The 113,674-nt window shown below is 64.5% G+C and carries 103 protein-coding genes, 1 tRNA gene and 1 pseudogene (2 of these 105 only partly in view); 42 read left to right on the plus strand and 63 right to left on the minus strand.

Translation table 11 applies throughout. From position 1 onward, the window contains the following. On the minus strand, positions 1-1,104 hold the 5' portion of the coding sequence (locus KG104_RS09195; RefSeq protein WP_207346814.1) for a glycoside hydrolase family 13 protein. 615 nt of this gene lie to the left of the window's left edge; the window shows 1,104 of its 1,719 coding nt (coding positions 1-1,104); its start codon is at positions 1,102-1,104; its stop codon lies beyond the left edge, outside the window. Between the two features lie 270 nt (positions 1,105-1,374). Between KG104_RS09195 and KG104_RS09200 the strand changes: the two genes are divergently transcribed. The 4 genes from KG104_RS09200 (at position 1,375) to KG104_RS09215 (ending at position 6,075) form a co-directional block, all read left to right on the plus strand. Continuing rightward, positions 1,375-2,598 (plus strand): MFS transporter, encoded by a 1,224-nt coding sequence (locus KG104_RS09200; protein ID WP_237688567.1) that lies wholly within the window; start codon positions 1,375-1,377, stop codon positions 2,596-2,598. A 96-nt stretch (positions 2,599-2,694) separates the two neighbouring features. Beyond that, on the plus strand, positions 2,695-3,717 hold the full coding sequence (ligD, locus tag KG104_RS09205) for a non-homologous end-joining DNA ligase (RefSeq protein WP_181032283.1): 1,023 nt from the start codon (positions 2,695-2,697) through the stop codon (positions 3,715-3,717). A 123-nt stretch (positions 3,718-3,840) separates the two neighbouring features. Continuing rightward, positions 3,841-5,214: a Na+/H+ antiporter NhaA gene (gene nhaA / locus KG104_RS09210; RefSeq protein WP_207346815.1), complete on the plus strand. Its 1,374-nt coding sequence runs from the start codon at positions 3,841-3,843 to the stop codon at positions 5,212-5,214. A 90-nt stretch (positions 5,215-5,304) separates the two neighbouring features. After that, positions 5,305-6,075, plus strand: coding sequence for a glycosyltransferase family 2 protein (locus KG104_RS09215; protein WP_207346816.1), 771 nt, complete (start codon positions 5,305-5,307; stop codon positions 6,073-6,075). On the opposite strand, the gene KG104_RS09220 is transcribed toward KG104_RS09215, so the two are convergent. Next, positions 6,057-7,001, minus strand: coding sequence for an alpha/beta fold hydrolase (locus KG104_RS09220; RefSeq protein WP_207346817.1), 945 nt, complete (start codon positions 6,999-7,001; stop codon positions 6,057-6,059). The two genes, KG104_RS09215 and KG104_RS09220, sit on opposite strands and share 19 nt — an antisense overlap. A 138-nt stretch (positions 7,002-7,139) precedes the next feature. On the opposite strand from KG104_RS09220, the gene KG104_RS09225 reads away from it, so the two are divergent. Continuing rightward, entirely contained in the window at positions 7,140-7,955 is an 816-nt protein-coding gene (locus KG104_RS09225) for a lysophospholipid acyltransferase family protein (RefSeq protein WP_207346818.1), read from the plus strand. 24 nt (positions 7,956-7,979) lie between these two features. Here KG104_RS09225 and KG104_RS09230 read toward each other — a convergent pair whose 3' ends face one another. Next, on the minus strand, positions 7,980-8,822 hold the full coding sequence (locus KG104_RS09230) for an alpha/beta fold hydrolase (protein WP_207346819.1): 843 nt from the start codon (positions 8,820-8,822) through the stop codon (positions 7,980-7,982). 73 nt (positions 8,823-8,895) lie between these two features. Then, a complete protein-coding gene (locus tag KG104_RS09235) occupies positions 8,896-10,524 on the minus strand; it encodes an SLC13 family permease (protein ID WP_104161060.1) in 1,629 nt (542 codons plus the stop codon). Positions 10,525-10,631: 107 nt separating this feature from the next. On the opposite strand from KG104_RS09235, the gene KG104_RS09240 reads away from it, so the two are divergent. Then, positions 10,632-11,765, plus strand: a complete 1,134-nt coding sequence (locus KG104_RS09240; protein ID WP_207346820.1) for a tartrate dehydrogenase — start codon at positions 10,632-10,634, stop codon at positions 11,763-11,765. Here the strand turns inward: KG104_RS09240 and KG104_RS09245 are convergent. From KG104_RS09245 to KG104_RS09265, 5 genes are all read right to left on the minus strand, one after another. Further along, the gene (locus KG104_RS09245) at positions 11,762-12,826 is read right to left on the minus strand and encodes a tartrate dehydrogenase (RefSeq protein ID WP_104054830.1); all 1,065 of its coding nucleotides are present in this window, start codon (positions 12,824-12,826) and stop codon (positions 11,762-11,764) included. The two genes, KG104_RS09240 and KG104_RS09245, sit on opposite strands and share 4 nt — an antisense overlap. 84 nt (positions 12,827-12,910) lie before the next feature. Continuing rightward, positions 12,911-13,645 carry an AAA family ATPase gene (locus KG104_RS09250; RefSeq protein WP_207346821.1) on the minus strand — a complete coding sequence of 245 codons (735 nt, stop codon included), beginning with the start codon at positions 13,643-13,645 and terminating at the stop codon, positions 12,911-12,913. Positions 13,646-13,677: 32 nt separating this feature from the next. Then, positions 13,678-14,265 carry a hypothetical protein gene (locus tag KG104_RS09255; protein WP_207346822.1) on the minus strand — a complete coding sequence of 196 codons (588 nt, stop codon included), beginning with the start codon at positions 14,263-14,265 and terminating at the stop codon, positions 13,678-13,680. 14 nt (positions 14,266-14,279) lie between these two features. Further along, positions 14,280-15,428, minus strand: coding sequence for a zinc-dependent alcohol dehydrogenase (locus KG104_RS09260; RefSeq protein ID WP_207346823.1), 1,149 nt, complete (start codon positions 15,426-15,428; stop codon positions 14,280-14,282). Positions 15,429-15,489: 61 nt separating this feature from the next. Further along, positions 15,490-16,533, minus strand: coding sequence for a LacI family DNA-binding transcriptional regulator (locus tag KG104_RS09265; protein ID WP_207346824.1), 1,044 nt, complete (start codon positions 16,531-16,533; stop codon positions 15,490-15,492). A 233-nt stretch (positions 16,534-16,766) separates the two neighbouring features. Here KG104_RS09265 and KG104_RS09270 point away from each other — a divergent pair, with 233 nt between their 5' ends. From KG104_RS09270 to KG104_RS09300, 7 genes are all read left to right on the plus strand, one after another. Then, positions 16,767-18,092 (plus strand): extracellular solute-binding protein, encoded by a 1,326-nt coding sequence (locus KG104_RS09270; RefSeq protein WP_207346825.1) that lies wholly within the window; start codon positions 16,767-16,769, stop codon positions 18,090-18,092. A gap of 98 nt (positions 18,093-18,190) precedes the next feature. Beyond that, positions 18,191-19,036 (plus strand): carbohydrate ABC transporter permease, encoded by an 846-nt coding sequence (locus tag KG104_RS09275; protein ID WP_237686871.1) that lies wholly within the window; start codon positions 18,191-18,193, stop codon positions 19,034-19,036. Position 19,037: 1 nt separating this feature from the next. Further along, the gene (locus KG104_RS09280) at positions 19,038-19,928 is read left to right on the plus strand and encodes a carbohydrate ABC transporter permease (protein ID WP_104161067.1); all 891 of its coding nucleotides are present in this window, start codon (positions 19,038-19,040) and stop codon (positions 19,926-19,928) included. Between the two features lie 15 nt (positions 19,929-19,943). Next, positions 19,944-21,191 carry a Gfo/Idh/MocA family protein gene (locus tag KG104_RS09285; RefSeq protein WP_207346826.1) on the plus strand — a complete coding sequence of 416 codons (1,248 nt, stop codon included), beginning with the start codon at positions 19,944-19,946 and terminating at the stop codon, positions 21,189-21,191. Then, on the plus strand, positions 21,188-22,192 hold the full coding sequence (locus KG104_RS09290) for a sugar phosphate isomerase/epimerase family protein (RefSeq protein WP_104161069.1): 1,005 nt from the start codon (positions 21,188-21,190) through the stop codon (positions 22,190-22,192). The genes KG104_RS09285 and KG104_RS09290 overlap by 4 nt, the downstream gene beginning before the upstream one ends. Before the next feature lie 13 nt (positions 22,193-22,205). Beyond that, on the plus strand, positions 22,206-22,904 hold the full coding sequence (locus tag KG104_RS09295; protein WP_207346827.1) for a ThuA domain-containing protein: 699 nt from the start codon (positions 22,206-22,208) through the stop codon (positions 22,902-22,904). A 26-nt stretch (positions 22,905-22,930) separates the two neighbouring features. Further along, positions 22,931-24,031, plus strand: coding sequence for a Gfo/Idh/MocA family protein (locus KG104_RS09300; RefSeq protein ID WP_207346865.1), 1,101 nt, complete (start codon positions 22,931-22,933; stop codon positions 24,029-24,031). Positions 24,032-24,055: 24 nt separating this feature from the next. Here the strand turns inward: KG104_RS09300 and KG104_RS09305 are convergent, their stop codons facing one another. The 3 genes from KG104_RS09305 to KG104_RS09315 form a co-directional block, all read right to left on the minus strand. Continuing rightward, positions 24,056-24,952, minus strand: coding sequence for a DUF3626 domain-containing protein (locus KG104_RS09305; RefSeq protein ID WP_237686816.1), 897 nt, complete (start codon positions 24,950-24,952; stop codon positions 24,056-24,058). 143 nt (positions 24,953-25,095) lie between these two features. Beyond that, positions 25,096-26,412: an HNH endonuclease gene (locus KG104_RS09310; protein WP_237686817.1), complete on the minus strand. Its 1,317-nt coding sequence runs from the start codon at positions 26,410-26,412 to the stop codon at positions 25,096-25,098. A gap of 247 nt (positions 26,413-26,659) precedes the next feature. Next, positions 26,660-27,814 (minus strand): ATP-binding protein, encoded by a 1,155-nt coding sequence (locus tag KG104_RS09315; RefSeq protein ID WP_207346829.1) that lies wholly within the window; start codon positions 27,812-27,814, stop codon positions 26,660-26,662. Positions 27,815-27,928: 114 nt separating this feature from the next. Between KG104_RS09315 and KG104_RS09320 the strand changes: the two genes are divergently transcribed. Continuing rightward, positions 27,929-28,174: a hypothetical protein gene (locus KG104_RS09320; RefSeq protein WP_104103576.1), complete on the plus strand. Its 246-nt coding sequence runs from the start codon at positions 27,929-27,931 to the stop codon at positions 28,172-28,174. After that, positions 28,167-28,721 carry a Clp protease N-terminal domain-containing protein gene (locus tag KG104_RS09325; RefSeq protein WP_104054273.1) on the plus strand — a complete coding sequence of 185 codons (555 nt, stop codon included), beginning with the start codon at positions 28,167-28,169 and terminating at the stop codon, positions 28,719-28,721. The genes KG104_RS09320 and KG104_RS09325 overlap by 8 nt, the downstream gene beginning before the upstream one ends. A 50-nt stretch (positions 28,722-28,771) precedes the next feature. Here the strand turns inward: KG104_RS09325 and KG104_RS09330 are convergent, their stop codons facing one another. Continuing rightward, entirely contained in the window at positions 28,772-30,079 is a 1,308-nt protein-coding gene (locus tag KG104_RS09330) for an RNA polymerase sigma factor (RefSeq protein ID WP_104161074.1), read from the minus strand. Beyond that, entirely contained in the window at positions 30,037-30,486 is a 450-nt protein-coding gene (locus KG104_RS09335; protein ID WP_104104080.1) for a YciI family protein, read from the minus strand. The genes KG104_RS09330 and KG104_RS09335 overlap by 43 nt, the downstream gene beginning before the upstream one ends. 849 nt (positions 30,487-31,335) lie before the next feature. Between KG104_RS09335 and KG104_RS09340 the strand changes: the two genes are divergently transcribed. Next, entirely contained in the window at positions 31,336-31,641 is a 306-nt protein-coding gene (locus KG104_RS09340; RefSeq protein ID WP_104054271.1) for a DUF4193 domain-containing protein, read from the plus strand. Positions 31,642-31,727: 86 nt separating this feature from the next. Here KG104_RS09340 and KG104_RS09345 read toward each other — a convergent pair whose 3' ends face one another. Beyond that, a complete protein-coding gene (locus KG104_RS09345) occupies positions 31,728-32,282 on the minus strand; it encodes an SOUL family heme-binding protein (protein WP_207346830.1) in 555 nt (184 codons plus the stop codon). Positions 32,283-32,345: 63 nt separating this feature from the next. On the opposite strand from KG104_RS09345, the gene KG104_RS09350 reads away from it, so the two are divergent. Then, complete coding sequence (locus tag KG104_RS09350) at positions 32,346-32,969, plus strand: peptide deformylase (protein ID WP_104054269.1); 624 nt, start codon at positions 32,346-32,348, stop codon at positions 32,967-32,969. A 6-nt stretch (positions 32,970-32,975) separates the two neighbouring features. On the opposite strand, the gene KG104_RS09355 is transcribed toward KG104_RS09350, so the two are convergent. After that, complete coding sequence (locus KG104_RS09355) at positions 32,976-35,030, minus strand: S9 family peptidase (RefSeq protein ID WP_207346831.1); 2,055 nt, start codon at positions 35,028-35,030, stop codon at positions 32,976-32,978. A gap of 74 nt (positions 35,031-35,104) precedes the next feature. Between KG104_RS09355 and KG104_RS09360 the strand changes: the two genes are divergently transcribed. From KG104_RS09360 to KG104_RS09375, 4 genes are all read left to right on the plus strand, one after another. Continuing rightward, positions 35,105-35,953 carry a methyltransferase domain-containing protein gene (locus tag KG104_RS09360; RefSeq protein WP_207346832.1) on the plus strand — a complete coding sequence of 283 codons (849 nt, stop codon included), beginning with the start codon at positions 35,105-35,107 and terminating at the stop codon, positions 35,951-35,953. A 172-nt stretch (positions 35,954-36,125) separates the two neighbouring features. Next, on the plus strand, positions 36,126-36,650 hold the full coding sequence (locus tag KG104_RS09365; RefSeq protein ID WP_104054266.1) for an NfeD family protein: 525 nt from the start codon (positions 36,126-36,128) through the stop codon (positions 36,648-36,650). A 90-nt stretch (positions 36,651-36,740) separates the two neighbouring features. Continuing rightward, entirely contained in the window at positions 36,741-37,784 is a 1,044-nt protein-coding gene (locus tag KG104_RS09370) for an SPFH domain-containing protein (RefSeq protein ID WP_104161079.1), read from the plus strand. Between the two features lie 287 nt (positions 37,785-38,071). Further along, entirely contained in the window at positions 38,072-38,425 is a 354-nt protein-coding gene (locus KG104_RS09375; RefSeq protein ID WP_104054264.1) for an RNA polymerase-binding protein RbpA, read from the plus strand. An 88-nt stretch (positions 38,426-38,513) separates the two neighbouring features. On the opposite strand, the gene KG104_RS09380 is transcribed toward KG104_RS09375, so the two are convergent. From KG104_RS09380 to KG104_RS09465, 18 genes are all read right to left on the minus strand, one after another. Beyond that, positions 38,514-39,242, minus strand: a complete 729-nt coding sequence (locus KG104_RS09380) for a polyprenol monophosphomannose synthase (protein ID WP_104161080.1) — start codon at positions 39,240-39,242, stop codon at positions 38,514-38,516. Positions 39,243-39,673: 431 nt separating this feature from the next. Next, a complete protein-coding gene (locus KG104_RS09385; protein WP_237686873.1) occupies positions 39,674-41,317 on the minus strand; it encodes an amidohydrolase in 1,644 nt (547 codons plus the stop codon). A gap of 107 nt (positions 41,318-41,424) precedes the next feature. Beyond that, entirely contained in the window at positions 41,425-44,280 is a 2,856-nt protein-coding gene (locus KG104_RS09390; protein ID WP_207346868.1) for a DEAD/DEAH box helicase, read from the minus strand. A gap of 98 nt (positions 44,281-44,378) precedes the next feature. After that, on the minus strand, positions 44,379-45,206 hold the full coding sequence (gene tatC / locus KG104_RS09395) for a twin-arginine translocase subunit TatC (RefSeq protein WP_237688568.1): 828 nt from the start codon (positions 45,204-45,206) through the stop codon (positions 44,379-44,381). 5 nt (positions 45,207-45,211) lie between these two features. Then, on the minus strand, positions 45,212-45,520 hold the full coding sequence (gene tatA / locus KG104_RS09400; protein ID WP_207346869.1) for a Sec-independent protein translocase subunit TatA: 309 nt from the start codon (positions 45,518-45,520) through the stop codon (positions 45,212-45,214). A gap of 32 nt (positions 45,521-45,552) precedes the next feature. After that, positions 45,553-45,891: a hypothetical protein gene (locus tag KG104_RS09405; RefSeq protein ID WP_207346870.1), complete on the minus strand. Its 339-nt coding sequence runs from the start codon at positions 45,889-45,891 to the stop codon at positions 45,553-45,555. A gap of 62 nt (positions 45,892-45,953) precedes the next feature. Then, the gene (locus tag KG104_RS09410) at positions 45,954-47,987 is read right to left on the minus strand and encodes a helix-turn-helix transcriptional regulator (protein WP_207346871.1); all 2,034 of its coding nucleotides are present in this window, start codon (positions 47,985-47,987) and stop codon (positions 45,954-45,956) included. 132 nt (positions 47,988-48,119) lie between these two features. Next, entirely contained in the window at positions 48,120-48,515 is a 396-nt protein-coding gene (locus KG104_RS09415; RefSeq protein ID WP_104054257.1) for an FKBP-type peptidyl-prolyl cis-trans isomerase, read from the minus strand. A 54-nt stretch (positions 48,516-48,569) separates the two neighbouring features. Next, positions 48,570-49,547, minus strand: coding sequence for an FKBP-type peptidyl-prolyl cis-trans isomerase (locus KG104_RS09420; RefSeq protein ID WP_207346872.1), 978 nt, complete (start codon positions 49,545-49,547; stop codon positions 48,570-48,572). 108 nt (positions 49,548-49,655) lie between these two features. Further along, entirely contained in the window at positions 49,656-51,017 is a 1,362-nt protein-coding gene (gene pafA / locus KG104_RS09425; RefSeq protein WP_104054255.1) for a Pup--protein ligase, read from the minus strand. Then, positions 51,017-51,808 (minus strand): proteasome subunit alpha, encoded by a 792-nt coding sequence (prcA, locus tag KG104_RS09430; protein ID WP_207346873.1) that lies wholly within the window; start codon positions 51,806-51,808, stop codon positions 51,017-51,019. Before prcA ends, pafA begins: the two co-directional genes overlap by 1 nt. Before the next feature lie 2 nt (positions 51,809-51,810). After that, complete coding sequence (gene prcB / locus KG104_RS09435) at positions 51,811-52,635, minus strand: proteasome subunit beta (protein ID WP_104054253.1); 825 nt, start codon at positions 52,633-52,635, stop codon at positions 51,811-51,813. 3 nt (positions 52,636-52,638) lie between these two features. Beyond that, entirely contained in the window at positions 52,639-52,842 is a 204-nt protein-coding gene (locus tag KG104_RS09440) for a ubiquitin-like protein Pup (RefSeq protein WP_104161086.1), read from the minus strand. A gap of 71 nt (positions 52,843-52,913) precedes the next feature. Beyond that, positions 52,914-54,524, minus strand: coding sequence for a depupylase/deamidase Dop (dop, locus tag KG104_RS09445; protein ID WP_237686874.1), 1,611 nt, complete (start codon positions 54,522-54,524; stop codon positions 52,914-52,916). Continuing rightward, positions 54,521-56,284 carry a proteasome ATPase gene (gene arc, locus KG104_RS09450; protein ID WP_104054251.1) on the minus strand — a complete coding sequence of 588 codons (1,764 nt, stop codon included), beginning with the start codon at positions 56,282-56,284 and terminating at the stop codon, positions 54,521-54,523. Before arc ends, dop begins: the two co-directional genes overlap by 4 nt. A 127-nt stretch (positions 56,285-56,411) precedes the next feature. Further along, positions 56,412-57,479, minus strand: coding sequence for a tRNA (adenine-N1)-methyltransferase (locus KG104_RS09455; protein WP_104054250.1), 1,068 nt, complete (start codon positions 57,477-57,479; stop codon positions 56,412-56,414). Between the two features lie 58 nt (positions 57,480-57,537). Continuing rightward, the gene (locus KG104_RS09460) at positions 57,538-58,716 is read right to left on the minus strand and encodes a site-2 protease family protein (RefSeq protein ID WP_237686875.1); all 1,179 of its coding nucleotides are present in this window, start codon (positions 58,714-58,716) and stop codon (positions 57,538-57,540) included. Then, positions 58,713-59,441: an HAD family hydrolase gene (locus KG104_RS09465; protein WP_104161088.1), complete on the minus strand. Its 729-nt coding sequence runs from the start codon at positions 59,439-59,441 to the stop codon at positions 58,713-58,715. Before KG104_RS09465 ends, KG104_RS09460 begins: the two co-directional genes overlap by 4 nt. A gap of 102 nt (positions 59,442-59,543) precedes the next feature. Between KG104_RS09465 and KG104_RS09470 the strand changes: the two genes are divergently transcribed. Next, a complete protein-coding gene (locus KG104_RS09470) occupies positions 59,544-60,422 on the plus strand; it encodes a PAC2 family protein (protein ID WP_237688569.1) in 879 nt (292 codons plus the stop codon). A 15-nt stretch (positions 60,423-60,437) separates the two neighbouring features. Here the strand turns inward: KG104_RS09470 and mshC are convergent, their stop codons facing one another. From mshC to KG104_RS09485, 3 genes are read right to left on the minus strand one after another with little or no spacing between them, the layout of a single operon-like run. Further along, a complete protein-coding gene (gene mshC, locus KG104_RS09475) occupies positions 60,438-61,724 on the minus strand; it encodes a cysteine--1-D-myo-inosityl 2-amino-2-deoxy-alpha-D-glucopyranoside ligase (protein WP_207346874.1) in 1,287 nt (428 codons plus the stop codon). A 23-nt stretch (positions 61,725-61,747) separates the two neighbouring features. Further along, positions 61,748-62,572, minus strand: a complete 825-nt coding sequence (locus tag KG104_RS09480; protein ID WP_104161090.1) for an undecaprenyl-diphosphate phosphatase — start codon at positions 62,570-62,572, stop codon at positions 61,748-61,750. Between the two features lie 42 nt (positions 62,573-62,614). Then, positions 62,615-62,917, minus strand: coding sequence for a hypothetical protein (locus KG104_RS09485; protein ID WP_104054245.1), 303 nt, complete (start codon positions 62,915-62,917; stop codon positions 62,615-62,617). Between the two features lie 41 nt (positions 62,918-62,958). Here KG104_RS09485 and KG104_RS09490 point away from each other — a divergent pair, with 41 nt between their 5' ends. After that, entirely contained in the window at positions 62,959-63,192 is a 234-nt protein-coding gene (locus KG104_RS09490; RefSeq protein WP_104054244.1) for a DUF5703 family protein, read from the plus strand. Positions 63,193-63,240: 48 nt separating this feature from the next. Here the strand turns inward: KG104_RS09490 and KG104_RS09495 are convergent, their stop codons facing one another. Both KG104_RS09495 and KG104_RS09500 read right to left on the minus strand, forming a co-directional pair. Then, a complete protein-coding gene (locus KG104_RS09495) occupies positions 63,241-64,392 on the minus strand; it encodes an acyl-CoA dehydrogenase family protein (RefSeq protein WP_207346875.1) in 1,152 nt (383 codons plus the stop codon). A 26-nt stretch (positions 64,393-64,418) separates the two neighbouring features. Continuing rightward, positions 64,419-65,753, minus strand: coding sequence for a M20/M25/M40 family metallo-hydrolase (locus KG104_RS09500; protein WP_207346876.1), 1,335 nt, complete (start codon positions 65,751-65,753; stop codon positions 64,419-64,421). A 147-nt stretch (positions 65,754-65,900) separates the two neighbouring features. Here KG104_RS09500 and KG104_RS09505 point away from each other — a divergent pair. The 4 genes from KG104_RS09505 to KG104_RS09520 all read left to right on the plus strand — a co-directional run bounded on the left by KG104_RS09505 (position 65,901) and on the right by KG104_RS09520 (position 69,476). After that, a tRNA-Leu gene (locus KG104_RS09505) sits at positions 65,901-65,983 on the plus strand. A gap of 159 nt (positions 65,984-66,142) precedes the next feature. After that, entirely contained in the window at positions 66,143-67,456 is a 1,314-nt protein-coding gene (locus KG104_RS09510) for a hemolysin family protein (RefSeq protein ID WP_207346877.1), read from the plus strand. Positions 67,457-67,626: 170 nt separating this feature from the next. Next, positions 67,627-69,033 (plus strand): APC family permease, encoded by a 1,407-nt coding sequence (locus KG104_RS09515; protein WP_207346878.1) that lies wholly within the window; start codon positions 67,627-67,629, stop codon positions 69,031-69,033. 38 nt (positions 69,034-69,071) lie between these two features. Continuing rightward, positions 69,072-69,476, plus strand: a complete 405-nt coding sequence (locus KG104_RS09520) for a universal stress protein (RefSeq protein ID WP_104054239.1) — start codon at positions 69,072-69,074, stop codon at positions 69,474-69,476. A 114-nt stretch (positions 69,477-69,590) separates the two neighbouring features. On the opposite strand, the gene mmsB is transcribed toward KG104_RS09520, so the two are convergent. The 7 genes from mmsB to KG104_RS09555 all read right to left on the minus strand — a co-directional run bounded on the left by mmsB (position 69,591) and on the right by KG104_RS09555 (position 78,607). Further along, positions 69,591-70,838 (minus strand): multiple monosaccharide ABC transporter permease, encoded by a 1,248-nt coding sequence (mmsB, locus tag KG104_RS09525; RefSeq protein WP_207346879.1) that lies wholly within the window; start codon positions 70,836-70,838, stop codon positions 69,591-69,593. Further along, positions 70,835-72,436: a multiple monosaccharide ABC transporter ATP-binding protein gene (gene mmsA, locus KG104_RS09530; protein WP_237686876.1), complete on the minus strand. Its 1,602-nt coding sequence runs from the start codon at positions 72,434-72,436 to the stop codon at positions 70,835-70,837. Before mmsA ends, mmsB begins: the two co-directional genes overlap by 4 nt. Positions 72,437-72,469: 33 nt before the next feature. Further along, positions 72,470-73,570 (minus strand): multiple monosaccharide ABC transporter substrate-binding protein, encoded by a 1,101-nt coding sequence (gene chvE, locus KG104_RS09535; protein ID WP_237688570.1) that lies wholly within the window; start codon positions 73,568-73,570, stop codon positions 72,470-72,472. 195 nt (positions 73,571-73,765) lie between these two features. After that, complete coding sequence (locus tag KG104_RS09540) at positions 73,766-74,986, minus strand: kynureninase (protein WP_207346881.1); 1,221 nt, start codon at positions 74,984-74,986, stop codon at positions 73,766-73,768. Between the two features lie 17 nt (positions 74,987-75,003). Then, a complete protein-coding gene (locus KG104_RS09545; protein WP_207346882.1) occupies positions 75,004-75,930 on the minus strand; it encodes a MaoC family dehydratase in 927 nt (308 codons plus the stop codon). Beyond that, on the minus strand, positions 75,927-77,267 hold the full coding sequence (locus tag KG104_RS09550; RefSeq protein ID WP_207346883.1) for a 3-oxoacyl-ACP reductase: 1,341 nt from the start codon (positions 77,265-77,267) through the stop codon (positions 75,927-75,929). Before KG104_RS09550 ends, KG104_RS09545 begins: the two co-directional genes overlap by 4 nt. Before the next feature lie 2 nt (positions 77,268-77,269). Next, the gene (locus KG104_RS09555) at positions 77,270-78,607 is read right to left on the minus strand and encodes an acetyl-CoA C-acetyltransferase (RefSeq protein ID WP_207346884.1); all 1,338 of its coding nucleotides are present in this window, start codon (positions 78,605-78,607) and stop codon (positions 77,270-77,272) included. A 77-nt stretch (positions 78,608-78,684) separates the two neighbouring features. Between KG104_RS09555 and KG104_RS09560 the strand changes: the two genes are divergently transcribed. Then, positions 78,685-79,392: a TetR/AcrR family transcriptional regulator gene (locus KG104_RS09560; RefSeq protein ID WP_237688571.1), complete on the plus strand. Its 708-nt coding sequence runs from the start codon at positions 78,685-78,687 to the stop codon at positions 79,390-79,392. Positions 79,393-79,454: 62 nt separating this feature from the next. Next, on the plus strand, positions 79,455-81,548 hold the full coding sequence (locus KG104_RS09565; RefSeq protein ID WP_207346885.1) for an acyl-CoA dehydrogenase family protein: 2,094 nt from the start codon (positions 79,455-79,457) through the stop codon (positions 81,546-81,548). An 85-nt stretch (positions 81,549-81,633) separates the two neighbouring features. Here the strand turns inward: KG104_RS09565 and glgA are convergent, their stop codons facing one another. Continuing rightward, complete coding sequence (gene glgA, locus KG104_RS09570) at positions 81,634-82,848, minus strand: glycogen synthase (protein ID WP_207346886.1); 1,215 nt, start codon at positions 82,846-82,848, stop codon at positions 81,634-81,636. Positions 82,849-82,985: 137 nt separating this feature from the next. On the opposite strand from glgA, the pseudogene glgC reads away from it, so the two are divergent. Together glgC and KG104_RS09580 are read left to right on the plus strand one after the other, a co-directional pair. Continuing rightward, positions 82,986-84,233, plus strand: a pseudogene (gene glgC / locus KG104_RS09575) (glucose-1-phosphate adenylyltransferase); the annotation flags it as partial. 190 nt (positions 84,234-84,423) lie between these two features. Then, on the plus strand, positions 84,424-85,863 hold the full coding sequence (locus KG104_RS09580) for an SDR family oxidoreductase (RefSeq protein ID WP_104054228.1): 1,440 nt from the start codon (positions 84,424-84,426) through the stop codon (positions 85,861-85,863). 6 nt (positions 85,864-85,869) lie between these two features. Here KG104_RS09580 and KG104_RS09585 read toward each other — a convergent pair whose 3' ends face one another. Beyond that, positions 85,870-88,623 carry a cation-translocating P-type ATPase gene (locus KG104_RS09585; protein WP_207346887.1) on the minus strand — a complete coding sequence of 918 codons (2,754 nt, stop codon included), beginning with the start codon at positions 88,621-88,623 and terminating at the stop codon, positions 85,870-85,872. Between the two features lie 167 nt (positions 88,624-88,790). Between KG104_RS09585 and KG104_RS09590 the strand changes: the two genes are divergently transcribed. From KG104_RS09590 to pepN, 3 genes are all read left to right on the plus strand, one after another. Further along, positions 88,791-89,825, plus strand: a complete 1,035-nt coding sequence (locus KG104_RS09590; RefSeq protein WP_237688572.1) for a YeiH family protein — start codon at positions 88,791-88,793, stop codon at positions 89,823-89,825. A gap of 105 nt (positions 89,826-89,930) precedes the next feature. Then, on the plus strand, positions 89,931-91,574 hold the full coding sequence (locus KG104_RS09595) for a glycosyltransferase family protein (protein WP_207346888.1): 1,644 nt from the start codon (positions 89,931-89,933) through the stop codon (positions 91,572-91,574). 4 nt (positions 91,575-91,578) lie between these two features. Further along, the gene (pepN, locus tag KG104_RS09600; RefSeq protein ID WP_207346889.1) at positions 91,579-94,185 is read left to right on the plus strand and encodes an aminopeptidase N; all 2,607 of its coding nucleotides are present in this window, start codon (positions 91,579-91,581) and stop codon (positions 94,183-94,185) included. A gap of 20 nt (positions 94,186-94,205) precedes the next feature. On the opposite strand, the gene KG104_RS09605 is transcribed toward pepN, so the two are convergent. From KG104_RS09605 to KG104_RS09635, 7 genes are all read right to left on the minus strand, one after another. Continuing rightward, the gene (locus KG104_RS09605; protein ID WP_104054225.1) at positions 94,206-94,541 is read right to left on the minus strand and encodes a cupin domain-containing protein; all 336 of its coding nucleotides are present in this window, start codon (positions 94,539-94,541) and stop codon (positions 94,206-94,208) included. Between the two features lie 85 nt (positions 94,542-94,626). Next, on the minus strand, positions 94,627-95,706 hold the full coding sequence (locus tag KG104_RS09610; RefSeq protein ID WP_104054224.1) for a lipoate-protein ligase LplAB: 1,080 nt from the start codon (positions 95,704-95,706) through the stop codon (positions 94,627-94,629). A 92-nt stretch (positions 95,707-95,798) separates the two neighbouring features. Continuing rightward, positions 95,799-96,056 (minus strand): type B 50S ribosomal protein L31, encoded by a 258-nt coding sequence (locus KG104_RS09615; RefSeq protein WP_104054223.1) that lies wholly within the window; start codon positions 96,054-96,056, stop codon positions 95,799-95,801. 155 nt (positions 96,057-96,211) lie between these two features. After that, positions 96,212-96,892, minus strand: coding sequence for a hypothetical protein (locus KG104_RS09620; RefSeq protein ID WP_207346890.1), 681 nt, complete (start codon positions 96,890-96,892; stop codon positions 96,212-96,214). A 324-nt stretch (positions 96,893-97,216) separates the two neighbouring features. Further along, positions 97,217-98,032: a TrmH family RNA methyltransferase gene (locus tag KG104_RS09625; RefSeq protein WP_207346891.1), complete on the minus strand. Its 816-nt coding sequence runs from the start codon at positions 98,030-98,032 to the stop codon at positions 97,217-97,219. Then, positions 98,033-98,806, minus strand: coding sequence for a sulfite exporter TauE/SafE family protein (locus tag KG104_RS09630; protein WP_104103629.1), 774 nt, complete (start codon positions 98,804-98,806; stop codon positions 98,033-98,035). Positions 98,807-98,831: 25 nt separating this feature from the next. Then, positions 98,832-99,617 (minus strand): ABC transporter ATP-binding protein, encoded by a 786-nt coding sequence (locus KG104_RS09635; RefSeq protein ID WP_104054219.1) that lies wholly within the window; start codon positions 99,615-99,617, stop codon positions 98,832-98,834. An 85-nt stretch (positions 99,618-99,702) separates the two neighbouring features. On the opposite strand from KG104_RS09635, the gene serB reads away from it, so the two are divergent. After that, positions 99,703-100,632, plus strand: coding sequence for a phosphoserine phosphatase SerB (gene serB, locus KG104_RS09640; protein WP_207346892.1), 930 nt, complete (start codon positions 99,703-99,705; stop codon positions 100,630-100,632). Between the two features lie 31 nt (positions 100,633-100,663). Here serB and KG104_RS09645 read toward each other — a convergent pair whose 3' ends face one another. Then, the gene (locus KG104_RS09645; RefSeq protein WP_104054217.1) at positions 100,664-101,419 is read right to left on the minus strand and encodes an SDR family oxidoreductase; all 756 of its coding nucleotides are present in this window, start codon (positions 101,417-101,419) and stop codon (positions 100,664-100,666) included. A gap of 123 nt (positions 101,420-101,542) precedes the next feature. Next, entirely contained in the window at positions 101,543-102,271 is a 729-nt protein-coding gene (fabG, locus tag KG104_RS09650; RefSeq protein WP_104161107.1) for a beta-ketoacyl-ACP reductase, read from the minus strand. A 115-nt stretch (positions 102,272-102,386) separates the two neighbouring features. On the opposite strand from fabG, the gene KG104_RS09655 reads away from it, so the two are divergent. From KG104_RS09655 to KG104_RS09665, 3 genes are read left to right on the plus strand one after another with little or no spacing between them, the layout of a single operon-like run. After that, on the plus strand, positions 102,387-102,809 hold the full coding sequence (locus KG104_RS09655; RefSeq protein ID WP_237685161.1) for a DUF3099 domain-containing protein: 423 nt from the start codon (positions 102,387-102,389) through the stop codon (positions 102,807-102,809). Next, positions 102,806-103,108: a hypothetical protein gene (locus KG104_RS09660; protein WP_207346893.1), complete on the plus strand. Its 303-nt coding sequence runs from the start codon at positions 102,806-102,808 to the stop codon at positions 103,106-103,108. The genes KG104_RS09655 and KG104_RS09660 overlap by 4 nt, the downstream gene beginning before the upstream one ends. After that, entirely contained in the window at positions 103,109-103,984 is an 876-nt protein-coding gene (locus tag KG104_RS09665; RefSeq protein ID WP_207346894.1) for an SURF1 family cytochrome oxidase biogenesis protein, read from the plus strand. A 4-nt stretch (positions 103,985-103,988) separates the two neighbouring features. On the opposite strand, the gene KG104_RS09670 is transcribed toward KG104_RS09665, so the two are convergent. The 3 genes from KG104_RS09670 to KG104_RS09680 all read right to left on the minus strand — a co-directional run bounded on the left by KG104_RS09670 (position 103,989) and on the right by KG104_RS09680 (position 109,098). Continuing rightward, positions 103,989-105,635, minus strand: coding sequence for a hypothetical protein (locus KG104_RS09670; RefSeq protein ID WP_207346895.1), 1,647 nt, complete (start codon positions 105,633-105,635; stop codon positions 103,989-103,991). 173 nt (positions 105,636-105,808) lie between these two features. Then, a complete protein-coding gene (locus KG104_RS09675) occupies positions 105,809-106,978 on the minus strand; it encodes an ATP-binding protein (RefSeq protein ID WP_207346896.1) in 1,170 nt (389 codons plus the stop codon). A gap of 521 nt (positions 106,979-107,499) precedes the next feature. Beyond that, on the minus strand, positions 107,500-109,098 hold the full coding sequence (locus tag KG104_RS09680) for an ABC-F family ATP-binding cassette domain-containing protein (RefSeq protein WP_104161111.1): 1,599 nt from the start codon (positions 109,096-109,098) through the stop codon (positions 107,500-107,502). A gap of 195 nt (positions 109,099-109,293) precedes the next feature. On the opposite strand from KG104_RS09680, the gene KG104_RS09685 reads away from it, so the two are divergent. Genes KG104_RS09685 through ypfJ form a run of 4 tightly spaced genes read left to right on the plus strand, consistent with a single transcriptional unit; the run spans position 109,294 to position 112,261 of the window. Then, entirely contained in the window at positions 109,294-109,914 is a 621-nt protein-coding gene (locus KG104_RS09685) for a biotin transporter BioY (protein WP_207346897.1), read from the plus strand. Beyond that, positions 109,914-110,681, plus strand: a complete 768-nt coding sequence (locus KG104_RS09690; RefSeq protein ID WP_104161113.1) for an energy-coupling factor ABC transporter ATP-binding protein — start codon at positions 109,914-109,916, stop codon at positions 110,679-110,681. Before KG104_RS09685 ends, KG104_RS09690 begins: the two co-directional genes overlap by 1 nt. 10 nt (positions 110,682-110,691) lie before the next feature. Beyond that, positions 110,692-111,351, plus strand: coding sequence for an energy-coupling factor transporter transmembrane component T (locus KG104_RS09695; RefSeq protein WP_237688573.1), 660 nt, complete (start codon positions 110,692-110,694; stop codon positions 111,349-111,351). A gap of 7 nt (positions 111,352-111,358) precedes the next feature. Continuing rightward, the gene (gene ypfJ, locus KG104_RS09700) at positions 111,359-112,261 is read left to right on the plus strand and encodes a KPN_02809 family neutral zinc metallopeptidase (protein ID WP_104161115.1); all 903 of its coding nucleotides are present in this window, start codon (positions 111,359-111,361) and stop codon (positions 112,259-112,261) included. Here the strand turns inward: ypfJ and KG104_RS09705 are convergent. The 3 genes from KG104_RS09705 to KG104_RS09715 all read right to left on the minus strand — a co-directional run. Continuing rightward, the gene (locus tag KG104_RS09705) at positions 112,258-112,887 is read right to left on the minus strand and encodes an HAD family hydrolase (RefSeq protein ID WP_237686877.1); all 630 of its coding nucleotides are present in this window, start codon (positions 112,885-112,887) and stop codon (positions 112,258-112,260) included. The genes ypfJ and KG104_RS09705 overlap by 4 nt on opposite strands. A gap of 5 nt (positions 112,888-112,892) precedes the next feature. Further along, positions 112,893-113,297 (minus strand): nuclear transport factor 2 family protein, encoded by a 405-nt coding sequence (locus KG104_RS09710; protein ID WP_207346898.1) that lies wholly within the window; start codon positions 113,295-113,297, stop codon positions 112,893-112,895. 123 nt (positions 113,298-113,420) lie between these two features. Beyond that, positions 113,421-113,674: the 3' portion of a metal-sulfur cluster assembly factor gene (locus KG104_RS09715; RefSeq protein WP_104054819.1), read on the minus strand. Its footprint extends 76 nt past the window's final position; the window shows 254 of its 330 coding nt (coding positions 77-330); its start codon lies beyond the right edge, outside the window; it ends in the stop codon at positions 113,421-113,423.

The following is a 113,674-nucleotide window of genomic DNA, read 5'->3' on the forward strand; positions in this document are numbered from 1 at the left end:
CACCGTTGCCCACAGGGTGGCTGATTCATATCGGTACTCGGCGTCATCGCCGAAACGCGACACCGACCGGGGCTGGTCGTGGTTTCCCACATAGAGGCTGTTCCAGCCGCGGTCCGCCAGCGAGCGCTGCCACCGGTTCGCGATCGTCTTGAAGTCGCGCAGCTTCATGGGCAGGTGGTCCCACTTGCCGCCCGGCCCGTGATCCAGGCGCATGTGCTCGAACTGGAAGACCATGTCCAGCTCCCCGCGCAGGGAGTCGGTGAACAGCACCGCCTCCTCCACCGTCACGCCGTCGGTCTCTCCCACCACCAGATACTCGCTGGTCCGGAAATCGAAGACCGCCCGCATCATCTCCTGGATGAACTCGTGCACCCGGGGACCGGAGACGTAGAAAGGAGCCCCGTTCGCGTACATCCCGCCGCTTCCCACCGGGCTGTCCGGCAGTGTGGGCCGTTTGGAAATGAAGTTGATGGCGTCCATGCGGAACCCGTCAATGCCCCGGTCCAGCCACCAGTTCATCATTTCGTAGACACGGGTACGGACGCGGGTGCTTTCCCAGTTCAGGTCCGGCTGGTGGGGACTGAACAGGTGCAGGTAGTACTGCTCCGTTCGGGGGTCATATTCCCATGCGCTGCCGCCAAAGATGGATCCCCAGTTGTTCGGTTCGGCGCCCGGGTTATCGGGAGAGAATCCCCGCCGCGGATCCCGCCAAAAGTAGGAGTCCCGCGACACGTTGCTGCGGGATGACGATGAGACCACAAAGGCCGAGTGCTCATCGGAGGTGTGGTTCACCACCAGGTCCATGATCAGTTTCATGCCGCGCCGGTGCACTTCGGCCAGCAGATGGTCGAACTCCTCTTCGGTGCCGTACAGGTGGTCGATGCGCCGGTAGTTGGAGATGTCATAACCGTTGTCATGCTGGGGAGACTGGTGGATGGGGGAGAGCCAGATGACGTCCACCCCCAGCTCGCTGAGGTAGTCCAGACGCTCAATGACACCCGTGATATCGCCGATGCCGTCCCCCGTGCTGTCCGAAAAACTCCGCGTGTAAATCTGGTAGACGACGGCGCTGGTCCACCATGCCGGCAGATACGGGTTCCTCATGGGGCGGCGGTCCTTTCGCAGGCCGGATGGGTAGAAGTTTATGTCCGCGGCAGCTCACCGAACAGGGAAGGGGAGTCTTGCGGCGTCTGCTGCCCGGAGAAAACCTGCGGCCGGTCCCCCCGCAGGCATGAGAGAAGAGCCACACTTACCGGTCTTTGTTTCACTCTCGATTTTCGGGAGGCGTAACGTTGTTCCGCCGGTTCATCAGGGGCCTGCCCGGCACAATATCCTTCTCACCATGACCCCGGGACAAGACAACAGGAGTATGCGGTGACGCGCGGCGTTTCGGAATCCGGCCAGAGACTGTGGACCAAGGGGTTCGTCCTGGCCATCATCACCAACTTTTTCCTCTCGCTGGTGTTCTACCTGTTGATGACCACCATGGCGCTTTATGCCGTTGAGCAGTTCTCCGCCTCGGACAGCGCCGCCGGTTTTGCCTCCGGCTCCTTCGTCATCGGGGCTCTCGTGGCCCGGGTTTTCAGCGGAAAGTTCCTGGACTTCATCGGGCGGAGGCGCCTGCTGCTGGGCGGCCTGGCGGTTTTCACGGCGGCCGCCCTGCTCTATCCGCTGGCGGACAGCCTGGCCGTGTTGCTGGCCATCCGACTGTTCCACGGTGCTGCCTTCGGTGCGGCCAGCACTTCCATTTCCGCGTCCGTCATGGGACTGATTCCGGTCCGCCGCCGCGGAGAAGGCACCGGATACTTCGGCATCTCCACCACACTGGCCACCGCCGTCGGCCCCTTCCTGGCCGTGCTGATTGTGGACACCATGACCTACGATTTCCTGTTCCTGACCAGCGCCGCCTGCGCAGCCCTGGCCCTGGTTGTTGCCCTGATGCTTCGGCTGCCCGAACGCACGCCGACGGCGGCGGAACAGGCGCGTAAGTGGCATCTTCGCTTTGCGGACATTCTGGATCCTGCAGCCTTGCCCATTGCCTCCGTGATGTTTGTGGCAGGTGCCTCATACGCCGGCATCCTGACGTTCCTGAACTCCTATGCCAAGGAGGAGAATTTGGTGAGCGCAGCCAGCGCCTTCTTCCTGGTGTACGCCGCCGTGGTGCTGCTTTCACGGCTGTTCATGGGACGGCTGCAGGACAAGTACGGGGACAACGCCGTCATTTATCCAACGCTCGTCTCCTTTGCCGCCGGCCTGGCCATGCTGGCCTGGGCACCCAACGGCCTGGTGCTGGCAGCGGCAGGAGTGTTTGTGGGCATCGGCTTCGGTGCCCTGGTTCCCACCGCCCAGGCCATCGCCGTGACCATGGCGCCGCCGCACCGCATTGGCCTGGCAACCTCCACCTACTTCATCATGATGGACGCCGGCGTCGGCCTCGGCCCGCTTGCCCTGGGTGCGCTGGTGTCCGTCACCGGGTTCCACGGCATGTACTGGCTGCTGGCCGGGTGCATCTTAGCCGCCACGGTGCTCTACCACTTTGTCCACGGCCATAAGCGCTACCGCCGCAGCACTGAAGTGCCGGTTGACGTACCTGCCTGACCTGCCCCCCCGCCAGTAGGCAACCGGCAGGCAACCGGCGCGTACCCACCGGCGCCGAACCGTGACGGCACCGGCATTTCCGAGTAGGTTATGGCCATGGCCGGCAAAGCAACCACCCTGACTGTCCCTGGCCCCCACGGCGAGCGCGAGATGCGCATCTCCAGTCCGGACCGCGTGCTGTGGGCCGAACAGGGGCTAACCAAGCTTGACCTCGCGCATTATGTGGCGGAGGTTGGTGACGCCTTCATCACCGCCAACGGTGACCGCCCGGTGTCACTGCAGAGATTCCCGGAAGGGATCGACGGCGAACAGTTCTTCTCGAAGAACCCGCCAAAGGGAGCACCGGACTTCATCCGCGCCGTCACCGTGACCTACCCGAGCGCCCGGTCCCACCCGCAACTGGTGCTCGACGAGCCTGCGGCTGCCGTGTGGGCCGTGCAAATGAACACTGTGGTGTTCCACCCCTGGCCGTCCCGGGCTGAGAACACCGACAATCCGGACCAGCTGCGCATAGACCTGGATCCGCAGCCCGGCACCGACTTCGACGACGCCGTTCCCGCCGCGTTTGAGCTGCGTGCGGTCCTGGCCGAAGCCGGTCTGGAAGCATTCATCAAGACGTCGGGCAACCGCGGCCTTCACGTTTATGCCCCGATCACCGCCGACCACGAGTTCCTCGACGTCCGGCACGCAGTCATCGCGGCGGCACGTGAGCTTGAACGCCGCATGCCGGAGCACGTCACCACGGCCTGGTGGAAGGAAGAGCGCGGCCAGAAGATCTTTGTGGATTTCAACCAGGCCAACCGGGACCGCACCATTGCCGGTGCATACAGCCCGCGGGCGCTGCCGCATGCACCGGTGTCCACTCCGCTCCGCTGGGATGAGCTGGAGAAGGCTGACCCCCGGAAGTTCACCGTCCTCACAGTTCCGGAACGCCTGCGAACGGTGGGGGACCCATGGGCAGACATGGGCTCCAGCCCCGGCAGCATTGACGTGCTGCTGCAGTGGTGGCAGCGGGACGTGGACGACGGTCTGGGAGAGATGCCGTTCCCGCCGGATTACCCCAAGATGCCCGGTGAACCGATGCGGGTCCAGCCCAGCCGTGCACGCAAAAAGGACTAGCCGTGCACGCAAGAAGGATTAGCCGTGCACGCAAGAAGGCTTAGTTTCCCGTAAAGTGGAGCGAAGGTGCGCCGGGAAGTCTGGTCGGCAACAACATTGTCGACCGCTTTTTAAGGAGCTTCCATGCCGTCCAACACCTCACCGGAGCCTCAGTCGCCCGGATCCAAGACCTCCGCTGACCGTCCCGGCGTCCTGAGCCGCGGCAGCTACAGCGAGAAAGTCCGCATCGGCGAGATCCTGCGCAAGGAAACCGTCGGCGGCATGCTGCTGGTGGCGGCCGCACTGATCGCCATCGTCTGGGCCAACTCACCGCTTTCGGACAGCTACTTTGCGCTGCGTGACTTTGAAATAGGTTACGAGCCGTGGCATCTGCAGCTGAGCCTGGGCGCCTGGGCAGCCGACGGGCTCCTTGCCGTGTTCTTCTTCCTCGTGGGCCTGGAACTCAAGCGGGAGTTCGTCGCGGGCGACCTGCGGAACATCAGCAAGGCCATTGTGCCGGTGGCGGCTGCCGTGGGAGGTGTGGCGGTCCCGGCCGCGATCTATGCCGCCATCAACTGGGGTCACCCCGAAAGCCTGAACGGCTGGGCCATTCCCACCGCCACTGACATTGCCTTCGCCGTTGCCGTGCTCGCCATCATCGGCTCCCACCTGCCGTCCGCCCTGCGGATCTTCCTGCTGACCCTCGCCGTGGTTGACGACCTGCTCGCTATCACCATCATTGCCGTCTTCTACACCGAAGACCTCGAAATCACGCCGCTGCTCCTCGCCGTCGCCGGTCTTGCCCTCTATACCTTCCTGGCGCAAAAGTACCGCCGTTTCTTCGGGCTGAAAGCCTCCGCCGCGTGGTTCATCCTGCTGCCGATCGGCGTCGTCGTCTGGGCTCTGGTGCATGCCTCCGGCATCCACGCCACGGTGGCCGGGGTGCTGCTGGGCTTCGCGGTACCCGTGATCCGCAGCCAGGCCAGCGGCGGTCCTGAGGCAGGCCCCGGCCTCTCGGAGATCTTCGAACACCGCTTCCGCCCGCTCTCGGCCGGATTTGCGGTACCGGTTTTCGCGTTCTTCTCCGCCGGCGTCGCCGTGGGCGGATGGGACGGCTTCATGTCCTCGCTGACCGATCCCATCTCGCTGGGCATCATTGCCGGCCTGGTGCTGGGTAAGCCCATCGGGATCCTGGGAACCACCTGGCTGCTCACCAAGCTCACCCGCGCCAAGCTGGATGCGTCCTTCAACTGGGTCGATCTCTTCGGCGTGGCGGTGTTGGCCGGTATCGGCTTCACGGTCTCGCTGCTGGTTGCGGACCTGAGCTTTGGCCACGGCACCATCCCCAACGACCACGCCAAGGTGGGCATCCTGGCGGCATCGATCGTGGCCGCACTGCTGGCTTCCCTGGTGCTGACGCCGCGCAACCGGCACTACCGCACCGTCGAGGCGGAGGAAAACGTCGACGCCGATGCCGACGGCGTTCCCGACGTCTACCAGCAGGGCCGCCAGGGCTGAGGCCCCGCGTCAGGAGAATTACGGCTCCGAACGCACAGAACGGGCAGGGGCATATCCGCCGGGGACGGACGCCGCTACAGTCGGAGCACCATGCCGACTATCTCTGTGGTTATCCCGTCCCGCAACGACGCCCCCATGCTCGCTGCCTGCCTGGCTGCGCTCCAGCGGCAGACACGGCGGCCGGACGAGGTGCTGGTGGTGGACAACGGCAGCACCGATGACACGGCCGCCGTCTGTGCTGCTGCCGGCGTTCGGCGCCTGTTCCTGTCGGTTCCCGGAATCGCCGGAGCAACAGCGGCCGGGTTCGACGCAGCCTCCGGGAACCTTTTGGCCCGGCTGGATGCCGACTCGGTTCCGCCGCCTGATTGGGTTGAGCGCGTGGAGAGGATCCTGGTTGCCCAGGGTCCCATGACTGCGGTGACCGGACCGGGAGATTTTTACGGCGGAAACCGGCTCACACGCTGGATTGGCGAGAACATTTACATAGCGGGCTACATCCACGTCGTGGGAGCGTTCCTGGGCCACCCGCCGCTCTTTGGATCCAACTTTGGCATGTCCGCTTCGATGTGGGCGCAGCTGCGCCCGCTGGTGCACCGGGACCTGCGCCGGGTCCATGACGATCTGGACCTGAGTTACCAGATCCGCCCCTGGATGTCCGTGCTGTACGACCCGACTCTGCGGGTGGGAGTTTCAGCCCGTCCCTTCGACAGCTGGAGCGGGCTGAAGCGCCGCGTTGTCATGGCCTGGCAAACTTTCGACCTGGATTTCCGCGCCGAATCACCGCGTGCCCGCCGTCGTGCCCGCAGACGTGCCCGCAGACGTGCCGGAATCGCTCCGCCGGATCAGCCCGCAGAAGCATAGAGCGCCAGAAGGTCACGGCTGAGCTGGTGCGGCGCGTCCTCACAGGGTCCGTGACCTGCGCCGTAGGCGGCAAAGCGGGCGCCAATAGATTCAGCGAACGAGTAATGCAGGTATTGCGGCCACACATCCGCGCGGCCCACCGCCACCAGCTTGGGCTGCGGAGCCGCCTTGAGAGCGGCACGCAGGTCCGGTGACCGCTTCATCAATCCCACAATGTCCCGGAGCGAGTCATTCCGCGTGTAGTCAAAGCGGTGACTGATGAAGTCCATGCGGGATGCCGGCACCCCGACAAAGTTCTTGCGGATGCCCCAGACGATGAGTCCGGCCTGCATCTTGTCATTGACCAGGGGGCTAAACCTGCCCACCCGGCTCACGGTGCGGAAGCTCTGGCCCGGAACCGGCGGACAGCTCAGCAGGCACAGGGAACGGAAGAGGTCAGGACGGCGGGTGAGGGCAATCTGGGACACGATGCCGGCAAAGGAGTAGCCCAGCACATGCGCCGGCCCGCTGAGCGAATCCAGGACGGTTAGGACGTCATTCACGAACAGGTCATATTCGTAGTGGCTCTGCGGCGGCGTCAAGTTCTCCGGTCCTGCCCCGGCTGACTCATATTGCCCGGCCAGGTCGAAGCTGATGACGTAGTATCCCGCAGCAGCCAGTATCGGCATCATGAGGGAAAAGTCTTCCTTGGATCCCATTGCTCCGGGCACCAGGACCACGGGTGGATCCGCCGGCGCTCCCATGGTCCGCATGGCCAGTGTTCCGCTGGGCGCTGAAAAGGGGCGGTCAACAGATCCTGCCGGGGGCGTTGCCCAGTTGATCTCTCCCAGTTGGGCATCGAGCCGCTGGGCGTCGTCGAGAAGGACCGGATGTGCTTTGAGAGCATCCCGGCCGCCGCGCACCCGTGCCAGATTTCGCCATGCCATACGCCACAGTAACCACGGAGCATGGTCCGGGGGCAGGGAGGACGGCCAAAAGCCGGCTGTGACCGCCGGTACTTCCGTGCGGGAGTGTGGCCCCGAAGCAGATAGAATCATTGTCCTGCCCGGATAATTCACGAGGAGATGACGTTGAAGTTTCCCCCCAACAAGTACGTCTACCGCAGCATCGTTTTGACCGGGATCGCCTCGACCAAGGTCTTCCGGATACCCGTCCTGCCGTCCGGCCTCGAAAACCTTCCCCGTGATGAAGAGATCCACGGGCTGACCCGGACAGCTGTACCCGGCAAAGGCGCGGTGGTGGCCATCACTCATTTCGGTTATCTGGATTTTGTTTTCGCCGAGTATCTGGTGTGGAAAAAGCTCCGGGCACACATGCGCTTCCTGGTCACCAAGAAAGCGGCACGTAAACCCTTCGTCAAAGCCGTCTGTGAGATGTGTGAGCACATCATTGTGGACCGGTCCAACGGCGCCGCCGCTTACACCGAGTCCGTCGAGGCCCTGCGCCGCGGCGAATATCTTGCCGTGCTCCCCGAAGCCGGCGTCAGCCGCAGCTTCAGCGTGCGTAAGCTCAAGACGGGTGCGGTCCGGATGGCAGCCGAAGCCGGCGTACCCATCATCCCCGTCTCGGTCTGGGGCAGCCACCGCATGCTCACCCGCGGCGGACACGGACTTAGCCTGAAATCCGTGTGGAAGAACCCGGTGCGGATCCATGTCAGCCCGATGATGCGGGTTGCCCCTGATGCGTCGGTACCCGAAGCAACCGAGCTGCTGCAGAAAACCCTCCAGGCGGGCATGGACCACTGCATCGACACCTATCCGGTGAAACCTGAACCGGGCGCCTGGTGGATGCCCGTCAGCCGCGGCGGCAGCGCCATGACCGTGGAAGAGCAGCTCATCCTGGATGAACAGGACCGCGAGAAGTACAAGATCACCGGCTAGCCGTCCGGCCGCTGCAGTTCCTGTTCAGCTGTCCAGGAAGTCCAGCAGGGCGGCGTTAACCTCGTCGGCGTGGGTCCAGAGCAGGCCGTGCGGCGCATCCTCAACCTCCACGTAGCGGGCGTCGGGAAGCGCCTCCGAGAACGGACGGCCGGTTGCGTCGATGGGAAGGATGTTGTCGGCAGTGCCGTGCAGGATGAGGACCGGAAGCCCTGATTCCCGGACCTTCACGACGTCGTCCCGGAAATCCGTAAGCCAGGACGGCACCACGGCGTATGCCGCCCGCGGCGCGCTTCCCGCGGCCACGTTCCAGCTGCCCCGGACGGCCTCTTCGCTGATGCGGGTGCCCAGGTTTTCCGGCAGGTTGTAGAAGTCGGAAAAGAAGCTGTTGAACCAGGCAAACCGGTCTGCCTGGGCGGCCGTTGCGATACCTTCAAAGACCTCGGCCGGCACACCGGTTGGATTGTCATCGGTCTGCAGCAGGAACGGTTCCAGCGAGGCGAGGAAGGCCAGGCCGCCGATTCTCTCAGTGCCGTGCCGGCCAACGTAGCGGGCGAGTTCCCCGGTGCCCATGGAGAAGCCCACCAGTACCACGTCCCGCAGGTCCAGTTCATTGATGATCGTGGAGAGATCATCGGCGAAAGTGTCGTAGTCATAGCCGGAGTTCGGTTGGCTGGACCGTCCGAATCCGCGCCGGTCATAAGTAATCACCCGGTAGCCTCCGCCCAGCAGGGCACGGGTTTGCCGCTCCCAGGAATCTCCGTCCAGCGGATAGCCGTGGATCAGCAGCACCGGCCGGCCGGACCCCTGGTCCTGGTAATGGAGGTTGATGTCTCCGGTGTTCTCGGTCCCTACAGTGACATGGGGCATGGCTGTTCCTTTCGAGGGTGACGTCATTTCGGGCTGGTGAAGACTGCAGTGTCCTGACTTTGCGCTGCGGGAGTTAACCGCCAATTCCTACGACGGCAATCATCACGGGCACGAGGGCAATAATGAGGACGGCTCCAAGAATGTCGAAGAACAGTCCGGTGCGGATCATCCGCGTGATGGGTACGGCGCCGGTTCCGTAAACGATGGCATTCTGCGGTGTGGACACCGGCAGCATGAACCCGAAGGACGCGGCGAAGGTGGCTGCCAGAGCCGGCACAAAGGGGTCGACGCCGATGGCCTGGCACAGGGGGATTACGATCGGCACGATCACCGCGGCGGAAGCGGTGTTGGACGTGGTTTCCGAGATCAGGATGGCCAGGATTGCGGAGAACGCTGTGATGGCCACGATGTTGGTGATGTTCAGGTTCTCCGAGGCACCCTTGCCGATCGTCTCGGCAAGGCCGGTGGAGGCAAGCAGCGCACCGAAGATAATGCCGGTTCCGAAGAGCAGGATGGTGCCCCAATCGATCTTGGCAGCGTCGGACCAGGTCAGGGTGGCCTGCCGCTGCTTCCAGTTCACGGGCAGGATAAACAGCAGGGAGGCACCGAGGACGGCCACAATTCCTTCATCCAGGCGGTCGTCCAGGAAGATGTACGCCTCGGATTCCGTGCCACCGATCAGGCTTGCGACGGCGGGGGCCAGCCACAGGGTGACGGTCACGCCGAAGGCTATCAGCGTGTTGACCTCCGCGCGTGTCATTTTTCCCTGGGCCTCGCGCTGCTCGCGCACATAGTCTTCCACACCCTCCAAGCGGCGGATTTCCGGCTTGTTCAGCAGCAGCATCACCAGGGACAGCACCACAAACATCGCCAGGCACACGGGTGCGGCAATGGCCATCCACTGGGCGAAGGAAATGCGGACACCGGTTGCTTCTTCGATCAGTCCGCGGCCAATGAGGTTCGGTGGCGATCCGACAGGCGTGAGCAGTCCGCCCACGCTGGCGCCATAGGCCAGCATCAGGAGCAGGGCGGCACCGACGCGCATCCGCAGCGGATCGAAATCAGCTTTGACGATGCCCCGGTCCTGCATCAGTTTGGCGATGACCACCAGCACGCCCAGCGCGGTGGGCATCAGCATGGCGACCGTGGCGGTGTTTGAAACGAAGGCCGACAGCAGGCAGGTAATCACACCGAAGGCGATCACCACCCGATAGGTGGATTTCCCTACCCCGGGCGCGGAGAGCACGGCAAAGGCCAGGCGCTGCGCTATGCCGTGCTTGAGCATGGCCTGCGCCAGGATGAAGGCGCCGATGAAGGTGAAGATGGTGGTGGATCCGAACGGAGCCAGGACGGCACTGGCCGGGGCCACGCCCAGGATCACGATGGCCGCGACGCCGATGAGCCCGCCGATCGGGATGGGTACGGGCTCGCAGATCCACAGGACAATGACCCCCAGCAGGATTGCGGCGAGCATGTGCTGCTGTAGATCCAGGTTTAGGGGGAGCAGGGCGAAAACGACGGCGACGACGGGGGCCAGGAACAGGCCGGTGGTTTGGCGGACGCGTTCAAACTTCTCTTCCCGGGGCGAGAGGGTCTGTTCGCTGAGGCTGCGGAAGGTGGTCCCGCCCAGAAGCGCTGCGCGTACATCTGTGCGTTGCGGGGCGCCCGAATCTTCGGTTGGAGCCGGCTGTTGCGTATACACAATCGGGGTCCTTCCTCGTTGAATGCGTTCACTATGGCGTAGTACCTTGCGCTGCGTCCAGAACCTGTTATGGACTTTCTTGAAGAAAGACCCAAAAGGAGCAAATGATGCGGGCACAAAAATGCTTTCGAATAGCCGCCATTCCGGCCGACGGAGTGGGTAAGGAAGTGATTGCCGCAGGGCGGCGGGTCCTGGATGCCCTGGCTGATCAGTCCGGGAGAAATCCGGCCGGGGGCGCGGAAAGCTCCTTCGGTTTTGAGTGGCGGGAGTTCCCCTGGGGCTCCGAGTATTACGCCGCGCACGGCCGCATGATGGATCCGGAGGGGCTTGATGTGCTGCGCGGCTTCGACGCCATTTACTTCGGAGCCGTGGGGTGGGAAAACGTTCCGGACCATGTGAGCCTGTGGGGGCTGCGACTGAACATCACGCAGAACTTTGACCAGTGGGCTAATGTGCGCCCGGTGACGTTCCTGCCGGGCATCGAGTCCCCGCTGCGCAAGGCCGACCGGATGCCGCTGGACTGGGTGGTGGTCCGGGAGAACAGCGAGGGCGAATACGCCGGTTTGGGAGGGCGCAATCTCTCCGGCCGGGGACCGGGCAACGAAGTGGCCGTGCAAACGGCGCTGTTCACGGAAAAGGGCTGCGAGCGCATCATCCGTTTCGCCTTTGACCTGGCCCGAACCCGCCCGGTGCGCAAGGTTTCCAGTGTCACCAAGTCCAATGCCCAGCAGTACGGTTCAGTACTCTGGGACGATGTCTTTAAGCGCGTGGCTGCCGACTATCCGGACGTGGGAACCGAGAGCGTCCTGGTGGATGCGATGAGCGCCAAGTTTGTCCTGCATCCGGAGGACCTCTCAGTGGTGGTGGCATCCAACCTCTTCGCCGACATCCTCTCAGACCTTGGCTCGGCGCTCGCAGGCAGCCTGGGCCTGGCGGCGAGCGCGAACCTCAACCCGGAGCGCAGGTTCCCGTCCATGTTTGAGCCGGTGCACGGATCGGCTCCCGATATTGCGGGACGCGGGATCTGCAACCCCGTGGGAGCCATCCTGAGTGCCGCGCTGATGCTGGACCATCTGGGCCTGCCCGCCGCGGCCCGGAGGCTGGAGGCCGCGGTGGCAGCAGTCACGGCCGCCGGCATCCGTACCCGCGATGTCGGCGGATCCTCGGACACCGAAGAGGTCACCAACGCCGTCATCGAGGCGCTGCGACTCACCGAGCTGTCCGGTTCGGTTTCCGGCTAACCGATCCGGCCCAGGATTTCGCGGGTGAATTCCTCGGTGCCGGCGGTGCCGCCCAGGTCCCTGGTCCGCACCGGCGAATCCGCCAGCACACCGAACACGGCTTCGAGCACCTCGGCTCCGGCCTCCGGATGCCCGAGGTGGTCCAGCATCATGGATGCGGACCAGATGGCCCCCAGCGGATTGGCCACGCCCTGACCGTAAATGTCAGGGGCGGAGCCGTGCACGGGCTCGAACATGGAGGGGAACTCGCGCTCGGGGTTGAGGTTGGCGGAAGGGGCGATGCCGATGCTGCCGGCAATGGCCGCCGCCAGGTCGCTGAGGATGTCCCCGAACAGGTTGGAGCCAACAATCACGTCGAAGCGGGACGGGTTCAGCACCACCTTCGCGGCGAGCGCGTCAATGTGCTCCTGGTTCCACTGCACCCCGGGGTAGTCCGCCGCGCGTTCCTGCAGGAGTTCGTCCCAGAAAGGCATGGTGTGGATGATGCCGTTCGATTTGGTGGCGGAGGTCAGTACACCCCGTCTCTGCCCCGCAAGGTCAAAAGCGTAATCAAGGATGCGGGTGACACCCTCGCGGGTGAAGACCGATTCCTGGATGGCCATTTCGGACGGAAGCCCGCGGTTCAGCCGGCCGCCGATCTCCGAGTACTCGCCTTCGCTGTTTTCACGCACCACCACAAAGTCGACGCCGGGGTCCGTCAGCTCACTTCGCAGCGGGCTGGGAACGCCGTCCAGGACCCGGATAGGGCGCAGGTTCACGTACTGCCGGAACTCGCGGCGGATGGGGATGAGCAGCCCCCACAGGCTGACATGGTCCGGCACCCCGGGCCAGCCGACCGCGCCGAGCAGGATCGAGTCGTGCCCGCGGATCTGGTCCAGTCCGTCTGCGGGCATCATGGCGCCCTGCTCCAGATAGCGCTGGCAGGACCAGTCGAATTCGTCGTAGGTGAGGTCGATGCCGTGGCGGCGTGCGACGGCGTCGAGCACCGCGCGGGCAGGCGGCAGCACCTCGTGGCCAATGCCGTCGCCGGGAATGAGTGCAATGCGGTAGCGGTCAGTCATGAGCCCCATCACATCGGGAACATACCCGTAATGTCAAAAGTCCGGAACAGAACGCGGTCCAGGCGTGAGCTGCCCGGTGCTCCGTCATCGGTCCAGAATATGCCGCAGGTACCGGCGTGGCTCGTTCAGGTAGGACTTCCAGTTCGAAACCAGGTCCAGGTCCTCCCAGTTCCGCCGGGCAATTCCATGCTCGCCCGTTTCATAGATGGTGGCTCCCGGCAGGGAAGCCAGCACGGGGGAGTGGGTTGCGCACAGGATCTGGGAGCCATTGGCCGCCAGATCGTCCAATACGCCGATCATGGCCAGTGTGGAGCTGAAGGACAGCGCCGCCTCCGGCTCGTCCAAGCAGTAGAAGCCGGGGGAATCCAAGTAGGTCTCGGCTACCGCGAGGAAGGACTCTCCATGGCTCATGGTGTGGAAATCGTGCCCGCCCTCAAGCTGGTCCTGGAAGGTGTAGAAACCGTGCATGGTCTCGGCCCGGAGGAAGAACCCCCACTTGGGCGCACCCGCCTGCCGGACCAGTGAAATCCAGCTGCTCAGCGGTGATTCGGTTCCGTGCGTCGAGTGGGCCGAATGAACGCTGCCGCCCTCGGGCCCGAGACCGTAGGCTGCCGCCACTGCCTCTACAAGGGTGGATTTTCCGCTTCCGTTCTCGCCCACCAGGAAGGTTACCCCCGGGGGCAGTTCCAAACCGGAGTCCACGACGGCGGCCACTGCGGGAATGTTCGCCGGCCAGCGGTCCTTCGGGATGTCTGCGTCTAGCCGAACCCGTACTTCTCGGACCAGCCGCGCATCATCAAGCCCCCGGGATTCTCGCATCCCCCCAGTCTGACATCAGTCCCGCCCGAACCTCAGCTTCTGGCGGCGCGGACGAGGGCTCGAAGACCGGCGAAGGCCGCCGCCCCGCCCAGAATCCAGGGTCCTGCAGCAACAAAGGGAACCACTGCCTGTTCTTTCAAATCCGCCCGTTTCCTCCCGAACCGGGAGGAGAATCCGTGGGCAGTGAATTCACTTCGCACACCCGACTCGGTAACCGGGTTGTCCGGATGCAGCGTCAGGAAGGAACGCAGGTGACTTCCGCCGGCGTCCACGCGGTCGGCGGCGATCAGGATGAGCCAGTGGGCTGCCCGGGCTTCACCGTAGCGGTAGGCATACCGCCGCATCGCGCCGGAAACTCCCTTGAGCGGCACGGCGGTCCCGAACACGGGAGTCACGAACTGATGTTCGATGGAGCGTTCCCTCGGCTGTTGTTCCGGCTGCCGCTCCGGAAAGTCCCAGTGCGCACCGGTCACCAGATCCGTGCGTTCCTTCGGCACCGAGGGCCGGTCGCCTGGATCCAGGTCCGCGCCCCAGCCGGGAATACGCGCCCGCAGCTCCTCATTGGAGAACTTCCGTTTTGGCACGCCCCCAACGTACGGGGTGCTTGGTGTTTCCGACATGGTGTTCCTCGCCTTCAGGATGCGCTGGGAATGATGAGCGGTTTGATGCAGTTATCCAGCTTGGCCGAGAACATGTGGTAGCCCTCGGCTATGTGTTCCAGGGGTATGCGGTGCGTGATGATGTCACTGGGCTTGAGGTAACCGTCGCGGATGTGCTCAAACAGGCGCGGCCACTGCCTCTTGGCCGGACACTGGTTCATCCTCAGGGTGAGTCCCTTGTTCAGGGCGTCTCCGAACTTGACGGCACTGAATATCGGACCGTAGGCTCCCACGACTGACACGGTGCCGGCCTTCCGCACGGAGTCAATGGCCCAGTTCAGGGCCACCGGGGACCCGCCCTGCAGCTTCAGCTGGGAAGCGGTGACGTTCTGCAGGAAACTTCCGTCCGCCTCCGCACCCGCGGCGTCAATCACCACGTCTGCGCCAAGGTAGTCCGTTGCCTTCTTCATCTCCACCACGATGTCGTCATACTCGGCAAAGTTGTAGGTTTCGGCGTGTGCAAAAGAACGGGCCTTCTCCAGCCGGTACTCGAGGTGGTCGACGACGATGACGCGGCCGGCTCCCATCAGCCAGGAGGACTGGGCGGCGAACAGCCCCACCGGTCCGGCGCCGAACACGATGACGGTGTCACCTTCGCCGATCCCGCCCAGCTGTGCACCGAAGTAGCCTGTGGCCAGGGCATCGGTTAGCAGTACTGCGTCTTCCTCGTCCATCCACTCCGGAATGATGCTGGGACCGACATCGGCAAACGGAACACGGACAAACTCGGCCTGTCCGCCGTCGTACCCGCCGCAGGTATGGGAGTAACCGTAGATGCCGCCCACCGCCGTCGCGTTGGGATTCACGTTGTGGCAGTTGGAGTACAGGCCCCGCGAACAGAAATAGCAGGTGCCACAGTAGATGTTGAACGGGACCATGACGCGGTCACCCACGCTCAGGTTCCGCACGGAGGGGCCAACGGCATGAACTACCCCCACAAACTCGTGCCCAAACGTGGTTCCCACCCGGGTATCGGGCATCATCCCGTGGTAAAGGTGCAGGTCGGACCCGCAAATGGCCGCGGCCGTTACCCGGACAATGGCATCGTTCGGGTGCTCAATGGCAGGAATGTCCTTTTCTTCGACACGGACCTTGTACGGCCCGCGGTACACCATGGAGCGCATCGTTTCCCCTTCGCAAGCTTGCTGATGGATTCCCCACCCTGCCTGCCGGCGCTCACAGCCGTCAAGGGTTGCTCCGGGCCGGGGGAGCGGTGGAATCCCGCACCACCAGTGAGGTGGCAAGTTCAACGTGGGATGATTCCAGCTCTTCGCCGTTGGCCAGGCGCAGGACGCTGCGCAGCGCAGATCGTCCCATCTCCTGCAGCGGCTGGCTCACTGATGTCAGCCGCGGAACGGACTGCTCGGTGAGGTCGGTTCCGTCAAACCCCACCAGGCTGAGCTCCTCCGGAACCCGGATGCCGCGGCGGCGCGCCTCATCCAGCACACCCAGGGCTGTAAGGTCGCTGGCGGCAAAAATGGCGGTGGGCGGTTCGGGAAGCGACAGCAGTTGGGCGGCACCGCTGACACCGGATTCGCGGTTGAAGGTGCCGCTGACAATGTACTCGTCCGGGACATCGACCCCGTGCGCTCGCAGTGCGGCCAAATAACCGTGCAGCCGGGCAACGCTGCACTCGGCAGCGTCGGGGCCGCCCACATAGGCGATGCGCCGGTGTCCAAGTTCAATCAGGTGTTCGGCGGCCGCTTTTCCTCCCGCCCAGTTGGTAGCTCCGATGCTGACGAATCCGGACGGCGGGGGATTCAGGGGATCTATCACCACCACGGGAATGTTGCGCCTTGCAAAGGCATCCAGCTGGCCAGTGGTGACCTCGGACGTTACGAGAATAAGTCCGCGGCGCCCCGAGTCAGCCATTCGGGAGGACCACTGACGGTGGTCGGTACTTTTGAGTTTCCCCGGGGTGACCGTGCTGAGAACCACCTCGACGTTCTCGGTTGAAGCTGCGCTGGTGATGCCCGTCAGGACGGCCAGCGAGTAGGAAGTATTGAGCCCGTCAAAGACCAGGTCCACCAGGCCCGGGGCACTGCTGCGCAGCCGGCGTTGGACGGGCGACTCATAGCCCAGCCTGCCCAGCGCTGCCTGCACCCGTTCCCGGGTGGGCCCGGCTACGTCATCACGGCCGTAAATGACCTTGGAAACGGTCGGAACGGAGACTCCGGCCAGTTCGGCCACCTGGGCCAGTGTGGGTTTCTCGGCATGGACCCGGTTCACGGTGGCGCTCCTTTGCGAAAGTTTTCGACGTCAGAAGACTGATTGAAAGTCCTCATACGTGTCAAGAGCGCAGGAGTAGGGGATCAAGAACCTCTTGACGAGTGATAAAGATCACAGTAGCTTACTGGGCAACGCGCAGGGAGCACCACGAAAGTTTCGAAAGTTTTCGCTCGCGGTGCGTGCAGGACTAATCCGCCGCCGCAGCGACGCGGCTCTTTTCAATGGAGATAAGAATGGAACAGAAGCTAGCATCACGCCGGTCCTTCCTTTCGCTGGCGGCGCTGGTGCCCATCGCCGCCTACACGCTCACGGCCTGCGGTTCATCCGGACCCGGGGATACGTCCTCGGGCGGAGCCAGTATTTGGGCGCTGAGCGGCCAGCCCAACGAGGACATCCGCCAGGCGACCATCGACGCCTTCAACAAGGCCAATCCGGACTCACAGATCAAACCGACCTTCTTCCAGAACGACGCTTACAAGACCAAGATCAAAACCGCCATCGGAGCCGGACAGGCGCCCACGATCATCCATGGTTGGGGCGGCGGAACGCTGCGCACCTATGCCGAGGCCGGGCAGGTCGAGGATCTCACCGCGTGGTTCGACGAGAACCCGGAGGTCAAGGGGCGGCTGCTGGAATCCACGTTCGGCGCCGCCACCGTGGACGGCAAGATCTACGCCATCCCCACGCAGACCGTCACGCCGATCATCTTTTACTACAACAAGGAACTCTTCGATCAGGCCGGTGCCGAGCCGCCCGCCACCTGGGATGACCTTATGGCTTTGACCAAAACATTCAATGACATGGGCGTGGCCCCGCTCTCCTTGGGCGGGCAATCACGTTGGACCTCCATGATGTGGCTCGAATACCTGTATGACCGGGTGGGTGGCCCCGAGGTCTTTACCGCCATCTACAACGGCGAGCCCGACGCCTGGTCACATCCTGCCGCCATACAGGCCACCACCATGATCCAGGACCTGGTCAAGGCCAACGGGTTTATCAAGGGCTTTACCTCCATCACCGCCGACAGCAACGCGGATCAGGCACTGCTGTACACGAACAAGGCCGCCATGATGCTGCACGGCGGCTGGACCTACGGCGGCATGAAGAACGACGGCGCCGGCTTCGTGGAGGGCGGAAAACTCGGTTGGGTCAACTTCCCTACAGTGGAGGGCGGCAAGGGCGATCCGAAAAACACGGTCGGCAACCCCGCCGGCTACCAGTCCATCTCCTCCAAGGCCAGCGACACCGAAAAGGAGACGGCCAAGAAGTTCTTCAAGGACGGCCTTCTCACCGACGAGGAGATCGACTCCTACATCAAGTCCGGCTCGGTTCCGATTGTGACCGGCATCGAGGACAAGCTGAACGAGTCAGACGACAAGGAGTTCCTGAGCTTCGAATACGAGCTGACCAAAAACGCTCCGAATTTCCAGCAGTCCTGGGACCAGGCGCTGAGCCCCACCGCGGCGGAAGCGCTGCTGAGCAACATCGATCAGCTGTTCCTGCTGTCGATAACCCCTGAGCAGTTCGCTTCCAACATGAATGCGACTCTGGGCAAATGATCGCAGCGGTTCCGCCGGCCGCGGTCCCCGCCGTGGCCGGCAAATCCGGGAATACTGGGCGGAACAACGGGACGGGCAAGACCGGCACGTTGTGGTGGATGGTCCTGCCGGCAATGTTCTTCTTTGTGGTCTTCGCCGTTGTTCCCCTGGTGGGTGTCTTTGTGCTCAGCTTCGCCAACTGGGACGGCATCGGCGCGATCTCCCTCGCCGGCATCGGCAACTGGCTTTCGGTCCTGGGCGACCCCGTGATGCACAACTCCCTCCGGCTGACGTTCTTCATCATGATCGTCTCCTGGCTGGTCCAAACACCGCTGAGCATCCTGCTCGGCGTCTTCACCGCCGGAAGCCAAAAATACCGGGCACTCCTGGCCGTCCTGTACTTCCTGCCCCTGCTGCTGTCCTCCGCGGCCATCGCCATTGCCTTCAAGGCCCTGCTGGATCCGAATTTCGGCCTGGCGGTGGGCCTCAAGCTGCCCTTCCTGGCCCAGGACTGGCTGGGACACCCGCAGCTGGTGCTGCTGGTGGTCATCTTCGTCATCGCGTGGCAGTTCGTCCCCTTCCACACACTCATCTACCAAGGCGGCGTGCGGCAGATTCCGAAGTCGTTGTACGAGGCCGCGGAAATCGACGGTGCCGGGAAGATCAAGCAGTTCCTCCACATCACCCTTCCCCAGCTGAAGTACACCATCATCACGTCATCGACGCTGATGGTGGTGGGGTCCCTGACCTACTTCGACCTCATCTTCGTGCTGACGGCGGGGGGACCGGGCAACTCCACCCGCATCCTGGCCCTTGACATGTACCTCACCGGGTTCCGTGCCAACCTCATGGGCCCGGCGAGTGTCCTCGCCGTGATCCTGGTGCTCATCGGGCTGGGACTGGCGCTGGCCCTGCAGCGCCTCGGTGGCAAGGACTCCAGCGGCAGCCAATTGGAAGGCATGTGAGATGACTGCAACTGCAACCAAGCCGGAGTCTCCCGTACCAGCCCGTGCCCCCTCATCCCCGGGTAAGGGGCGGCGCTGGCGGAAACTGAACTATGCCGGCGGACTGGCCGGCTGGATCTGGCTGGCGATCATCATCATCCCGGTTTATTACGTGGTGATCACCAGCCTGAAAACCTCGGCCGGCTACTTCGCCCAAAACCCCCTGGCTATTCCGACGTCTCCCACCCTGGAGAACTACCGGATGGTGCTGGAGGCGGACTTCGCCAAGTACTTCATGAACAGTGCCATCATCACCATCGGAGCCGTCATTCCCACGGTCGCCGTGGCGTTCATGGCGTCTTTCGCGATCGTGCGGGGCAACGGCCGGTTCCTGCGTCTTGCCAACGGAATGTTCCTGATGGGCCTGGCCATTCCACTCCAGGCCACGATCATTCCGATCTACCTGATGATCATCCGGCTGAACCTCTACGACAGCCTCCTGGCTCTGGTGCTGCCATCCATCGCCTTCGCCATTCCACTGACCGTACTAATCCTGTCCAATTTCATCCGCGACGTGCCGAATGAGCTGTTCGAATCCATGCGGCTGGACGGCTGCAGCGAGTGGCAGACCATGTGGCGCCTTGCCCTGCCACTGACCAAACCTGCCATTGTCACCGTGAGCATCTACAACGCCCTGGGCGTGTGGAACGGCTTCCTGCTCCCGCTGATCCTCACGCAGAGCCCGGACCTGCGCGTCCTGCCGCTGGCGCTGTGGAGCTTCCAAGGCGAGTACAGCGTCAACATCCCCGCGGTGCTGGCCTCCGTGGTCCTCACCACTCTGCCCATCCTGGTGCTCTATATCGTGGGACGCCGCCAGCTGCTGAGCGGCTTGACCGCAGGGTTCAGCAAGTAACTGAAAGGAACCTCTATGACCAAGGCAGAACCTGCCCCGCTCCGGATCGGAATGGTTGGCTACGCCTTTATGGGTGCTGCCCATTCACACGCATGGCGCACTGCCCACCGTTTCTTCGATCTGCCGCTGACACCTCAGCTCACGGCTGTGGCCGGACGAAACGCCGCCGCTGTGGAGGAAGCCGCAGCACGTATGGGCTGGGCTTCCACGGAAACTGATTGGCGGGCGCTCATCGAACGGGATGACATCGACCTGATCGACATCTGCTCGCCCGGTAACACCCATGCCGAGATTGCGGTTGCCGCCCTGCGCGCGGGGAAACACGTATTGTGCGAGAAACCGCTCGCCAACACGGTGGCAGAAGCCGAGGAGATGGCGGCTGCAGCACAGGAGGCGGCACGCAACGGGGTCTTTGCCATGTGCGGGTATTCGTACCGGCGCACCCCGGCACTGGCACTGGCGAAGCGGATGGTCGACGACGGCCGGCTGGGGAAGATCCGCCAGGTGCGGGCGCAGTACCTCCAGGACTGGCTCAGCGATGAAAACGCGCCGCTGACCTGGCGGCTGGACCGGGAGGTGTCGGGATCCGGCGCACTGGGCGACATTGGCGCGCACATCATTGACGCGGCGCAGTTTGTCACCGGGCAGCAGATCACCGGGGTCTCCGCCCTGCTGGAGACCTTCACCCGGCGCCGTCCGGTGGGCGGGGACTTCGTTGGGCTTGGCGGGCACGGTGCCGCCGGAGAGGACCAGCCCATGGGGGACGTGAGCGTGGATGACGCCGCCATCTTCACCGCCCGTTTCGACGGCGGACCCATCGGCGTCTTCGAGGCCACCCGCGCGGCCCTGGGCCGAAAGAATGCCATGCGCCTGGAAGTGAACGGATCGCAGGGTTCCCTGGCCTTCGATTTTGAGGACATGAACTTCCTCCAGTTCTACGACGGAACCGACCGCCCGGGAGAACAGGGTTTCCACCGCATCATGGTCACGGAGCCGGAGCACCCCTACGTCGGCAATTGGTGGCCCACCGGCCATGGGTTGGGTTATGAGCACGGTTTCACACATCAGGCGGCGGACCTGGTGGCGGCGCTCGCCGCCGGTACACAGCCCGCGCCGTCGTTCGCCGATGCCCTCCAGGTGCAGCGCGTACTCGCAGCCGTCGAAGAAAGTGCGGCTGATGACAGCCGCTGGACGCCGGTGGACGCAAACGCGCACTCCGCCGCCGGAGCCGCCCTGAAAACTACTGCAGAGGAGATCCGATGACCCGCCCCATCACGCTGTTCACCGGCCAGTGGGCCGACCTTCCGTTCGAAGAAGTTGCCCGGCTGGCGGGCGAGTGGGGTTTTGACGGCCTTGAAATCGCATGCTGGGGGGACCACCTGGATGTTTGGCGGGCGGTGGAGGATGACGAATACCTGCAGGACCGGCTCGACATCCTCAAGCGCAACAATCTTTCGGTCCATGCCATTTCGAACCACCTCAACGGACAGGCCGTCTGTGACGATCCGATTGATGAACGGCACCAGGGAATTGTTTCGGCCCGGGTCTGGGGCGACGGGGAACCGGAAGGCGTGCGCACCCGCGCCGCTGAAGAACTCAAGATGACCGCACGGGCCGCAGCCCGCCTCGGAGTAAAAACGGTGACGGGCTTCACCGGATCGGCCATCTGGAAGACGGTAGCAATGTTCCCGCCGGTGCCCGAGGGCATGATCGATCGCGGTTATCAGGACTTTGCCGACCGCTGGAATCCCATCATTGACGTTTTTGATGAGGTGGGCGTCCGTTTTGCCCTCGAGGTCCACCCGTCAGAGATTGCTTACGACTACTGGACGGCGCACCGGACCCTGGAAGCCATCGGCCACCGGGAAGGCTTCGGGCTGAACTTCGATCCCTCCCATTTCATCTGGCAGGACCTTGATCCGGCAGCTTTCCTTTACGACTTCCGTGACCGGATCTATCACGTGCATGTCAAGGAGTCGGTGAAACAGCTGGATGGCCGCAACGGCCGGCTGGGGTCACATCTGCCGTGGGGTGATCCGCGCCGGGGATGGGATTTTGTCACGGCAGGACACGGTGATGTTCCGTGGGAGCGCATTTTCCGCATGCTCAACGCCATCGGCTATACCGGGCCGACGAGCGTGGAATGGGAGGACGCCGGCATGGACCGTCTGGTAGGCGGCCCATCCGCCCTGGCACTGGTGAAATCCCTCGCACAGATCACTCCGCCGGACGCCGCCTTCGACTCAGCTTTTGCAACCAAGTAAAGGACGATCTTCCATGAGCACCACACGTCAGGCCCTGGTTGTCCGGGGCGGCTGGGACGGACATCAGCCCGTTGAAGCCACCGAGCTTTTTATGCCGCACCTCAGGGACAGCGGATTCGACATCCGGATTGAGGAATCCCCCAAGATCTACGCCGACGCCTCTTACATGGCCGGCGTGGACCTCATCGTCCAATGCAACACCATGAACACAATTGAGCGGGAGGAGTTCGAAGGGCTGCGAGCCGCTATCGAGGCCGGGACCGGGATGGCCGGCTGGCACGGCGGCATTGCCGATTCCTACCGCAACAGCTCGGATTACCTTCACCTGATCGGCGGACAGTTCGCCTGTCACCCCGGCAAGCATCCGGACCAGCGCATAGGGGAGGCGTCGGACAACTTCATCGACTACACGGTGAACATGCTGCCGGCGGCAGCTGACCATCCCATTACCGCCGGGCTCTCCGATTTCAACCTGCGCACGGAGCAGTACTGGGTGCTTACGGACGACTACATCGATATCCTCGCCACCACCACGCTTCCGGTACGGGAATGGGATGCCTGGCATCGCCCGGTGACCTGCCCGGCTGTGTGGACGCGACAGTGGGGCAAGGGCAGGATCTTCGTGGCGACTCCCGGGCATTCGGTAGAGATTCTGCAGGATCCGAGCGTTTCAACCATCATTGAGAGGGGCATGCTGTGGGCGAGCCGCTAACCAACGATTCAACAGGTGCAGCTCCGATGAGGATTGGCATGGTGGGTTGCGGAAATATCAGCGCAGCGTACCTGGAGACCTTTCCGCGGTTGGACGCTGTCACCCTGACGGCTGTTGCGGACCTCGATATGGACCGCGCACAGGCCGTAGCCGCAGCCCACCCCGGCGTCCGGGCCCTGACTGTGGACGAACTGCTGTCCGACGACGCCGTTGACCTGGTCTTGAACCTCACCATTCCGGCAGCCCATGCAGAAGTTGCGCTTAAAGCCATTGCGGCTGGCAAACACGTGTATGGCGAGAAGCCATTGGCTGCCGGCACCGCAGAGGGGCAGTCGATGCTGGCAGCGGCGGAAGCAGCCGGCGTGATCCTGGGATCAGCCCCGGATACTGTGCTCGGCACGGGAACCCAGACCGCACGCAAGGCCATTGACGACGGGCTGATCGGCAAGCCGATCTCGGCGACCGCCACCATGGTGACACCGGGGCATGAGCGGTGGCACCCGAACCCTGACTTCTACTATGTTCCCGGTGGAGGACCCTTGCTGGACATGGGTCCCTACTATGTCTCCGCGCTGGTGACGCTGCTCGGTCCGGTGACCTCCGTCGTCGGTGCCTCCAGCAGCACGCGCAGTACCCGGGTCATTGGTTCCGGCCCGCGCACGGGGGAAGAGATTCCGGTCAGCACTCCCACGCACGTAACGGGGGTGCTGATCCATGCCTCCGGTGCGCTGTCCACGCTGGTCATGAGTTTTGACGCGGTGGCCACCCGGGCCGCCAACATTGAGGTCCACGGGGAAACCGGATCACTGGTGGTGCCTGATCCCAACCGGTTCAACGGGGAAGTCCAACTGCGCCGGCTCGACGGCGAGGAATGGGAGGTGGTACCCGTATCCGCCGGTTACCAGGCCGCGTCGCGGGGGATTGGCCTACAGGACCTGGCCCGAACGCCGGCCGGGGAACTGCCTCGGGCCAGCGGGGAAATGGGCTTCCACGTTCTCGAGGTCATGGAAGCGGTCCTTGCTTCCGCAGAAGCCGGAACCGCACTGCCGATCAACAGCACATGTGAGCGTCCACCTGCCGTCGCGCTTTCCCTGTCCGGGGGAATGGAGGCAGTCTCCGGTTCCTAGGTACGGATAATTCGAACATTTGTTCTAGTCGTACTGTTGAGGGGGTGAGGGTATGCCAGCGGCACCCCAGTTGTACCCGAACCTCGCTACACAGTGCCAGATCTGCTTCAGTGTCTGCCGGTCAAAGCTCCGATCCCTGACGGCCTGCCCGATAATGCGGGGATCAAGCCATCCGTCTTCAGCGATGCTTTGGCCGGCGGATACGATATTCCGGCCCCGATAGTCCGCGTGCTGTTCCAGTTCATCGGTACTGAGGCGGAAGCCCTCGTGCCACTCGACGGGACACGGCAGCCTGCGGGCAGCAACCTCGACCTCCGTGCCGCGGTAGGAGGGGTCCAGTACCAGCGCTGCAATATGACTGTTGAGCTGCAGCGGGCCGTGGATGTGCGCTTCGATGTGGTCGTCCAGCACATCAAGCCCGGACTCCTCTGAGTACTGTGCCGCCATACCAACCAACGGCATCCGGTCCATCGTTCCAAAATGCTCCGGCTCGGTGCTGCTGTCCGGGAAGCAGAAGGTCAGCCGCCCGTATTCCGAGTGCTTGAGCCGGAAATGGGAGGAGCCGAACCGAACGGATCCACCCACGGGGAGCCTGCGGTAATTGAGCGAACCGTATTTGGGCCGCTCGGCTGCCGGGGCGCTGTCATACGCTTCGCCGAACATGCGCTGTTCCCAGCGCCAGCGCTCGCCGCCTGGCCATGCCGTGAGCCCGCCGTTTCCCGTGCCGGTTTCAAACTGCGACCGGTAGAGACCATCCTTCACCAGGCGTTCCAGCAGGGAGACGTCATTGACCGGAGAATCAGGATGGAAATGAATGGTTATATCCAGGGATAGATCAAGCGGAGGTCCTGCTGTTCGGCTGTTGACATAGTCGACGGCCTGCTCCCATGGGCGCGGAAGAACGGTCATTGGTTCTGCCATGGCTCACACCCTACCCAGAACACGGAGAGCGGGCGAGGAGTCAGACTGCCGGCGTTCGGCGCTCGCGTACTGTCCGGATGCCGGAGTTCTGCGGTATGCCTGCGTTCTGCGGGATGCCTGTAACGGGGCCCCCGTGGTGCAGTTCAGCACAATGGTGGTGCGGTTGAACTATATGAATGCCCCGTTGGGGTCGTGGTGACCACCGTGTGCCTGCCATCCGGCGTGTGGTCTGCGATGTCCTGCACGGTTCGGGCGGTCCAGCCGGGTGCTTCCTTGGCCTGGTTGCAGGCCTCACACAAACCCTGAACATTCCCCGCCGACGTCAAACCACCCTCACGAACCGGCACAACATGGTCATAATGCCGGATCGGAGCACCACACCACGGCATCCGACACACCCGGTCCCTAGCCGCGATAAACCGTGCCAAACCCTTCGGCACCAACCGTGCCATCGAATCCATCGCCACCAGCCGCCCCGACCCGGGAACCGCATACAACCGCCGCAACCAGACCTCGGTCCGCGGATCAGGCCGCACCCGCGGCGTGCCCCACTCTGGCGCTGCGCCGCCGGAACCCGAACCAGTGTCCGGCCGGCTGCCGCGGATCAGGTCCCGCGCCCACTGCGCCGGCACCACCCCGTACCCCGCCAACACCGCCGGCTCCGAACCATCAGGAACACCGGCAACAGGAACACCTGCGTCCGGATCACCGGCATCCATGACACCCGCGGGCAGCACCCCGGCCAGCAACGCCCGGTCCGTCATGATCAACTGCACCTCCACCCGCACATCCTCCGCCCGCGCCTGCCCCGTGACCCGCTCCACCAACGTATCGGCCATAATCTGCCCCCGGCCCCGGCAATCCCCGGCAGCACGCAACCGGTCAGCTTCCCGGGACAACGCCGCGAACACCCCCACCCCCTGGGCCACCGGCAACAACCCCGTCAAATACGTCATGGTGTCCGGCGCCGGACGACACGACACATACCGGCCCTCAACCGCCTTCGCCGCACGATTCACCACCGACTGCGGATCCAACCCGTAAGACAAAGACCTCACCCGGGCTACCAGTGCCCGATCACCCAGGGCCCCCAACCCCGCCAGGTTCCCGGCCACCACCGCATCCACCCGGCCCCGGTCCTGCCGGGACAGGCACGCCGTCTCCCGCACCAACAATGTCGCCCGCCACTCACTGAGCACCCCCACACTCAAAGCGTGCAGGGTATGCGGCATTTCCGTGGTCAGGATCTTCGCCAACCCCAGCAACCGGTTGCCCCGGTGCGGGGACTCCCGGCGGGCCAACCCGATCTGCGCGCCCACACCCCGGCCCAACTCCTCCGCCGCCAGCCCCGCCCGGGCCTGCGCCCGGCGGGTCGAGGCATCAAACGCCGCCGCAGCCCGAGCCTGCGCCGCCGCGGCCGCGGACTTCAACTCCTCCAACAACCGAATCTCATCAATCAACCGGGCACGCTCAGCAGCTTCCAACACCTCCAGCTGGTCACATGGAACGGTGTTCTCGACACGGGCCGCGCTAACACATAGACCCCCGGATGCTGATCCGGTGACTACGGTCGAACTTCTCGGGGTAGAGGTTAGTTCCCTGTGGCCATCACTGAGAGCTGGGGAGTAGTACATAGGTTCTATTTTAGTGATGCAGGCCACCGTTAGACGGTGTGTGTCTACCGGTCGTATACCTGTTTCTAGTTTCTTAAGGTCGTCCCGGCTGAGACCGGAGATGCTGGCGGAGGCCGGGAATGGCAAAGGTAACCTTGCCGTGTCCGGCGGATTCTATGAGTCCGGCCGCCAAGAGCCGGGAGCGGTAGTTTGCCACGAGATTTGTCTTGGCCCCGATACGGCGGCCAATGTCTCCGGCCAGGGACGGCCCGTCATCCTCTGCCATGGCCGCAAGGAAGTCCAGGTCCTTAGGGGAGGTGGCGGCAAGGGCGGCTTCGATGACCGTCCGCACATTGCGGCGGTTGGCTGCCGCAATGGCCCGGTCGACAGCCTCCGAGGTGAGGCTGCCCTGGTTGCCTTCGGCTTCGCGCCAGAGAAAATAACCAACGAGCTGAATCAGGAAGGGATACCCGCCGGTGGCTTCGGCTGCCTGGCGCACGAGACCGGGGGAGACCTTGATGGATGCGTGGGAGAAGGTGGCGGCGAAGGACTCCTCCACTTCACGGACCGCGGCTGCGTGAAGATCTATCTTGTCGGCACGGCGGAGGAACGTGGCCACACCTTCGTTGAGCAGATCGGACACGGCAGCCGGAAGCCCGGCAAAGACTAGACCTATGGGAAGCCGGTCCTGGATGAAATGCTGGACACTGGCGGCCAGCTGGGCAAGTTCGCCGCGGTCAGCAGCATGGATCTCATCCACCGTGATGATCAGCCCGGTGCCGTGGTCATCCAAGAGCTTCAGGAGTTCCTCACCCATTGTTCGCCACGCCACCTGGCGCTCCGGCGGAAGTTGGGTGGTGATGCTGAAGCCGGCGGCAGCGATTGCGGTGATTTTGCGATTCACCGGCCCGGATCCCAGTTCCTCAGCGATACCTCGCATGGATTCTCCGATACGGCCCATGAAACCGGTGGTGGCGGTCTCGGAAATCACGGCCCAACCCTTCTCCCGAGCTATGTCGTGGGCGGCGCCGAGCATGACCGTCTTGCCGATTCCGCGGGCCCCGGTGAAAATCGTCAATAATCCCGGAGCGCCGGACCCCAGGCGGAGTCCGTACTCGAACTCGTCGAGCACGCCTGCGCGGCCCAGGATTTGCGGGGGTGTTGCCCCCGCCGATGGGCGGAAGGGATTCTCCTTCAGCGGGGCTCCCTGTGAGTTTGTATGAGTCTTGTGAGTTTCCGTTTCCGGCATGCTGTGAGTTTATGTGAGTATGGTGAGTTTCGCCATCGGTACCCGGGCCGGTTATTTTGACCTTCTTTGGCAACAAGGGTTGACGATGGCGGCGCGTCAGCTTATGTTGACGATATGGCCACACGGGACGAACTGATCAGCGACGGCACCAGCCGTGATCCTGCCGTGGGATTGCGCGCAGTGGCGGCTCTGCGGCGCCTCGTGGAACAGCTTGAGGATCTCCAGGTGGAGAATGCCCGGCGTCTGGGTTGGTCGTGGGCGGAAATTGCCGCCGTCGTCGGGGTATCAAAGCAGGCAGTGCACAAAAAGCATGCCGGGCGGCTTGGCCGCTCCAAGGACAGGGGAGGCAGCGATGTTTGAACGGTTTACCCAGGACGCACGCACAATTGTCATTGAAGCGCAGGAACAGGCAAGGAAGCTGGAGGCCCGCGAAATAACGGCAGACCATCTCCTGCTCGGCATCTTGGCCGGCGGCGACAATCCCGCCGCCCGGGTCCTGCACCAGCTCGGCATCGAGAGTGATGCCGTGGCACAGCGCACCCAAGGACTCGGTGCCGCTGACGCGCAGGCATTGGAGGCCATCGGCGTCGACCTGTACGCGGTCCGAAAACGCGTGGAAGCCAGCTTCGGGGCCGGAGCTCTGGACCGGCCGCAGCGCCGGCGCTTCCGGTTCCCGGGCCGCAGCAGTGCCGGCCATATCCCCTTCACCGCGTCAGCCAAGGGAGCCTTGGAACATTCACTGCGCCAAGCGATCGCGTTGAACGATAAGGCGATTACCGTTGAGCACATCCTGCTTGGGCTGATTGCCGAGGACTCCGGGCTGGCGGCGCGAACGATCGCTTCACTGGGAGTAGACCCGGCACAGGTGCGGGCAGCCGTGCTCCGGGAACGGGGAAAGGCCGCCTAGTAACACTTGCGGATACAAGCAGTGGACTCAGGCAGGGGAGTGCCGGCCGTTCATTCTGCCGCCCGGCGCAACAGCAACTCCCGCTCCCGGGCATTCCCCGCCAACGCTGCGGAGGCCGCAAATTCGGCGCGGGCTTCATCCGGGCGCCCGAGCCGGACCAGCAGCTCGCCGCGCACACTGGGCAGCAAATGGGAGCCCCGCAGTGCTCCCTGCGAGACGAGGCGGTCCACAATCGCCAGCGCGGTTGCCGGGCCGGTCGCCATCGAGACCGCCACCGCCCGGTTCAATTCCACCACCGGGCTGGGCGCCAGCCGACCGAGAGCCTCATACAGCAGCACAATCTGCTCCCAATCCGTGTCATCAATCCTCACCGCATCACAGTGGCACTGGGCGATGGCTGCCTGCAGCGCATAGTTTCCCCGTCCATGACCAAGCGCATCCGCGCATGCCAGCGCTTCGCGTCCGCGTTCAATCTGGCCGCGGTTCCAGCGGCTCCGATCCTGATCCGCCAGCAGGATCGGCGTACCGTCACCCCGGGTCCGGGCAGCAAACCGGGAGGCCTGGAACTCCATCAGTGCAACGAGCGCGTGCGCCTCCGGCTCCCGCGGCACCAGCCGCGCCAGGACACGACCCAGCCGCAGCGCTTCGCCCGCCAGGTCTCGCCGTATCCATTGGTTGCCGGATGTTGCCGAGTACCCTTCGGTGAACATCAGGTAGATCACCCGGAGCACGCCGGCCAGCCTCGGCGCCCACTCGCGGGGCTCGGGAACCTCAAACGGAACTTTGGCGGCCGCCAAGGTCCTTTTGGCCCGAACAATGCGCTGCTGCACCGTCGCCACGGGGAGAACGAAAAGCCTGGCAATGTCCGCGGTGGACAACCCGCCCACCACACGAAGCGTCAAGGCAATCTGCGCCTCACGGGGGAGGACTGGATGGCAGGCGGAAAAGACCAGCCGGAGGACGTCGTCGGGGACGGGATCCCAGTCCACGACGACGTCGTCCTTTACTTCCTGCGCCAGCTGGCGGTACCGCGCGTCCAACCGTTCAGCCCGCCGCCAGCTGTCGATGGCCCTGCGTTTGGCCACCGCTGTGAGCCAGGCAGCCGGATTCCGGGGCACGCCTGTTGCAGGCCACTGCTCGAGCGCATCCGCAACGGCTTCCTGTGCCATGTCTTCGGCAAAGCCGATGTCGCCGGTGACCCGTGCCAGGGCAGCGACAATCCGGGGGCCTTCGATGCGCCACAGCGCCTCGATACGGCGGGGGACCGCCGCCCTCAGGACCTCGTCCTGAACCACGGAGGATCTCGGTTTGGCGGCTACGCGTTCTCCGCGCGCAGTTTCGCCTCTTCTTCGCGCCATCCTTCTTCCTTTTGGATGTACTCGTTATCGGCGAACGCGGCGAAATCTTCGGCCTCAGTTACCCGGCGAACCTCCAGCTTGGAGCCGGCACCCAGCGGGCATCGCCTCGCCCATTCGGCCGCTTCGTCTTTGGAGGACACCTGCAGGATCCAGAACCCGTTGAACAGCTCGTGGGTTTCGCCGTAGGGGCCGTCGGTAACCAGCGGGGGATCCTCCGAGAAATCGACGACGAACGAGTTGTCCGGATCCTGTGCCACGTCGGCCAGGCCTTCTCCGGCGAGCAGGACCCCGGCGTTGATCATCGATTCGTTGTAGGCACCCATCCGGTTGATGACTTCCTCGAAGGGCAGATCCTTATAGGCTTCCTGTGCTGCGTCAGTAGAACGCATGATGAGCATGTATTTCACGGCTGACTCCTTCTTCATCATGAAGCCGCGGTGTGCGCCTTCTACTATGCCGTCGAACGGCACCCCGGGATATCGACGCCGGAAGAAAAGTTTCCGGAGCTAGCCGCAGCGTTTGCCGTCGACCGCTGCACGGGGCTGAGTTCCAGCTGCGAAGGTACCGGCGCAGGCGGTGCGGGGGAGCTCCTTCTCAGCGTTACTTTACATAATGTAGATTATCGGCGTTATATCAGAGTCGCCCGAGAGGGGCTGCAGACCAGTTTCCTGCATTACTGAAAAGTCACCATCTGCACCCGCAGCCGAGACCTTCGGCTACGCCCCAGGCTCATCCTCGGAGTCGGCGATAGCTCTGAGCTCTCCAGTTCCTGCTCCGGATCTGCACATACGGGTCACTTCCTGCAGGACTGCTGCACCGCCCACCCGCACACCCGCATGAGTTGACATAACGTGCCCCGACGAACTGACCGCCGGTCCGGCGCCCTGGATTCTTGTTGACATAACGCCTCGAGCGGCAGCGAGCCGCGGAAGCGCACCCGCCGCAGCTTGTCATAACACTAAAGACCCGCCTGGACTGCCAGGTGCCGGATGACATAACTACGGCAAGGCTCCCAGTGCCGATCCCCTGCCGTCCCCTGCTGTTTCCGTTGACGACCGGGTGAAACCCTGGAGCAAACGACGAAACCTACGCAGGCAGCACAGCGGTGATTGAGCAAAAAAATAGGGTACAGGTCACTTCCCCCGGGGCGCCGTAGGGCCTATCATGGCCGTTTTCATTCCCAGTTGGTGAAATCAACCCTCATCGCTATATGATCTACGCCTAACCCCCCAAATTTCAGGAGAAAAGCACAACAAATGGCTACTGATTACGATGCTCCGCGCGTCAAGGAAGAAGACCGTCCAAGCGACTCCCTTGAAGGGCTGAAAGCACAGCAGCGCGGCGGCGCCATGACGGCCGTTCGCGACGTCGCTGACGAAACGGATGCCATCGACGGTTTTGAACTTCCCGGTGCGGATTTGTCCGGCGAAGAACTGCTCATCAAGGTTGTCCCGGCACAGGCTGACGAGTTCACCTGCATGTCCTGCTTCCTGGTACGCCACCGCTCACAGATCGCCAAGGAAAAGAACGGCGACAAGTACTGCGTGGACTGCGAAGGCTAACTCTTCCGCATCTGGCCCGGTTTGGAAGTCTACGGCGTTGCCGTGGCATCCAAACCGGGTATTTTTTTGCCCGCCGCGCCGCGTGTTCACTCCACGGTTTGGACCACTTCGTTCCGGCGTAGGAACCACGGCCTGTACGGCGGGTCAAACAGGGCGAAGCGCGGCAGCCCCAGCGGAGTCAAACCCGCGGCACTGACCGCCTCCCCCAGCGCCGCGGCGTGGTCCAGATAGTTGCGTGACGTCCATCGGCCCGAAAACGAGGCTGCCGCTCCCCGGCTTTCCGGCATCGCGACAATGGTCACGGCGGGATCATCCGGGTCAGGGGCCGTATCAGTGGACAGAGTTTCCGGAAGCACAAAGGCCACGGTGTATGTCTCGTCCAGGGCCTGAGGATGCAATACCACCGGCGCGGTCATGGGGATCTTCACCGGCGTCGAATGAATCGCGGGGTCCTGCGACGGATCCGAAGGGTTGGACCGATTCTTCCCGCTGATGTAGCCGAACAGGTATCGGAACGCAGTGTTGCCCGCCGCTTCAATAGACGAATGGACTGTTACCTGTGCCACCAGATGGGCTGGGTAGTTCCGCAGCTCGAAGCCGGGGAGAACCGCCAGGACTTGATATGGCTGCTGTTCTGTCATGGTGGCCCGAGCTTACCGGGGCACTGCCGCCGTGAGAATGGTGGAAGCAACTAGGATGGGGCGGTGCCCACAGAAACTTCACTCATCCGCGATCTTGTCCTGCCCCTGCTGGAAACGGATCTGCCGCCGATCGTACAGTTGGGCCATCCGGCCCTTCGACAGCCCGCACTCCCCTACGACGGCCAGCTCGACGACGGTGAACTGGCTGCCTTCATTTCTCTGATGCGCCGGGTTATGCACGCTGCCCCCGGGGTGGGCCTTGCCGCCCCGCAGCTGGGCATCCCGCTGCAGGTGGCAGTGCTGGAAGACACCTTCGAGGATCCCGAGCTCACCGATCTGCGTGAACGTCTCCCCCTGGCCTTCTTCACGATTATCAATCCGGCCTACCAACCGGCCGGGCCCGAAACCGTTGAGTTTTACGAGGGCTGTCTGTCCTTCAACGGCTACCAGGGCGTTGTTCCGCGGTTCCGGTCCGTTTCCCTGCAATACACCGATACCGGCGGGGCTTCCGTGGAACGGACCTTCCAGGGCTGGCAGGCACGGATTGTTCAGCATGAAACGGACCATCTGGGCGGCACGGTGTACGTCGACAAGGTCCTGACCCGCTCATTGTGCAGCAACGCGGAATACCTGCGCCGCTGGGCCTCGCCCTCCATCGACGAGGCCCGGCGCGGGTTGGGCTTCTAGGCGCGTCTAGAGGCCGACGGCGTCCGCCGGTCCGGCCGGCTCCTCCCCCGGGTTCCCCGGCGTCGGCAGCCACTGTGCCCACCAGCGCAGGATGTGCTCAAAACGCTGCCTCCGGTGCCAGGGAGTTCCTGCACGGGAGAGCTCGTGGTTCTCGCCCGGAAACAGCAACAGTTCCGTGGTAACCCCGTGCTGCTTCAATGCCGTGTAATAACGCTGTGCCTGCTCCACCGGACAGCGCAAATCCTCTTCTGAATGGATGACCAGGGTGGGCGTCCGGACGTCTCCCACCCCGGCCATCGGGCTTTGCGCCAGGACTTTGGCAGGGTCCCCACCGGTGTAGGCGGCGCTGAAGAACCATCCAATATCGGCAGAGCCGATGAAGGACAGCGGATCCAGGAACCCGCGTTCCACAATGGCGGCGGTGAACCTGTGGTCATTGGCGATGGTCCATGCGCTGAGGTAGCCGCCGTAGGATCCGCCCATCACTCCCAACCGTTCACTGTCCAGTTCCGGATGGTCCCGGAGCACCCCTTCCAGGAAGGACAGGACGTCATCCAAGTCCACGGTTCCCATGGCTTCCTTGATCACCCGGCCGTGTTCCTGCCCGTACCCGGCCGATCCGCGCGGGTTGCACTGGACCACCGCGTAACCGGCGGCTGCGTAGGCCTGCGCTTCGTCGAAGTAGGCACAGTCAAACTGGGCGAACGGTCCGCCGTGGATGTTCAGCAGCACCGGATGCGGGCCGGGGCCTTCGGGCAGGGCCACCCAGCCGTGTACCGGGTAACCGTCCCGGGACGGATGCGTCTGCTCCGCCAGAGGCGCCAGCCGCGTTTGCGAACGCAGCGGTGCGGAGAAATCCGTCAGTGTCCGGAGCCCTCCCGTGTCCAGCACGGCCGCGTCTCCCATGGTCCGCGCATCGGCATAGCTGACGACGACGGCGCCTGCAGCTGCCGCTGCGCCCTGGATTACGCGGGGACCGGTAACAAGCACCTCCTGTTCGCCTTGGGCATCAACCCGCAGCAGCTCCACGCTGCCCCGGGTTCGGTTGAAAACCAGAACCGCTGAACCCCCGGCGGGAACGATGCCGCCCTCCGCCAGGTCGATGGCCTCCGGCTCGGTGAGCCGGCGGGCAGGTGCCGAACCGTCCGACGGCACGACGTACAGCGAGGTGTTGCGGGCCACGAAATCAGTGCCGGACGCGGAAAGCTCCGAGGCCAGGAAGAACAGCCATTCACCGTCGTCGCTCGGTGTCGGGGACGTGGCACCCAGAGAGACCGCACCGCCCGGGTTGGTGAGACGTTCCGGCTCTCCGCCGGACAGTTCGAGGGAGTAGACGTCGGATACCAGGTCCTCATCAGCGGTGTCATGAAGCGACGAGGTAAACAGAATGCGCTTGCCGTCTGCCGAGAAAACAGGTGCGGAAGTATCGGCTTCGGCGTTCGTGAGCTGCCGGGCAACAGGGAACCGGCCGGCAGCGGCATTCTCGCCGAGGGATTCCTTCACCCGCCCCGCAGGCTCAATCCACGGCTCGGCATCCAGTGCCGGCACGTCGAGCAGAAAAGCCTGCATCCGTTTGTCCACTGTGTAGCCGGCACCGTTTGCCCGGTATTTGAAGCTGCTGATCAGGCGCGGATCCTCCGCGCCTGCGGCGACGCCGTCGACCGTTCCGTACCTGCCGTGAACGGGAACCCTTGAGGTGAACACCATCTGGGCGGAATTCGGGGAAAAGCGGAACCAGGTCACGCCCATTTTGGCATCGGTAAGCTGCACAGGCTCACCTCCCGCCGCCGGAACCGTGAAGACCTGCGGCTTGTTCCCGGGGGCCGAACGCAGGAAAGCGAGCATATTCCCGTCGGGTGAAACCTGCGGCTGGGTGTCGGAAAAACCTCTGGTCAGGCGCCGCGGCGTGCCTCCGCCGCCCAGAGGCACAGACCAGAGTTGGCCCACGTAGGCGTCGGCCGCGAAATCGGGTCTGGTGGCAGACACCACGGCGTGCGTGCCGTCCGGATGAATGGTAGGAGCAGAGACGGAGGTCAGGAGATCCAGATCACATGGTTTCACGCGCTTGAGCCTACTACCGATGCCGGTCCCGGACGTGAGGTAAGCACGTCCCGGACCGCACCTAAGATAGAAGGATGCCTTCTGCAACGCCTCCCCTGCTGCTGTGCCCGGTCTGCCGCGGGCTGCTGTCTTCTGCGGAGACGGACCAGGAACACAGCCTCACCTGTCCCGGCGGGCACCGCTACGACGCCGCACGCCAGGGCTACTTCAACCTGCTGACAGGCAGCGGCACAAAATTCGCTGCCGATACAGCAGAAATGGTGCAGGCGCGGGTGGATTTCCTTGCAGCCGCCCACTACCGCCCCATGGCGCAGGAATTAGCCCGAATGGTTGCGGATGCGGTTCCGGCTGCACGGACAGTTCTCGATGCCGGCGCCGGCACAGGCTACTACCTCGGCACTGTAAGCCAGGCCCTTCCCGGCACCGCTGCAGTGGCACTGGACATCTCAAAGTTCGCCCTTCGCCGGGCGGCCCGGGCGCTGCCGGCGGCCACCTGCCTTGTCTGGGATGTGTGGCGCCCTCTTCCGCTCGGTGACGCGTCAGTGGATGCAGTCCTTAATGTGTTTGCACCGCGCAATGTTCCGGAGTTCCGCCGCGTCCTGGCCGGGAACGGGATCCTGGCCGTTGTCACGCCGCAGCCGGAGCATCTGCAGGAAATCCGCAGTTTGGCCGGGATGCTGGACATCGGCGACGAGAAGGAGACCCGGGTAGCGGCGGCGGTCAAGGACCACTTCCGGGCGGAGCAGACCCGGCACTGCACATACTCCATGGACCTCAGCGCGGCGGACATTCGCAATGTCGCCCTCATGGGGCCTTCGGCCCGGCACCTGGACCGGGACTTGCTCAGGAACAATTTGGCGGAACTCCCGGAATCCATCCCGGTGACTGCTTCCTTCTCACTGCAACTGTTCCGCGCCGCCTGACACCCCGTGCTGCGGCACTATGATGGCTGACACGGAAAGCGGCACCCAAACGTTATACCCATCAAACGGTGTCCACCGGACTTAATCCGGCCGCATCAGGCACAATGGGCAACACCGCCCGTACACTCCAACCGCCGCTGTACCGCATCCGGCGGAGCCGAAGGGGACTGACATGCAGGACGTATACCAATGGATGCTCGACTACGGCTGGGCCGTTTGGCTGGTACTTTTCCTGGCCCTGGCCGCCATTGAAACGCTGACGCTGGACCTGTTCTTCGCCATGCTGTCCGTGGGCGCCCTCGCCGCCATGATGGCAGCCGTATTTGGTGCGCCCCTGTTCCTGCAGGTGGTGGTTTTCTGCATTGTGGCGCTGCTGATGATCGTCCTTGTCCGGCCCATAGCGCTGAAACATCTGGAACGCGGCCCCAAGGACCGGCGGTCCAACATCGACCGGCTCATCGGCGAGCCCGCGGTCACCCTTGAAACCGTGTCCGGGTCCGCAGGGACGGTCAAGATCGGCGGCGACATCTGGACAGCCCGCACTCCGGACGGTTCCAGCCTCACTGCCGGCGCACCGGCGCTGGTGACCCGCATTGACGGAGCCACCGCCGTCGTCGTGGCTGCTCCCGGCGGTGCGCATGCCACCGACACCAGTTCCGACGGGGAATCAACAGAAGACCCCGGAGTCCAGCGCTAAGGCACAAGCAACTCAAGATTCCGGCGGCAGATGCCGCCGACAGAAAACCAGGCCTGCCCGTACGGGCAGGCCAAAACCTGAAGGGGGAATATGAGTTCCGGAGCAACCGGCCTCATCATCATTCTGGCTGTCCTGATAATTTTTGTCCTGGTCATCCTGGTGAAATCGGTCAAGATCATTCCGCAGGCACGCGCCGGCGTCGTTGAACGGCTGGGAAAGTACCAGCGGACGCTAAACCCGGGCCTAACCATCCTCATTCCGTTCGTGGACCGGCTGCTGCCGCTGCTGGACCTCCGTGAACAGGTCGTCTCCTTCCCGCCGCAGCAGGTAATCACTGAAGACAGCCTGGTGGTGTCCATCGACACCGTCGTCTACTTCCAGGTCACCGATCCGCGCGCCGCCACCTACGAGATTGCCAACTACATCCATGCTGTCGAGCAGCTCACCACCACCACGCTGCGCAACGTCGTCGGCGGCCTGAACCTGGAAGAGGCGCTGACCTCGCGTGACCGCATCAACGGCCAGCTGCGCGGCGTCCTCGACGAGGCGACCGGCCGCTGGGGCATCCGTGTTTCCCGTGTTGAGCTCAAGGCCATTGAACCGCCCCTGTCGATCCAGGACTCCATGGAAAAGCAGATGCGCGCCGAGCGTGAACGCCGTGCCACCATTCTGACGGCCGAAGGTACCAAGCAGGCACAGATCCTGAACGCGGAAGGCCGCCGGCAGGCAGCCATCCTTGCCGCCGAAGGTGATGCCAAGGCTGATATCCTCCGGGCCGACGGTGAATCACAGGCTATCGCCAAGGTTTTCGAGGCCATCCATAAGGGGAATCCGGACCAGAAGCTCCTGGCCTACCAGTACCTGCAGACTCTGCCGAAGCTGGCTGAGGGAACCTCCAACAAGATGTGGATCATTCCCAGCGAGCTGGGTGAAGCGCTCAAGGGCGTGGGCAGTGCTCTGGGTAATTATGTGCCGGACAGCTTCTCTGCCAACGGCTCGTCGAACGGGACGTCGAACGGCACCGGACACACTGCTCCCGCCGGTGACGGCACGGCAGCCGCCAAGACGGCTCCGGTCGCTGCAACCTCTCCGGCCTCTCCCACCCTTGCTGACTCCCCCGACGCCGCTCTCTAACCAGGCGGTTACGGCAAAGCGCCGGCGCCCGGTATAATTGGTTGTTTGCCGGGGTCTTCCCTTTGGCCCGCCTCTGGAGACACCCCGCGGACAACGTGACGGAACATTCCGCACGTCATCCGCGTTGACTCCAGTGGGCCGCCTTCGGGACGGCACATCGGTTCGAACGCTCCGAACGCGTCCAAGCCGGCGTGCGGCACAAACTTTTGACGGTACCGGGGCGGAACGGTACCAACAGCACTACAGATGGATCCTCCGGGATCCTTCGGACTGAAGAGGGAGAAAAGATGAGCGATCGCAGCCTGCGGGGTATGCGCCTTGGCGCGCAGAGCATGGAGACTGAATCCGGCGTAGAGCCGGCTCCCCGCCAGCGGGTGGAATACCGCTGCGAGGACGGCGAACGGGTATTCGTGACGTTCGCCGCCGAGGCCGACGTTCCCCCGGTATGGGTATCCAAGACCGGTAAGGAAGCCCTCCTGGTAGACGGCGAGAAGCCGGACACCAGCAATGACAAGCCGGTGCGCACCCACTGGGACATGCTGCTGGAACGGCGCAGCATTGAGGAACTGGAAACGATTCTCCAGGATCGTCTGACCATCCTTCGGGAGCGGCGCGGAGAGCGCACTTCAGCCTCGAAGTAAGGTCACGGCCCGCTGGTGCGGACCTAACAGAAGAGGGAGGGCGGTTGCCGTACGGCAACCGCCCTCCCTCTTCTGTTATCAGCCGGTCCTAGCCGCGGCGCGTCAGCTTGTTCCAGCGGGCGCCGAGTCCCCACTTCGTGACATTGGCGATGGCTTCAAAGACGATGTTGCCGCTCATCTTGGAAGCACCGAATTCACGCTCCACAAACGTGATCGGAACTTCCTGGATCCGAAGTCCCAGCCGGGCGACACGGAAGGTCATGTCCACCTGGAAGCCGTAGCCCACGGACTCCACGGCGCTGAGGTCCAGCTTCTCCAGCGTGGTTCGTCGGAACGCCCGGAAACCTGCCGTGATGTCGCGGACTCCGATTCCCAGCATGAGGCGCGAATAGGTGCTTCCGCCCCGGGACAGGATCTTGCGGTGCAGGGGCCAGTTGACGACGGAGCCGCCCGGCACCCAGCGTGAACCGATCACCAGGTCAGCGCCGCTTTCCGCAGCAGCCAGCAGCAACGGCAGCTGCTCGGGCTTGTGCGATCCGTCGGCGTCCATTTCAACGAGGATGTCGTAGTCCCGCTCCAGACCCCACCGGAAGCCGGCGATGTACGCGGCGCCGAGCCCCTCTTTGCCCTTCCGGTGCAGAACGTGCACCTGGGGGTCCTTGGCGGCAATCTCATCCGCATAGGCGCCGGTGCCGTCGGGGCTGTTATCGTCCGCGATCAGCACATCCGAATCCGGCACCGCCAGCCGCAGCCGCTGAAGCGTCTTGGGAAGCGATTCGATTTCGTTGTAGGTCGGGATGATGGTCAGGACGCGCACTCAGGTTGCCTTTCATTGGGGACAGGCCGCGAAGAACGCAGCCACTGGGGTTCTTACCCCGACAAGACTTCCCAGTATATGGGTCCCGCATGCCCCGCCCTTGCAAATGCCGGTGCAGTGCCGGTCACATACCCTGCCCCGGTGCACGCAGAGGGGCAGCCTCATCCGCCTTCGGGCCAGAACCGGCCGAGGCCGGAACTGTTTTCTACTGACGGCTGAAACTGCCCCTGATGCGCACTCTGTACCTGCAGTGCTTAACACTTCGCACGCATTATTTTGCGCGCACGGCGGGTTCAGTTTCCCGAGGGCCCGCCGCGATTCCCCTAGCCTACGTGTTGTCACGAATGTGTCAACAAGCCTCTGACTAGGGCTCTTACTTGTTAGTGCAGGTCACGCGGGCGAGCCGCCGAGTCGATTGCGGCAAGCAGATCCTAAAAACCTACTGACCGGTAGAGTTCTGTGCCGTTGTGCACGGTCAGCAGGCAGCGCGGCTGGTGAGCTGTATCCAGGGCCGGCAGCAGCGGGGTTCCCGCTCGGGGATCAGTGCTCCACGCCGCACCCTTGCCTTCAGGGGTCTGGACCATCAATTCTTCAACCTCCCACACGGCATAGGAGGCGGGGGCGCCCGGTGCCAGCTGCCCCAGCATGAAATTCCCCGATCCTGCGGCACGCCATCCCGCCCGGGTGTGACCGATGAAGGCGGCACGTGAGGAAATGCGTTCCGCTGCATTGGAATGGAAAACTGCAGCCCGGACAGCAGACCAGGGATCCAGCGGCATAACCGGACCGTCGGAGCCCAGGGCGACCAGGACGCCGGCAGAGAGCAGGGACGCAAACCGGTTCATGGAGCTGCTCCGCTCCCCCAGCCGCTGCTCATAGAGTCCGCCGCTGCTGCCCCAGGCGGCATCGAAGCCCGGCTGCATGCTGGCAATGACCCCGTAGCGGACCATCTCGGCGATGGCGGCGTCGTCGGCCATCTCCACATGCTCCAACCGGTGGTGGGACGCGCGGATCTGCTCCTCCCCCACAGCTTCCGCGGCGATTCGGAGCCCGGCAAGGACCGTGTCCAGGCCGGCGTCTCCGATAACGTGAAAACCGCCCTGCAATCCTGCCCGGGTTGCCAGCTCCAAATGGCGTCCGGCCTGTTCGGCGGTCAGGTACAGGGTGCCGCTGGTCTCGGGTGCATCAGTGTAGGGCGTCCGCAGCGCTGCTGTCCGGGCGCCGATGGAGCCGTCCATGTTCAGGTCTCCGGCGAGGCCGCGCAGCCTGCCTTCGAAGGGTGCCGTGACCTCGGCCAATTCTGACTCGGACTGGACGAGCTGCCCCCAGTAGGGCAGCACCTCGGGCAGCGGGCCGGCACCGAGCGATCCGTCCAACCCCATCAACTGGCGCAGGTCTTCCACCGGAGAAATATGCGGGGCTGCCATCTCGGTGACGGCGATGATGCCGTGCGCGGCGGCATGCTTCAGCGCAGCCTGCTGGTAGCGGGAGCGCTGGGCAAGGTCCAGGGAGCGGGACGCGGTTCGGGCCAAGGTGTGCGCTGCACGCACCACAAAGCCGTTGTCCCACCCGTCGTGAGCGGCCAGGTTCAGCGCGGCTGCGAGGGTTCCGGAAACCACGGCACAGTGCACATCCGTGCGTGCAAGGTACACGGGGCGGGACCCCGAAGCGGCATCAAGTTCTGCGGCGGTGGGGACCCTGCGTTCGGGCCAGGACGACTCGTCCCATCCGTAACCCACAATCAGCCCTTCAGTGCCGGCGGCCGCCTGGGCCACCAGGTCCAGGAGCTCGGTGAGCGAGGCTGCGCTCGTCAGGTCAAGCGATGAGAGCGCTGCACCGGTTTCGGTGATGTGCGCATGTGCGTCCACGAAACCCGGCGTGATGAGTGCGCCGCCCAGATCAACCACGTCCATGCGGCTGTCCTGCAGCGAGGCGGCGGCCTGCTCGGATCCAACCCAGGCGACGGTGTCTCCTTCCACCAGCATTGCTGTGGCAAACGGGTCCGCGGCGCTGTAGACGGATCCGTTGCGGTACAACGTCAGCTTCGGGCTGCTGGGGGCGGGATTGGCATTCAAAGACTTACCTGTTTTCTGTAGTGCTGGACTATTCTGGCTCACACCGGCAACGGACGCGGTTGAGGAGGGGTGCCCGCCGGGGAAGCCGGCGGGCGGGAGGATCGGGTTTACTCGCTGACCGCCGAATAGGCGACCACGCCGCGGCGGATCAGCCCGATGGCGTCAATGCAGCGCCGGCGCAGGCCTGCGGGCAGGTCCGGCACCTTGGCCATTTGGTCGAGCAGGTCAATCACCTGTTTGGTCCACCGGACAAAGTCTCCGGCAGCAAGTTCGGTGCCGTTCAGGGCCAGCTGAAGGTGCTTTCCCTTGGCCCACTTGTACATGGGCCACACCAGGCCGAGGTCCGGCTCACCGGTTTGGGGCAGCCGTTCGGACTCTTCCAGGTCGGTCAGCTGGGACCACTGGCGAATGATGACATCCATGGCAACCTCGAGAGAAATGCTGGGCAGCTTCGGACGCAGCCCCCGCTCTTCGCGCTTTGCCTGGTACACCAGTGCGGTGGCCAGTGCTGCCAGCTCGGCGGCGTCGACGTCGTTAAAGGCCCCGTTTTGCAGCGACAGGGCTATCAGCAGGTCCTTTTCGCCGTAGATGCGGCGCAGTTTCTGGCCGTTCGGCGTCACCACCACGCGCCCGGTTTCGTCCGGAGCCACATATCCGTACCGGCCCAACACATCGCACACACGGTCAAAGGTCTTGGCGATGGTGTTGGTGCGGCCGCGGATCTGGCCCACCAAATTGTCCGTTTCGCGGCGCAGTTTCCACCAGCGTTCGGCCCAGCGTGCGTGGTTCTCCCGGTCGCTGCAGCCGTGGCAGGGATGTGCCCGCATTTTCCGGCGCAGCTCGGTGATGGCCTGTTCCTGCCGGCTGGCGCCCCCAACGTGGAGGGCTCCGCCGCGCTTGGTGGAAGCCCGCGGCGGACGGTGCTCATGCAGGGCGTTGCGGACCGAGGAAGCCAGGTCCCGGCGGTCCTTCGTCACCCGTGAGTTGAAGGATTTGGGAATTCGGATGTGTGACACCGTTTCCACCGCGCCTTCCAGTTCCTGCGCGGTGATTCGGCGGACCTGCTTGTCCTCGGTCAGGACTGTGGTTCGTGCCTCGCGGCCTGGTGAGGATTCCTGCGGCAGCACCACGGCGTAGCCGGAGTTCCGGCCGCCGGGAATCAGAATGACGTCGCCCGGCACCAGCCCGTCCAGGGATGCTGCCACGGCGGAGCGGCGGTCGCGGGCCCGTGTCTTTGAGGCCTGTGTCTCGAGGTCGGACAGTTCCCGGCGCAGGGCTGCGTACTCTGTGAAGTCGCCCAGGTGGCAGGTCATGGCCTTTTCGTAGCCGGCCAGGGATTCCTCCCGGGAGCGGACCTGCTTGGCCAGTCCCACCACGGAGCGGTCGGCCTGGAATTGGGCGAAGGAGGATTCCAGGATTTCCCGGGACCGTTCCCGCCCGAACTGGGCCATCAGGTTGATACTCATGTTGTAGGTGGGGCGGAAGCTGGAGTTCAGCGGGTAGGTCCGCCGGGAGGCCAGGCCTGCGACAGCGGCCGGATCAGTACCGGGCTGCCACAGCACCACGGCGTGGCCTTCGACGTCGATGCCGCGGCGGCCGGCACGTCCCGTGAGCTGGGTGTACTCCCCCGCCGTGATGTCCACGTGGGCTTCGCCGTTGAACTTGTCCAGCTTTTCCAAGACAACGGTGCGGGCCGGCATATTGATGCCGAGGGCGAGGGTTTCAGTGGCAAAGACCGCCCGGACCAGCCCGGCGGTAAACAGCCGTTCCACCACCTCCTTGAAGGTGGGCAGCATGCCGGCGTGGTGGGCGGCAAATCCGCGGATCAGGCCTTCCCGCCAGGTCCAGAATCCCAGGACTTCCAAGTCATCCTCGGGGATGTCTTGGCTGGCTTCGTCCACAATGCGTGCAATGGCGGTCCGTTCCGGCTCGCTGGTCAGCCAAAGGCCGGAATCGACGCACTGGCGCACTGCACCTTCGCAGCCGTTGCGGGAAAAGATGAAGGTGATGGCCGGAAGCAGTCCGCGTTTGTCCAGCTGGGAAATCACCGCGGGACGGGAAGCCTTCGGAATCCTGCTGATGGGCGGACCGGAGTGACCGCGCCGGGAGGCGTCGCGGTGGCCGTTGCGTGAGGAACCGCGCGAGCCTCCCCAGTGTCCGCCGTGGCCGCGCTGGTTGATCCGGGATTCGGCACGGGCTAGCTCCAGCAGTTCGGGGTTCACCCGGTACCGTTCCTGGACGCCGGCGGGCTGCTCGGGTTCCGCAGCTTCGTCGAAGGAGACGTCGGCTTCGAAGAGGTCCATGATGTCCCGGCCCACCATGACGTGCTGCCACAGCGGAACGGGCCGGTGTTCGGAGACCACGACATCGGTGTCCCCCCGGACAGTGTCCAGCCACGCGCCGAATTCCTCGGCGTTCGAGACCGTGGCGCTCAGCGACACCAGCTGCACGTCCGAACTTAGGTGGATGATGACCTCTTCCCAGACCGCGCCGCGGAACCTGTCAGCCAGGTAGTGCACCTCATCCATCACCACATAGCCCAGCTCATCCAGTGTGGACGAATTGGAGTACAGCATGTTGCGCAGGACCTCGGTGGTCATGACGACGACGTCGGCATCGGGATTGATGCTGGTGTCACCGGTGAGCAGTCCCACGCGCTCGGATCCGTAGGACGCGGACAGCTCGAGGTATTTCTGGTTACTCAGGGCCTTGATCGGGGTGGTGTAAAACGCCTTCAGCCCGCGTTCAAGGGCCATGTAGACGGCGAACTCCCCCACCACGGTTTTTCCGGCGCCGGTCGGCGCCGCAACCAGGACACCGCGGCCGGATTCGACGGACCGGCAGGCCTCTGATTGGAAGGGATCAAGGTCAAAGCCAAGCTGCTGCTCAAAGACTGCCAAACGGGTCTTGGAGTGCTCGGAACGTTCTTTCGCGGCCAGGTACCGCTCCGACGGGGAAGTCATATTTCCAGACTAGACTCTGCGCGGCCGCTGCGGCGCCATAGGGCTCCTGCTCCGCCTTGGGCTGAAATCGCTTGCCTGCTGTTCCCGGCTGAGCCGTGCTAGAGGTTCTCCAGCGGTGTTGCTGTGTCGACGGTGGCGCTGACGGCCGCCTCGCGGGCAGCGTTCCTTTTGGCACGGCGCTTGTCATTGATGAGGCAGATCCCAACGGCCAGCCCAAAGAGCAGCAGCAGCGGTGCAGCCATGTAGAACATGGTGAGGGCGTCGCCGCCCGGAGCCGCCATGGCAGCGAAGACGCAGATCAGGAAGATGGTGATCCGCCAGTACTTGACGATGAGCTTGCCGGGCAGGATGCCGGTCATGTTCAGGCCCACCAGCACCACGGGAATGAGGAATGCAATGCCAAACGCCAGCAGGAGCCGAAGCACGAAAGCCAGGTAAACACTGGCTGTGATCACGTTGGCGCTGCCCTCGGGGGTGAAGCCGGTGAGCACCTCGATGGCACTGGGCAGAAGGATCCAGGCCAGCGCCACGCCGCCCAGGAACAGGGGTACGGACGCAGCCATGAAGCCCAGCGCCATGCGGCGTTCCTTGGTCTTCAGTCCCGGCGTAATGAACGCCCACAGCTGGTAAAGCCATACCGGGCAGGACATCAGCAGTCCGAGGAAGACGGATACCTGGATCATCTGGTCGAAGGGTGTTGCCACCCCTTCGAAGTTGATCGTGGCAAACCGCCCGTCTTCGTTGCCTACGTCCAGGACCGGTCGGGTGAGCGCGTTGAACGCCGGCATGTACAGGAAGAAACCTGCCACTGTGCCCAAAACCACGGCGATGCCGGATTTGAACAGGCGGTTGCGGGCCTCACGGAGATGGTCCTTGAGGGCCATCCGCCCTTCCGGGTTGGCTTTGCGCCCTTTGGTCAGCGCCACGGCCGTTACAGGCTGGTGGGCGGGTTACCCGCAGGGCGCTGATCGGTCGCCGGGTTGGCGGGCGTGCCGGGGGTGGCCGGCGGAACCGGGCTGGCAGGGGTGCCGGTGGCCGAAGGGTTGTTGACGATGCGGCCCTCCACCGGGTCCTCGGCAGTGGAGCCGGACTTGTTTTCATCCTGCATCTGACGGACTTCGGACTTGAAGATTCGCAGGGACTGCCCCACGCTGCGTGCCAGGCCGGGGAGCTTGGGCGCACCGAAGAGAAGGATGGCCAGAACGACCAGAATTGCAATGTGCCAGCCTTGAATGTTCATGCCGGTGTCCTTTCGTTTTGAGACAGTTTACGTCAGAGGTCTGGGAAGTCCCGCAGGGCGCGGGGCTGCCCGTTGGCGAGGCGACGGGCAACCCGGCGCTCCCGGCGCCCGGTCCTCCGCGACTCTTTTCCTTCTTCGTAGCGGGCCTTGGCACGGATGGGATCATCGAAGATGCCAAGTTCCTGCTCCGGCGTTCCCGCCACGGGCACCACCGCTGCGGGCACTGCAACCCCCAGTGCCGAGACGGCACCCTCCGCTTCACGCAGCGTGGCCATCAGTTTGCGGAAAATCCGCCAGCCAACCAGGGCGTAAAAGGCTGCAGCGGCGACGATCAGCGCCGCCCATATCAAAATCCAGGACCACCAAGGCATAGTTCCAGCATAGTGCCGGAAACCCCAAGCCCCGGCATTCCCGGCCCTACGTCACCCACGGGCTACCTGCCCTGCGGGTCCGTCCCGTAATTCTCCAGAGCCGCCCGCAGCCACCCGGCGGTTTCGCTGCGCAGTTCCTGAGGTGCGGCAACAGCCACGCTGCCTCCCTGCCGGGCGATGAACCCCGGTATCCACCGGGTATTGCCCACCCGCAGTTCCACGGCGCTGCGGCCGCGGGGCAAATCGGCGCGCCGGACGGCGTCGTACGCGCTTTCCACCCAACTGGCGGAAGGCCCGGTGATCAGGGTGACCAGGACGTCTTCCGCTCCCGGCCGGAAAAGGCCGGACGGAAAGGCTGCGTCGGCAGCCGGAGCCTGCCAGGACGCCGGGCCGCTGTCGGTTACCCGGTGGATCCGGTCCACCCGGAAGTTCCGCACGCCTTCGGATCGGTGGCACCACGCCTCCAGATACCAGAGATCATTCACGGAGAAGAGCCGGCGCGGATCCACGGTGCGGTCCGTCACTTCGTCCCGGCTGGGCACAAGATACCGCAGGTCCAGCTGCCGGTGGCCGGCAATGGCCTGCTGCAGGGTGTTCAGGACCGCTGCGCTGCCGTCGGGCTCGGCCAGGCGCGCGGCAACGGTGCTGCCGGCCTGTGCGGACTCCCCCGCGGCAACGCTCAGTTTTTCCAGGGCGCTGGCCAGCGCCGGGGACTCACCGACGCCGGGCAGGGCCGCCAGCGTTTCCAGCCCCACCATCAGCGCTGCCGCTTCATCCATGCCCAGCCGGACCGGTTCGGACAGGTCGTCGGCATTGTCGATGAAAATGGAGCCGTTTTCGAAATTCACGTCCATGAGCCCGTTGGGGTAATGGCGCGGCCCGCTCACGAAGAGAAGGTTCAGGTCGGTGGCCAGCTGTGCCGGGCTGACGCCAAAGCGGCGTGCGGTGTCTTCCAGATCCGCGCCCTGATTCCCCAGCACGTAGGGCACCAGATCCAGCAGACGGGTCAGATGGCTCTGCGCGGCCGTTGAACTGGCCGCCGGCGCGGGAGCGCGCCGGGCCAGGGTGAACGCAGGAACGGGCTTGGTCTGTGCATCCAGTGCCAGACGAAGCAGTTCAGCAACAGCTGAACGGAATTCGGGCGGGTGGACGGCAACGGCCCGGGCTCCCAGAGCCGCTGTGTCAGCCGCCAGTGCATCCAGGTCGGGGACCGTCAGCGTCAGTTCTTCCCAGCCGGCCTGCTCCGCAGGTGCCGGTTCCGCGCCGGCCCGCAGGCGCAGTTCCGCCGCCGCTCCCTCCCGGACCCGGATCACAGCCGTAACCGGTGCAAAAACCGAGTCCAGCGAGGCCAGGGACGCATCAATGCTGAAGCTTTCGGGAACCTGATAACTGCCTTCGCCGAGCGTAACCGGTGCGCTCATGCGGGAGAGCCGAAAGAAACGCTCGGCCTTCCGGTCCAGATCCCATCCCACGACGTACCAGTGGCCAAACCGGCTGCCCATCCCCCACGGCTGCAGATGGCGCACGGTGCTGCGTCGCCGGACGGGCTTCGTTGGGGTATCGACGGCACTGCGGATGCGGTCCGCCGGGCGGTAGCCAAACGATATGGGCGTACGGGTGACGGTGGCTTTCCAGACCGTCTCAAAATGCGGATCGTTGGTACGGATCCGGGGCTGCAGCACGCTGGCGGCAGCATCTTCGGCCTCCACTCCGCGGGCCTGGAGCTTGCGCAGGGCCCGTGCCGCCGCTGACCCCAGGGAGGCCTGCTCCCACATGCCGGCGGCCAGGGCAAGGACCGCTGATTCTTCGGGTGTGAAACGTACTCCGGGGAGACGGTACTGATCAGCACGTATGCGGTAGCGGCGGACCGAATTGTCCTGGTCGTAGAGCGTTTCCTCGCTGTAGGACTCCACGGGGATGCCCTGCTCCCGCAGGAAGGCCTTGTCCCGGTCGAAGAGTTTTTCACGGGCAGCAGTGGACGGCGCTTCGCTGTACAGCTCAATCTCTTCGAAAAGTTCGTGCTTCGTGAAGCCCCGGCGGGTGGACAGCAGGGCAATCACGAGGTTAAGGAGGCGTTCGGTTCTGTTGGCGGACACGGAAGCCAATCTACCGCGCTCCGCCGGACGATGCGGACCGCACAGGGTTCCGGATGCAGAAGTGCGGGAACCAAAAAGGCGGGCCGGCAGCTGCAGTGCAGCTGCCGACCCGCCTCGAGACGGGGTTCCGGATTAGCGGACGCCCAGCAGGTCAACCACGAAGATCAGGGACTCTCCGGGTGCCACGGCCGAACCGGCACCGCGGTCTCCGTACGCCATGGAGGCGGGGATTTCCAACCGGCGGCGGCCGCCGACCTTCATGCCCAGCAGGCCCTGGTCCCAGCCCTGGATGACCTGGCCGACTCCTACCTTGAAGTCCAGCGGGGTGCCGCGGTTCCACGAGGCGTCGAATTCCTCGCCCGTGGAAAAGGCAACTCCCACGTAGTGGGTGGAGACGGTGTCTCCGGCCTTGGCCTCGCGGCCGTCGCCCACCACGATGTCTTCGATCAGGAGATCAGTGGGTGCCTCGTGGTCCGGAAAATCAATCTCCGGCTTCTGGCGGTCGTATTCACGCTTTCCAAATGACATGGTGCTCCTCGCTGCGGCGGTTTCCCGCGTTGATGCTGTGTTCAGCTACTAACGCTACTTGACTTCCTCGATGTCCACGACAAACACCAGCGGGCCGGACGGGCCGTTCTGGGCCGGATCGCCGTAGGCGAGCTCTGTCGGGATGACCAGCAGCACCTTGGCGCCGGCCTTCTGGCCGGACAGTCCGTAGGTCCACCCGGAAATGACGCCGTCCAGCGGGAATTCAATTGCCTCGCCCTGCTCGTAACTGGAATCGAAGGTCTCGCCGTCGCGGAGGCCAACGCCCAGGTAGTTGGCCTTGACGGTGCTGGTCTCGGTCAGGGCAGCGCCCTCGCCTTCTTCGAGCACCTTCACGATGAGCTTTTCAGGTTCCACGGCGTCCTCGGGGATCTCCACAGCGGGAACGCCGTCGTCACCGAAGGTCACCTTGGGGAGCTTGCCGTCCCCTTCAAGGGCAGCAACTTCATCCTGGCTCATCAGGAGCGTGCCGTCCGCGTTTCGGGCGGCCGCCTCGTCCTTGTCCAGCATCGGAACGGTGTCCTGGGTGCTCAGGACGTTGAGCACCATCACCTGGGTGGGCTGCTCCTCTGCGTCCTCGGCACCGCTGGCCTGGGCCTGGGCGTCAGGGAAGGCGTAGGCAATCTGGGAGCCAACCTTGGCTCCCAGAAGGACCTCGTAGAGCACCGGGTCCTGTTCCTTCAGCATGTCATTGACCGGCAGCGTGGAGGCCGCCTGTGAGTAGGTGTCCCCCAGCACGCTCGCATCTTCGGCGTTCAGCGCCACAAACTTGAAGGTGATGCTCTGGCCGTCGGCTACTTCTTCGCCGTCACCGATGTGAACAACCTTGGCGGCACTTTCGGTGATGTCCAGCGGAGCATCGAACTCCACTTCGGGAACCGTCTCCGCGTCTTCGACCTTGACCTTCACGGAGTCAAACACTCCGGCCTGTCCGGCGGATTTTTGCTCTTCCTCTGTGCCGCAGGCGGACAGGAAAAGCAGGGCGGACAAACTTACGGCTAGTACTTTTCGCACACTACTTCTTTCAGTGGTGGACAGATGGGGCCCGCGCTTTTTCCGGCGGAGCCGGATTTTGGGCGCGGACAGTCGAGATAAGACTAACGTTTCTCCCTGTGCGCTGCCTTAGAGCGTGGCCAGGAGGGCTTCCACCCGCTCATCCACTGCAGCGAACGGATCCTTGCACAGGACCGTCTGCTGCGCCCGGTCATTCAGCTTCAAATGCACCCAGTCGACCGTGAAGTCACGGTTGGCAGCCTTGGCCCGGCGGACAAAATCACCGCGCAGCTTGGCCCGGGTGCTCTGGGGCGGAATATCCACGGCTTCCTTGACGTCGCTGTCCTCCACCACCCGTGCCGTTTCCCCGCGGGACTGAAGGAGATAGAAGAGTCCGCGGCGCCGGGAAATGTCATGGTAGGTCAGATCCAGCTGCGCCAGCCGCGAAGATGACAGCTCCAGCGAATCGCGTTCTGCGTACCGGTCGACAAGCTTCTTCTTGATGGCCCAGTCAATTTCCGTGTCAATACCGGAGGTGTCCTGTGACTCAATGGCATCCAGGGTCCGTTCCCACAGATCCAGCACCCGGGGGACGTGGCGGTTGTGGGCCCCGTTGGCCGCCACGAAGTCCTGTGCCTTGGCCAGAAATATGCGCTGCAGCTCAAGGGCGGTCATGGTTGACCCGTTGGCAAGCTTCAGCGGCAGTGAACCGGTCAGGTCGTGGGATATCTCCCGGATGCTGCGGATGGGATTCTCCAGGCGTAAATCGCGCATCACCGTCCCCGCTTCGATGACGCGGAGCATGAGGTCCACGGAACCGACCTTCAGCAGCGTAGTGGTCTCGGACATGTTGGAATCCCCCGCGATAACGTGCAGCCTGCGGTAATGCTCGGCGTCGGCGTGCGGTTCGTCGCGGGTGTTGATGATGGGACGGGACCGGGTGGTGGCGGAGGACACGCCCTCCCAAATGTGGTCCGCGCGCTGGGAGAAGGCATACAGGGACCCGGATTGCGTCTTGAGCACCTTGCCCGCGCCGACCAGCAGCTGCCGGGTGACCAGGAACGGGATAAGAATGTCCGCCAGGCGGGAGAATTCCAGGCGCCGCGGAATCAGGTAATTCTCGTGGCTTCCGTAGGAGTTCCCCGCAGAGTCAGTGTTGTTCTTGAACAGGTAGACGCTGCCGTTGAACCCCTCGGCCCGCAGCCGGTCCTCTGCCTCATCGACGAGGTCGTCCAGAATCAACTCACCGGCCCGGTCATGCGCCACGAGCTGGGCGAGGTCATCGCATTCAGCGGTGGCGTACTCCGGATGGGAACCGACGTCGAGGTAGAGCCGCGAACCGTTGGTCAGGAATACGTTGGAGGACCGCCCCCAGCTGACTACTTTCCGGAACAGATAACGTGCCACTTCCTCGGGTGAGAGCGGACGGGAGTCAGGACCCGAGTAGGCAATTCCAAACTCGGTTTCAATCCCAAAGATCCTGCGGTCCATCAGTCTCCCTCCGGGCCGGACAGCAAACGGTCCAGCTCTACGGTGTTGATTCTCCGGAATGCCCGGACCGTTCCCCGTGAGGACATCGGATTACGATCCAGGACCGCCACTTCCAGCAGCCCTGCCCCGAGGCGCTCCGGGGCAGCTCCGGCGTCGGCAGCGCTGCCGGGGTTTCCGTAACCGGAGGATCCGTTGGCGGTGCCCGTGGGCTCCGCAGGGGCGCGGGTGGCGGAGAGGGCACCAACGGCCGTGCGGATGGCATCGGGAAAACCGGTGTCCTGGTTCCAGGACCGGGCCAGTGCCTCATTGACGACGTCCGCCTGACCGCCCATGACCACGTAGTTGCTTTCATCGGCTATCGAGCCGTCGAACGTCAGCCGGTACAGGTGGTCCTGGTACGGTTCGGCACCCACTTCGGCCACAGCCAGTTCCACTTCGAACGGCTTTCCTTCCGTCGTGAAGACGGATCCCAGGCTCTGGGCATAGACGCTGGCGAGGCCGCGGGCCGAAACGTCATCGCGCGAGTAGGAATAGCCGCGTACATCGGCGTAGCGGACACCGGCCTGGCGCAGGCTCTCAAACTCGTTGTATTTGCCGACTGCGGCGAACCCGATCCGATCGTAGATTTCCCCGAGTTTGTGCAGCGACGGCGAGGGGTTCTCCGCGACCAGCGCGATGCCGTCGCGGCAGGTCAGCACCACCACGGAGCGTCCCCTGGCGATGCCTTTGCGGGCAAAGTCCGCCCGGTCCTTCATCAGTTGTTCGGGAGATACATAGAACTGCTGTGTCATGGTCAGCCCTCCAATCCTGCTGCGGACCGGCGGCTAACCAGTTCCTGGGCCGTTATGTGCAGTTCCCGTTCCGGGATTTCCCTGGCACCGGCGCTGTTGACCACGTACACCACAGGCCACAGCTGCCGCACGAGGTCCGGGCCGCCGGTGGCGGAGTCGTCGTCGGCCGCGTCATAGAGGGCTTCCACTGCCACGGCCACCGCCTGCTCCTCGTCCAGCCCCGGCTTCCAGAGCTTCTTGAGTGCTCCGCGCGCAAACACCGATCCGGAACCCACGCTGTGGTGTTCGTACTCCTCGTAACGCCCACCCGTGACATCGTAGGAAAACAGCCGGCCGAGGTGGCGTTCGGTGTCATAACCTGCAAACAGCGGCACCACCGCAAGCCCCTGAAGCGCCAGGGGCAGATTGGAGCGCACCATGGCCGCGAGCCGGTTGGACTTGCCGTCCAGGCTCATGGGCGTTCCTTCGATTTTGTCGTAGTGCTCCAGTTCCACCTGGAACAGCCGGATCATGTCGATGGCCAGTCCGGCCGTTCCGGCAATGCCGACCACTGAGTAGTTGTCCGCCGGAAAAACCTTCTTGATGTGTCGGCTGGCAATCATGTTTCCCATGGTTGCCCGCCGGTCGCCGGCCATCAGCACCCCGCCCGCATAGGTCAGGGCCACAATGGTGGTGGCCTGCGGTGCGGCCGCAGACGTTGACGCTGCAGAAGCCGGGCCCAGCCGGCGGGATGACGGCAGAAGCTCAGGGTGGTGGCGGGCGAGATGATCGCTGAAGGACGGCGGCGCCGCCCCGTGAACCGCTGACGCGGGGTCCTGAGGGGTCATCCGCTACTGTCCGCCCTTCTGGATGAAGCCACGGACAAATTCCTCGGCATTGTTTTCCAACACGCCGTCAATCTCGTCCAAAAGGTCGTCGACACCTTCGGTCTGCGCTGACGCGCCCGCTTCCGGGCCGGCTTCGGGAGGAGGCGTCTCTTCCAGTTCCTCTTCCCCGGTGCGTCCTTCGGTGTTCCTGCGGTCCTGGGTTGCCATGATGCCTGCCTTCCTTGGCCGGAGTCCGGCCCTGTGACGGGTCCTGACAATCGGAACCCAACTGCTAGTGCCTATGGTGCCACGCTATGTTCCGGACCGGACAGGAGTCGAGTGACAAAGTCCTCCGCATCCACGGAAGCTTCAAACAATTCACCCGTCAGGGCACGGGTTCCCTTGAGGGGTTCACGCGTGGGGATGCGCTGCAGGCGCCGGCGCGAGGGGAGCTCGAAGATGATCGAATCCCAGCTGGCCCCCACCACCTGCTGAGGGAAGCGGCTAACGCAGTTTCCCCGGAAATAGGCCCGCGTGTCATCGGGCGGCTCGTTGACCGCCCGTGCAATCTCCTGGTCGGTCAGGATGCGTTCCATTTGACCGCGGGCGGCGAGCCGGTGGTACAGCCCCTTCTCCGGACGGATGTCCGAATACTGCAAATCCACCAGATGCAGCCGGGCATCGGACCAGGCGAGGGAGTCCCGGTTGCGGTACGCCTGCAGCAGTTTCAGTTTTGCCACCCAGTCCACAGACGCTGCGGCCTCCAGGGGATCGCGCTTCAGCGTTCCAACCAGGGACGTCCAGCGGGTAAGGATGTCCTCCGTGTCCGGGTCCGTCCCTGCGCTGCGGCAGTGCCGCGCCGCAGCCTCCAGATAAATCTCCTGAAGGTCGAGGCCGGAGACCATGCGTCCGTCCTTGAGCTCCACCAGCCGCTCAAGGCTCGGATCATGGCTGATAGCCTGCAGCGCGCCCACCGGATCCCGCAGCTCCACTTCCGGCGCAGTGCCCGCCTCAATCATGGACAGGACAATGGACGTGGTCCCCACCTTCAGCAGCGTGGATACCTCGCTGAGGTTTGCGTCTCCGATAATGACGTGCAGCCGCCGGTATTTTTCCGCCACGGCATGGGGTTCATCGCGGGTGTTCACAATGGGCCGGCGGATGGTGGTTTCCAGTCCCACCTCCGCCTCAAAGAAATCCGCCCGCTGGCTCAGCTGGTAGCCCTGGCGCTGGTTGTTGGTCCCTATCCCCACCCGGCCGGACCCGACAATGACCTGGCGGCTGACAAAGAAAGGCACCAGGCCGCGGACCAGGTCGGTGAAGGGGACACTGCGCGGAACCAAATAGTTTTCGTGGGACCCGTAAGAGGCCCCCTTGCTGTCGGTGTTGTTCTTATACAGGTTTACGGGCGAGAACCCGGGTGCGGCGGCAATATACCGCACCGCTGCCAGTACGACGGCGTCCCCGGCTTTGTCCCACAGGACCGCATCGCGCGGAGTGGTTACTTCCGGGGAGGAGTATTCCGGATGCGCGTGGTCAACGTAGAGGCGTGCACCGTTGCCCAGCACCATGTTCATCAAGACCGGGTTGTCGGTGGTTTGCTCCCCGTAGAGGGCGGCCGGACCGCCGCCCTCCATGGCAATCTGTTCCGCGTCCAGCACCGGCGGAGCATCGGTCAGCTGGGTCGGATCCGCTGCCGTCCGCGGCACGGCAAATCCCCGCGCGTCATTCAGCGGTGCCTCGTCCGTGTAATCCCACCGGGTGCCGCTGAAATTGCCCATACCGCTCCGGCGCGAAGCTGCATAGGCATTGACGATCTGGCTGGACAGGACGGTGGCGTTGGCCGCGGGCATCCCGGGCGCCAGCACACCGTACTCGGTTTCCGTGCCCATGACGCGGCGCACGCTCATAGATACTGCCCGGGGTTGGCTGTTGTTTCGATGGTGCGCCCGGGTTCCTGCCCGGCTTTGCCCTGGATGATGGTGCGGATGTAGGTGATGCGCTCGCCTTTCTTGCCCGAGATGCGTGCCCAGTCGTCCGGGTTGGTGGTGTTGGGCATGTCCTCGTGCTCACGGAATTCATCCACCACTGCACGCATCAGATGATCGATCCGCAGGCCGCGCTGGTGCAGCATCAGCAGGTCCTTGATGGCGTACTTCTTGGCCCGGTCCACGACGTTTTGAATCACGGCACCGGAATTGAAGTCCTTGAAGTACAGCATTTCGGTGTCACCGTTGGCGTAGGTGACTTCCAGGTATTCGTTGGACTTGTCCTCCGCATACATCTTTTCCACGGTCCGGCGGATCATTTCCCGGACCGTCATTTCCGGGTCGTACCCGTTTTCGGCGAGGTCGTCCCGGTGCAGTGGCAGGTCCGGCGTCAGGTACTTGGCGAAGATCTCCGCCGCGCCTTCGGCATCCGGGCGCAGGATCTTGATCTTCACGTCCAGCCGGCCCGGACGCAGGATGGCCGGATCGATCATGTCCTCGCGGTTGGAGGCGCCGATGACAATGACGTTTTCCAGTTTCTCCACGCCGTCGATCTCCGAGAGCAGCTGGGGAACGATGGTGGTTTCAACATCGGAGGAAATACCGGTTCCGCGGGTACGGAAGAGCGAGTCCATCTCGTCAAAGAACACCACAACGGGGCTTCCGCCGGAGGCCTTTTCACGGGCGCGGGCGAAAATCAGCCGGATGTGCCGCTCGGTCTCCCCCACGTACTTGTCCAGCAGCTCCGGGCCCTTGATGTTCAGGAAGTAACTGCGGGTTCCCAGGGATCCGGTCTGCTCCATGACCCGGGCGGCCAGCGAGTGGGCCACCGCCTTGGCGATGAGGGTTTTGCCGCAGCCGGGAGGGCCGTACAGCAGGATGCCCTTGGGTGCCTTGAGGCCGTGCTCCCGGTACAGATCCGGATGCAGGAAGGGCAGCTCGACGGCGTCACGGATCTGCTCAATCTGGGGTCCCAGGCCGCCGATATCCGAGTAGGAGATGTCCGGAACTTCTTCCAGGACCAGGTTTTCCACCTCGCTGCGGGGGATCTTCTCCAAGGCGTAGCCGATTCGTGTATCGACGGTGAGGGCGTCTCCCACCCGAACCTTCTCGGCTACCAGCGGACCATTGAGGCGGACCACCCGTTCGTCGTCGGCCCGGCCGATGACCAGGCAGCGGTCGGTGCCCAGCAGCTCCTTGACGGTGAACAGCTCCCCGCTGCGCTCGAAGCCCAGCGACGCGACGGCGACCAGCGACTCGTTCAGGAGAACTTCCTGCCCGGGAACAATCTGGTCCATGTCCAGCAGCGGGCTGACCGAAACGCGGAGCTTGCGCCCGGACTGAATGATGTCCAGACTGTCCTGGACTGCCGCAGTTGTGGTTTTGCCCCTGCTGGCCGGTGCCCGGTGGTTCACCGAGATGACAGTCGCGAAGCTAAAGGGCGTGGCGCCCTCTTTCTCGAGGGCGTCCTTCAACCGGATGATCTCCGACTTTGCCGTCTCCAGCATCGCCACCAAGCGGGCATTGTTGTGGGTAAGGGCTGCCAGCTGCCGGTCCACGTTCCGCAGCTTCTCCCGAAGCACGGCGGCCTGCTGGGCGTCGATCCCGGGGCCGCCTGTTCCGCCGAGGTATCCGCGCGGATCTTCAGCCCCGGATTCAACGTTGTTATCTGCTCCAACCATGCTTACGACCACCTTCACGTTGCGCAGGGACTCTAGCCTCTGACGATAACCCAGCAACGGAGGCAAAACACCGGTTGGCACCTCTTGTATTTATCGGGCCGGCAGTTATCCGCCGGCCCGATTGCGGCTAGGGCGTTTCCGGCGTACCGTCCTGATCCGCGTTGTACTTTTCGGCGTTTTCCAGGGCCCCGCGCTGCACCTTGGAACTGGCGTCACGGGCAGCGCGGCGCAGCTTGTGGGCCGAGACTTCCCTCTCGCCAACGGCAGCGGGCGTCCATGCGTTGAGGTCCTCTTCGCTGAAGTTGGTTTTGGATGCGCGGCGCTTGGCCACCAGTCCGGTGGCGCCTTCGGCCAGACGCCGGGCGGTCAGCAGGAATCCTGTGTGTGCCACCATGCGGTGGTCCGGACGAACGGCCAGCCCTTCCAGATGCCAGCCGCGAACCATGGATTCCCAGCCGTCGGGCTCGGTGAACCGGCCGTCGGCGCGGATTGCCTCGGCGGTGCGGGACAGCTGCGTGACAGTGGCTACGTAGGAAATCCAGACGCCTCCCGGTGCCAGGACGGTGGCTACGGCGTCGGTGCACTCCCAAGGAGCCAGCATGTCGAGAACCACCCGGTCAACGCTGCCGGGCTCTTCGGTGCGGACAACCTCTTCCTGGAAGTCGCCCAGCGTGATGTTCCAGGCGGGGTGCGGGCCCCCGAAGAAGGTTTCCACGTTTCCCCGTGCGATATCCGCGAACTCTTCGCGCCGTTCAAAGGAATGAAGCGAGCCGTAATCTCCCACGGCACGCAGCAGGGAGATGCTCAGCGCGCCGGAGCCCACGCCGGCCTCCACCACGCGGGCGCCGGGATAAATGTCGGCCATGGTGACAATCTGGCCGGCGTCCTTCGGATAAACCACGGCGGCACCGCGGGGCATCGAGAGGACGAAGTCCGACAGCAGGGGCCGCAGCACCTGGTACTGCTGGCCCGTGGTGTTGGTGACGATCGTGCCTTCGGGCTTGCCGATGATCGTGTCATGGGGCAGGAACCCGCGGTGGGTGTGGAAAGCGCCGCCCTCGGTCAGGGTGATGGTGCTGTGCCGGCCCTTTTCGTCGGTGAGCTGGACGCGCTCCCCCGGACGCAGCGGCCCCCGGCGGTTGTCGGCGCCGTGGGGTGCTGTAGCGGCAGTCTGGCCCGGAGTTTCCGAGTTCATGGGTAACGTTCCTTTGGATCGGGTGTTGCTGGTCTGTGAAGAAAAAGGGGGCGGAAATTTACCGCGGGGATGCCGGCGGACGCTGCCGCCGTCCGGGCTTGGCCGATATGGCGTCCAGGACAACCGCCTGGGTCAGGAGGCCAATCACGGAGCCGTCGTGGTCTATGACGGCATACTCACTGCCCTGAAGTTTAGCGAGGTACTCCACCAGTTCTGAACCGGCGGCGACCACCGGCACATACGCTCCGGGAGCCAGGGGGCGGGCTGCGGCGTCCACCGGTGTGCTCGCCGCCAGGTTGTCCGGCACCAGCGCGAGTGCTCCGCGGTCCGCGACGGCCCAGGGCTGCCCCGTGACGGCAGTGATGACCAGTGCCGCGTGCGGATTCGCCGTCAGCAGGGCCCGGGCGCTGGACACGGTCGAGCCGGCGGGCAGCGAAACCGCAGGGCTCATGAGGGCGCCTGCGCTGACCTGGGGCAGCCGCAGGCGGACGCGGGCGTTCTGGATACTGGCTCCGGCACCCATCCAGAGGAAGGAAGAAATCAGCGCGGTGAGCAGGATCAGCTGCAGGTCCGGCGCTTCGCCGCGCAGGTAGGGCGGAATGACGACGGCGGCAGCCAGCAGGGCTGCGATGATTCGTCCCGCATAGCCGGCGGCTACGGTGCCCCGGTCCTGGGAACCGGTGGCCTTCCATACCGCCGATTCCACGATCCGGCCGCCGTCCAGGGGAAGGCCGGGCAGCACGTTGAAGACGGCCACCAGCAGGTTTGCCCACACAAAAATCTGGGCCAGCAGCGCTGCCACCGGATTCAGCGGCACCGCCACCAGGAGAAGCCAGCCTGCGCCGGCCAGCGCGAAGTTGGCCGCGGGTCCCGCCAAGGCCACCAGCAGGGACCGCCCCGGCGTTGTCTGCACGCTGCCGAACTGGGTATGCCCTCCCCAGAGGGTCAGCACGATTTTTGTCGTCGGCCAGCGGTATCTCCGGGCGAGGACGGCGTGGGCCAGCTCGTGAATGAGCACGGAGACCAGCAGCAGCAGGGCGTATCCCAGCGCAACCCCGTAGGCGCCAGCACCGAGGTACGGAAAACTTCGCCGGACCAGCGGGCCGAAAAACACCACTATGAAGGCGGCAATAATGAACCAGGAGTAGGCCAGGTAGACGGGCACCCCGGCGATCCGTCCCAGGGGTATCCCGTTCCGCACGGGCGCCGGTGTACCGGCTCCGGGGGTAGTGCTCAACGCGTTGCCCCTGCCGGCGCCGAGGTCACCAGCGAGGCCAGATCCGCAGCTGTCCTGCCGGCCAGTGTTTCCCATTCATGCCGGCCCTCGTCCGGGGGCAGCGGAAGAAAATGGGGAACACCGAGCGTCACCAGGCCCGCCGCGCCGGCGGAGGTGACCCCCGGAAGGGAGTCCTCGATCGCAACCACACGGTTCTTCACCAGATCGGGGACCAGCTCCGAAAGACGGTCGAAGGCCAGCTCGTAGGGCTCCGGATGGGGCTTTCCCTGCTGGACCATGTCTCCCGTGACCAGGAACTCGAAGGTCCCGGCAGGCAGCTGGCGACACACCTCATTGGCCAGCACGGGCTCCGACATGGTCACCATGACGCACGGAATACCGCCTTCGCGAAGTTCGGCAAGCAGTTCGCGGGCCCCGGGACGCCAGGGGATCTGGGTGCGGACTTTCACCGTCACCTGCGAAATAAGCCGGTCAATGATCTCCCGGATCGTCAGGGGAACGCCTGCGTTCTGCAGCATCCCGGCACCGTAGGTCAAGGCCTGGCCGACCATTGATTCGGCGTCGGAATCCGTCCATGAGCCGCCGTACTCGGCAACGAGATCCTTCTCCGCCTGGATCCAATACGGTTCCGTGTCCACGATCGTGCCGTCCATATCCCACAGCACCGCCTGGAGCGGGGCGTACCGGGGATCAATCTGCAGGGCATTGGGAACAGAAGAAGACATGCATCCCAGTCTAAGGGGCGGCGGCTGACGGGTTTACTTTGCTCTCGGCGAAGGGCTGCCCGCGGTCCTGACAACACAGCGCGCCGGACATATGGTGAGTCTGTGAGCAATACCGACGAAACCCCGCCCGTAGGCCTCCAGGACTTTTACGGCGGCTCCCAAGAGCGCACCACCGTCATGCTGGCGGCCTTTGAAGGCTGGAACGATGCCGGCGAAGCTGCCAGCGACGCCGTGAAGTTCCTGAGCATGTTTTGGCAAAGCGAGAAGATCGCCAGCCTGAACGCGGATGAGTACTACGATTTCCAGTTCACCCGGCCGGTGATTGAGCGGCTGGCGTCCGGCGAGAAACGGATCAAATGGCCAAGCACCCGCATTTCCAAGGCCGAGGTTCCGAACAGCAATCTGGACGTGATCTTTGTTTCCGGTGTTGAACCTTCCTACAAGTGGCGGGCTTACACCGCAGAGCTGATTGCACTGGCGAAGGAACTGGAAGTCGACTGCATCCTTCTTGCCGGCGCGCTGCTGGCCGACGTGCCGCACACCCGCCCGATTCCCGTGACGGTGACCTGCGAAGACAGTGACCTGCGCGAGGAACTCAAGGTGGAGTCTTCCCACTATGAGGGGCCCATCGGGATCGTTGGGGTGCTGGCGGAAATGGCCGGGCTGGCCGACATTCCCGCTGTGTCCCTGTGGGCGGCAGTGCCCCACTATGTGGGGCACTCCCCCTCACCCAAGGCGCAGCTGTCCCTGCTGCACCGCATCGAGGAACTGCTTCAGGCACCCCTGGACACGGCGCTGCTGACCGATGAAGCCGATGCCTGGGAGCGGGGCGTGGACGAACTGGCCACCGAGGATCCGGAAATCGCCGCCTATGTGCGCCAGCTGGAAGAAGCGAAGGACACGGCGGAGCTTCCGGAAGCCAGCGGCGAGTCGATTGCCCGCGAGTTTGAGCGCTATCTCAAACGCCGCCGGCGCGACTAGGGGCTCTGCCCCGGGCTAGAGCCGAATACCCAGCAGGGCGTCCAGCGTGGAAGCAGCCAGTTCGGCGCCGTCTGCGGTCACGGTGTTCGCCCGGCCGCTCTCGGCGACCATGACCGCCCACGCGTCCACTGCGGCCAAAGCGGCAGGTGCATCGAGATCCCGGGCCATTGCCGTGCGCACCTCAGTGAGCATCTGCTCGGCTTCGGCGCGGCTGGTATTGGGCAGCGCGCTGCGCCAGCGGGAAAGGCGCTGCTCGGCACTGGTCAGCTGATCATCCGTCCAGAACCAATCGGTGCGGTAGTGGTGGCTGAGCAGGACTGCACGGATGGCAGCCGGATCAGTGCCCTGGCTCCGCAGCTGGGAAACCAGTACCAGGTTGCCTAGGGACTTGCTCATCTTCTCGCCGTCCAGGCCCACCATGCCGGCGTGCGCGTAATGGCGGGCCAGCGGGCTTCCGCTGCAGGCGTAGGCGTGGCCGGCGCTCATCTCATGGTGAGGGAAGACCAGATCCGAGCCGCCGGCCTGAACGGTGAACGGAGCCGGGAGAAAACGCTGGGCGATGACTGAACACTCAATGTGCCAGCCGGGGCGCCCCTCCCCCAGCGTTGCGCCGTCCCAGAAGGGTTCACCGGCCCGCTTCACGCGCCACAGCAGCGGGTCCAGTGCATTGCGCTTGCCGGGGCGCAGGGGATCGCCGCCGCGTTCGGCAAAGATCGGGAGCATCTGTTCGGGCTTGAGGCCGGAAACGCTGCCCAGATGCCAGGCCGCTGGATCCTCCGGGTCCATTTCCGAGGCCGCATCGACGGAAAAGTAGACGTCGCCGGCGGGGTTGGTGCCATCCCCGGGAACACGGTAGGCAAGGCCGCGGCGAAGCAGATCCTCCACTGCCGGCACAATCCAGTCAATGGCTTCCACCGCGCCGATGTAGTGATCCGGAGCCAGGACGTTCAGTGCTTCCATGTCGTCTCGGAAGAGCTGGGTCTGCTCGAGGGCCAGTTCCCGCCAGTCCAGGCCTTTGGCGTTGGCTCGTTCCAGCAGCGGATCATCAACGTCCGTGACATTCTGCACGTAGCGGACCGTATTGCCTGCGTCCCGCCACTGCCGGTTCAGCAGGTCAAAGGCTACGTAGGTCGAAGCATGCCCCATGTGGGTGGCGTCATAGGGGGTGATACCGCAGACATAGAGACTGGCCTCACCGTCGGTGCGCACCGGAACGGCGCTGTCCAGGGCGGTGTCGTGGAGAACCAGGTCCGGCGATTTTCCGGGCAGGACGGGCAGGGGGAAGTTTTTCCAGGCAATCACAGGGACAACTCTACTTTCCCTTCCTAGGCAGTCAGCACACCCAGGCCCAGCAGGATGTAAATAACCACGCCGAGAAGGATGCGGTACCAGACAAAGAGGCTGTAGCTGCGGCTGGAAACGTAGCGCAGGAACCACCCGATGATGATGAATCCCACGATGAAGGCAACAAGGGTGGCTCCGGCAGTCTCCCACCCGCCGTACACCATCGGCTCATCCAGCGACTTGGCCAACTGGAAAAGGCCGCTGCCGAAGACTGCAGGAATGGCCAGCAGGAACGCATACCGGGCGGCAGCCTCGCGGGTGTAGCCCATGAACAGCCCTGCGGTGATGGTTCCGCCGGAACGGCTGACGCCGGGGATCAGCGCCATGGCCTGCGCGAGCCCGTAAAGGATGCCGTGCTTGTAGGTGAGCTGGTCCAGACGGCGCTGCTGCTTTCCCACGGCATCCGCGATCGCCAGGATGATGCCGAAGACAATCAGCATGGTGGCGACGATCCACAGACTGCGGAAGGTGCTCTCGATCTGGTCCTGGAACAGAAGCCCGAGGATAACGATGGGCAGCGTTCCGATGATGATCAGCCAGCCCATGCGGGCATCCGGATCATTGCGCGGAACACGTCCGGTCAGCGACCCGAACCAGGACTTGACGATCCGGACGATGTCTTTCCAGAAGTACACCGCCACGGCCGTCTCCGTGCCTAGCTGCGTGATGGCCGTAAAGGCCGCCCCCGGATCCTGCGCGCCGGGCAGCAGCTCGCCCACAATCCGCAGATGGGCGCTGGAGGAGATGGGGAGAAATTCAGTAAGACCCTGAATGAGACCGAGGAAGAGTGCTTCAAACCAATTCACAAGGGAATACTCTAGGGCACCGTCAGTTGGGGCCCGAACCCGCTACCCTCCCGGCTGCGCACCGGAGGAGCGTTCCCCCGCGTCGCGGGGATCGTTGACGAACTCCGCGTCGGCATCCATATCGGCGTCAAAATCCTCGTCGTCATCTTCGTAGATCTCAAGCGGCGTGACCTCGCCGTAGGCGTCATAGAGGACTTCCTCATAGACCTCGAAGGCATCCGCGACAGCCAGATAGGCCGCTTCCACCACCGGGTCCTTGTCTCCCCGGCGCTGCGAGGCCGCCGTCAGATGTTCTTCGAGTGCGGCCACGAGGGATTGGAGCGCAACATGCGGATCTATGCTCATGCCCTAGACGTTAGCGGTAAAGTGAGCAAAATTGGAGGGAAATGCGAGAACAAATTCTTCGGCCCAGCGTCCGCCGGCCAAACGAAAATATCCGGGACTATGAGTACCTTGTGGTGTCGGTGAACCCCGGAGATTCCCTCTCCGAGGCACGCCGGATCATCACCGAACATGCCGAGTACGGCAAATGGGAGCTCCAGCGCAGCTGCATCTATCGCGGCGGAGCTCGCCGTTTCTGGCTGCGCCGCCGGATCATGCGGGTCCGCCGCACTGCCTGATTCGAACCCCGCTGCAGCGCAGCGGCCGGATTTACCCCAGACACTGGCCTAGTCCGGCACCGGCCCCAGCCAGGCATTGGCTACCGACGCATGCACAGAATCCTCGCTTGAGGGGTGGAACATGCCCGCAAGCACGTCACGGTAGAGGCGCTCCAGTTCAGCACCCCGGGAATAGCTCCTGCCCCCGGCTACGCGGACAGCCGTTTCCACCACCAACCGTGCTGTTTCGGTGGCCCGGTACTTCAGCGAGGACAGTTTTGGAAACCACAGGCTTCCGTGGTCGGCGCCCTCTTCCAGATCACGGGCCATCGTTTCCAGCTGCGGATGGATCCCGTCCATCCGAATCGCCGCATCCGCAACTTTCCAGCGGGTGTGCGGGTCGTGGGCCCCGCTGCCGCCCCCCGCCGTCGTCCGCTGCTGTGCGGCTTCCACGGCCAGTTCGACGGCGCGGTCGCCGATGCCGGTGTAGACGGCGGACAGCAGGGTTTCAAAGAGGGCGAAGATGCCGAAGACGAAGGCATCCGAGTGCGGTCCCACCGGGGTGCTGCGGACCAGCTGACCCTTGGACAGGACCGCGTGATCCAGGACGGTGGTGCAGGACTGGCTGGCCCGCATGCCCATGGTGTTCCAGTCATCCTTGACGATGATGCCCTCAGTGCCGCGCGGGGCGAACCCGAAAATGAGCCGGGGCTCCTGGGGCACTGAGTCGTCACGGCCGAAAATACCCAGCTTTGTCCACGCCGGCGAGAGGCTGGTGAAGATCTTGGTGCCGGTGAACGCATAGGACCCGTCCCCCTGCGGAACGGCAGCCGTCTTGGAATCGAACAGGACGGCAGGATTGCCCGGTTCCGAGATGCCGAAGGCGTACAGCTCCCCCCGGGCGGCGTGCTCGAGGATAAACGCCAGGGAATCGTCCCCGCGCAGGGCCAGCAGGTGGGCCACGCCGCACCAGACGAGGTGCATGTTGACGGCCAGCGCCGTGGCGGGGGCTGCGGTGGCCAGCAGCCGCTGGCTTTGGACTACCTGGCCAATCGTGAATCCTGCACCGCCTGCCTCCTGCGGGGTAAAGAGGGACAAGTAGCCGGCGCGGCGCAGGTCTTCGAGGTCCTCGGTGAAGAAGCTGTTGTCGCGGTCATAACCGGCAGCGCGTCCACGCAGCCGTTCCAGGCGGTCGGGGGTCAGGATGTTTTCGACGTTCATGCACTGGATCCTTTCAGGAGGAAAGGCTAGTAACTGGTGAGGAGCCGGGAGAGGACCCTGGTTCCGAACTTCAGGGAATCGACCGGCACCCTTTCGTCCACACCGTGGAACATGCCGGTGAAGTCCAGGTCCTCCGGCAGCCTCAGCGGCGCAAAACCGTAGCCGGTGATGCCCAGGCGGCTGAGCGACTTGTTGTCGGTGCCTCCGGAGAGCGTGTACGGGAGCACGGGGGCACCCGGATCTTCGGCCTGCAGCGCGCCGATCATCGAATCCACCAGGTTTCCCTTGAACGGAACCTCCAGGGATACGTCCTTGTGCTCGTAGCTGACGTCGATCCCCGGGCCGGCGAGGTCCTTGATGAGGGCCAGGACCTGTTCTTCCTGGCCCGGCAAAGTCCGGACATCAATCAGGGCCTCGGCGCTGCCGGGAATGACGTTGTGCTTGTAGCCGGCCTTGAGCACCGAGGGGTTGGAAGTGTTCTGCAGGGTGGCACCCACGAAACGGGCCACGGTGCCCAGTTCCGCCAGCAGCCGCTCGGGGTTCTGCGGATCGAATTCGACGCCGGTGAGCTCGGTCACGCCGTCCAGGAAGGCACGGGTGGTGTCAGTGAGCTCGATGGGCCAGGGGTACTCGCCGATGGTGGCGACGGCGCGGGCCAGCCGGGTGACGGCGTTGTCGGTGTTGATCTGGGAGCCGTGTCCGGCCCGCCCGTGGGCAGCCAGACGCAGCCAGGAGATGCCCTTCTCCGCGGTCTGCAGCAGGTAGGTGCGTTTGCCCCCGATGGTGGCGGAGAAGCCGCCAACCTCCGAGATGGCCTCCGTGGCGCCGTCGAACAGTTCCCGGCGGTTCTCCACCGCCCAGCCCGCACCGTACTGGCCGCCGGCCTCCTCGTCAGCGAAAAACGCGAAGATGAGGTCCCGCCGGGGCTTGGCGCCCGAACGGGCCATCTGGCGCATCACCGACAGGATCATGGCGTCCATGTCCTTCATGTCCACGGCGCCGCGGCCCCAGATCAGACCGTCGCGTTCTTCGCCGCTGAACGGATCAACCGACCAGTCCTGTTTCTGCGCCGGCACCACATCCAAGTGGCCGTGCACCACGAGGGCGGGCAAAGAGGAATCACTGCCTTCCATCCGGGTGACCACCGAGGCACGGCCCGGCGCGGACTCAAAGAGGTCCGTGTGCAGGCCGACCTCCTCGATCAGTCCTGCGGTGTACTCGGCGGCGGCACGCTCCCCCGGACCTGAGCCGTCCCCGAAGTTGGAGGTGTCAAAGCGGATAAGCTCCTGGCAGATCCGGGTGACTTCATCTTCGGCGGCTGTTGGGCGCGCGGCGGACTCAGACGCAGTGGACTCAGACATGTTTCTCCTTCGAAGTGATTGGTGCCCAGCCTAGCCACCGAGTGCCTGACCAGCGCCGATTTACGGTTGCGGCTAAAACCGTGTTAGAGTTTTTCCCGTTGCTTCCGCAGCTTTTGAACGACTAAAGAGCTTGCGGCAAACACCCAAGCGCGGGTGGCGGAATGGCAGACGCGCTAGCTTGAGGTGCTAGTCCTCTAACGAGGGTGGGGGTTCAAGTCCCCCTCCGCGCACAATCAAAACCCCGGAATCCTTTGGATTCCGGGGTTTTTTGTTGCCTTCCGTCGAACACCGGATTAGTTATCCGTGACGTTGAACACATCTTCTCCTGTGCATCGTGCGCAGCTGTTCTTCCCTGTCAGCGGCGGCACGGCGCCGGTACCCTCGGGTCTATGGATGGCGCAACGCTCTTCAACCTGCTGCTCGTCGTGTTCTTCGTCCTGCTGGGAGGAATTTTCGCCGGAACCGAGATGGCGCTGGTCTCACTGCGGGAGAGCCAGATCAGCCGCATCGAATCATCCGGGGCCGGCGGCAGGAAGATCGCCGAGCTGGCCCGCAACCCCAACCTGTTCCTGTCATCCATCCAGATTGGTGTGACCCTTTCGGGGTTTTTCTCCGCCGCCTACGGAGCTTCCGCCCTTGCTCCCGCGCTGGCACCGGCACTGCGGGGGCTGGGTTTTGCACCGGCCGCAGCGGACGCCACCGCCTTCATCCTGCTGACCCTGGCCGTGGCTTACCTGTCCCTGGTCCTGGGTGAGCTGGTGCCCAAGCGGCTGGCCATGCAGAACGCCGAGCGCTTCACCCGTCTCCTCGCCCCTCCCCTGAATGTCTTCGCCGTCATCATCCGGCCCGTCATCAAGCTCCTCTCAGTATCGACGGATGCCGTGGTCCGGGTCCTCGGCGGCGATCCCAAGGTCAAGACGCCCCCGATCACCTCCCAGGAGCTGTGGGACATGGTGGCAGCCAGCCCCGTCCTTGCAGAGGATAGCCGGCGCATCCTTTCCGACGTTTTCGGCGCCGGCGACCGGCTGCTGCAGGAGGTCATGCGTCCCCGTCCCGAAGTGAAGTTCCTTTCCGCCGAGCTGACGGTGGCCGAGGCCCGGGCCATCGTGCATGTGCTCCCCTACTCGAGGTACCCGGTCATCAGGGACTCACCGGACGACGTCGTCGGCTTCATCCATGTGCGGGACCTCCTGCGGGAGGAGGACGACGGCGGCAACGGTTTGGGTGGGCCGCGCACGCTCGGGGACATTGCCCGCCCCATCCATTTCCTTCCGGGCACCGCGCCGGTTGTCCCCTCACTGTCCCGCATGCGGCGGGACGGCAGCCACATCGCCGTGGTGGCGGATGAGTACGGCGGCACGGACGGCATCGTCACGCTGGAGGATCTGGTGGAAGAGCTGGTCGGGGAGATCTACGACGAGTACGACACCCTGCGGGACCCCGAGGACAGGCACCGTCGGATCCGCGGCGATCTGGTGGTTGACGGCGCTTTGATCCTGCAGGAGTTCGAGCGGCTGACCGGCTTCGCCCTTCCGGAAGGACAATATGAAACGGTCGGCGGGTACATTATGGAAAGACTGGGCCGGATTGCCAGGCCCGGAGATGTGGTCGGGGCGCCGGGGTGCGAGCTGGAGGTGCTTAGCCTTTCCCGCCGGCGCATTGTGGCTGTCCGCGTCATTCCCGATTCAAAGGAAGCTGACTAACCTTCCTCCCGGGCGGGCTTTGGTCGACTTCGGTTACGCGGGCCTCAGTCATTTCCCGTAACATTGCTATGCCGCTCTGAAGCGCAGAGAATACCGGGCACGGGCAGTGAGCCCCATTCCGGCTAGGCCCGGACCGCAGATGCAGATATCCAGAAAGCAGGAAAGCCGTCATGGCCGAAACAAAAAACGACTCGGGAGCGCCCGAACTCAAGCGGGTGATGGGAACCAAGCTCCTGCTGCTGTTCATCGTCGGCGACATTCTTGGAACCGGTGTTTACGCCCTGACCGGCCAGGTGGCCGGCGAGATTGGCGGCGCCGCCTGGGCTCCCATTCTGGTGGCCTTCTTCGTCGCCACGATTACTGCTCTCTCCTATCTTGAGCTCGTCACCAAATTCCCGCAGGCAGCCGGTGCCGCGCTTTATGCGCACAAAGCCTTTGGAATTCATTTCGTGACCTTCCTCGTGACCTTTGCGGTCCTGAGCTCAGGCATCACGTCGGCATCCACCGCCGCCAAGTTCCTGGCCGAGAACTTCATTGTCGGGTTTAATCTCGACTGGGGTCAGACCGGCGTCACCTGGGTGGCTGTCATCTTCATGCTTGTGCTCGCCCTGATCAACCTGCGCGGTGTCGGAGAGAGCATTAAGTTCAATGTGGTGCTGACCATCATCGAACTCACCGGCCTTCTCATCGTGATCCTGATTGGCTTCTGGGCCATGGGGCAGGGCAACGTCGACTTCTCGCGGGTCATGGTCTTTGAAACCGAAGGCAACAAGAGCATTTTCCTTGCCCTCACGGCGGCCACCTCCCTGGCTTTCTTCTCCATGGTCGGTTTTGAAGACAGCGTCAACATGGCCGAGGAGACGCGCGACCCCGCGAAGATCTTCCCGAAGGTCATGCTGACCGGACTGGGAATCACCCTGGTCGTGTATCTGCTGGTCTCCATTGCCGCCGTCGCCATTGTTCCCGTGGGCCAGCTCTCCGCCAGCGCAACGCCGCTGCTGGAAGTTGTCCGTGCCGGTGCCCCCAACCTGCCGGTGGACGTTATCTATCCGTTCCTGTCGATCTTCGCGGTGGCCAATACTGCGCTGATCAACATGCTGATGGCCAGCCGCCTGCTTTACGGCATGGCCAAGCAGGACGTCCTCCCCCGTTCCCTTTCCAAGGTCCTTCCGGGCCGCCGCACCCCGTGGGCATCGATCCTCTTCACCACCGCCATCGCCCTGGGACTGATCATCCTTGTCACCAACTTCATGGGCAAGGAAACCGTCACCGCGCTGGGCGGCACCACCGCCCTGCTGCTGCTGGCCGTCTTCACCGTGGTGAATATTGCCTGCCTGGTGCTGCGCCGCACTCCGCACGAAGGCAAGCACTTCCGTTCCCCCGGCTTCCTTCCGTACGTGGGCGTTTTCACCTGTGCTTTCCTCCTCGGCCCCTGGGCCCAGGATCCGATCGAGTACCAGATCGCCGGCCTGCTGCTGGTCCTGGGCCTGCTGCTCTGGGTCCTGACCTGGTTCTGGAACCGGGCCGTGCGTGCCAAGAAGACCCGGTTCACCGATGCCGAAGAAATCCGCGGCTAGGCACTTCCGCCCGTTTACGTCCCTACGTCAGGAGCATCATGAGTATTGTTGTCGGTTTTCTTCCCACCCCGGAGGGCGCCGCTGCCCTTGAGGCTGCACGCCGCGAAGCCGCGGCGCAGTCCACCACCCTGGTGATCGTGAACGTGGGTTCCCCCCGGCACGGTCTGCACCACCAGGAGCAGGAGGAAGCCAATCAGGCCGCCGTCGAACAGCTTGAAAAAGAGCTGCGCGCCGCCGGGGCGGATTTCCGGCTGGTTCACCCCGTGGGCGACTACGACCCGGCCGAGGAAATCCTCAAAGCGGCTGAAGATCCGCAGGTGGAGCTGATCGTCCTGGGCCTGCGCCGCCGCACACCGGTGGGCAAGATGCTGCTCGGAAGCACCGCCCAGCGGGTGCTGCTGCAGTCCGACTGCCCGGTCCTGGCGGTCAAGGCTCACCACTAGGATCCTTTTGCGTGCCCGCCGGTTCCCCGGCGGGATACGGCTGTGGCCGGCACCCAAGGTTTCGGGTGCCGGCCACAGCCGTATCTGGAGACATGCCCCGGGGTCGCTGCGCTCCTACGTGATGGAGGCCGATCCGCGGCGCTTGTTGAACACATCAAAGGCAACAGCAGCCAGGAGCACCAGGCCCTTGATGAGCTGCTGATATTCGGTTCCAACGCCCATGATGGACATGCCGTTGTTCAGGATTCCGATGATCAGGCCGCCGATGATCGCACCGGTGACCCGGCCGATGCCGCCGGTGACTGCGGCGCCGCCGATGAACACTGCCGCAATGGCATCCAGTTCGAATCCCTCTCCGGCCTTCGGGCTGGCGAGGTTCAGCTGGGCGGTGAAGACCAGGCCGGCCAGCGCAGCCAGCACGCCCATGTTGATGAACACGGTGAAGGTGGTCCGCTTGGTGTTGATGCCGGAAAGTTCAGCAGCGTGCAGGTTCCCGCCCATGGCGTAGATGTGGCGGCCCCAGACGCTGCGGTTCATGACGGCCGAATAGCCAACCGTCAGCAGGCCCAGAATCACCAGCACGATGGGCGTCCCGCGGTAGCTGGCCAGCAGGTAGGTGATGAAGAGGACCATGGCCGCGGTCAGCGTCAACTTTGCGGCGAACCAGAGCATCGGCTCGTCCACAAGCTGGTGGCGGCGGCGGATCATCCGCTGGCGGATGCCTGAGCCAACCAGGGCCGCGGCGGAGAGCACGCCGATGATGACGGTCAGCGGCTCCAGGAAGCTCGTTCCGCCCCCGAGGTCGGGGAGGAATCCGCTGCCCAGATCCCGGAACTGGTCCGGGAACGGCGAGATCTGCTTGTTCTGCAGGACGATCTGCGTCAGCCCCCGAAATGTGAGCATGCCGGCCAGGGTCACAATGAAGGCCGGAATGCCGAAGTACGCAATCCAAAAGCCCTGCCATGCTCCGACGGCGGCGCCAAGGACCAGGCACAGGACGGCGGCCAGCCACCAGGGAAGTCCCCACTGGGTGATCATGACGCCGGCGGCGGCACCGGTGAAGGCGACCACCGATCCAACGGACAGGTCAATGTGCCCGGCGATGATGACCAGCACCATGCCCACGGCCAGAATCAGGATGTAGCTGTTCTGGATGATGAGGTTGGAAACGTTGATCGGTGCCAGCGTGATCCCGTTGGTGGCGATCTGGAAAAAGATGATGATGGCGATCAGCGCGATGAACAGACCGACCTGGCGAAGCTGCCCGGTCAGGTAGTTCAGGGCTGAACCGACGATTTCCTGCGGTTTCCCCTTCGGGGCCGGAACACCGGTGGACGATCCCTGGTCGGTAAGAGTGCTCATTCGCTTTCCTTGTCTGTCGCGGCGGCAGGAATCCTGGCGTCGCGGGTCATGTACTGCATGAGGTATTCGGCACTGGCCTTTTCGCGCGGGACGTCAGCAGTGATCCGGCCTTCGGCCAGGGTATAGATGCGGTCGCAGATACCCAGCAGCTCCGGCAGCTCCGAGGAAATAACGATGACGGCTTTTCCCTGGTCTGCCAGCTCATTGATGATGGTGTAAATCTCGTACTTTGCCCCCACATCGATGCCGCGGGTGGGCTCATCGAGGATCAGGACGTCCGGATCAGTGTGGATCCACTTGGACAGGACCACCTTCTGCTGGTTCCCGCCCGAGAGCTTGCCCGTCAGTGCGGTCACCGAGGGTGCCTTGATGTTCATGCTGGTGCGGTATTTGTCCGCCGTCAGATGTTCCCGGTACGGATCCACCCAGCCGCGGCTCGCCAGTTTGTCCAGTCCGGACATGGAGATGTTGCGCTTGATGTCCTCGATGAGGTTCAAGCCGTACCGCTTGCGGTCCTCGGTGGCGTAGGCAAGTCCGTGCCGGATGGCCTGGCCAACGTTCTTCATCGTGATTTCGCGGCCGTTCTTATATACGCGGCCGCTGATGTTGTGTCCGTAGCTGTGCCCGAAAACACTCATGGCAAGTTCCGTGCGCCCTGCGCCCATCAGACCGGCAATGCCGACAATTTCGCCGGCCCGAACGTAGATGTTTGCCTCGGAAACCACCCGGCGGGTGCGGTCCAGCGGATGGTGCACCGTCCAGTCCTCGACGCGGAGCACTTCTTCGCCGATGACTGAAACATGCTCCGGATATCTGCTGTCCAGGTCCCGGCCCACCATGCCGCGGATGATGCGTTCCTCGGACACGTCGTCCTCGTGCATGTCCAGGGTTTCGATGGTGCGGCCGTCGCGGATGATGGTCACGGCGTCGGCGATGGCCTTAATCTCGTTGAGCTTGTGGCTGATGATGATGCAGGTGATTCCGTCTTCGCGCAGACCCTTGATCAGGCCCAGCAGGTGCTCGGAGTCTTCGTCATTCAGCGCAGCGGTTGGCTCATCCAGGATCAGCAGCTTCACCCGCTTGGACAGGGCTTTGGCAATTTCCACCAGCTGCTGCTTGCCCACGCCGATGTCCTGGATCCGGGTGGCAGGGTTCTCGGAGAGCCCCACCCGCTCCAGGAGTCTGGCTGCCTCCAGATTGGTGCGGTGCCAGTCGATGAAGCCGCCCTTGGACTGTTCGTTGCCCAGGTAGATGTTCTCCGCAATGGACAGGAAGGGGCTCAGCGCCAGCTCCTGGTGGATGATGACCACGCCGGCCGCTTCGGAATCCTTGATGTCCCGGTATTCCTGCAGGTTGCCTTCCAGAAGGATTTCTCCCTCATAGCTTCCTGCGGGATAGACCCCGGAGAGCACCTTCATCAGGGTGGACTTGCCGGCACCGTTTTCACCGCAGATGGCATGCACCTGCCCTTGACGCACATCCAGGGAGACCTCCTGCAGTGCCTTGACCCCGGGGAAGGTCTTGGTAATTCCCCGCATGGAAAGAATGTTTTCGTTCACGTTCGTGTCCTTGCCGGCGGATGCCGGGGGCGGAAGCATTTGCTGCCGCCCCCGGCACCGCGGTGGTCGGGATTACTGCAGGTCTGAGGCTTCGTAGTAGCCGCTGTCCACGAGGACTTCCTGGTAGTTGTCTTTGGTGACCACCACCGGGTCCAGCAGGAAGGTCGGAACAATCTTGACCTTGTTGTCGTACGTCTCGGTGTCATTGACCTCGGGGTCTTCGCCCTTGAGCACGTCGTCGACCATGGCCACGGCCTGCTCGCCGAGGGTGCGGGTGTCCTTGAAGATCGTGGAGTACTGCTGGTTATCCATGATCGACTTCACCGAGGCTGCTTCGGCGTCCTGGCCGGTAATGACGGGCAGGGCATCCGGCGCGTAGCCGGATCCGGTCAGGGCGGAAATGATGCCCAGGGAAATGCCGTCATACGGGGAAAGGACGCCGTCCACTTTTTCGCCGCCGGAGTAGGTGCTGGCAATCAGGTTCTGCATGCGCTTCTGTGCCGTGGCGGGATCCCAGCGCAGTGTGGCGATCTGGGTGAAGCCGGTCTGGCCGCTCTTGACCACCAGCGTGCCCTTGTCGATGTAGGGCTGCAGGGTGTCCATGGCGCCGTCGTAGAAGAAGTTGGCGTTGTTGTCATCGGGGCTGCCGGCGAAGAGCTCAATGTTCTTGGGCTCGGTGACGCCGGTGTCCTTGCCTTCGGCGTCGAGGATCCCCAAGCCGGTCAGCAGCGACGTGGCCTGCTGCACGCCCACGGTGTAGTTGTCGAAGGTGGTGTAGTAGTCCACGTTCTCGTTGCCGGTGATCAGGCGGTCATAGGCGATGACCTTGATGCCGGCGGCTGCGGCATTGTCCAGCTGGTCGCTGAGGGCGGTGCCGTCGATGGCGGCGATCACCAGGACCTTGGCTCCCTTGGTGATCATGTTGGAGACCTGCTGGACCTGGGTGGGAATGTCGTCGTCGGCATATTCCAGGGTGGTTTCATAGCCCAGGTCCTCAAGGGAGGCCTGAATGGAGTCGCCGTCCTTGATCCAGCGCTCGGAGGTCTTGGTGGGCATCGCGATGCCCACCAGCGCACCGGCATTGTCACCTGATTCGGCGCCGGAGTCAGCGCCGCCGCGGCCCGATCCGGAGCCGCAGCCGGCTACGGAAACGGCAAGGATTCCGGCCGTCACGCTAAGAAGTAGTTTACGGATTTTCACGAAGGAGCCCTTTCGATGGACGTCTCTGTCTAACGGGGGAATCTGCCGGATGGTCGAAGCGGTTTCGCTTTCCGCCTCCCGGAAGAGAATGAGAAGTGGATCACATTTGTGAGCGCTAACATTATGGCGCCCGAAAGGACCCGGTTGTCAATTCGATTCTGTTCGGGCCTAGCGGCGCAGTTCAGCCAGCACCGCGGAAATGCCGGTGAAGGTCTCCTCAAACGAGGTGGACAGCGGAGACAGTCCCAGCCTGATGCCCGACGGATTACGGTAATCCGGGATGATGCCCTGCTCCCAAAGAGCTGCAGTAACAGCTTTGAACGCCGGATGGTCAATGGTGATATGACTGCCGCGCTGCGCCGCGTCCCGGGGAGAGGCAACGACGACGCCGTGCGGGGCGAGCAGAGCGTCTACGGCCGTCAGCGCGTACTCTGTCAGGGCCACCGATTTTGCGCGCACTGCTCCGATGCCTGCTTCGGCAATGAGCGCAATCATGTCCCGCATCGGCAGCATGCCCAGCACGGGCGGAGTGCCGGAGACAAGCCTGCGGATACCGGCGGCGGGTTGATATCCCTGCGCCATGCCGAACGGATCGGCGCTGCCGAGCCAGCCCTGGATGGGTTGCTGGAAGTCCGCCTGGTGCCGCGACGCCACGTAGGCCCACGCGGGAGCACCGGGGCCCCCGTTGAGGTACTTGTAGCTGCAGCCCACAGCGTAGTCCACATTCCAGGCGTCCAGCTGTGCAGGCACGGCACCTGCTGAATGGCACAGGTCCCAGAGCACCAGTCCCCCGGCCGCGTGGACCACTGAGGTGATGGCTTCGGCGTCGGCCAGGAACCCGGAACGGTACGCCACGTGGCTGAAGACGGCCAGCGCGGTTTGAGGGCCCACGCAGGCCGCCACCGCTTCAGCGCTCACGCCGCCGTCGTAATCCGCGCGAACCCAGCGCAGGGTCAGCCCGCACTCGCGCGCAATGCCCTCCATGACATACCGGTCGGTGGGAAAGTTGTCGGCGTCCAGAACGATTTCCGTTCGGCCGGGCCGGGCCGCAACAGCGGCCCGGCCCAGTTTGTAGAGCAGGACGGTGGTCGAATCGGCGACGATGCACTGTCCGGCAGCGGCACCAAGCGCTGTTGCTCCCAGTTCGTCGCCGATCTGCTGCGGCAATTCCAGCCACTGCTCGTCCCAGCCGCGGATCAGCCGCCCGCCCCACTGCTCCCGGACAAAGCCCTGAAGGTGTTCCTCAGTGGCACGAAGCGGCCGGCCCAGGGAGTTGCCGTCCAGGTATGAACTCACCCCGTCGGCAGGGAGGAAGCGGTCCCGGAAGCCGGCCAGCGGATCCGCCGCATCCAGTTCCTTGGCAGCAATGAGCAGATCCGGTTCAGTCATGAGCGCCCCTTAGCAAACTAGCTGTTCCGAGACTCGCCGGACGCCGCAAGCGGCTGGACGGATCCGTGGAAATGGCGCCTGAGGGAGCGGTTGTTCCAGCCAACAAAGGTGGACCCGGTGTACCGGTCTTCATCCTCGGCGTCCTGGATGGACAGCGAGACCGTGGCCGGCAGGAACACCGGGGACTCGAAGTCGATACTCCACTCGTAGGGCTCTTCCCGGTTTTGCACGATGTCCGCCACCACGCGGGACGCGAGATACATCCCGTGGGCCAGAGACCGCTTCATGCCCAGCGCCTTCGCCGACAGGCGGCTCAGGTGGATGGGGTTGAAGTCCCCCGAGACCCCTGCATAGTTGCGTCCGGCATCCGCCCCGAGCCGCCACACGGCGGTGGGCACCGGCGGCACGAAGTCGGCGCGGTCGGCCCGTGCTTCCTGCCGGTCAAACCGGGGCAGGAAAACACCCTTGGCCAGGTACGTGGATCTTCCACGCCACACCACGTCACCGGATTCTCCGGCGCTGACCTCGGCCACAAGCTCCACCTGGGTGCCGGCGCGGTGCCCGGCCAGGTTCTCGGCCCACGCCGTCACCGTCAGGGGCTCGGCGTAGTGGATCGGGCGGAAATGCTGCACCTGGTTGCGCAGATGCACCATACCCAGCAGCGGCAGCGGGAAGTCCTCGCGCGCCATCAGGCTCATGGCCACGGGAAACGCAAAGGTGTGCACGTAGCCGGTGGGCAGGTAGTCAGTGGCACTGTGCAGGACCAGCCGCTGGAAGTCGGTCAGCTTGGCCAAATCGACGACGGCGCCGCGCACCTCGTGCCGGTCGGACGGAAGGACGCGCGGTCCCTTGGAAGACGACAGGCGTGACTTCGCGGCGCTGCCCACGGCGCCCGCGTACAGCTTCCCGAGGGCGGGAATTTCATCCAGGGTTGTGGTGCTCATGCGCCCACCATATTCTGCCCGCACACACGGACCACCTGGCCGTTGACCCCTGCCGCCGCATCGGAGGCGAGGAAGGAAATGGTTTCAGCCACGTCCACGGGCAGGCCGCCCTGCTGCAGGCTGCTCAGCCGGCGGGCAACCTGCCGGGTCAGGGCAGGAATGGCAGCGGTCATGTCCGTCTCGATGAAGCCGGGCGCCACGGCGTTGATGGAGCCGCCCCGCGGCGCCAGCAGCGGTGCGGTGGCCCGGACCATGCCGATCACACCGCCCTTGGAAGCGGCATAGTTGGTCTGTCCGCGGTTGCCGGCGATGCCGCTGGTGGAGGCCAGCGACACGATCCGTCCTTCCCGGCTGAAGATGTCCGAGGCCAACAGTGTCTCGTTCATGCGCAGCTGGGAGGCAATGTTGACCGCGATGACCGAACCCCACCGCGCTTCGTCCATGTTGGCCAGCAGTTTGTCGCGGGTGATCCCGGCATTGTGGATCACGATGTCGAGGTGGCCGTAGCGCTCGGCCGCGTGGGCCAGGATGCGGCCTGCAGCGTCCTCCCGGGTGATGTCCACCTGCAGGGCCGTGCCGTTGATTTCATTGGCGACCCTGGCCAGCTGTTCGCCGGCAGCCGGAACGTCCACCACGATGACCTTGGCGCCGTCGCGGTGCAGGACTTTGGCAATGGCCGCGCCGATGCCGCGGGCCGCTCCGGTCACCACAGCCACCTTGCCGGCCAGAGGCGCGTTCCAATCCTCGGGCAGCGTGCCCGCGTCGGAGCCAACAGTGATGAACTGCCCGCTCACGTAGGCGCTCTTGCCTGACAGCAGGAACCGCAGGGCGGCGGCCACGGACGGTGCCGTTGCCCGTACTCCGTTGGCCAGCACGATGCCGTTGGCGGTGGCGCCGCCGCGCAGTTCGTGGGCGATGGAACGCAGGGTGCCGTCAATGCCCTGGCGGGCAGCGGCGGCAGCGGGATCCTGTGCCTCGGCCGCGGGACGGGAAACAGTAACCACGCGTCCGCCCGGTGCGAGGTCACGCAGTGCCGCCCCGGCGGCCAGCGTCGGCTCGGCGAGGTCGGTCGGGGCGGCGGCCTCGTCGAGCACGATCAGGATGGCGCCGAGCTTTTCCTTCGGTGTGGCATGGCGGCGGACATCCTGGTCCCAGGAGAGCAGCAGCTGGGACAGGTCGTCGGCGCTTTCGCCTTTGCCCAGCACCAGCACCGGTCCCGGAACCAGCGGCTTGGCCGGGTCGAAGCGGCGCAGGATGGCCGGCCGGGGCAGGCCCAGCTTTTTGGACAGGTCCCGCGTAAAGCCGGTATTGACCAGCTTGAGATAGGTATCAGTCATGATCAGCGCGCCTCCAGGATCGCAACGAGGCCCTGCCCGCCGGCAGCGCAGATGGAAATCAGGCCGCGGCCTGAGCCCTTTTCGTGCAGCATCTTGGCCAGCGACGCGACGATGCGTCCGCCGGTGGCTGCGAACGGGTGGCCGGCGGCCAGGGACGAGCCGTTGACGTTGAGTTTGCTGCGGTCGATGCTGCCGAGCGGACCCTCCAGCCCCAGGCGGGTGCGGCAGAACTCGTCGTCTTCCCAGGCGGCGAGTGTGGAAAGCACGGTGCCGGCGAAGGCTTCGTGGATTTCGAAGAAGTCGAAGTCGTCGAAGGTCAGGTTGTGGCGGGCCAGCAGGCGCGGAACGGCAAAGGCAGGGGCCATCAGCAGTCCGTCCTTGCCGTGAACGAAGTCCACGGCGCCGGCTTCGGCGTCGACAATGTTTGCCAGCATGGGCAGGTCATGTTCGCGGGCGTAATCCTCGGAGCCCAGCAGCACTACGGAGGCGCCGTCGGTCAGCGGGGTGGAGTTGCCCGCGGTCATGGTGGCTTCATCGCCCAAGCTCTTGCCGAAGGCGGGCTTGAGCTTGGCCAGCTTCTCCATGGAGGTGTCTGCGCGCAGGTTCGCGTCCCGGGACAGGCCGCGGTACGGCGTGACCAGGTCATCGAAGAAGCCGCGGTCGTAGGCTGCGGCCATGTTGCGGTGGCTGTTGTACGCCAGTTCGTCCTGCGCCTCGCGGGTGATCTTCCACTGCGCGGTGGTCAGTGCCTGGTGCTCGCCCATGGACAGGCCGGTGCGCGGTTCGCCGGTGGAGGGTGCGTTCGGGGAGAGGTCCTTGGGGCGGATTTTCGCGACGGCGGCGAGCTTCTGCTTGGTGGTGCGGGCACGGGAGAGGTCCAGCAGCGCCCGGCGCAGGCCTTCGCTGACGGCAATGGGAGCGTCCGAAGCGGAGTCGACGCCGCCGGCGATGGCGGAATCCAGCTGACCGAGCTTGATCTTGTTGGCCAGGCTGACCACTGTCTCGAGGCCGGTGGCGCAGGCCTGCTGAACGTCATACGCGGGGGTTTCCGGCGACAGTGCCGAGCCCAGGACCGCTTCGCGGGTCAGGTTGAAGTCCCGGGAGTGCTTCAGGACGGCGCCGGCGGCCACTTCGCCGATGCGCTCGCCCTGCAGGCCAAAGCGGGCAACCAGTCCGTCGAGTGCGGCCGTGAGCATGTCCTGGTTGGAGCTGTAGGTGTACTTGCCGCCGGAGCGGGCGAACGGGATGCGGTTTCCGCCGATGACGACGGCTTTTCGTACGGAGGGAGCAGAGGTGTTCCCTCCGGTTGCGGCGGGTTCGGCCTGGGGCTGGACAGCCATGATGTTGTCTCCTAGGAAAATACTGCTAAGTGTGAGGGGAGTTACTGCAACCCAGCGTACCTGATACGCTGAGTATCGTGAACACCGCTCTTCAAGATCCCCCTCCCCCCGCACCGTCGGACGGCCGGTCGCTGCGCTGGGAGGCGCACCGGGCCGAACGTCGCCGTGAGCTGATCAAAGCAGCCAGGCGTGCTGTTCATGCCTTGGGTTCCGGAGCCTCCATGGAGGAGATTGCGGCCGCCTCCGGAACATCCAAGTCCGTCTACTACCGCTACTTCGGCGACAAGGCGGGCCTGCAGCAGGCAATGGGCGAGGTTGTCCTTTCCCAGATGCAGGACAAGATCCTCGCCGCAGGCCGCACGGCGGATTCGCCCCGGGCCGGCCTGCAGGCCATGGTTTCCGCCTACCTCCAGATGGCCCAGACCTCCCCCAACGTGTACGCGTTTGTCACGGGCGGCACCGCTGAGGCTTCGGGCAGCGCAGGGCCGCGCTTCTCCGACAGCCTCACCTCCTTCTTCGCAGCCATCACGGAAATGATGGAACGTGCTTTGCGCGCCTATCTGGACAGCCGCTCCAACGGCGCCTCTCCCGGCAGATCGTCCGCACCCGAGCTCGGCATTGCTGCCGGATTCTGGCCGACGGCGGCACTGGGCATGGTCCGTGCCGCCGGAGAACGCTGGCTGGCAACTCCCCCCGGACCGGGCAAGCCCACCGAGGCCCAGATGACCGAGCAGCTGACGGCCTGGCTCTTTGACGGCATCGGCTACGAGCAGGGACCGCCGTGACCCGCACCAACATCCCCAGCATCACCTCCCCCCGGCACGACAACCAACTAAAAGGACACGCAATGACGCAGACAGTCTCCAAGTCCGCACGCCCGATCCCCGCGAGTTCCGTACGCGACGATGACAGCGCCGTCGTCGACGTGGACGCGCTGAGCCGCGCCCTGCTGGGCAAGTGGGCCGACATCCGGCTCCAGGCCCGTGAGCTCGCAGGCCGCGATGAACTGCACACCCCTGCGGGCCTGAGCCACACGGAACACCGCGAACGGGTCATGACGCAGCTGAAGGTGCTGGTCGACACCAAGGCCGTGCACCGCGCATTCCCGAAGTACGTGGGCGGCGAGGACAATCACGGCGGCAACGTTGCCGGTTTCGCAGAACTCGTGGTGGCCGATCCGTCCCTGCAGATCAAGGCGGGCGTGCAGTGGGGCCTCTTCGGCTCCGCCGTCCTGCACCTGGGCAACCGGGAGCACCATGAGAAGTGGCTGCCGGGCATCATGAGCCTGGAGATCCCCGGCTGCTTCGCCATGACGGAGACCGGCCACGGTTCCGACGTTGCCAGCATCGCCACCACAGCGGAATATGACGTTGAAAAAGAAGAATTCATCATCAACACCCCCTTCCGTGCCGCGTGGAAGGATTACATCGGCAACGGTGCGGTCTACGGCAAGGCCGCTGTGGTCTTCGCCCACCTGATCACCAAGGGCGTGGACCACGGCGTCCACGCGTTCTACGTAGAACTGCGCGATGACAACGGCTTCCTGCCCGGCGTGGGCGGCGAGGATGACGGCGTCAAGGGCGGCCTGAACGGCATCGACAACGGCCGGCTGCATTTCTCCAACGTCCGGATTCCGCGCACCAACCTGCTCAACAAGTACGGCGACGTCGCAGCGGACGGCACTTACACGTCCTCCATCGAAAGCCCCGGCCGCCGGTTCTTCACCATGATCGGCACCTTGGTCCAGGGCCGGGTGTCCCTGGACGGCGCCGCGGTGGCCGCCAGCAAGATGGCACTCAAAACCGCCATCCAGTACGGAACGGAGCGCCGCCAGTTCAACGGTGCCTCGGACATCAAGGAAGAGGTGCTGATGGACTACCAGCAGCACCAGCGCCGCCTGCTGCCCCGGCTGGCCACCACGTTCGCCGCTTCCTTCGCCCATGACGAACTGCTGCAGAAGTTCGACGACGTCTTCTCCGGTGCGCACGACACCGACGAAGACCGTCAGGACCTGGAGACCCTCGCGGCTGCCCTGAAGTCCTTGTCCACTTGGCATGCCCTGGACACCCTGCAGGAGTGCCGCGAGGCCACCGGCGGCGCAGGCTTCCTGTCCGAAAACCGGTTCACCGCACTGCGCGCGGACCTGGACATCTACGCCACCTTCGAAGGCGACAACACCGTCCTGCTCCAGCTTGTCGCCAAGCGCCTCCTGGCCGACTATGCCAAGGAGTTTGTCGGCGCTGACTTCGGCGTACTGGCCCGCTACGCCGTCGGACAGGCAACAGACCGCACGATGCACCGCACCGGACTGCGCCAGATTGTGCAGGCCTTCGCTGACACCGGATCCGAGAAGAAGTCCGCCGTTGCCCTCCGTGACCCCAAGACCCAGCGCGACCTTCTGACCGACCGCGTCGGCACCATGGTGGCAGAGGTTGCCGGCGCCCTGAAGGCGGCCCGGGGACTGCCGAAGGATAAGGGCGCCGCAGTATTCAACGCCAACCAGCATGCGCTCATCGAAGCAGCCCATGCGCATGCGGAACTGCTGCAGTGGGAGGCATTCACCCGTGGCCTGGAGCGGATTGAAGACGCCGGAACCCGCCAGGTCATGACCTGGGTCCGCGACCTGTTCGGCCTGTCCCTGATCGAGAAGAACCTCGGCTGGTACCTGATGAACGGGCGCCTGTCGGCCCAGCGTGCCCGCACCTTGGGCCCGTACATCAACCGCCTCCTGGCCAAGATCCGCCCGCATGCCGTGGATCTGGTCGATTCCTTTGGCTACGGTCCGGAGCACCTGCGGTCCAAGATCGCATCCGGAGAAGAGAAGGCACGCCAGGACGAGGCCATGGAGTACCAGCGGCTGCTGCGCGCCAGCGGCGCCGCTCCGGTGGATGAGAAGATCCTGATCCAGCGAAAGAAGCAGGCGGCCAAGGCCAAGCGCTAACTTTCACTCCGGCAATTGTTGCCGGACCACCTGTAGGACACCGGAGGCCCGAACCGCTGTGCGGTTCGGGCCTCCGGCGCTTTGCCTACACCTGCCCCGTTGCTGCAGGGAGTACTGAACGGTAGACGTCAAGCGTGGACTTGGCGATGGACTCCCAGGAGAAGTGGTCCGTGGCGCGGCGCCGTCCTGCCTCCCCCATTGCCCGGGCACGGTCCGGATCCGTCACCACCTCAGTAAGCGCGGCGGCAAAATCGCGGACAAAAGTTTCGGGATCCAGCGGAATTCCGGTGCCGTCAGTGACCTGCTCAATGGGTACCAGCAGGCCGGTGACTCCATGATCGACTACTTCCGGGATTCCGCCCGTGGCGCTGGCAACGACGGCGGTTCCACAGGCCATGGCCTCCAGGTTGACGATCCCCAGCGGTTCATAAATGGACGGGCACGCAAACACCGTGGCCGAACTGAGGACCTTGATCAGCTCATCGCGCGGGAGCATCCGCTCGATGACGACAATGCCGCTGCGCTTTTCCCGCAGTGCCTCAATCAGCACGGCTGTTTCTGCGGCAAGTTCGGGGGTGTCGGCAGCGCCCAGGCAGAGCACGAGCTGGACCTCGGGGGGAAGCAGCGCAGCGGCCCGCAGGAGATACGGCAGCCCCTTCTGGCGCGTGTTGCGGCCAACGAACACGACGCTCGGACGCTCCGGATCAATACCCAGGGCCGAAATCCCCACGGGATCAGCGTCAGGGTGCCAGAGTTCGACGTCGATCCCGTTGTGCACCACGCGCACCTTGGCCGGATCCACTTCGGGATAGCTGCGCAGGATGTCCTGCCGCATGCCTTCGGACACGGCAATAATGGCGGCTGCGGCGTCGTACGCGGTCTTCTCGACCCAGGAGGACAGCGCATAGCCGCCGCCAAGCTGCTCGGCTTTCCAGGGACGCAGCGGCTCCAGGCTGTGGGCGCTGAGTACGTGGGGAATGCCGTACAGGAGGGAACCCAGATGCCCCGCCATATTGGCGTACCAGGTATGGGAGTGGACCAGGTCCGCACCCTCAAGTCCCTGGAGGATTTCCAGGTCGGTGCCCAGTGTCTGAACGGCCGGGTTAGAGGCGTCCAGCTCGGCCGGAACGCCGTAGGCCGTTACGGATGCACCGTGGTAATCAGCTGCCCTCGGGGCTCCGAAACAATGCACATGAAGATCAACGTACTCAGCGAGCACACGGCTCAACTCAGCAACGTGGACACCCGCTCCGCCATAGATTTCGGGCGGGAATTCCTTGGACACAATATCTACTCGCACTAAACCAACGTAGTGCACCGGCGCGGCAGTGATCTAGTCTGAAGAACAGCAGACTTACAACCGCGGGGCGCAGCGCCGCAGTAATTCGTCACATGCTGCAACAGATATACGAGTAACGGAAACAGGGGAATAACAAAATGGCGCCAAAGAAGGTCCTGGCCGTTGTCCTTGCTGGTGGGGAAGGCAAACGCCTGATGCCCCTAACCGCGGACCGGGCAAAACCCGCAGTTCCGTTTGCCGGGCGGTACCGGCTCATCGACTTCGCACTGTCCAACCTGGTGAACTCGGGCTACCTGCAGATCGTGGTCCTGACCCAGTACAAATCACACAGTCTGGACCGGCACATTTCGGAGACCTGGCGGCTCTCCACCCAGCTGCGGAACTATGTGGCGTCAGTGCCTGCACAGCAGCGCGTGGGCAAGAGCTGGTTCCTGGGAAGCGCCAACGCGATCTATCAGTCCATGAACCTGATCGACGACGCACAGCCGGACATTGTGGTGGTAATCGGCGCAGATCACGTGTACCGGATGGACTTCTCGCAGATGGTGGAGGCCCACATTCAATCCGGCGCCTCGGTCAGCGTCGCCGCCGTCCGGCAGCCGCTGCACCTGGCGGACCAGTTCGGCGTGATCGAGACTGACCCTGAACGCCCCGGCATGATCGGTGCCTTCGTCGAGAAACCGGCTACCACTCCCGGGCTTCCGGATGATCCGGACATGTTCCTGGCCTCGATGGGCAACTACGTCTTCAACACCGATGCGCTGGTGGAGGCCCTCAAGGTTGACGCCGAACGCCTGATCACCAAGCACGACATGGGCGGGGACATCATTCCCTACTTCGTGGAACGCAACGACGCCGCCGTCTACGATTTCTCGCACAACATCATCCCCGGGTCCACGGGCAGCGATCACCAGTACTGGCGCGACGTCGGCACGCTGGATTCCTACTACGACGCCAACATGGACCTGATTTCTCCCCTGCCGGCGTTCAACCTCTACAACTTGCAGTGGCCCATCTACACCCGGCAGAGCATCTCCCCGCCGGCCAAGTTTGTGCGCAGCGCCTCCGACCAGGCCGGCACCGCCATTGACTCGATCGTTTCCGACGGCACCGTCATTTCCGGCGGAACCGTCACCGGATCCGTGCTGGCGCAGGACGTTTATGTGTCCACCAACGCAGTGGTGGCCGACTCGGTGCTGATGGACAACGTGCAGGTGGGTGAGGGTGCCGTGATCCGCCGTGCCATCATCGACAAGAACGTGCAGGTTCCGCCGGGAGCCACCATCGGCGTCGACCGTGATCTTGACCTGGCGCGCGGCTTCACCGTCACCGAGTCCGGGCTGACAGTGCTTAGCAAGGGACAAAAGGTCACCCTTCCCGAGCCTGAACCCGAGGCAGCACCGGCGTAGGTCCGTCCGGACAGCCGGACGCAGACGGGCTCGCCCGTTGTGATGTTCGACCGCCGCGGCACCCCCGATACGGGGTGCCGCGGCGTTTCGTTGTAAGGTCGGATGGCATCACGTATGCCTTCGCCGTGTCCACCGCCGGCGCCGATTCACAGCAGAAACGATTTTCATGAGCACCCCCGACCTGAGCCCCGAAGACCTTGCCGCCTGCCTGCGGGTCCTGTCCTCCATCCATGTCCTGGATGAGGAAGATCCGGACTACGTTGCCGTCCGACGCGCCACCGCCAAGATGTTCAAGTCCGTCAAGAAGCACAAGAAGCTTGAGAAGCGCAGCGCCGTCGCAGAGGCGGACCGCGCCGTTGTCGCCCTGACGGCCACCGGCGCCTCCGACCGGATCGACGACGAGACCCGCGGCGCCCAGCTGAAGACCTCGGCCCACGGCCCCTCTGCCGGCACGCTGCTCAAGCCGCGCAACTGCTACATCTGCAAGCAGCCCTACACCGTGGTGGACGCCTTCTACCACCAGCTCTGCCCGGAGTGCGCCGCCTTCAGCCACGCCAAGCGCGATGCCACCACCGATCTGACCGGCAAACGCGCCCTCCTGACCGGGGGCCGTGCCAAAATCGGCATGTACATCGCCCTGCGGCTGCTGCGCGACGGTGCGCACACCACCATTACCACCCGGTTCCCGAAGGACGCCGCACGGCGCTTTGCTGCCATGGAAGACTCGGCGGACTGGCTGCACCGGCTGAAGATCGTGGGCATTGACCTGCGTGATCCGGCGCAGGTCATCTCGCTGGCCGAATCCGTGGCCGACGCCGGCCCCCTGGACATCCTGATCAACAACGCCGCCCAGACGGTGCGCCGGTCCTCCAACGCCTACCAGCCGCTGATGGACGCCGAGCTCGAGGCACTGCCGGAATCCGCCGTTATGCCGGAGCTGGTCACCTTCGGGAACACCTACAACGCGCACCCCACCGCCCTTGCCGGATCGATTGCCGAGCATCCGGTGCTGGCCGGCGACGCCGTCACGTCACTGGCGCTGACCGCGGGCTCCTCCTCGCTGGAGAAACTGAACGCCGGAACGGCAATTGACGCCGGCGGCCTGGTCCCGGACACCGCACCGATCAACTCCTGGACCCAGGTGGTGGACCAGGTGGAGCCGCTGGAAATGCTGGAAGTCCAGCTCTGCAACGTCACTGCCCCGTTCCTGCTGGTCAACCGGCTGCGTCCGGCGATGGCAGCCTCCCCTGCACGCCGCAAGTACATCGTCAACGTCTCCGCCATGGAGGGCCAGTTCAGCCGCCGCTACAAGGGTCCGGGCCATCCGCACACCAACATGGCCAAGGCCTCGCTTAACATGCTCACGCGCACCAGCGCCGGGGAAATGCTGGAAACGGACGGCATCCTGATGACCGCCGTGGACACCGGCTGGATTACCGATGAGCGTCCGCATCCCACCAAGGTGCGCCTGGCCGAGGAGGGCTTCCACGCTCCCCTGGACCTCGTGGACGGTGCGGCCCGCGTGTATGACCCGATTGTCATGGGTGAGGCAGGCGAGGACCAGTACGGGGTTTTCCTGAAGGACTACAAGCCCTCGCCCTGGTAGGCCGCACTACGCCGGAAGGCTCTCCCGTTCCCGGAAGCGGGAGATCGCCTTCCGGATCTCCGAGATCCACAGCACGGTGGAACCCACGCCAACTGCCAGGAACCACTGCCCCGAGGTGAGATCCGTGGTGTCGAAGAGCCCCTGCAGCACCCCCAGCTGGACCACCAGGACCTGCAGGACGACGACGCCGGCCAGCGACACCCAGATGGCCCGGTTGGTGAAGGTTTGCCAGGCGAACACGCTTCCGTTCGCTGACCTTACGTTGAGCAGGTTGAACGCCTGGTAGAACACGAACGTCGTGAAGGCCAGCGTGGTGGCGAAGAGCGGATCCTCCGCGCTCTCCGGGTACATCTGCGGGGCCAGGTACAGGACGGTGCAGGTGCCCGCGGCCATGACCAGACCCATGGTCAGGATCTGCAGGATCCGCCGTCCGGTCAGCAGCGGCTCCCGGGCAGGCCTGGGCCGTTGCTTCATGAGATCCGGATCTGCCGGATCCACGCCCAGGGCCAGGGCGGGCGGCCCGTCCATGATGATGTTGACCCAAAGGATTTGCAGCGCCGTGAAGGGCGCTCCGCCGGCCAGCGAAAAGGCTGCGGCCGCCAGGAAGATGAGCACGAACCCCCAGGCGGTGGTGAGCTGGAACCGGACGAACTTGATGATGTTGGCATAGATCCCCCGGCCCTCCTGCACCGCGGCCACAATGGTGGCGAAGTTGTCATCCGTCAGGATCATCTTCGCCGCACCCTTGGACACATCGGTCCCGGTGATGCCCATGGCAATACCGATGTCCGCGCGTTTGAGCGCAGGGGCGTCGTTCACGCCGTCGCCGGTCATGGCAACCACGGCACCGTCGGCCTGCAATGCCTGGACCATCCGGATCTTATGCTCCGGAGACACACGCGCCAGCACCCCGTATCCCGGAGCGCGCTGTTCAAGCTGCTTGTCGTCGAGCTTGTCCAGTGCGGCACCTGACACGGCTTCTCCGCCGATGCCCAGGTCACGCGCGATCGCCGAGGCGGTGATCAGGTGGTCCCCCGTGATCATGTGCACGCTGATTCCCGCCTCGTGGGCACGGGCAATGGCTTCGCCGGCCTCGCTGCGCGGCGGGTCCATGATGCCCACCACTGCATAAAGGGTCAGGTCGGCCACGCTGTCCCGGAGCTCGTCCGGGTCCGCCGGCAGAGGCTCGTCCACCGGCCGTCCGGCAACAGCCATGGTGCGCAGACCCCGTTCCGCGAAAGCTGTGACTTCGTCGCTGATGCGCCGGCGGTCCTCGGGCAGGAGCGGACGCCTGCCGTCGGCAGTGGCCACGAACTGTGATCGTTCCAGGAGCACCCCGGGTGCCCCTTTGGCGTAACAGAAAACGTCGTGGGCCGGTCCCGGACCGTGCCCGGCTTCCTCATCCGCCGGCCGCCGGTTGAACGTGGCCATGAACTTATAGTCCGAATCAAAGGGAACCTCCGCAATGCGGGGATGCGATGCACGCGCCCCTTCGGCGTCGATGCCTCCCTTCTCTGCCAGGACCACCAGCGCCCCTTCAGTGGGATCACCGGTGAGTACGCCGTCGCGCACTGAAGCGTCATTGCACAGCGCGAAGCCAAGGAAAGCCACCGACAATGCCGGCGCCGGCCGCCCGTCGGCACTAAGCACCGCGCCTTCCGTGGAATACCCGGAGCCGGAGACCCGGAACGTGCGGCCGGAGGCCGTATACAGGGACCGCACCGTCATCTCGTTCAGGGTCAGGGTTCCGGTCTTGTCAGTGCAGATCTGGGAGGTGCTGCCCAGGGTCTCCACAGCCGACAGCTGCTTGATGATGGCTCCCCGCGCAGCCAGGCGGGAGGCGCCCATCGCCAGGGTGAAGGCGACGACGGCGGTCAGCCCCTCGGGGATGGTCGCCACCGCCAGCGAGACCGCAGTCAGGAACAGGGTTTGCCAGCTGTCACCTCGCAGCAGGCCCAGGACGAACACCACCGCCACCACAATCAGCGCCACATAGGTCAGCAGCCGTGCCAGCTGGTCAATGCTGCGCTGAAGGGTGGTCTTTTCTTCGGCCGTGGAACCGAGCAGATGCGCTATCCGTCCGATTTGGGTGTTCATTCCCGTCCCGGTAACGAGCAGCACAGCCCGGCCCCGGCTGATGTCGGTGTCCATGTACAGCATGTTGGTGCGGTCGGCCACCGGCAGCTCCGGATCGGACAGGACCGCGGCGGACTTGTTGACCGGCTGGGATTCACCGGTCAGCGCTGCTTCCGCCACCTGCAGGCGAACTGCCTCCAGAAGCCGCCCGTCGGCAGGAACCGTGTCTCCCGCCTCCAGGAGAACCACGTCGCCGGGTACCAGTTCGGTGCGCGGGACATCCACCGGAACGCCGCCCCGGCGGACGGTGGCAATGGAGACGGACGTGCTGCGCAGCGCTTCCAGGCTGTTCTCCGCGCGCTGCTCCTGGACGTAGTTCAGGGTGGTGTTCAGGGCAATGACCACCAGGATGACCACCGGTGTTTCCCATTCCCGGGAGACGACGGCGCTGATCACCGCTGCGGCAATCAGGACCAGAATCAGCCGGTCCGCCAACAGCCTAAGGATTTTCTGCCAGGCGGGAATTTTCCGGCCTGCCGCCAGCTCATTGGGCCCGTAACGGAGCCGACGCTGCCGGACCTCCTCGACGGTGAGACCTTCGGCCGGCGAGACCTCCAGCTCCGCTGCCGCCTGTTCGGGTGTCCGCGTCCAGGGGTGTTCTGCTGTTTGTTGCTGGTCAGCCATGTGTTGCCTCTAAAACTAGGGGGTGTATTTCACTGTAACAAAGGCCACACAGGCGGGAATCCCCCATCACTGTTAGCTGCCCCGGGGCCGGCCAAACACCACGGGCTGGACACCACCGGCTGCCGGCACCGTTTGGCCGGCACCGTCTTCTGCGGCAGGGTGGAACCGTGAATGCCTCCCCTTCCCCTGCAGCCTCCTCTGCTGCCCGGACAACCGCCCTGCCCGGAGTCCTGATTGCTGCCGCCGCCGTTGTCCCGGCATACCTGGTGCATCTGGTTTTTCCCGGGCTGCCGGTACTGACCGCAGCCGTGGTACTCGGGCTGGTGGCCGCCAACCTCCCCGGCGTATCCACAGCGGTGGCGGGGCCGCTCAAACCGGGACTGTCCCTGGCCGCACGGAAGTTTATGCGCACGGGCATCGTGCTGCTGGGGCTCAAAGTGTCGCTGGTGGACATTGCGGGCCTTGGCTGGGCCGCGCTGCTCCTGATCGTTGCACTGGTGGGGGCGGCCTTTGCCGGCACGTATGCGGTTTGCCGGGCTTTCCGCCTGCCGGGTGCGGAGCCACTGCTGATCGCCTCTGGTTTCTCCATCTGCGGAGTCTCCGCCATCGGAGCAGTGGCCGCTGCCAGGCGGGTGAGACCGGAGGACACGGTGGTGCCGATAGCACTGGTCACGCTGTGCGGAACACTGGCCATCGGGGTTCTCCCGCTGCTGGGAACGCTGATGAGCCTGTCTGCCGAGACCTTCGGCATCTGGGCCGGCGCTTCCGTCCACGACGTTGGACAGGTGGTGGCCACAGCCCAGACCGCCGGCACGTCGGCACTCGCGGCCGCCGTCGTCGTCAAGCTGGCCCGCGTGGTCCTGCTGGCACCGCTGACCGCCGCGGCGGGGCTCATTCGGCGCCCGGACACGGAGGGAACGGATGACAGGCCCGGGAAGCGCCCTCCCCTGCTTCCCCTGTTTGTCGCCGGGTTCCTGGCACTGATTGTCCTGCGCACCACCGGTGTGGTTCCGGAGGGCGTCCTGGAGGCGGCTGCGCTGGCCCAGGAGATCCTGTTTGCGGCTGCGCTGTTTGCACTGGGTGCGGCGGTCCGCTTCCGGGCACTGTTTGCCTCCGGCGCCAGGGCACTCTCAGCGGCGCTCGCCTCCTGGTTCCTCATCGGTGCGCTGGGGCTCGGTCTCGCCGTGATCCTTTCCCCGTGACCCCGCGGGAACCGCAGAGCCTTGCCGCCTGTCTCCGGTTCCCCTTACTGTTTCCATCAGTTGATTCCGCAGCTGCGCAGGATGAGGTTGGCCTAGGGGGTATCCATGAGGGGTATCTCCGCCACCGGCAGCATCAAGAGCCTGAGCTACGGCTTGCTTCCGGCAGCGGCCGGACTGGCGTTCTGCGCAATAATCCTCTGGTGCCTGGCGGGCAACCTCATGTTTCCGCACTACGGGTTCTTCCAGTACAAAACACCGTGGGCGCTCGCCGCCGCCGGAGCAGTGCTTCTGCTCATGACCGGACTGTACTTTGCCCTGCGGACAGTCCAGCCGGCCCTGCTTCGGCACCGGCTGTTGTCCAGACTGGCGTCGGCAGCGCTGTGGGCGGGGCTATTCGCCCTGCAGGTTCGGCTGGCCTATGCCGTGCGGCTGCCCGCCGATTGGGATGCCCGCGCCATTTACACCTCGGCTGCCGGTTTGGCCCTGGGGACGCGGGAGAGCATTGATTCCGGCTACTTTTCACTGAATCCCAACAACATCCTGCTGACCCTGCTGCTGGCGTCCTGGTTCAGCCTCGTCACCTCCCTCGGCGTCACCAACTTGGAAATGGCTGCCGCCTTTTTGAACGCCGTCGTCCTCTTCGCCGGAATCGCACTGACGTATGCGGCGGCGCGCATGCTCGGCGGGCGAGCCGTTGCCGCCTTTACGCTGCTGCCCTCCACCATCTTTGTTCTGCTCTCCCCGTGGCTGGGTGTCTTCTACTCAGACACCGCAGGGCTGTTGTTTCCCGTCCTCATTCTGTGCCTGCTGCTGGCCGCGCAGCGGGCCCGGCGCCTTGCAGTACGAATACCGCTATGGGTCCTCGCCGGGACGGCCGGCGCCGCCGGCTACGGGATCAAGCCGACCGTGCTCATCTGTCTGCTGGCAGCCGGTATCACTGCTGCCTGTTCCCCGGCACTGCGCGGCCGGGATCGCGGGGCCGGCATCCTCCTCCTCGGCGCTGCAGTGGTGGCCGGCAGCTTCTTTGCCGGGCACCGGCTCATTACCGCCGTTGAGCAGCAGGGAACGGCCGTGGGCTTCGATGTTGAAGCCAACCCGAACGCCCTTCCGCCCACCCACTTCCTGAAGGTGGGGGCGCACCTTGTGCCGGGGAAATACGGCCCTCTGTACGGGAGCTACAACGAAGCCGACGTCCGCAGCACCGCATCCGCGGGTGATCCGCGCGAGAAGTTCCAGCACGGGCTGGACGCCTATGCGGATCGGGTCGCCGCCATGGGCCCGGGCGGCTATGTTTCATTCCTCAACAACAAGCTGTTGTGGATCACCGGGGACGGCTCCTTCTTTGCCTGGGGCGAAGGAGTCCTGGACGGCGACGATTATGTGTCCGACAACCCCGCTGACCGGAGCATCCAGGACGTCTTCGGTTACGGGAATCCGGGTTTTCCATGGCTCTTTGCGCTGTGGCAGGGAACGTGGTTCATCGTCCTGGGGCTGGTGGCGGTGCCCCTGTTCCTCCGCACGCCAACCCTTATGCTGCCGGAGGTCTCTGCACTGCGCATTGCACTGCTTGGGCTGCTTGTGTTCCTGCTCCTGTCAGAAGGCCGGGCCCGCTTCCTGTACCTCTACACGCCATACTTCATCCTGCTGGCCTCACTGTCCTTCTTCGCCGTCATGGACCGGATGTCAGGCGGCCGGAACGCCGGGACCGCCGGGCCGGCCCACAGCAAAGGACGGGAAGTGATTGAATGAACATGTGTCGAACCAAAATCTGCGTCGTGACGAAGCCGCCGCCCGCTCAGCCCTCATATCCGTTGACGCCTACGATGTCGATCTTGACCTGAGCAGCGCGGAAGATCCGGAAACCGGGGGCTTCCGCTCCCGCAGCACCGTTACCTTCCGCTGCGCCGAGCCGGGGGCCGCTACCTTCCTGGACTTCATCCACGGTGGTGTCCATTCGGTTGTCCTGAACGGCAGGGAACTGCCGCTGGACTCTGCCGTCGACGGCACCCGTGTCCACCTGCCGGGACTGGAGCTCGAAAACACGGTCACGGTGGAGGGCACCGCCCTGTACAGCCGCAGCGGCGAAGGGATGCACCGGTTCACGGATCCGGCCGACGGCCGCACCTATCTGTACACGCAGTACGAGCCGGCCGACGCCCGGCGGGTGTTCGCCAACTTCGAGCAGCCGGACCTCAAGGCCAGCTTCACGTTCCACGTCACTGCGCCGTCGGCCTGGGAAGTTGCTTCGAACGGTGTGGAAACCAACCGCACGGAGCTCGACAGCGGCTTCAGCCGCTGGGATTTTGCCCCCACCCAGCGCATTTCCACCTACATCACCACGGTCCTGGCCGGACCGTACTTCAAAGCAGAGGACGCCTGGTCCACCACCCTGCCGGACGGTTCCGTCCTCGACATTCCCCTGGGCGCCTACTGCCGGTCCTCACTGGCCGAACATTTTGACCCGCAGAACATCTTCGAGATCACCAAACAGGGGCTGGCGTACTTCCACGAGCTGTTTGCCTACCCCTACCCGTTCGGCAAGTACGATCAGGCCTTCGTCCCCGAGTACAACCTCGGTGCCATGGAGAACCCCGGCCTGGTGACGTTCACGGAGTCATACGTCTTCCGGTCCAAAGCCACCGAAGCGCAGTACGAGGCGCGGGCCAACACCATCCTGCACGAGATGGCGCACATGTGGTTCGGTGACCTGGTGACCATGAAGTGGTGGGACGACCTGTGGCTGAAGGAGTCCTTCGCCGATTACATGGGCGCCCTTGCCGTGGACCAGGCAACCGGGTTTACCAACTCATGGGTCAGTTTCGCTAACCGGCGCAAGGCCTGGGCGTACACCCAGGACCAGCTGCCCACCACGCACCCAATCGTCGCGGACATCACCGACTTGGAAGCGGCCAAGCAGAACTTCGACGGCATCACGTATGCCAAGGGCGCCTCCGTCCTCAAGCAGCTGGTGGCCTACGTGGGCTTCGATGCGTTTATCAATGCAGCGCGCGGCTACTTCCGCGACCATGCCTACGGCAACACCACGCTCTCGGACCTGCTCAGTGCCCTGACTGTTGCTTCGGGCCGCGACATGGGTGCCTGGTCGCGGCGGTGGCTGCAGACGGCAGGGGTGCCGCTGCTGACCACGGAGGTGGAAACGGACGACGACGGCGTCATCACTTCCCTCACGATCGTCCAGAACGCACCCGATCCCGTCAGCGGGGAACAGGTTCCCCGGCCGCACCGCCTGCGGATTGGTCTGTATAACCCGGATGCTGCGGGTGCGCTGGTGCGCACCGGGAGCGTGGAAATCGACGTCGACGGTCCCCGTACCGCGGTACCCGAGCTTCTGGGCAAGCCGCGGCCCGCACTGCTGCTGCTCAATGACGAGGACCTCACCTACGCCAAGGTCCGTTTCGACTCCGATTCGCTGCAGGTCCTGATGCAGAACCTGGGCCGGATCCCTGACCCGCTGGCCCGCGCGGTGTGCTTCTCTGCCCTGTGGAACGGCGTCCGGGACGGGATTATCAGTGCCCGCGACTATCTTCGGCTCATCGTGCATGCTGCCCCGGCCGAGACGGGCTCCGGTGTGCTGCAGGTCCTCTTGGACAACTCCCGGTTCGCCGTGGAGCGGTATGCCCCGGCAGAGGACCGCAGCGACCTGCGCGAAGTGCTCTACTCGCTGGTGGTTGACCAGCTTCAGCAGGCGGAGCCCGGAAGCGACCGCCAGCTGGTCTGGGCCCGCAACGCCGCCATGCTGGGCCGCCACAGCGACGCCCACACGGAGCTGCTGCGCGGCCTCCTGCAGGGAACGGCCACCGTACCGGGCCTCACTGTGGACTCGGACCTGCGATGGCTGCTGTGGCAGGCGCTGGCCGCCACCTCAAATGCCACCCGCGCTGAGCTGGAAGCGGAACTGGAGCGGGACACCACGGCATCGGGCCGGGTGGGCTACACGACTGCAGCGGCCGCCTTCCCCGAGCCCGCGGTCAAGGCAGCCGCCTGGCAGGACGCCGTGCATTCGGACGAGCTGTCCAACCAGCTGCTCTCGGCCACCATTGAGGGATTCACCATCGGCAGCATTGAGATGCTGTCCGCCTTCTCCGCGGATTACTTTGCTTCCCTCACCCTGGTCTGGAGCTCACGCAGCATCGGGCAGGCCAGCCGGGTGGTTACCGGCCTCTTCCCCGGGGCGCAGGATTTGCCTGAGCACATGGTTCCCGCCGATCATCCTGTCCTGGTGGCGAGCATGGACTGGCTCGAAGCCAACCCGCAGGCACCGGCTGCCCTGCGCCGGATCATTATCGAGCAGCAGGACCAGTTGCTGCGGGCGCTGCGGGCCCAGGCAGCCGGCAGATAGACAGACAGGCGGCAGAGGGCTCAGCGGTCCAGCTTGGCTACGGTCAGCAGCACCGCTGAGTCTTCCACCGCCTCCAGGGAGTGCCGCGCCTGGGGCACTATCAACAGGTCCCCGGCGGATCCTTCCCAGGAGTGACCTTCGGCCAGCAGCCGAACACGCCCTTTGAGCACGTGAATGGTCGCTTCACCGGGATTATCGTGCTCGTCCAGAACAAATCCGGCGTTCAGGGCGATGATTGTTTGCCGAAGCACGTGTTCATGTCCGCCGTAAACGGTCTGGGCGCTGCGGCCGCTGGAAGCTTCGCCGGCAATCTGCAGCTGGTTCCGCGCCAATGCGGTGAGAGACTTTTTTTCCATGCTCGGCAGTCTAGGGCAGGGACAGCATCGGCGACAGCAGCATCATCGTGCCGGTGAGTCCACCGGCACGATGACCGCAAGCTGGTCAGGGAACGCGGTTGAGCCATTCATCCGTGCCGAACTTGTCAGCAACCTTCTTCTCGGCGAGGGCCATCTCCTCGTCGGTGATGCCGGCCGGCACAGCACCGTAGCGCGCGGTGAAGGTCTCCATCATCGTCTTGATGATCTCCTCCCGGGTCAGTCCGGTCTGGCGGCGGAGCGGGTCAACCCGTTTCTTGGCACTGGTGGTGCCCTTGTCAGACAATTTTTCCTTGCCGATCCGCAGGACTTCAAGCATCTTGTCGGCATCGATGTCATAGGACATGGTCACGTGGTGCAGCATGCCGCCGCTGCTGAAGCGCTTCTGGGCTGCCCCGCCTATTTTGCCCTGATCCGTGGCGATGTCATTGAGCGGCTGATACCAGGCCTTGATGCCAAGTTTTTCCAGCGATTCCATCACCCAGGCGTCCAAGAAGGGATAGGACTCGGCAAAGCTGAGTCCGTCCACCAGGGACTGCGGAACATAGATCGAATAGGTGATGGCATTGCCGTGTTCCATGAACATGGCCCCGCCGCCGGAAATGCGGCGAACCACCGTTACCCCGTGCTTCCGGGCTCCCTGCGGATCCACTTCGTTGCGCAGCGACTGGAAGCTGCCGATCACCACGGACGGTGTCTCCCATTCCCAGAACCGCAGCGTGGGGTTCCGTTTTCCGGATCCCACTTCTTCGGCCAGCACCTCGTCCATGGCCACGTGCATGGCGGTGGGCAGCGGTGTGGGGCCGATGATTTCCCACTGATGATCATTCCAGCCCGTGGCCTTGGCCAGGGCCCGGCGGACGGCGGTGGCAATGGCCTCCGGGGAGAAGCCAAACAGGACCGCTTCGGCGGGAAGGTTTGCCCGGACCGCTGCGGCAATATCTGCTCCGGTTGCGTCAGCCGGGAGTCCTTCCAAAGCCGCATTGATATCGGCCAGAGCATCATCGGGTTCCAGGAAGAAGTCCCCGCTGAGCGAGACGTCTGCCAGTTTTCCGTCACGGACCTCCAGGTCCACCACCACGAGTTTTCCGCCAACTACCTTGAACTCTCCGTGCAGTCGGCCGCTGTCCTGTTCCCTGCTGCTCATTTGGGTTTCCTTCTCCGCATGTAAAAAGACCCGCCCGGAAATGCCGGGCGGGTCTTCTCAGTCTAGAACCTGTGCTGTTCGTTACGAACGAATTACTTCTTGCCGCCGAAGCCCTTGAAGCGTGCGTTGAAGCGCTCGACACGGCCGGCGGAGTCCATGATGCGCTGCTTGCCCGTGTAGAACGGGTGCGACGCGGAGGAGATTTCCACCTCGATGAGGGGGTAGGTGTTGCCGTCTTCCCACTCGATCGTCTTGGCGGACGTAGCCGTGGAGTTGGTCAGGAACGAGGTGTCGGACGCGAGATCGCGGAAAACAACCGGGCCGTACTTGGGGTGGATATCAGACTTCAATGTATTACCTTCTTTTGGTGCCTGGATTTTGCCAGGCACTGGTGGTTGAAAGCTTGGAATGCCCCCGCACTGCACAACGAAGCGCATGTACAGGGATCAGCAATTCAGCATACCGCATTCGGGGCTGCGGGTTAAAGCCGGCGGGCGGGCAGTGCCTACGACGCCCAGGCACTGTTGACGGCGGTGATGCTTGAAGCGATGCCGCGGGTCTGCCCGGTGAGTTCAAACCGCACCGGGCGGTACCAGTCGTCAAGCCACAGCGTTACCGCGGTGGGCATCATGTCATCCGCCGCAGGGTCCACAGAACGGTAGCCGCTGATTTTGGTGCGGACCCCGCCGTCAAGGACAGCAGCGTAATCCACCTCGACGGATTCGGTGCCGTCAAGCATCTCGGCGACGCGGTCCGGGTTCACGGTGAGCTCCGCAGCGCGGGCCAGCACCGCCGCATAGGCCTCCTCGGGCGTTCCCGTTGCCTTGGCGCTGACCCTGCCGCCGCCGGTGTCCACGCTTCCTCCGCCGGCTCCCGACGTGACCACCAGCCCCGTGTCCGGGCTCTCCAGGGTGAGGGAGAACTCCGGCGCCGTGGTGAAGTCCACGGTGTGCGTCCCCTGCGGTATCCAGCTCGACGACGTCGTGAGGGTTTGGGTTCCACCCCCGCCGGCAGTCATAGCCGCCCGCACACAATCCCCTGCTTCACCGGCAGGCATCCGTGCCTCATCACGACGCAGCAGAAACTGGCAGGCGTCCTGGACCGGCTGGGACATGCCGACTTGGCTGCCGGCAACCCCCACTTTAAGTGGCTCCGGGGTGGGCGCTGCGGTGGGGGTCTCGGTCATGACGGGCGCGGGCGCAGGGGTACGGCTCTGCGTTGGCACGGGAGCAGCGGGCGAGGCTGACACCACTTCCCTGGCCCGTGCCTGATCCGCAGTAGGGCCGCATGCCGTGACGGTCAATGCAGCAGCCACCAGGAACACGACAGCGCCCGGACGAGACGCCCGGACAGCTGCAGGCAGGACTAAACCCGCCCGGCTGCCGGAGTCCTGCAAGGGTCCGCGCTTCATACAAGAGCCCTTCCTGGGTTGTGAACACCGCCCAGTGTTCCACCATCAACGGCAGAGGGTAAGAGTAGGAGCCAAAGCGTGCGAGACGGACCAAAAACCTTACTGCTGGGACCGGGCCCGGCATTCCCAGAAGGCCACGGCGCTGGCGGCAGCGACGTTCAGGGAATCCACGCCCCCGCTCATCGGAATGCGGACGGTAAGGTCCACGGCGGAAAGGGTTCCCGCGGCGAGGCCGTCCCCTTCGGTTCCAAGCACCAGGGCGAGGCGCTCATCGCGGCGCGAGCTGAGCTCGTCCAGGGTCAGGGAGTCCTCAGCCAGCGCCAGCGCAGCAGTGACGAAACCGGCCTTCCGCAGGACTTCCAACTGGCCGGGCCACTGTGTCAGGCGCACCCACGGCACCTGGAACACGGTCCCCATGCTGACCCGGATTGCCCGCCGGTACAGCGGGTCCGCGCAGCGGGGGCTGACCAGTACGGCGTCCACGCCCAGCGCCGCGGCGGACCGGAAGATCGCCCCGATGTTGGTGTGGTCCACAATGTCTTCCAGCACAGCCACCCGGCGGGCTCCCGCCAGCAGGGGCTCCAGCTCCAGCGGCGCCGGCCGTTCCATGGCTGCCAGTGCACCGCGGTGCAGGTGGAACCCGGTGATTTCCTCCAGGACGTCCGCGGTTCCCACGTAGGCAGGCACCTCGGGGTACCGGTCCAGGAGGTCCTGGAGGTCCGGAATCCACTTCTCGGCGAGGAAAAAGGAGCGCGGCCGGTGTCCTGCGTCCAGTGCCCGGCGAAGCACCTTGGAGGATTCGGCAATATACATGCCTTCTTCAGGTTCCCGGCGGCGGCGCAGGGCGGTGTCGGTTAGGCCGGTGTAGTCGGCCACACGCGGATCGGCTGCTGATTTCAGATAGTGGAGGGTCACTTAGAACACCATATTCCACAAGGCGAGCAGACCCAGCAGCACGATGACGGTCCGCAGCACCACCGGGGACAGCCTGCGGCCGACGGCAGCTCCCAGGAACCCGCCAATCAGCGAGCCCACCGCAATGAGCCCCACTACGGGCCACACGATCCGGTCGAAGGCAAACAGCAGATAGGAGACGGCAGCAACAATGTTCACGCCAAGGACCAGGATGTTCTTCATGGCGTTGGCGTTCTGGATGCTGCCGCGCAGGAAGATGCCCAGGATGCCCACCAGCAGGATTCCCTGCGCCGCCACGAAGTAGCCGCCGTACACGCCCGCCAAGTAGATCAGGATGACCAGGATGACGCCCTGGCGCCTGGGCTGTTGCGCGGTTGGTGAGGCATCCGCCCGCCGGCGGACCCAGGACTGCAGTTTCGGCTGGAAGATGACAAACAGCAGCGCCACCACGATCAGGTAGGGCGCCACGGTGCCGAAGACACTCTCCGGCAGGTGCAGCAGCAGCGCGGCTCCTGTGACTCCTCCCAGTACTGAGGCGGGCAGGAGCTTTAGGAGGATGGACTTGAGTCCGGCCAGTTCCCGGCGGTAGCCCCAGGAACCTGCAATGTTTCCGGCGATGAGTCCCATCGCGTTGGAAATGGTGGCGGCCACCGGGGCGTAGCCCAGCGCCACCAGCACGGGAAAGGTGACGAGCGTTCCCGACCCGACCACGGCATTGATCGTCCCCGCCCACAAACCGGCAACGAAGACTACGGCATCATGAAAAATGTCCACAAAAAGGGTGCGTGCTGTGCGAAGGTCAGCGGCGGGCGGTGGCGGACCAGCGGCCGCCGTCGTGCTGCACGTTCAGCGGCAAATCAAAGGCGGTGCTGAGATTCGTCTCGGTGAAGACATCCCCGATGGGACCCGAGGCCACAACGCCGCCGTCGCGCAGCAGCAGCGCGTGGGTGAAACCCGGGGGCACCTCTTCAAGGTGGTGGGTCACAAGCACCATGGCCGGCGCCTCTTCATCTGCGGCCAGCTCGGACAGCCGTGCAACCAGGTCTTCCCGGCCGGCGAGGTCCAGCCCGGCGGCCGGCTCGTCCAGCAGCAGGAGTTCGGGATCGGTCATCAGGGCGCGGGCAATCTGCACGCGCTTGCGTTCACCCTCGCTCAGGGAGGAAAAATTACGGTTCATGAAGGTGGACATGCCCCAGTCATGGAGGAGGCGGAAGGCACGGCGTTCGTCCAGCTTTTCGTACTTCTCCCGCCACCGGCCGGTCATGCCGTAGGAGGCGGTCAGCACCACGTTGAGGACGGTTTCGTGTTCCGGGATCTGGTTCGCAAGGGCGGCTGATGCCAGGCCGATCCGGGGCCGGAGCTCAAAGACATCAACGGTTCCGAGGACTTCCTCAAGGATTCCGGCGACACCGCGGGTGGGGTGCATGCGTCCGCCAGCGATCTGCAGCAGAGTGGTCTTGCCGGCGCCGTTGGGGCCCATGATGACCCAGCGCTCCCCCTCCTTGACCTGCCAGTCAACTGCATCCAACAGGGTCTTGCCGCCGCGGACGACACTTACGGCAGCAAATTCAAGAACATCACTCATAGCACTAGACATTAGGCTAAAGAAAGGGCCGATGGCTAAACGCGTGCCCCGCAGTTCCAGCCCCGCCTGCAGAAACGGATACGCAATGCCCGCTCCCAACTCCCCCGAAAACAGTGCCGCTCCCGAATACAGTGTTGTCAGCTACGGTCGGGAACTGGGTGACGCCTATCTCGCTGCCGTTCAGCGTGCCGTAGGTGTAGCTGGCGGCCGCATCCTGGAACTGGAGAATGCCCCGGGGGACGGTTATGCCGTCACCAAGCTGCTGGTGGAGTATGACGGCGGTATCGAAACTTTGCGGATGGCGGTCACCGCAGCCGCAGCGGCACTTGGCGCTGATGCGCAGGGGGCCGCCAGCGCCGTCGTGCCCTCATGCCTGCTGGAGCCGGCGCGGAAGCTGCTGGTCATGGACGTGGATTCCACCCTGATCAAGCAGGAAGTTATCGAGCTGCTGGCCGCCCACGCGGGCCGCGAAGCCGAGGTTGCCGCCGTCACTGAAGCGGCGATGCGCGGAGAACTGGACTTCGCCCAGAGCCTGCATCAGCGTGTCAGGGCGCTGGCCGGGCTGCCGGAGTCCGTCATCTCGGAAGTGGGCGCCCGCATTGAGCTGTCCGACGGCGCGGAGGCGCTGGTCAAGGAATTCCTGGCTGCCGGGCACGCGGTGGCCGTAGTGTCAGGAGGCTTCAGCCAGGTCCTTGATCCGCTGGCCGAACGCCTGCAGCTGACCTGCGCCAAAGCCAACCTTCTGGGCATTGCCGACGGCGTGCTGACCGGCACCGTGGAAGGCGCCGTGGTGGACCGCGCAGTCAAAGCCGAGTCCCTGCGCACCTGGGCAGCGGCACTGGGCATTGAACAGCGCCACACCATTGCGGTGGGCGACGGGGCCAATGACCTGGACATGCTGGCGGCGGCCGCACTGGGGGTGGCGTTCAACGCCAAACCGGCAGTGCAGGCCGCCGCGGATGCCGTGCTGAACCTGCCCAATCTGGACGTGGTGCAGCACTTTGTGAAGCTCTAGGAGCTCTCTTCTTGCCCGGAACCCGGGAAGGCTAGGACACCTGGCCGGCGCCGAGGTAGTCGGCGCCGCCCACGTATTCGGTGTGTCCCGAGGGAACGTCCGCTGTGGCCATCCGGGCCACCTCGGCACCGAACTCCTGCACAGAGTAGAGCCGGCCGGCTTCCACCCGGCGTGCCTCAATCGCTCCGGGGTTGGCGCGGTCCAGGAGCGTGGCGGTTACGGTTCCTTCGATCATGTCCCCGGAGACCACCACCAGGGTGATGCCCTTCTCCTCGAGCTGCGGCAGGAGCTCGCGCAGGGCGTCCTCGCCTGCGCGCTTGCTGCGGGCCACCGGCTCGTATTCGGGCATGGTGGGAACGGAGTTAATGAAGTGCGCCTGGTGGCTGGTGACGAAAACCACACGGGATCCCGCGGGCATGACGTCCAGGGCGGCGTTGAGCATGTTGACCTGCGCGTCGCGGTTGAGCTTCAGCGCGTAGTCCTCCTCAACGCCGGTTTCCATTCCGCCGGAGGCGTTCAGCACCAGCACGTCCAGGCCGCCGAAGTTCTCCGTGGCGGCGGCAACCAGGGCGGCCGGGCCCTCGGGGGAAGTCAGATCGGCGCCGACGGCGACGGCGCGGCCGCCGTCGTTTTCAATACCGGTGACAACCTTATTGGCCCGGGGGGCCTTCTGGCGGTAGTTGACCACCACGCCGGCCCCTTCGGCGGCCAGGTACTTGGCCACCTCCGCTCCGATGCCGCGTGACGATCCGGTGACGATGGCGGCTTTGCCGTCCAGCAGGCCCATGGGTGCTCCTTTGTGAGAGGTTTTGTCGAAACTGAACAAAGATGATGCGCAACTTCTCCCATCCTGCCAGCCGGCGGCGATCCGCGAAGTGGTGGAAACCTCCAAGGAATCCCGGCCGGAGCTTTAGTGACCCATTCCCAGACCTCCGTCAACGGGGATGACAGCGCCGGAAATGTAGGCGGCTTCGGGGCTGGCAATCCAGCGCACCACACCGGCAACCTCTTCGGGTTCAGCGAACCGGTTGGCCGGGATGGAGGAGAGATAGTTCTTCTGCGTGTCCTCGGGCAGAGCCCGGGTCATGTCAGTGTTGATGAACCCCGGTGCCACCACGTTGGCGGTGATGTTCCGGGAGCCCAGCTCCCTGGTCAGCGACCGGGCAATGCCGATCAGACCGGATTTGGAAGCCGCGTAGTTGATCTGGCCGGGCGAGCCGTACAGCCCCACCACGGAGGAGATCAGGACAACCCGCCCGCGGCGCAGCTTGATCATGCCCTTGGACGCCCGCTTGATGACCCGGAATGCCCCGGTGAGGTTGGTGTCCACGACGTCGGTGAAATCGTCCTCGCTCATCCGCAGGAGCAGGGTGTCGCGGGTGATGCCGGCATTGGCCACCAGCACTTCCACGGGCCCGTGCGCTGCTTCGACCTCGGAGAATGCGGCATCCACCGATGCCATGTCGGTCACATCCGCCTTGACGCCGAGCATGCCCTCCGGCACGTCTCCGCTGCGGTAGGTGATCGCCACCTGGTCGCCGTTGGCAACGAATGCCTGGGCTATGGCCAGCCCGATTCCGCGGTTTCCGCCGGTAACCAGGACGCTGCGGCCGGTGGACGGCTGGGTGTTGTTCTGCACAGATATTCCTCCGCTGAGAGTGTGGGGGTGACAGGAATCGATCCTAGCCGGGCTGGTTCCGACTTCAACATCACAGCTACGGGTGCGACAATGGGACAATCTGTTTGGGAGAGTGATGAACAAGGAATCCAGCCGCGGCGGTCAGATCCCCCGGATCACAGACGCCCGCACGGCGCACACCGATGAGATGCGCGCACGCATGATCAAGTATTCGGTGTCCATGGGCATCCGGCTGGTCTGCCTGTTCCTCTTATTTGTCGTCCACGGGTGGATGCTGTGGGTGGTAATCGCCGGCGCCGTCGTCCTTCCGTATTTCGCCGTGATCATTGCGAACGGAGGATCCGATACGCGCAACATGACCGCATCTGAGTCCATGATTGATGCGCTCCCCTCGCCCGCAATAGAAGCACCCCGCGTCCGGCAACCCGGCGAGCCCGATCCGAATGACTCCCCCGAAACCGCAGTGCTGCACGGCGAGCTTGCCGACGACGAGCCCCCTGCTGACCCCCACGACGATAAGGCACCACCTTCAGCATGAACCTTCTTGACCAACTGGCCCGGACCACCGGGGCTGTCCGGCCCGGAGCCGCACTATCGGATCCCGGCGCCGGATCTCCCGCCGTCTGCTCCCGGAAGGGGTGCCGTGAGGCCGCCCAGTGGCAGCTGCTGTGGAACAACCCGCGGATCCACACCCCGGAACGGCGGAAGATCTGGCTCGCCTGCAGCGATCACCGCGGCTGGCTCGAGGAGTACCTGCAGACCCGCGACCTCTGGAAGCAGACACTGCCCCTGGCCGATGCACCTGCTCCCACAGACACCGGAAGCGGGACCGACTAGATGTACCGTTTCCTCCTCTCCGGCCGCTGGCTGGGCTGGTTTGCCCTGACCGCCCTGCTCTCCGTGGCATGTTCATCCCTGGGGATGTGGCAGCTTGACCGGCGCGACGCCATCCGGGAAGACATCGGCAACGTGGTCAACAACTACGACGCCGCCCCGGTGCCGTTCGAGGACGCCGCCGGCCTCTTCGAGGATTATGACCCGGCCAAAGAATGGCTGCCGGTTTCCATGACCGGGGTCTATGACACAGAAAACCAGCGCATTGTCCGGAACCGGCCGCTCAGCGGACGCGCCGGATACGAAGTGGTGGTTCCGCTGAAACTCTCCGACGGCACCGCAGTGGTGATCAACCGCGGCTGGCTGCCGATCGGCAACGACGAAGCAGGCAAGCCCGACGCCGTGCCGGCTGCTCCCGGCGGCGAGGTAACCGTCGTCGCGCGCATCAAGCCCGCTGAACCGGACGTGAGCCGAGGTGCTCCCGAAGGGCAGCTGGCGTCCATCAATTTGAGCCAGTACCAGGATGAAGTGGGGTACGAACTGGAGCAGGGAGCCTATGGCCTGATGGCCAGCGAGGACCCGCGCCCCGACATCGTTCCGGAAGCTGCCCCCAAGCCGTCAGTGGATGAGGGCCCGCATCTTTCCTACGCCATGCAGTGGTTCGCGTTCGGTGTCATGCTGTTTGTCGGGCTCGGCTATGCCGCCCGCCAGGAAGCGCTGAACCTGCGCTACGGCGATGAAGATGAGTGGGAAGAGGAGGACGACGACGAAATGATCGCCGCCCACCCCGCCCCGAGCCGCCCCCGCCGTCCGCGCAGGCAGCGCGGCAGCACCCAGGAAGATGAAGAGGACGCCCTGCTGGACGCGCAGGGCTACTAGTTCCCTACTGGTAGGAGATGAACCAGGGCTTGGGATCGATCTGCGTGAAGGTCTGCTCCGGAGTCAGGGTAGGAGTGTCCTCGTCGTAAAAGTTCTTCCATCCCGGCCAGATCTCCGGCTGCAGCCCGTTCCGCAGCGCATTCCAGGTGTCCAGCTTCTGGCCCGGTGTTCCATGCCCGTCAGCGTGAAGGCTGACCGCCAGTTCGCTGTGGCTGACCTCGAGCTGATCCCGATTGCGGATCATCGATAAGTTGAACTGGTGCAGCATGAAGAGCTTTTGCGGCAGGACATTCTCCCGCGTCAGGTCTGCGAGCCAGGCGGACACCTCATTGACCTCCGCGGCATCCACGGATCCGATCTGTTCCAGATGACGCTGCCCCGGGGCAAGCCGCCACTCGGAGTCCAAGGCCAGGCCCACATGCGGGAACTTCAGCAGTTCTTCATACCGGATAGCCTGGTTCAGGAAGGTGCTGTGGCCCGGCTGCAGATCAAGGATCACGTAGACGCCGGCGTCACGGGCGGCTTCGATCCACGGCAGCAGGACGTCCACGGCGGTTTCCTCGGAGAAATCACCGTCGGCACCGGGCTCGGAACTGGCAACGGTCGTGATGATTTCGAGGGCAGGCACCACGGGTTCATCACTGTAGGGCCGGTATTGCGCTGCGGTTTCCCGGGCCAGCCGGATGGATTCCTCCAGCCCCTGCTCCCCCAGGACTCCCAGACTGCCGCCGCTGGGATGCCCGTAGAGCGCCACCATCCGCCTGCCGGGGAACACCGTCTGTCCGCCGCCTGGCAGCTCCGGCGCATTCAGTGCCACGTCGCTGTGCGCGGCGAAGGTCTCTGCGCCGCCGAAGCCGTTGCCGGCAGCGTAGATTCCGCCGTCGCGGTGGCTGCGCAAAACCTCGATGACGCCCGGGTCCGCACGGGGATCCGCGGTCTCCACCATTCGCACCTCGGCACCTGCGGCACGTGCCGTGGCAACTGCCGCCGCCGACGCCGGGTCCTCCGTTGCCAGCACAATAGCGTCCGTCCCGGCGCCGGCTGCCTCAAACTCCGGCAGCTCCTGAACCGGGCCGTTGTCCTGCTGGTCCGCGGAAGCTGTATTCGAAGCAGTGGTTTCTTTCGGTACTGCCGCCTCCAGGCCGGGAACCGGAAGCTGCGCACCGCGGTCCATGGCTGCAACAGCGGCAACCAGCGGCGCCGCTTCGGCGGGGACTGCCTCGAGGCCCAGCAACGACCGGAATCCAGCGGCGTCTGCGGGGCCGGGGATTTCTGTCCGCTCTCCCAGGGCGGCAGCCCACTCCCCTTCCGGTGCCCCGTAGAGGACCACCGATTCAGCCTCCAACCGCTCCAGTTCATCGGCAACCTGCTGTTCATTCCCCGGTTCGACCACCAGCAGCGGAACGCCCAGTCCCACTGCTGCGGCGGAAGCCTGCCCCGCGGCGGCAGGGGCACCCGCTCCCAGGACCACCACAGCAGGACTGGAGGCATAGAAGGCACTGCTGGCGGCCAATGAAGCCGGGCCGGCTCCCCCGTCAAACACGCCCCGCAGAGCACCTGCCTGCTGCAGGCTGACCACCGGAATGTCCGGAGCGCCTGTCCCTTCGGACGGTGACGGTTCTCCTGCGCAGCCGCTCAGGATAAGCCCCACAGACAAGGCGCCTGCAGCCAACGAGCGGCGAAAGGGAATCATGGATGAGGAAGAAATAGCGTGCCGTCCTTCGGTGCGGAGCTTGGTGCGGACAAAACCGGGGTCCGCCCCAAAACCTCCAGCTTACTGAAACAGCTGCCCGCACCCAAAGGCGCGGCCTGCAGGCATCACGGCTAAGCAGTAACCCGCCGCACGTAGTCTGCCATTCCCGGCACAGTAAAAGAGACCTGACCCAGTGAGGGCGCATAGATGATGCCCTTGCGTATGAGTGATCCCCGGGTCATGGTCATGGACGTCATTTTCTTTCCGGCCCGGGCTGCCAGCGTTGCCGTCCCGGAACCGCCTTCCCCGTCCACCGCCATGAGCCTCAGGAACTCCCGCTCGGCCTTGGTCGACCTGCGCCAGCGCAGGGGAAAGAAGCCCTGGTCCAGCTGTGCCCGGCCAATTTCGACTGCCACCCTGGCATCATCAGGGCTGATCCGCTGGTGCGGCGCTGACTCCCACGCAGCCGAACCATACTCCTGCAGGAAATACGGATATCCGCCGGCCGCATTGAGCAGCAGATCCAGTGCCTCCGGATCGTAGGAGACGCCCTGTTCAGCTGCCGGCGCAGTGAGGGCAGTGGCCGAGTCTTCACGGTCCAATGCACCAACCCGGCGATAGGTGAACAATCCTTCGGCATACCGCTGGGACTGGTTCAGGACTGACGGAAGGTTCGGCAGGCCGGCTGCCACCAGATAGAAAGGCCAGTCCCGCTGGCTGGCCTGGTGCTGCGCGCCGAGCAAAGCCGACAACAGGCCCGCGTCCAGGTTCTGCATTTCATCCACTACCAGGATCAGTGCCGATTGCCGTTCAGCCAGGGCAACGGCAGTGTCCTCCACTGTTTCTTCCAGGTCGACGGCGAAGGCCCCCGAGTCGCCCCGCCCGTGCCGTGCCCCTACCCCAACATCGATCCCGCTGACCTGCAGCCCGGCAGCAAATGAGGCGATGGTTCCCAGCGCAGCTGCGAGGGCCGGTGTTGCCCTGCGGGAATTGGCCTTGCGCCCCGCCTGCAGCAGCCCTCTGGCGAGCTTGGCACGGATGGCTTTGGGACCGCCTTCGGCGTCCCTTCCCTCGAGGGAAACCACGAGGAAACCGGCATCTTCCGCCCGCCGCCGGAACTCAGTGAGCAGCACGGTCTTTCCCACTCCGTGCAAACCGTGCAGCACTATCCCCCGGTCCGTACGCCCCGCAGCCGCACGCGAAATCAGGAGGTCAAAATCGTTGATCAAGGCTGTCCTGGCGGCCAGTTCGAAAGGCCGGCGTCCGGCTCCTGGTGAGTACGGGTTTGAGGCACTGTCCATGCCACCCATCGTAGCGCAATATCCAGATTATTTTATATTAGTGGATATAAATGGATAACGAATGATGAGGGAACTCAGGGAACCGCGCCGGTCACCGCATGTGCGGATATGGTGTTCCACCTGCGGGGGGAAACGGGGGAATCGCCGGCTCGGCGTACCGGACGTCAACCGGCTGGCCCAAGACGCACTCCCCCAGCGGCTCCGCACCCGCTTACGGATCTCCGCACCCGCTTACGGATCTCCACAGCCACACCGGACGAGGCCCGGACGCCACTCCCCTGCTTTGAAGATCTGCAGGCTCTGATGAGTGTCCTGGCAGGTACACCTTTGGTAAGTAGGAAAGCGTTCAGAGCGACTTATCCAGAAATTCTTATATCTCTTTATGGCAATGGATACTTGTCTTCACGAGGATGGGACCATAGGGCACAAAAAGCGAAGGCCCCCCACGCGCAGTGCGCACGGGGGGCCTTCATCCGGATTGGCGGAGCCGTTTCTGCTTGGCGCCGCGAAGTCCGGCCGCCTTAGGCCAGCGTCACCAGGTCCAGATAGTCTTCGTTCCAGTGGTCCTCGTCGCCGTCCGGCAGCAGGACAACACGCTCTGGATTAAGCGCCGCCACGGCACCCTCATCGTGGCTCACCATCACCACAGCGCCTGAATAGCTGCTCAGGGCACCGAGGATCTCCGCGCGGGAGGCGGGGTCAAGGTTGTTGGTGGGCTCGTCGAGCAGCAGGACATTGGCAGACGAAGCAACAATGGTGGCCAGCGCGAGGCGGGTTTTTTCACCACCGGAGAGCACGCCGGCCTTCTTGTCGACGTCGTCGCCGCTGAACATGAAGGAACCCAGCACGCTGCGCACTTCGGCATCATCCATGTCCGGCGCGGAGGAGCGCATGTTCTCCAGCACGGTCCGTTCCGTATCCAGGGTTTCGTGCTCCTGTGCGTAATAGCCCACCTTCAGACCGTGGCCCGGGATGATCTTTCCGGTGTCCGGAGTGTCGACACCGGCAAGCATGCGCAGCAGCGTTGTCTTACCCGCACCGTTCAGGCCCAGGATGACCACCTTGGATCCGCGGTCGATGGCCAGATCCACGTCGGTAAAGATCTCCAGCGAACCGTAGCTCTTGCTCAGGCCTTCGGCCATCATGGGCGTCTTGCCGCACGGTGCCGGGTCCGGGAAACGCAGGGCGGCTACGCGGTCCGTGGCGCGGACGGCGTCAAGTCCGCCCATGAGGCGGTCCACGCGCTTAAGCATGCTCTGCGCGGCGGATGCACCCGAGGCGCGGGCCTTCATCTTGTTGGCCTGGGCCAGCAGGATGCCGGCCTTCTTCTCGGTGTTGGCGCGCTCACGCTTACGGGCGCGCTCATCCGTTTCGCGCTGGATCTTGTAGCGCTTCCAGTCCATGTTGTAGATATCGATCGTGGCGCGGTTGGCATCCAGGCTGAAGACCTTGTTGACCGTTGCTTCCAGCAGCGCGGTGTCGTGGCTGATCACGATCAACCCGCCGGTGTGGTTCTTCAGGAACTCACGCAGCCAGGAGATGGAGTCGGCATCGAGGTGGTTGGTGGGCTCATCGAGGAGCATGGTTTCGGCATCCGAATACAGGATCCGGGCCAGCTCCACGCGGCGGCGCTGGCCACCGGAAAGGGTGCTCAGGGGCTGGTTCAGCAACCGGTCCGGCAGGGCCAGGTTGGCGGTGATGGTTGCCGCTTCAGACTCTGCGGCATATCCGCCGGCGGAAAGGAACTCGGCCTCCAGCCGGTCATAGCGGTTCATGGCCTTCTGCGAGATTTTGGGGTCATCGCTGGCCATTTCATCCTGGCACTTCTTCAACTGTGCGGAGACCTTGTCCAGCCCGCGGGCGGAAAGGATGCGGTCCCGCCCGAGCTGCTCCATGTCGGGCGTGCGCGGATCCTGGGGCAGGTAGCCAATCTCGCCGGAACGCTTCACATGCCCTGCTGCCGGCAGCGCCTCCCCTGCGAGAACCTTGGTCAGAGTGGTTTTGCCCGCGCCGTTGCGGCCCACCAATCCGATCTTGTCGCCTTTGTCCACACGGAATGAAACCGCTTCCATGAGCAAACGTGCGCCGGCACGGAGCTCGAGATTAGATACGGAAATCACTCAGTGGACCTTTCGAGGGGGTTCGGGGATAGTACTCGTGCTGCGATCGCAGCCTTTCCAGTCTACCGCCGATCGACACTTTGTAGAAAACCTCCAAAGGAATTACAGCGCCGCGCGGTTAGGGTCAACAGGGATGCGGCGATGCCGAGGCATAACGCCGAACCCACTTGTAGACGTCCTACGAAACGAGACCAGATGAGCACTTCCTCCGCTGATGCTGTGGCACCTTCCCGGCGGGGGCGGCTCCCCCGCCGCCCCTGGAATACTGCGGACCTGTCCCTTATTGCCGTTTTTGCTGCGCTGGTCGCCTCGTTCTCGCTGCTTCCCGGAGTACCCCTGGGCGCCGGGGTTCCCATTACCCTCCAGACACTGGCCGTTATGCTCGCCGGCATCATTCTGGGACCTGCCCGCGGAGCTGCTGCCGTTGCCTTGTTCCTGGCCGCCGGCCTGGCCGGATTGCCCGTCTTCAGCGGCTTCAGCGGCGGCCTGGGCGTGCTGGCCGGCCCCTCCGCCGGGTACCTGCTGGCCTTTGTGCCCGCAGCCTTCGTAGTGGGACTGCTGTCCCGGGCTGCCCTGCGCCGTAGCCGCCGGGCGCGTTTTCCACTCCTTTTCGCCTCCGCCATGGCCGCCAGTTTCATCTGTGTGCACCCGTTGGGCATCGCCGGCCTGATGCTCAATGCGAAGCTCGGATTCCCGGCGGCACTGGCCGCTGACATGGCTTTCTGGCCCGGCGATGTGCTCAAGAACCTGCTCGCGGCAGCCGTGGGAGTCAGTGTCTTCACGGCCTTCCCCCGACTGGCAACAAAGAGCCGCTGATGGTTCAGATCCGCCTGCGGGACGTTTCAGTGCTCCGCTCCCCCGACCCGTCGTCCACACCCAACACCGGCGACCCTGCTGCCGCCAGCACCCCCGGTCCGATCCTGCACCCCGTGAACCTGGATCTGGACGAGTCCCGGATCGCCGTCATCGGCGCCAACGGCTCCGGAAAATCGACTCTTCTGAAACTGCTCAACGGACTGCTGACTCCGGACACCGGGACGGTAACCGTGGACGGCCTGGATACGGTGTGCCAGGGCAGCCGGGTCCGCCGGCGGGTGGGGTTTGTTTTCACGGATCCCCTCTCCCAGCTGGTCATGCCAACAGGGCGCGACGACGTCGAACTCTCGCTGCGCGCGTCCATCCGTAAGCGGTCGGAGCGGCGAGCTGCGGCAGAAGACAGGTTGGCCGCCTTCGGACTGCTGGGCCTGGCGGACCGGAGCATCTATGACCTCTCCGGCGGGGAACGCCAGCTCATGGCGCTGGCGTCAGTGCTGGCCGTTGAACCGGATGTCCTGATAGCTGATGAACCCAGCACGCTGCTGGACCTGCGCAATACCGCCGCGCTCCGCCGGATCCTTTCCGGGTTGCCGCAGCAGATCATCTACACAACCCATGACCTGGACTTCGCCGCAGATGCGGAACGGATCCTGGTAGTTGAGGACGGCAGGATCGTGTTCGACGGCGCCCCCGGGCCTGCGCTGGCCGCCTACCGTGCGCTGGCGCTGGGTTCCGGCAGCGGACCGGCCGTGCGGGGCACGCCGTGAGGAGGCCGCAGTGAGGGGTTCGGCTCACCTGCTCGGCGCCTACCGGGCCGGACGCTCCCCCGTGCACCGGGCGCCGCTGGGCCTGAAGGCTGCCGCCGTCGTCGTAATGTCCGCGGTTGTTCTCGCCTTTCGTTCGCTGCCGGTGCTGGGGGCAGCTCTCCTGCTGGTCCTCGGGGCGTACGCCGCGGCGCGGCTGCTCCCGGAATCGTGGCGTCCCCTGAAGCTGATGTGGCCGGTCCTGCTGCTGCTGGGCGCTTTCCAAATGTGGTCCAACGGTGCCGCCGCGGCACTGCTGGTGGTGGGAAACATTGTGGCCTGCGTGGCTGCCGCCCGGCTGTTGACCCTCACCACGCCCCTGCAGGACCTTCTGGACGGACTCGTGGCGCTGGCGGGGCCGTTCCGCTTCCTTGGAGCAGATCCGGAGCGTTTCGGACTGACGCTGGCCCTCATGCTGCGCAGTATTCCGTTCCTGCTCGGCTCGGCCCGGGATGTTCGCCACTCCGCTATGGCGCGCGGCCTGGAGCGCAACCCCCGTGCCCTCACCGTTCCCGTGGTGATCAGGGCTGTGGCCTACGCCCAGCAAACAGGCGACGCCCTGGCCGCCCGCGGCATCGGGGAGGCAGCCGATCCTCCGGTGCCTGAACGCAAGCATGCTGAGGGTCGGGGATAATCGGAGCATGAGTTTTAACGAAAATGCGCGATTGGACTCCTCCCGTGTCAGCGACCGGCGGGGCAAGGGCAAAGGTATTGCTGTAGGCGGCGGGCTCGGCGGAGGACTCATCCTCATCCTGTCGCTGATCTTCGGCTCGGATGTGGTGGACGGTCTCGGCCTCAGCGACGGCGGCAGCCCCGCCGGAGCGGGCTCCGGTTATTCCGAGAGCATCTCCGAATGCCTGGACGGAGCCGACGCGAACGAACGCCTCGACTGCCGGATTGTGGGAACAGCCGAGAGCCTGGACAGCTTCTGGGGTCCGGCCCTGGCTGCGGAGGGGCTTTCCTACTCCGAACCGGGTGTTGCGCTCTTCAGCGGACGCACCGACACCGGGTGCGGGTCCGCGACCAGCGCAGTGGGTCCCTTCTACTGCCCCGCTGATGAGCAGACCTACTATGACACTGCATTCTTCGACGAACTCGTGGCTCAGTATGGTGCCTCCGGCGGCCCGCTGGCGCAGGAGTACGTGGTGGCCCATGAGTTTGGGCACCACATCCAGAACCTGACCGGCGTCCTGGGCGCCTCGGCATCCGATCCGCGCGGTGCTGATTCTGCCGCGGTGCGGACCGAGCTGCAGGCGGACTGCTATGCGGGGCTGTGGGCGGGCAATGCCGCTTCGGTGCCGGCCCCGGGCAGCACCGAGCCCTTCCTGGCGGAGCTGACGGCAACGGATGTGCAGGACGCCCTCTCTGCCGCCTCCGCCATCGGCGATGACCGGATCCAGTCCAAGGCCACCGGCCAGGTGAATCCGGAGAGCTGGACGCACGGCTCCGGCGACCAGCGGCAGGCCTGGTTCATGCAGGGTTACGACGGCGGCAGCATCGCCTCCTGCGACACGTTCAGCGCCCCGGATCTGGACAACCCCTAGCCGTCTCTTCGGTTGGACCCCTCACGGAACCGGGCCAGTTCCTGCCGCAGATCGGTTCCGGGGTTGAAATGCACCGTGTGCAGACCCAGCGCCCGGGCCGCCTCGATGTTGCGGACGTTGTCATCAATGAAGACAACGTCCGCCGGGGCCGCTCCCAGCTTGTCCAGGACATGCGCGAAGATCCGGCGGTCAGGCTTGATCATTCCCAGCGGTCCACTGAAAAAGGTGTGCGCGAAGCGGGCAGGCCACGCCGCTTCCCGAAGGTACCGGGCGGACATCCCGGCCGGCATGTTGGAGAGCAGCGCCAGCTGCGCGCCTTCGCCCGACAGGGTCTCCAGCACGGCCATGGTGTCCGCATTCAGGTGAGACCACTGGACGGCGTCCAGATCCTCCAGCACCCTGAGCTGTTCTGCGCTCACCGCTGTGCCCAGCACCCGGGCCCAGTATTGCGCGGGAGTATGGGTGCCGGCGTCGTAATCCTCCCGGTACGCCCAGTAAGGACTCGACGCCGGTGCCAGCTGCTGCAGCCCGGTTTCCCGTTCCAGCGCAGCCCAGTCTCCCGCCTCCGGCTCGGTGGATATGACCATGCCGTAGTCGAACAGATACCAGCTTCTGGAGCGGGACAACGGTGTCACGGCTGCCCGGCCGGGTCTCCGATATTGACCTCGGTAAAGTCCCGGCAGAGCAACCACCGGTTGTCCGCCAGCTGCCAGGATTCCATCAGCAGGGCCCTGCCGGTGACCTTGTTGCCGCTGCGGTAAGTCATTTCATAGCAGACGACGGCCTCATCCGGTCCCCGGGAAGCTACCGTCCGGAACCCGGCATGCACGGTGCTGCCGCGCATCCCGGAAACTGTGTCCCGGAAACCCTTCCGCGCCGCTTCGCCGTCAAACGGATGAGCCGTGGCCGCAACGTGTCCCAGCCAGCCGTGGTAATCCGGTGCCAGAAATGACTCGATGGGTCCGCTGTCCCCGGAAGCCATTGCCTCGTTCCAGGCTGCCATGTAGTCGTCGTGAAAATGCGGAGCAGTGTTCATGTGGTCCCTTGCGGATTGTCGCGTTTGTCCTCTGGCGCAGACGCTAGCATCCCCGGGCCGCAAAAAAGCGCAGGGCCGCTCCCCCGTCCCCGGGAAAGCGGCCCTGCGCTTTGGTGCAGTTCTCTAGATGTTGAAGCCCAGCGCGCGCATCTGGTCGCGGCCGTCGTCCGTGATCTTCTCGGGACCCCACGGCGGCATCCAGACCCAGCTCAGCCGCCAGTCGTCCACAACGCCGTCCAGTGCCTGGCCAACCTGCTCTTCGATGACATCGGTGAGCGGGCAGGCCGCGGTGGTCAGCGTCATGTCGATCAGCAGAGCGCCGTCGTCCGCGTACCGCAGGCCGTAGAGCAGCCCCAGGTCAACGACGTTCACGCCCA

The sequence above is a fragment of the Arthrobacter sunyaminii genome, from assembly GCF_018866305.1.
Taxonomy (GTDB): domain Bacteria; phylum Actinomycetota; class Actinomycetes; order Actinomycetales; family Micrococcaceae; genus Arthrobacter_B; species Arthrobacter_B sunyaminii.

What these genes read in the sequence shown, in the direction of transcription:
- ligD (WP_181032283.1), top strand. Translation starts at nt 2,695, where the DNA reads ATGGCCGGCAAAGCAACCACCCTGACTGTCCCTGGCCCCCACGGCGAG.
- nhaA (WP_207346815.1), top strand. Translation starts at nt 3,841, where the DNA reads ATGCCGTCCAACACCTCACCGGAGCCTCAGTCGCCCGGATCCAAGACC.
- KG104_RS09215 (WP_207346816.1), top strand. Translation starts at nt 5,305, where the DNA reads ATGCCGACTATCTCTGTGGTTATCCCGTCCCGCAACGACGCCCCCATG.
- KG104_RS09220 (WP_207346817.1), bottom strand. Translation starts at nt 7,001, where the DNA reads ATGGCATGGCGAAATCTGGCACGGGTGCGCGGCGGCCGGGATGCTCTC.
- KG104_RS09225 (WP_207346818.1), top strand. Translation starts at nt 7,140, where the DNA reads ATGACGTTGAAGTTTCCCCCCAACAAGTACGTCTACCGCAGCATCGTT.
- KG104_RS09230 (WP_207346819.1), bottom strand. Translation starts at nt 8,822, where the DNA reads ATGCCCCATGTCACTGTAGGGACCGAGAACACCGGAGACATCAACCTC.
- KG104_RS09240 (WP_207346820.1), top strand. Translation starts at nt 10,632, where the DNA reads ATGCGGGCACAAAAATGCTTTCGAATAGCCGCCATTCCGGCCGACGGA.
- KG104_RS09245 (WP_104054830.1), bottom strand. Translation starts at nt 12,826, where the DNA reads ATGACTGACCGCTACCGCATTGCACTCATTCCCGGCGACGGCATTGGC.
- KG104_RS09250 (WP_207346821.1), bottom strand. Translation starts at nt 13,645, where the DNA reads ATGCGAGAATCCCGGGGGCTTGATGATGCGCGGCTGGTCCGAGAAGTA.
- KG104_RS09255 (WP_207346822.1), bottom strand. Translation starts at nt 14,265, where the DNA reads ATGTCGGAAACACCAAGCACCCCGTACGTTGGGGGCGTGCCAAAACGG.
- KG104_RS09260 (WP_207346823.1), bottom strand. Translation starts at nt 15,428, where the DNA reads ATGCGCTCCATGGTGTACCGCGGGCCGTACAAGGTCCGTGTCGAAGAA.
- KG104_RS09270 (WP_207346825.1), top strand. Translation starts at nt 16,767, where the DNA reads ATGGAACAGAAGCTAGCATCACGCCGGTCCTTCCTTTCGCTGGCGGCG.
- KG104_RS09275 (WP_237686871.1), top strand. Translation starts at nt 18,191, where the DNA reads ATGGTCCTGCCGGCAATGTTCTTCTTTGTGGTCTTCGCCGTTGTTCCC.
- KG104_RS09280 (WP_104161067.1), top strand. Translation starts at nt 19,038, where the DNA reads ATGACTGCAACTGCAACCAAGCCGGAGTCTCCCGTACCAGCCCGTGCC.
- KG104_RS09285 (WP_207346826.1), top strand. Translation starts at nt 19,944, where the DNA reads ATGACCAAGGCAGAACCTGCCCCGCTCCGGATCGGAATGGTTGGCTAC.
- KG104_RS09290 (WP_104161069.1), top strand. Translation starts at nt 21,188, where the DNA reads ATGACCCGCCCCATCACGCTGTTCACCGGCCAGTGGGCCGACCTTCCG.
- KG104_RS09295 (WP_207346827.1), top strand. Translation starts at nt 22,206, where the DNA reads ATGAGCACCACACGTCAGGCCCTGGTTGTCCGGGGCGGCTGGGACGGA.
- KG104_RS09300 (WP_207346865.1), top strand. Translation starts at nt 22,931, where the DNA reads ATGAGGATTGGCATGGTGGGTTGCGGAAATATCAGCGCAGCGTACCTG.
- KG104_RS09305 (WP_237686816.1), bottom strand. Translation starts at nt 24,952, where the DNA reads ATGGCAGAACCAATGACCGTTCTTCCGCGCCCATGGGAGCAGGCCGTC.
- KG104_RS09315 (WP_207346829.1), bottom strand. Translation starts at nt 27,814, where the DNA reads ATGCCGGAAACGGAAACTCACAAGACTCATACAAACTCACAGGGAGCC.
- KG104_RS09320 (WP_104103576.1), top strand. Translation starts at nt 27,929, where the DNA reads ATGGCCACACGGGACGAACTGATCAGCGACGGCACCAGCCGTGATCCT.
- KG104_RS09325 (WP_104054273.1), top strand. Translation starts at nt 28,167, where the DNA reads ATGTTTGAACGGTTTACCCAGGACGCACGCACAATTGTCATTGAAGCG.
- KG104_RS09330 (WP_104161074.1), bottom strand. Translation starts at nt 30,079, where the DNA reads ATGGCGCGAAGAAGAGGCGAAACTGCGCGCGGAGAACGCGTAGCCGCC.
- KG104_RS09340 (WP_104054271.1), top strand. Translation starts at nt 31,336, where the DNA reads ATGGCTACTGATTACGATGCTCCGCGCGTCAAGGAAGAAGACCGTCCA.
- KG104_RS09345 (WP_207346830.1), bottom strand. Translation starts at nt 32,282, where the DNA reads ATGACAGAACAGCAGCCATATCAAGTCCTGGCGGTTCTCCCCGGCTTC.
- KG104_RS09360 (WP_207346832.1), top strand. Translation starts at nt 35,105, where the DNA reads ATGCCTTCTGCAACGCCTCCCCTGCTGCTGTGCCCGGTCTGCCGCGGG.
- KG104_RS09365 (WP_104054266.1), top strand. Translation starts at nt 36,126, where the DNA reads ATGCAGGACGTATACCAATGGATGCTCGACTACGGCTGGGCCGTTTGG.
- KG104_RS09370 (WP_104161079.1), top strand. Translation starts at nt 36,741, where the DNA reads ATGAGTTCCGGAGCAACCGGCCTCATCATCATTCTGGCTGTCCTGATA.
- KG104_RS09375 (WP_104054264.1), top strand. Translation starts at nt 38,072, where the DNA reads ATGAGCGATCGCAGCCTGCGGGGTATGCGCCTTGGCGCGCAGAGCATG.
- KG104_RS09390 (WP_207346868.1), bottom strand. Translation starts at nt 44,280, where the DNA reads ATGACTTCCCCGTCGGAGCGGTACCTGGCCGCGAAAGAACGTTCCGAG.
- tatA (WP_207346869.1), bottom strand. Translation starts at nt 45,520, where the DNA reads ATGAACATTCAAGGCTGGCACATTGCAATTCTGGTCGTTCTGGCCATC.
- KG104_RS09405 (WP_207346870.1), bottom strand. Translation starts at nt 45,891, where the DNA reads ATGCCTTGGTGGTCCTGGATTTTGATATGGGCGGCGCTGATCGTCGCC.
- KG104_RS09415 (WP_104054257.1), bottom strand. Translation starts at nt 48,515, where the DNA reads ATGTCATTTGGAAAGCGTGAATACGACCGCCAGAAGCCGGAGATTGAT.
- pafA (WP_104054255.1), bottom strand. Translation starts at nt 51,017, where the DNA reads ATGGACCGCAGGATCTTTGGGATTGAAACCGAGTTTGGAATTGCCTAC.
- prcA (WP_207346873.1), bottom strand. Translation starts at nt 51,808, where the DNA reads ATGACACAGCAGTTCTATGTATCTCCCGAACAACTGATGAAGGACCGG.
- prcB (WP_104054253.1), bottom strand. Translation starts at nt 52,635, where the DNA reads ATGACCCCTCAGGACCCCGCGTCAGCGGTTCACGGGGCGGCGCCGCCG.
- KG104_RS09440 (WP_104161086.1), bottom strand. Translation starts at nt 52,842, where the DNA reads ATGGCAACCCAGGACCGCAGGAACACCGAAGGACGCACCGGGGAAGAG.
- dop (WP_237686874.1), bottom strand. Translation starts at nt 54,524, where the DNA reads ATGAGCGTGCGCCGCGTCATGGGCACGGAAACCGAGTACGGTGTGCTG.
- arc (WP_104054251.1), bottom strand. Translation starts at nt 56,284, where the DNA reads ATGGTTGGAGCAGATAACAACGTTGAATCCGGGGCTGAAGATCCGCGC.
- KG104_RS09455 (WP_104054250.1), bottom strand. Translation starts at nt 57,479, where the DNA reads ATGAACTCGGAAACTCCGGGCCAGACTGCCGCTACAGCACCCCACGGC.
- KG104_RS09465 (WP_104161088.1), bottom strand. Translation starts at nt 59,441, where the DNA reads ATGTCTTCTTCTGTTCCCAATGCCCTGCAGATTGATCCCCGGTACGCC.
- KG104_RS09485 (WP_104054245.1), bottom strand. Translation starts at nt 62,917, where the DNA reads ATGAGCATAGATCCGCATGTTGCGCTCCAATCCCTCGTGGCCGCACTC.
- KG104_RS09490 (WP_104054244.1), top strand. Translation starts at nt 62,959, where the DNA reads ATGCGAGAACAAATTCTTCGGCCCAGCGTCCGCCGGCCAAACGAAAAT.
- KG104_RS09495 (WP_207346875.1), bottom strand. Translation starts at nt 64,392, where the DNA reads ATGAACGTCGAAAACATCCTGACCCCCGACCGCCTGGAACGGCTGCGT.
- KG104_RS09500 (WP_207346876.1), bottom strand. Translation starts at nt 65,753, where the DNA reads ATGTCTGAGTCCACTGCGTCTGAGTCCGCCGCGCGCCCAACAGCCGCC.
- KG104_RS09510 (WP_207346877.1), top strand. Translation starts at nt 66,143, where the DNA reads ATGGATGGCGCAACGCTCTTCAACCTGCTGCTCGTCGTGTTCTTCGTC.
- KG104_RS09515 (WP_207346878.1), top strand. Translation starts at nt 67,627, where the DNA reads ATGGCCGAAACAAAAAACGACTCGGGAGCGCCCGAACTCAAGCGGGTG.
- KG104_RS09520 (WP_104054239.1), top strand. Translation starts at nt 69,072, where the DNA reads ATGAGTATTGTTGTCGGTTTTCTTCCCACCCCGGAGGGCGCCGCTGCC.
- mmsB (WP_207346879.1), bottom strand. Translation starts at nt 70,838, where the DNA reads ATGAGCACTCTTACCGACCAGGGATCGTCCACCGGTGTTCCGGCCCCG.
- mmsA (WP_237686876.1), bottom strand. Translation starts at nt 72,436, where the DNA reads ATGCTTCCGCCCCCGGCATCCGCCGGCAAGGACACGAACGTGAACGAA.
- KG104_RS09540 (WP_207346881.1), bottom strand. Translation starts at nt 74,986, where the DNA reads ATGACTGAACCGGATCTGCTCATTGCTGCCAAGGAACTGGATGCGGCG.
- KG104_RS09545 (WP_207346882.1), bottom strand. Translation starts at nt 75,930, where the DNA reads ATGAGCACCACAACCCTGGATGAAATTCCCGCCCTCGGGAAGCTGTAC.
- KG104_RS09550 (WP_207346883.1), bottom strand. Translation starts at nt 77,267, where the DNA reads ATGACTGATACCTATCTCAAGCTGGTCAATACCGGCTTTACGCGGGAC.
- KG104_RS09555 (WP_207346884.1), bottom strand. Translation starts at nt 78,607, where the DNA reads ATGGCTGTCCAGCCCCAGGCCGAACCCGCCGCAACCGGAGGGAACACC.
- KG104_RS09565 (WP_207346885.1), top strand. Translation starts at nt 79,455, where the DNA reads ATGACGCAGACAGTCTCCAAGTCCGCACGCCCGATCCCCGCGAGTTCC.
- KG104_RS09580 (WP_104054228.1), top strand. Translation starts at nt 84,424, where the DNA reads ATGAGCACCCCCGACCTGAGCCCCGAAGACCTTGCCGCCTGCCTGCGG.
- KG104_RS09585 (WP_207346887.1), bottom strand. Translation starts at nt 88,623, where the DNA reads ATGGCTGACCAGCAACAAACAGCAGAACACCCCTGGACGCGGACACCC.
- KG104_RS09595 (WP_207346888.1), top strand. Translation starts at nt 89,931, where the DNA reads ATGAGGGGTATCTCCGCCACCGGCAGCATCAAGAGCCTGAGCTACGGC.
- KG104_RS09605 (WP_104054225.1), bottom strand. Translation starts at nt 94,541, where the DNA reads ATGGAAAAAAAGTCTCTCACCGCATTGGCGCGGAACCAGCTGCAGATT.
- KG104_RS09610 (WP_104054224.1), bottom strand. Translation starts at nt 95,706, where the DNA reads ATGAGCAGCAGGGAACAGGACAGCGGCCGACTGCACGGAGAGTTCAAG.
- KG104_RS09620 (WP_207346890.1), bottom strand. Translation starts at nt 96,892, where the DNA reads ATGACCGAGACCCCCACCGCAGCGCCCACCCCGGAGCCACTTAAAGTG.
- KG104_RS09635 (WP_104054219.1), bottom strand. Translation starts at nt 99,617, where the DNA reads ATGAGTGATGTTCTTGAATTTGCTGCCGTAAGTGTCGTCCGCGGCGGC.
- serB (WP_207346892.1), top strand. Translation starts at nt 99,703, where the DNA reads ATGCCCGCTCCCAACTCCCCCGAAAACAGTGCCGCTCCCGAATACAGT.
- KG104_RS09645 (WP_104054217.1), bottom strand. Translation starts at nt 101,419, where the DNA reads ATGGGCCTGCTGGACGGCAAAGCCGCCATCGTCACCGGATCGTCACGC.
- KG104_RS09655 (WP_237685161.1), top strand. Translation starts at nt 102,387, where the DNA reads ATGAACAAGGAATCCAGCCGCGGCGGTCAGATCCCCCGGATCACAGAC.
- KG104_RS09660 (WP_207346893.1), top strand. Translation starts at nt 102,806, where the DNA reads ATGAACCTTCTTGACCAACTGGCCCGGACCACCGGGGCTGTCCGGCCC.
- KG104_RS09665 (WP_207346894.1), top strand. Translation starts at nt 103,109, where the DNA reads ATGTACCGTTTCCTCCTCTCCGGCCGCTGGCTGGGCTGGTTTGCCCTG.
- KG104_RS09675 (WP_207346896.1), bottom strand. Translation starts at nt 106,978, where the DNA reads ATGGACAGTGCCTCAAACCCGTACTCACCAGGAGCCGGACGCCGGCCT.
- KG104_RS09685 (WP_207346897.1), top strand. Translation starts at nt 109,294, where the DNA reads ATGAGCACTTCCTCCGCTGATGCTGTGGCACCTTCCCGGCGGGGGCGG.
- KG104_RS09690 (WP_104161113.1), top strand. Translation starts at nt 109,914, where the DNA reads ATGGTTCAGATCCGCCTGCGGGACGTTTCAGTGCTCCGCTCCCCCGAC.
- ypfJ (WP_104161115.1), top strand. Translation starts at nt 111,359, where the DNA reads ATGAGTTTTAACGAAAATGCGCGATTGGACTCCTCCCGTGTCAGCGAC.
- KG104_RS09710 (WP_207346898.1), bottom strand. Translation starts at nt 113,297, where the DNA reads ATGAACACTGCTCCGCATTTTCACGACGACTACATGGCAGCCTGGAAC.